The organism is Bordetella genomosp. 4 (assembly GCF_002261185.1).
Classification (GTDB): domain Bacteria; phylum Pseudomonadota; class Gammaproteobacteria; order Burkholderiales; family Burkholderiaceae_B; genus Bordetella_A.
Genome location: NZ_NEVQ01000013.1, coordinates 57,672 through 172,431, shown reverse-complemented (window position 1 = coordinate 172,431; position 114,760 = coordinate 57,672). Strand labels below are relative to the sequence as shown.

Here is a 114,760-nt window from a genome sequence, read left to right as displayed (position 1 = left end):
CCAGCTGCAACCGGGTGCTGAAGAAAATCACATCCGACTTGAACGGCGACTCAAAGAGCTTGTCCCAATTTTTCAGATACGTCAGCACCGGCAGCGTCTGTGTGGTCAGCTTGTACATGCCGGGGCCGAACACGTCCGCGATCTGGCCTTCGTTGACGAACACCGCCATCTGCGACTCGCGGACGGTCAGGCTGGCGCCGTACTGGATTTCAAAATCCTGCATGGGATGACGCCAGGCGAGCACGCCATCGGTGTCCTCATTCCATTGCAGGATGTCAATAAACTGTTTGCGGATAAATGAACCGAGACCCATACGAGGCTCCTTTCCGAAAGATAAAAACATGCCGGGCATATCGTGCGGCGCGCGATGCCCATCAGGCATGTCAGCGCGCGACGATATTTCCGATCAGGTCAAGCACCCAGCATTCACCACGCCTGCCGACAGCGAAATCAGGCCCAACAGGCCGCCCATGGCAATGTTGTTTTCCTCGATAGCCTCATTCATCCCGCGTATTCCGCGCGAAACCACGGCATAGACGATGATCTGCACCGCCATCGCGGCAAAGCCCCATACGAGAAACATCACAAAGGTGGCGTGCACCGCGATACTGACGCATACGGTCAGGCTGAATCCCAGCAACGCACCTCCAAATGACAAGAGGGCCGCGATATTTCCGGCGCGCACCAAGGCGAACTCGTTATAGCGGGTGATGGCCGTATAGATCGCGGTAAAGACGCCAAGCATGGCCAATGCCGAAACGATATACACCAAATAGAGCAGCACAGGATGCAGTTCCATCTCTTCCCTTTTCCTAATTTGTGCGCAGTATATAGCGCCGTTGGATATACTGCGCGCACCTTGCCTCGGAAACCCCATGCGCGACCGCGTCCTTATCCTGTCAGTCCTGATTGTCGCCTCTTGCGGGCTAGGCTACGAACTCATCAGCAGTGCGCTGGCCAGCTACCTGCTGGGCGACTCCATCCTGCAATTTTCCTCCGTCATCGGATGCTATTTGTTCGCGATGGGCATAGGTTCATGGCTGTCAAAATATGTAAAAGATGAAGACGTTTTGAATCGATTTATCGATGTCGAAATGTTGGTTGCCTTGCTGGGCGGCGTCTCTGCTGCAGCGTTGTTTCTGGTCTTTGCCTGGCTGTCGGCGCCTTTTCGGGCGGCGCTGTATGCCGGGGTCTTCATTATTGGATTGATGGTCGGCATGGAAATTCCGTTGGTCATGCGGATTTTCAACCAGCGCAAAGCCGAGTTTCGGGAAATCGTCAGCCGTGTGCTGACTTTCGATTATCTGGGTGCGTTGGCCGTATCGCTGATCTTTCCGCTGTTGCTGGCCCCTCGCCTGGGGTTGCTGCGCACCAGTTTCCTGTTCGGCATGCTCAATGCTGGCGTCGCGTTGTGGACCACATGGCTGTTCCGCACAGAGGTACGCCGGCCAGCCGAGCGCGCACTGCGTTGTGCGGTGATAATGGGCCTGCTGACATTGGGCTTTGCCTATTCGGGCCAGATGACTACGTGGGCCGAGAAGGGCCTGTATGGAGACGAAGTCATCCACGCCGAGACCACCCCGTATCAGCGGCTGGCGGTCACGCGTTGGCACGATGATTTGCGCTTGTACATCAACGGAAATCTGCAGTTCTCCTCGCGCGACGAACATCGTTATCACGAGTCTCTGGTGCACCCCGGTTTAGAGGCCCTGCCCTGGGCGCGCAACGTCCTGGTACTGGGCGGCGGCGACGGCTTGGCCGTGCGCGAGATCCTCAAGCACAAGCAGATCGAGCACGTCACGCTGGTCGACCTGGATGCTGCCATGACGGGCCTGTTCATGCGTTCCGAGCCGCTCGTCAAGCTGAACCGCAATGCCCTGAACGATCCCCGCGTGACTGTCATCAACGAAGACGCAGGCCGCTGGCTGGAAAGCCATGCCGAGGTCTACGATTTTATTGTGGTCGATTTTCCCGATCCGTCTAATTTCGGGCTGGGCCGTTTGTATTCGGTACCGGTCTATCATCTGATGGCTCGGCATCTGGCGGAAAACGGCTATATGGTGATCCAATCCACCTCGCCCTATTTCGCGCCGCGTTCGTTCTGGAGCATTGACGCCACCTTGAAAGAGGCGGGTCTGCACACGTGGCCCTATCATGTGTACGTACCGTCCTTCGGTGACTGGGGCTTTATTCTGGCCAGCAAGCGCAAGGACTACACCGTCCCGGAAAAACTGACCGTACCCACGCGTTACCTGGATAGCGTCGCGATGAAAGAGCTATTCCATTTCCCCGCGGACATGCCCGCGCTGGCGATGCCGCCGAATCGCTTGAACGAACAATCTCTCGTGCGTCATTTCGACGAAGATTGGCGCCAGGTTATACGTTAATGAGCTCGGATATCGTACGCGAGCGCGTCCATCAGGATAGGGTGCCCTTGATTGCCGGCATTTCCATTTGCTGTGGGTTCGCATAATGCGTCGGCGCAGCTTTCTGATAGGCGCCGCCACGGCGACTGTAGCAGGCGCTGCGGGCTATTACCGGTCTCGCATCGTGGAGGTTCCGGCGCAGGTCCACTATCCCGGTATGGAAACCGGTCACCACTTGCGTGATGGCACAGCTTTACCGTCATCCACTGCCGATCGGCGGCATGACGTGGCGATTCTGGGATCGGGCGTCGCGGGCCTGTCGTGCGCATGGAAACTCGTGCGCGAGGGACACAGACATTTCGTCGTGGTGCAAGGCCCTGAATTCGGCGGGAACGCTGCTGGCGGACAATTCGAAGATCTGGCCTATCCCACCGGTGCGCACTACCTGCCATTGCCGTCATTGGAATCCGCTCATGTCTGCGAGATGCTCGCGGATTTCGGGATCATTCAGAACGGAGCGAATACCGAACATCCCTATTACGACGAGTCGATACTGGCCCACTCACCGCAAGAACGTCTATATCGCCATGGCCGTTGGGAGAGCGACCTGCTACCCATGAGCGGCCTACCCGAGGACGACGTCGCGCAGCATCTCCGTTTTATTGCCTATACCGAAACGCTGCGCACCGCACGCGGGCAGGATGGGCGCAAGGTCTTTGCCATTCCCTTGTCGTTATCGTCGCAAGATGCCGTCTGGCGCGAACTGGACACACTCACGTTCCGTCAATGGCTGAAGCGCGAGCGCTACACCTCACCGGCCTTGCTGTGGTACTTGAACTACTGCACTCGCGACGACTACGGCGCGGGCATCGACACGGTCTCTGCGTGGGCTGGCCTGCACTATTTCGCTAGCCGCGATGGCCATGCTGCGAACGCAGCCGATGGCGCTGTCTTGACTTGGCCGGATGGCCTGGCGTCGTTGTCACGGATGATGTGCGATGCGATTACGCGCAAGCTGGGTCACACGAATTGGTTGTTGCCCGGGACGGCAGCTCGAATCACAGAAGCGCGCGGCAAAGTCGAAGTCTTGTGCGTCGATGACCATACATCAGCCTATACGGTCCATGCACAACGCGTAGTCTGTGCCATGCCGTTGTTTGTCGCACAGCGTCTATTGCCCGATATTCGCGCGTACGGATATGACCCTGCTATTCACACGAGTCCACATGCGGCTTGGCTGGTCTCGAATTTCGTGATGGACGGCTATCCCAAAGAGGCAGAAGGCGAGCCATTGTCCTGGGATAACGTGGTCTATCAAGGCAACGCACTTGGCTACGTGGTGTCAACGCACCAACTGCTGCGCGTAGCGCCGTCTCCCCGTACCGTTTTCTCTGCTTATCAAGCGTTAAGCCGCTTCACCCCTGCTCAAGCACGGGACTGGTTGACCCAAGCCAGTCCCGAAACTTTACGTGCCGAGGCCGCGGCTGACTTGCTGACCGTCTATGGTGATGAATTTTGGCGGCACACTCAACGGCTCGATATCACGGTGCGGGGCCATGCGATGGCAACGCCTGTGCCTGGTTATTTAAGCAACCGCGGTTTGACTGCGTTGCAGGAGGCCGACAGAGCTGTCTTGTTCGCCCATGCCGATTTGTCCGGCTATTCGGTTTTTGAAGAGGCGTCTTGGTGGGGGATTAGAGCGGCGGGGCGGATTCTTGGTGGGATTGGGTAGATGTTCTTGGTCGTTTTTCCAGAGTACGAGCATGCTATGGATACGCCCCCGGAAAAAATGCCCTATGCATCATCGCCGCAAGCATCAAACGCAGCCAAACAGATCTTCCAACCAGGCACCACGCCACCCCTCCCGCATACCCGGACCGATCGCTTGAGGTAGGCGCGCTGGGCGCCTGCCGAAAGCAGCACCGCAAGATCTTTCTCTCTACCAACGCGGCTACAGAAAAACGCCAAGCAAGAAAGTCGTGCCAGCGATGCAGAGAATTCTAATTGCTGCCAGTCGAGCCGAGGCAATCGGCCCGGCTGGGCGCCTCAAAGTCGAGTGGAGCGGACGCTGAAGGGAGGCCCGAAGGGGCCGGACGAAGCGAGCGAACACGGTGTCCGGCGCCCGCGCGCCGGACCGACTTTGTGAAGCCCGGCCGGGCCGATTGCCTCGGCTCGACGACCAATAGAACCACCATCCCCCGCACAAACGCCTACAGTTCCAACACAATCCGCCCCCCATTCCGAGCCCGAGAACAGCAACTCATCATCTTGCCATTCCCTTCCCGCTCAGCCCGGGTCAGCACCACATCCCGATGATCAATATCCCCCGCCAAGACCCGCACCTCACACGACCCGCACAGCCCTTCCTCGCAGTCGCTTTGCACATCGATATTAGCCGCCCGTAACGCCGTCAACAGCGTCTGATCTGCCGGTACGGTAACTACCAACCCAGAGTCCTTGAGCTCGGCCTCAAACGCCTGTTCTTTAGACGGATCCAGCGACCCCAGCGTGGAATGAAAATGCTCCACCCGCAGCGTATCCTCCGGCCAATGCACACAGGCCGATTTCAAAGCTTCTAACATACGCTCCGGACCACACGCATACACCTGGGTCCCGACAGCAGGCCGCGCCAACAACGCCGCGAAATCATTCCGCGCGCCCTCTTCCGACACATACACACGCAAACGCTCACCATGCAACTGCTGCAGTTGCGTCAACAACGCCATGCCGTCACGCGACCGGCCGCTGTAATGCAGTTCGTAATCAATGCCCAGATCACGCGCGCGACGGGCCATGGCGCTGATCGGTGTAATGCCTATGCCACCCGCGATAAAGACCGCCCGAGGCGTCGTTTCATCCAATCGGAAATGACTGCGCGGCCCACGAATACGCAAACGCGTGCCCGGTTTTGCAAACTCATGCACCCAGGCAGACCCTCCGCGGCTCTCTGTCTCTCGCAATACCGCAATCTGCAGACGCCCTGTTTCCGCAGGGTCGCTGCACAGTGAATATTGACGCGACATCCCCGTATCTCCGCACTCCACATCAATGTGCGCACCAGGCGTCCAACGCGGCAGCGCCTTTCCATCAGGCGAGACCAAGGTCAGCATCACGATGTTTTCAGCAACCGGATCGGCACGCGCCACTACCACCGGCCGCGTCACCGCATGCGTAGACGGCTCGCCAATACGCACCGCCTGACGACGCAACAAAATCTCGGGTCGCGTACGTTCTGGATTCTGACGAGGATCCCATTCGACCCAAACATGCTCCGGCCCACGGAACGACGTATTCGGCACATACGAAAATGCCTGATCGGCCAAGCGCATATGAGGCAAACGGCGCGTGAATTCCTCGAGAAAAATCTGCATCTCCATGCGGGCCAGATTCTTGCCCATGCATTGATGCGAACCATAGCCAAAGGTCAATTGATCGCTGGCATTCTCACGCCGGATATCAAACAGATCTGCATCGGCAAAATGACGCTCGTCATGATTCGCTGACGAGCTGACAATCAATAATTTCGATCCTGCCGGGATCGGCGTTCCCGCAATATTCGTGTCGCGCGTGACCAACCGTCGCCATGCCGCGACCGAGCCGTTATGACGCAGGCATTCCTCTACCGCGTTGGGAATCAGGGATGGATCTTCGCAGATATCACGCCAGGCATCCGGGTGCTGCAGCAGCAATTTGACGGCATTGGCCGATGCATTGGCCGTCGTCTCATGTGCCGCGACAATGCCAGCCATCATCATCGAATGCAGATAAGAGTCCGTGACCACATCGGGATAGTCTTTTTGCTTGCGTATTCCGTATTGCATCCAGCCCGGCTGGTCGGGATCTTGACGCATCTTGTCCAGGATTTTTCCGGCCAGTTGCCAGAAATTCCCTACTGCGTGGGCAACCGCAACTTGCTCTTCCGGTTTGGGCCGGCCCCACGTATTCACTGTGTGCGCAATGGAATACTGACGCAGCAGATCCATGTCCTCCTCGGGAACGCCGAGGAAATGCAAGGCCACCGTCAAGGGGACTTCCCAGAGCATCTGATCGACGAGATCCGCGCGGCCGTCATTGATGAATCGGTCCACATACTCGCGCGTCAAACGGCGCACCATAGGCTCATGGTGCTTGAGCGCCTCTGGCGTGAAAGGCTCCATCAACGCGCGACGCCGAGGCATGTGCGCCGGCTCATCCTCGTTGACCAATGTGCGGTTCATGGCGTAGCCATAGGATTCCAGCACGGCGTTCGCCTCGGGCCCTGTCGGTGTGATTTTCTCAAGCGCAATCGATGGACTGAACGTCATGTTGTCACGAAAGATCGCCTTGATGTCGTCGTAGCGCGTTACGACCCAATAGCCGAGTTTCGGGCTGTAAAACACCGGCTCCTGCTCGCGCGCCCAGCGGACATAGTCCGGCGGGTCCTGCTGATACGCATCGCCGAATGGATCGAACTCTGCAGCACGAGGGCTCACGTGTACAGGACAGCCGGACGGAGCGGCGTTTGTCATCTGATGCACTGGACAACCTGTGCCAGCAACCGGTTTCGGGTTGTGAGAGTGCGTCGCACCCAACACATCAACGGACCCGGATCGTTGTCCCTCGATCTGGGTTTGTCCTTGGCTGAAACGTGATGACATAACGTCGTTCCTGTAATGCGATAAGGCGAAAGGCGATTAGTCCAGTTTGATATTCAGGTCGCGAATCAGCTTGTGCCAGCGGGCGCGCTCGTCTTTCAGCAGCGCGGCATATTCCGCGGGCGTGTCGCCCACCGGCTCGATGCCGAAGTCCACGAGTTTCTGACGAATGGCGGGATCCTTGATGGTCTCCACCAGTTCATGATTCAGCTTGTCAATGATTGGCTTCGGCGTTGCAGCCGGGACAACAATGCCCACCTGAGCCGCCGCCTCGACATTCTTGTAGCCCAGCTCGGCGAACGTCGGCACATCAGGCAGTTGGGGCAAACGCGTGGAGTTCGCCACTGCCAGCGCGCGGACCTTGCCGCCCTTGATGAACCCGGCACCGGCAGCCAGATCGACCATCATGACAGGAACTTGCCCGCCCGCGACATCAGCCAGCGAGGGCGCGGCGCCTCGATACGGTACGTGCACGAGATTGACGCCAGTTTCGACCTTGAGCAATTCCATCGCCAAATGATGCGGACTGCCAGCACCGGCCGACGCGTAATCCATGCCCTTGGCACTGGCCTTTACCTCGGCGATGAAACCCTTTACATCGGTGGCCTTCAGCGCGGGGCCGGCGACCAGAATCATCGGGAATTTCCCCAGCAGCGTCACAGGCGCCAGGTCTTTCTCGGGGTCATAGGAAAGCTTTGCGTACAACGCCGGATTGAAAACCAGCGTGCCATTGTCGGCCGACAGCATGGTGTAGCCATCCGGCGCCGCACGCGCTGTTTCCGAAGCGCCAATCGCCGTGTTCCCGCCGGGCTTGTTGTCCACCACAATGGTTTGCCCCAGCCGCGGCGACAAGCCCTGACTGATCGTACGCGCCAGGAAATCCGAACCACCGCCGGCGGCATACGGCACGATCCAGCGGATCGGCTTGGACGGATAGTCGTCGGCAAGCGCGGGCGCCGCCGCCGTCATGGTGAGAAGGGAACAGGCAAGCGCGCGAGTAAAACGGCCAAAGGGCATGATTGTCTCCGTGGTGTTGTGGCTGCAAAGCGTAGCGTATTTTGCGTAAATTCTATACGCTATGCGTAATTCGTCAATACGGGATAACCTGTCGTCGGGTTATCTCCCCTTTACGCTCACTATGAACCCTCCGCCCGCTGCCCCCGCTTCTATCCGTCCACGCGAACGCCGCCAACGAGTCCAGGCTGCCGAAACCGGTACCGCCATCCTCAAGGCGTTAGGTAGCCTGGGCGGACGCGCGAGCCTGACATTGATCGCCTCGCATATCGGGGAAAGCCCCGCCAAAGTGCACCGTTATCTCGTGAGCCTCATGGAGGGCGGCCTGGTGAACCAGGACACTTCCACCCAGCAATATTTTCTGGGCTTGGAAACCTTATTACTGGGATTGGCGGCGATGCGGCAGGCAGACCCTATCCGCATGGCGGAGGCCTCCCTGATACGGTTGCGCGAAGAGCTCGAAGTCACCTGCTTTGTCGCAGTGATGGGCAACAAGGGGCCCACCATCGTCCGATTTGAAGAGCCCGGCCTGCCCGTGACCGTCAATGTGCGGGTGGGCTCGGTGCTGCCCATACTCTGGTCGGCCACCGGCCGCGCGTTGCTGGCTGCGTTGAATGACCGCGAGGTATCTGCAATAGCCCAGGCGGAATTACGCGCCGCCACGCCCGCGCAGCGCGCTCTGCTGGACGCCGATGAACCTATCGAGGTGCTGCGCCAGGCCGTGCGTTATGCCGGCTGCGCGTCGGTGCGCGATACCAATCTGCCGGGCATCAGCGCCGTCGCCGCGCCGCTCTACGACTATACGGGCCGCCCCAGAGCGGTACTGACGGCGCTAGGCGCGTCCGGCGGATTCGACCCCTCGCCCGATGGCGTAGTAGGTCAGGCGGTACGCAGAGAAGCCCAGGCCATCAGTCAATTGCTGGGCTATACGGCAGATTCCTGATCGGACTGGGAACGGGGCATGCACGAGCCGCCCGCTCGCGGCGGGCGGCCATGACGCATAGAGGCTTACTTTGAGCCACCCGTAGCGGGGTACCCCGGGCTCGGAGTGTTGCTGTTGTTGTCCGGCACGCTGCCTGGCGGCGGGGGTGGCGCGGAGTTCTGATAGCCCGGGCGGTCGTAGGTACTGCTGCCGTCGTGATCACGGTGGCTGCAGCCCCCCAGCACCAGACCGGCGGCGATGATGGGTAAGGCAAACATACTTAGTTTCATGATGACCTCCTGTTGTGTAGGAGTCGTCTTACCCGCATGTCGCGTACCTGCATCCGATCACAACAGATCTTCGATACGCACCGGCAGATCGCGCACCCGTACGCCCGTGGCATGGTAGACCGCATTCGTGATGGCAGCAGCGATCCCGGCCAAGCCTATTTCGCCTATGCCGCGAGCCCCCACCTCATTCCAGATGAGATCCGGATAATCCAGAAAACTCACATCCAATTGCGGCGCATCGGCATGCGTTGCCATGATGTAGTCCGCGAGGTTGCTGTTGATGGGCGCGCCCGAGCGCGTGTCGTAATGCGTCTGTTCGAACATGGCCATTCCTATGCCCATGACGATGGCGCCTTCGATCTGGTTGCGGCCAGTGCGGGGATTCAGTACGCGGCCGCCATCGATGACCGTCACGACGCGCGTCACGCGCAACCGCGCCGTAGCAGGGTGCCACGCGACCTCTACGAAATGCGCGCCGTACGAATTGATCGAGTACTGTTTCTTCAATGATTTGCCGCTGCCGCCATGGCCCTCGCCCGTCACGCTGGCCACGCCAGCCCTCGTCAATACCTGGGCCAGCGGTACACCGGTGTCGGATTCGTCATCGGCCACGCAGATACGGCCGTCCCGCATCGCGAGGTTCTGTTCCGGCTGGCCGGCATAAGGGCCGTCCTTGCCTACCGCCAGGCGACAGGCTGCCCGCACCGCTTTACGCGTGGCCTCGAGTGCTGCTGGCACGATCGACGCCGTCGCCGCGGACCCTCCTGATACGGGTCCCGGCGGAAACCGCGTATCGCCCAGACCGATCTGGATACGGTCCAGAGCCATGCCGGTTTCTGCGCTCACCAGTTGCGCCAGGATCGTGTACGTGCCCGTGCCGATATCTTGCGTTGCGCAGACCAACCGGGCCGAGCCGTCGGCATGCAAACTGACGCGGGCATCGGTCGGCATGCGCAGACCCGGCCATGAGCACGCGGCCACGCCCCAGCCCACTACCTCGTCGCCGCGGCGCATGGCGCCCACCGCAGGTTGGCGATCTTGCCAGCCGAAACGCTCTGCGCCCTGCTCCAGGCATTCGCGCAGGTGCCTCGACGAAAACGGCATACCAGAGCCTTCGTCATGCTGCGGCTCGTTGCGCAGCCTTAACGCTACCGGGTCAATCTGCAACGCCACGGCCAATTCATCCATGGCCGATTCCAGCGCATACATCCCCGGCACAGCCCCCGGCCCTCGCATCGAAGTTGGCGCGCCCACATGGCGTCGCGCCAGCCCGCCGCACACTTTCAGATTGGGCGTGCTGTACATGCGCGGTGTTGCCTGGCCACACTGTTCCCGGTAATCGTCCAGCATGGACGCCTGACTCAAATAGTGATGCTGCAGCGACACCAGTCTGCCGTCTCGCGTTGCGCCCAGCCGCATGTGCTGGTGAGTGTACGGACGATGCCCTGCGCTATGGAACGTCATGGCGCGGCTGATCACAACCTTGACGGGTCGGCCCATTAAACGTGCAGCCGCGGCTGCCAGCAGCGAATGCGGCCACGGCCACAGCTTGCCGCCAAACCCTGATCCCAGGTAATGCGAGATCACCCGCACGTTTTCTTTGCCAGTACCGAGCATCTGCGCCATCACCTCCCGGTGGTTGACGACGCCCTGCGTAGACTCGTACAAGGTATAGGCCTGCCCATCGAATGCAGCAACGCAGGCATGCAGCTCCATCGAATTGTGGGTCTCGACCGGTGTGGTGTATACCGCGTCGATCTGCACGTCCGCACTCGCATAGGCGGCCGTTGCATCGCCTCGCTCGCTTTCAACGCTGAGAGAGTCTTCTCGGTCTGCACTGTCTGCGCAAGACGCCTCATCCCCCGCCGCAGCACTATCTCGATGACCTGGCGGAGAGACGTTCGGTGTGCTGGCCTCATAAGTAACATGAACCACATTGGCAGCCGCCTGCGCCTGTTCCGGTGTATCGGCCACCACTAGCGCCACGTATTGGCCATAGTAGCGAACGATCTGATCATCCAGTGGTGGGCGGGCCTCGTCGATATTGCCGCTGGCGGCGCGATAGAGCGGCGGCCGGTTGCCATGGTGAATGACGACGTGCACCCCCGGCATCGCCTCGGCCGCTTCCGCATCCAATCTGGTAATGCGGCCATGCGCGATGGTGGCACACACCGGCACGGCGTGCAGCATATCGGGCAGCATGAAATCGGCGGCGTAGCGCGCTGCGCCGCTGACCTTGAGCGGACCATCGATGCGGACGCTGGGCCGGCCGATGACATCAGGGTGAGCAAGCATAGATTGAGCCATCACGCGCATCCTTATTTTGGTGGCAGAGCCGTGGACAAAGTGTGGATCAGGCAACGGCGCGCGAGCTCGATCTTGAATCCGTTCTCACTTTGCGCAACCGCGCCCTGCAAGGCCGACTGTGCGGCTTGCTCATACAGTGCGGCACTGGGCACCTGGCCCCTGAGTTCCGCCTCCGCTGATGGGCAGCGCCATGGCCGCGTTCCTACACCACCCAACGCAATACTCGCGCTCAGGATATGTGCATCGCGCACCTGCAGCACCACGGCAGCCGACACCAGCGCGAACTCGTACGACGCGCGATCGCGCAGTTTTACATAGCACGAACGCGCGCCCGCAGCGCTGGCGGGCAGACTCACGTGAGTGATCAGCTCATCTGGCTGCAGCACGGTCTCGCGTTGCGGCGTGTCGCCAGGCAGCAGGTAGAAATCGCGTAGTGCAATATCACGTCTGCCATCCGGGCTCTGCACATGCACCGTGGCATCTAGCGCCATCAATGCAACGTTCATGTCCGACGGGTTGCTGGCAATGCAATGCTCGCTGGTACCCAATATCGCCAAATTGCGATTATGTCCGTCGATGGCATCGCAGCCGCTACCCGGATTGCGCTTGTTGCAGCGGGCTGCTCGATCACGAAAATAGACGCAGCGCGTACGCTGCAGCAGATTTCCGCTGGTGGTGGTCATATTGCGCAGTTGCGCCGACGCCCCCGAGAGCAGTGCCTGCGATAGAACCGGATACTGGGCCGCGATACGCTCATCGCGTGCCAGGTCGGCATTGCGCACCAGGGCGCCAATGCGGGTGCGCCCGTCAGGCAATACCTCGATGTCGTTCAGGCCCAAACCATTGATGTCGATGATGTGCGCCGGAGTCTCCACATCGAGTTTCATCAAATCCACCAGGGTCGTGCCGCCTGCCAGGAACCGCGGCGGCGGGCCTGTCCCTTGCGTCGCGAACAAGCGCAGCGCGGTATCGATATCGGTGGCGCGCGTGTATTGAAATTGGTGCATGCGTCTACCCTTTCCCGCGTACGTCCTGAATCGCGGCCACGATGTTGGCATACGCCCCGCAGCGGCAAATGTTGCCGCTCATCAGCTCGCGTACCTCGCCGTCGCTGTCCCCGCATGGTTCGTGCATCAACGCGGCTGCCGACATGATCTGCCCTGCAGTGCAGTAGCCGCACTGATAACCGTCATGTTCGACAAACGCGGCCTGCAAGGGATGCAGCGACTCGGCACTGCCCAGGCCCTCAATGGTGGTGACGTCCTTGCCGTGCAGGGTCACCGCCAGCACCAGACAGGCGTTGACCCGCCTGCCGTCGACATGCACCGTACAGGCGCCGCATTGTCCATGGTCACAACCTTTTTTGGTGCCGGTCAGATGGAGAGACTCGCGCAAGGTGTCCAGCAAGGTGGCGCGAGGGTCCAACATCAACCCGTGATTCACGCCGTTGACGCGTAATGCAGTCGATATGCCGTGATGCGACACATGATGCCGGACCGGGGTTTCCGCAGGAGGAAGGTCGACCTCCGGCTCGTCTGTTTCAGGGTTCGATGGCGGCTGCGTCGGAGGTTCGCGTGGCGGCTCCGTAGGCGGCTCATGCGGCGGGGCGATCGGCGGTTCACCGGGCGGCGTATCAGGGGGGCCATCAGGCGGGATCTCGGGTGGATTGTCCGGCGGGATCTCTGGCGGGATCGTGGGCCGGCCGGGATTCGGGTGCGGGGGCTGCGGAACATGCATGCTCAGATTCACTGAATTCTCCTGAAAAGCAAAGACCTCCGATCGGCATGCGCAAGCCGCATGCCCCGGCCCATCGGCCTGCCCCTTCTCACCGTTCGGACGCTTCGATGCAACGCGGTCTTTCTTCAGGCCCGAAACTTGCTCTCTGGATATACCTACATACTGAAAGAGAAGAATATGCAGCCCGACTGGACGACCATGTTTTCCCTCTCGATGTCGCCGTGGGAGATCATCATCCGCGGCAGCCTGATGTATTGGTTCATCTTTCTACTACTCAGAATGGCTGGCCGACGAGACGTAGGCTCAGTGGGAATCGCAGACATGCTGGTATTGGTCCTGATCGCCGACGCCGCGCAAAACGGCATGGCAGGCCAATACGAATCCATCACGGATGGCATGATCCTGGTCGCCACCATCATCGGTTGGACCGTGGCCATCGACCGCCTCGCCTACTACGTCAAACCCATCGGCCGGCTCCTCACCGCGGATCGGGTCTGTCTCGTCCAAGACGGCCAGATCTGCAGGCGCAATCTGCGCAAAGAATACATCACCAAAGACGAACTACTGAGCGAACTGCGCCAGCATGGTATCGACGACGTCAACGAGGTGCACCGCGCCTATATCGAAGCCGACGGCAACATCAGCGTAATCAAGCGAACCTGAACAAACCCCAAGTCCCCTCTCCGACTCTCGGTAAACGCCATGACCCGTCTTTTTATGCAAAGCAACACGCCAGAGCGTATCGGCCACGTCACGCTCACCCATCCGGACCGCATCGTGTTGCGCCCACCGAAGACCACCAAATCCGACCTGGCCCATTACTACGAAGCCATCGCCCCCCACATGCTCGAGCACCTGAAAGGCCGCCGTATCGCCATGCTGCGCTGTCCGGACGGCGCTGACGAAGATTGTTTTTTTCAAAAACACCTGACGGGCGACCTGCCTTCCGGCCTCACGCGCGATGCGGGGCACCTGCAGATACAGTCCACGGAGGGCCTGCTGGCTCTGGTGCAGCTAGGCGTCATCGAGTTTCACACCTGGGGCGCCCATGCGCCCCAACACGACAACCCCGACCGCGTCACGCTCGATCTGGATCCAGGTCCGGACATATCCTGGCGCGGCCTGATCGAAGCCACGCAACTGGCCCACGGGCTCATGACCGAAGTCGGCCTGGCGCCCTTTTTAAAGACCACCGGCGGCAAAGGACTACACCTCGTCGCCCCCATCCGTGCCACCCGTTCATGGGAAACGGTCAGGATCCTCGCCCACCACCTCGCCCAGCGTCTGGCGAATGCCATGCCTGACCGCTTCACTGCCAACATGGCCAAAGACCAGCGGCGTGGCCGGATATTTGTCGACTACCTGCGAAATGGCAACGGGTCGACCGCCATCTGCGCTTACTCTGTGCGCGCTCGGCCCGAGGCGCCGGTCTCGATGCCGCTGCCTTGGACTGCATTGGACTTTCACAACGACTTGCGAGCTGCGGCATTCAACGTGCGCAATGCGCTAGACCATGTGCAGACCCATGCAGATCCTTGGCCCGACTATGCCGCTCGCCGCACTGTGCTGACGCAACGTATGCTGGATCGCCTCGGCCTCTGATCAGCGGGCCGCAGGCTCGGGTTCTGGCGGAACCAGCGGATCGAAATCCTGCCATTTCCCGTTTTCCCAACGGCCGTTGGCGCGCTCGACATCCTGGCCGCCCGACTCGCGCAATAGACGCGCGACTTCGGTTTCCTTGTCAGAGGACACAGTCACTGCCAGCAGAACCCCTGCAGCACGCACTGGCGGATGTTCCTCGACGACAGACACCCCGCCATTTGGCCGTATCCGGCGCCTGCGTACACGGCCGACTGCCACCATCGCGCCGATCAAGGCGCCCACATAGGCACCGACCCCGCCGGCCGCAATGACAATGAGGCTGGAATACTCAAAATTGCGTACCGCCAGCATCGTCAGCGCCGCGCCGAGCACGCCCAATATGGAAGCCCCAAGCAACACCCCGATCACGCCGCCTGTCGCATCAGGATCCTCGCGGCGGTCCCCGCCGACAGGAAAGCGATCATGCGAGCCCGCCGTGTTCACGTAGAACGTATGGACTTGGTCTCCCGCGTACCCGTGGCGCTGCAGATGTTCCGCGGCCACGCCTGCCTGGTCAAACGTTTGATATCGCGCTGCGACGATCAATGACATGAGGCATTCTCCTTGCGCGGCGGCTGGTGCTCATTGCCCTGCCGTGTGCCCGGATAGCGGCCCCCTTCTTCGTATTGCGGCCCGTGACGATTCGGGCCTTTATCAGGCTCAGGCTCGGGACGCTCGCCACGAGGCCGGCCGTAGTCGGGCTCTTCCGCGCCCCAGCGGCCGGACTCTCGCGTGTGCTTTTGCCGGCCGCGGTCCGCTTCGGCTTCGTTGTCAGACGGCTCGCTGCGTCGATGCTGATTTGACATGACCTTGCTCCCATTTTGACAACGGGTGAGCAAGCATCATGCCTGCAGCATGCCACTAGTGGCCAGATTTTCCATAGTCCTCTGGCGCAGGGTTGCCGCCAGGTACTACGTGTCCCGCCTGAGCATATTCCTCGAGCTTGTTGTACAAGGTCTTGGGACTGATACCGAGTACAGCCGCCGTTTGTTTCCTGACCCCCTGGCAGCGTTCCAGCGTAGCCAGGATCAACTGGCGATCGGCCTCGGCCAATGTTGCACCGACAGGCACCCGCATCAATGTCGGTCGCTTGCCCGCGTCAGTCGGACTGGCCTGCCGTATCAAGGTATCGCCCGTCACTTCGTCACCATCGGCCAGGATAAAAGCCCGGCGTACGAAATTCCTCAGCTCGCGCACATTGCCAGGCCATGTGTGATTCTGTATGGCTTGGCGGGCCTGCTCGCTAAAGGTCTTGTTCGTACCGTGCTCGGCATTCAGCCCCGAGAGAAACTGATCCGCGAGCATCAGAATATCGTCGCCGCGCTCTCGCAATGCGGGCAGATCCACGGGAAACACGCTCAGCCGGAAATATAGATCCTCGCGGAATTTTCCATCCTGCACAGCCTGTTCGGGATTACGATTGGTCGCGGCGATCACCCGCACATCGCAAGAGATCTGCTGGTGCGATCCCACCCGCACGAAACATCCCGACTCGAGCACACGCAGCAACTTGACTTGCATCTCCAGAGGCATTTCCGTGACCTCGTCCAAAAACAAGGTGCCACCATCGGCCTGCTCGAAATAGCCCTTGTGCATGCGGTCAGCGCCGGTGAAGCTGCCTCGCTCATGGCCGAATAATTCGCTTTCGATGAGATTCGGCGCAATCGCGCCGCAGTTCACCACCACAAACGGCTTTTGACTGCGTGGGCTCAACTGATGCAGCGCATGCGCGGCCAGTTCCTTGCCCGTGCCGCTCTCGCCGACCAGCAGCGTAGTCACCTCGCTGGGCGCAGCGCGGGATATCTGGTCAAAGAGCCTCGTCATCGGCTCGGAGTTTCCTAACATCTTGCCCAGACGGCCCGGCGCCTTGACGGGCTGGCTCGAATTCTCCGCATCGCCAAAGCCACCGGCCACGCGGTTCAGGATGCGCAACAGGCGGTCCATCTCGATGGGCTTGACCAGATAGTCAGTTGCTCCCAGCCGCAAGGCCTCGATGGCTGAATCCATCGTTCCATGACCGCTGATCACAACGACCTCTGCGTTGCCAATAGGAACTCGTTCAAACAGATCCATACCGCTGCCCTCAGACAGCCGTACGTCCAACAGCAATAAATCGGGAACATGCCGTTCCCATTCGATTACAGCGCGCTTGATCGTGCTGGCTTGTGAAACCGTATAACCGCTGTCCTTGCCGATTTCAGCCAACGTGTCGCGCACAGCATCATCGTCGTCAACGATTAAAAGATGAGGCATACCTATTCCAGAGACAAGGTTTCATGAGCTTGATTTTGCAGCATAACGCTTTCGACATCCGAGAAACGTAAACATCAGATACGATTCAATAAAGTTTTCAAAACTTCTCCGGTTACTACTCCCCGTGGTCGCGATAAAACATGCGGATTCTCAAGAGGTTGACGGCCGTCTCCGGGCGTAAGAACGCTGGACGCTCTGCGTAATATTTACCGGCGCGTGTAAACACGACCAGGAGATCCGCGCAGCAGGCCTCCGTGTGGGCTCTATATCAGGGCGGTCACCAGCGAGCTGGCACGGAAATTGCATGAATGTGGAGATAAGGCAGCACTGCTTGCCCCCACAAGTCACACCCTGATGAGGAGAGTCCCAGTGCCTTACGTCGCGTCAGAACTGCGTCTACGCCAGCAAACTACCTTGGCCCCCAGGATGCAGCAATCCGTGCAACTGCTTCAGTTGTCCGCGCTGGAATTCAGCGTCGCGATTCAAAATGCCCTGAATACCAATCCTTTTCTCGAGGAAGAGGATCTGCAGAGCACTGGCGCCCCGCCGTCGTACAACGACTCAGACCCGCTACCTGCCGCCAACCAGCAGACTGCGTCAGAAGAAACGTATCACGATAAGGAAGAGGCATTCACCGCCCCGTCTGCGTATTCTGGCGACTATCCGACCAAACGAAAGTCTCTATCCGATAGCGGCGATCACGACCTCTCGCATTGGGTCGCCGCCCCGCCGTCATTGCAAAGCCGCATGCGCGAAGCACTATGTGCCCATCCACTGTCCGAGCGGGATCGTCTGCTGGCCGAGTACATCATCGATGCGCTGGACGGCGATGGCTACCTGCGCACGCCGCTGGAATCCTTGGCCGGACAAGGAGATTTCGAACCTGCCCCTGATCCCTCAGAGTGGGCGGCTGCCCTGCGCCTGGTGCAGCACCTGCAGGCCCCGGGGCTGGCAGCGCGGGACCTGAGCGAATGTCTCTCGCTGCAATTGCAGGCTGAGCCATGCCATGACGATGAGTTGACCGCACTAGCCTTGACTATCGTCCGCAATCATCTCGACATCCTGGCCCGTAATGACTGGAACGCCTTGCTGCATAAAACCGGCAGTTCGCCAGATCAATTGCGGCAGGCCTGCGAACGCATCCGTGCGCTGGACCCTAAACCCGGGCGGCGCTATGACCAGGAAGCTCCCGTCTATGTCGTCCCGGATGTCATTGTGCGTAAGCAACAAGGGCAATGGCACGTATATCCCAATCGGGACGCCATGCCGCGCGCGCGACTGGATCGCGTTTACGCAGACTTGTTCCGCCGCGTACGCCATGACGAGCGTGGCCCCTTGGCCCAGGAACTGCAAGAAGCCCGCTGGCTAGTGCGCAACGTCGAGCAGCGTTACACCACCATTCAGCGTGTGGCCGAAGCCATCGTTCGGCGCCAGCAGCGTTTTTTCGAATATGGCGAAGTGGCTCTCAGGCCGCTGCTGCTGCGGGAAATCGCGGACGTGCTCGAGATTCATGAATCCACGGTGTCGCGCGCGACGGCAAATAAATATATGGTCACGCCGCGCGGCCTGTACGAGTTCCGGCATTTTTTCTCCCGCGAGTTGGCAACCGCCACGGGCGGCTCCTGCTCGGCGGCAGCGGTGCAGGCCTTGATCCGTGAATGGATTGCGAACGAGGACCCGAGCGACCCGCTGTCCGACGTCACACTGACGCAGCGCCTGGCCGAGGATGGCATCGTTGTCGCGCGTCGTACCGTGTCCAAATACCGTGCGCAACTGAAGCTGCCCGCCGCGGAATTGCGGCGCCGGTACTAGATCACCAAAATGCGGCGCACGCGCTCGAGCAGCGCCTCGAGCTTGAAGGGTTTCACAATCAGTTCCATCCCTGTATCCAGAAATCCCTGAGCGGCGGCGGCGTTCTGCGCGTAGCCCGTCATGAACAGCACCTTGATATCGGGGTGCACCTGACGCGCCACGTCGGCCAACTCCCGGCCATTCAACCCAGGGAGTCCGACATCGGTCAGCAGTAAGTCGATGTGCTTTGTCCTATCCATGAGTTGGCGGCCCTCCAGGCCGTCCGATGCGACCAATACCTCGAGGCGCAACTGCGCCAACGCTTCAGAGACCATTTGACGGACAGCGGCATCGTCTTCTACCAGGGCCACAACCGCCGGTGGCAAACTGTCATCGACGGGAACAGGTACGGCATCCGTCTTCCCTTCAGCGGGCGGCATCGCGCCCGTATAGCGGGGCAGATACAGCCGCACGCTCGTGCCTTGGCCAACGATGCTGTCCAGCGATACAAAGCCTCCCGCCTGCTGCGCGAAACCATAGATCATCGAGAGTCCCAGCCCGCTGCCTTCGCCCAACGCTTTGGTCGTAAAGAAAGGCTCAAAAGCACGATTCTTGATGTCATCGGGCATGCCACAGCCGGTATCGGCCACGCAAATTTCGACGAAATCGCCCGGCGCCAATTCGGCGTTCTGCACTAACGACGCCTGATCCAACACCCTATTGGTCGCCTGTAAGGTCAGTTCCCCGCCCTCGGGCATCGAATCGCGCGCGTTGATGACCATGTTGAGCAGCGCATTCTCAAGTTGATTGGCGTCACAGCATACCGGCCACGAGACGGGATCCGTATGCAAGATCAACCGCACGTGTTCGCCGGTATAGCGTCGAAACAAATCCTCCATCGATTGCAGCACGCGTACCGGACATAGCGGCACGGGCGCAATAGGCTGCCGGCGGGCAAACGCCAACAGCCGCTGCGTCAAGCGCGCGGCGCGCTCGGTCGACTCGCTCGCCGTATCGATAAAGCGCTCTGCCGCTTCGAGATTGCCGGCGGCCAACTTGCGACGTATCAGGTATAACGCGCCGGAGATACTTTGCAGCATATTGTTGAAGTCATGGGCGATGCCACCCGTCAACTGCCCGACAGCCTCCATCTTTTGCGATTGCCGCAACGCGTCTTCGGCCTGGCGCAGAGCCTCGGCCTGCGCACGCAGATCGGTATCATCCCGCCCCGCCATATAGAGGTCGCCCTGCGCTCGGGAAATTGTCCACGTGATCCAGCTGTAGCTGCCGGAACTGTGCTTCATCCGATTTTCCAGATGCCGTGCCTCGTGGCCGCCGTTTGCTGTCGGCATGAGGACCTGCGCGGTCGCTGCGTAATCGTCTGGGTGGACCAAATCAGCCAGAGGCATGGCCAAAAACTGCTCGGGCGTCCAGCCCAAAATATCCCGCACGGCGGGATTGACGCTGACATAGCGTCCCTGCGCGTTGACGACCGCCAGCAACTCAGGAGACAAACGCCAGATACGATCCCGTTCGGCGATGGCCAATTCCACCCGTTTTTCCAGCTCTCTGTCGTACTGCGACCGTTCAATAGCCAGTGCTGCCGTGCGCGTCACCAAGGCAATCGCATCGATATCCTGCGGCGACGGCAGACGGGTCGTGGCGTAATAATTGGAGAAGACGCCTAATAACTGCCCGTCTGTCCCTTTGATGGGCGTGGACCAACAGGCGCGTATTCCTTGCTCCATCGCAAACTCGCGCCAGTCGGACCAGTTGGGGTCGATCATCACATCGTTGGCATAGACCGCCGTCCCGAAATAGGCGGCCGCGCCCCATGACGCCATATGCGGCCCTATCGGCACCCCATTGACTGCCTGCCGATAACTCTCGGAAAAACTGGGAGCGGCCCCGTGTACCAGGTGTTTGCCCGACTCATCCACGAACGCGATGGCGGTGCGCAGCGCCACGCCGGATTGTGCCTCGACAGCGTGCAGTACATACAACAGCACATCCGCCAGGGGGACCCCGGCGGCGATACGCTGCAACATCACACGTTCGTCCTCCAGGCGGGCAAGCGTGTCTGTCCAGGGATTGCGCACTCGATTCTTGTTACTTAGCATCTCGCGTCACGCTACTGCGTTTCCCGCCACAAAGCAAGTTTCAATGTGACTTCGGTTTGGCCGGCACCTTGACTCCGGCTTTGCGTGCTTTGGACAAACCGATAGCAACAGCCTGTTTGTTCGATTTGGCTGGCCCTTTATGCTTGCGCTTGGCTTCGATCTCCGCTTCGACGAAATGACCTGCCTGTGTTGAGGGAGATTTTCCGGCCTTGCGGTCGGCCTCGGCCTCTTTTTTCGCAGTTCGATCGGGCATGACAACCTCCTGTTTACGGATCGGATAGCGAGCGGTGTGAACCATATTGCCCGCACAGTTATTTTCGACTACATGCAGCAAGTCGCGTGCCTGGCTTCCCGCGCGTCGTGCTTACACAGGATTGGCGCCTTCGCTCTTGCTACGCACGTCTCATGTCCGGGCAACCCAATTCACCGGAGATCTCTGCGGCCACTCCGATCACCAGCGGTACCAGTTCGCGCATACGCGCCATCGACAGATAAGGCACGGTACTGGATACGCTCAACGCTGCCACGATAGTGCGGCTGGCATCGCGGATCGGAGCCGCCACACAGCGGATCGACGGTTCGTTGTCTTCGAGGTCAAAGGCATACCCCTGCGCAGCATACTCTTGCATACGGGTCAAAAACGCCCGTACATCCTGCCGCCCTCCTGCAGCATGCGGTGATACAGGTCCACCGATTTCGAACAACTCCTCCCATTGCGCAGGCGTGTCATCCAGCAGCAGCGCCTTTCCCACGCCGGTGGCGGCCAAAGGCATGCGATGGCCTACCCGCGAACGCATCTCCAGCCCCTTTTTTCCGGGAATTTTCTCCAGATACAACACCTCATCGCCATCACGCACCGCGAGATGAATCGTGTCACCCGTGCGATCCGCCAGCGTATCGAGATAGGGGCGCGCCAGCACGGCAATAGGAAAAGCCTCGCGCGCGAGAAAACCCAGCTCGATCAACCTCGGGCCCAATGCATATCCCACGCCGGGCAGCACGCGTAAGTAGCGCTCCTGCACAAGGCAACTGGCCAGGCGATGAGTAGTGCTGCGCGCTACGCCGATCTTTGCGCAGATCGCTTTGAGGTCCCTGTCGCCTGCTGCGACGGCATGGATGACCGCGAGGCCGCGTATCAGCGTCTGAGTGCCGGAGGTCACATTCGGTTGGGCGCTGGGCGTACGCATGATGAGAAGGCTCCGCGATATGAAGGATGAGTCATTGTAATCCCTATATATGGGATTAAATACCGTATATTGAGACGATTTCAGCACTGATCTAGAATTCGCCAAAACGCGCTGGCCCTCAGCGCGACTGATTCGTAAAAATCCGCTATTGAGCCGGGCCGGTGATCGGGCCACCTCGGCGGAACGATAAAGAGACATCTTTCCGATATGACATTGCCCACGGCTAATGCCGCCTTGATCGCCCTGGACTGGGGCACCACGTCGTTACGGGCCTATTTGCTCGACGGCACCGGCCGCACATTGCAAACACGTGCGCTGCCCTGGGGCATCATGCGCCTGCCTGAACGTCGGGCTGATACCCCAATCCCGCCTGCTGCCGACGACGGTTTCGAGATTGCGTTTGACGAGGCTTGTGGTGATTGGCTGCGTGATCAGCCGCACTTGCCGGTGATCGCCAGTGGCATGGTAGGCAGCGCGCAGGGCTGGCGGGAAGCGGCCTATCTGGACGTGCCGGTGGATCTGTCCGGGATCGCCCGGTTGATGACGACGATCGAACGTCCTGGCCGAACCAGCGTTCATATCGTGCCTGGACTCATCCAGCACGGAGACCTGCCCAACGTCATGCGCGGCGAGGAAACGCAGATTGCCGGCATTCTGGCGCTGCGCCGATCCGAGACGGCCGATCTGCTGATTGGTTTGCCCGGGACGCATTCCAAATGGGTTCGCGTACGGCATGGCGAGGTGATCCATTTCGACACGTACATGACAGGCGAAGTCTATGCCGCCCTGCGCGATCACACTATTCTCGGCCGCACCATGGTCCCAAACGCGCCTGCCGATCCATACGGCTTCGCTCGCGGCCTGGCTGTGGCGGGCAGTCCGGATGGGCGGGCGGGACTTCTGTCCAACCTGTTCAGCACACGCACATTGGGCCTGACTGGCCAACTCGATGGCAGCGCACAAGCAGACTATTTATCCGGCCTGCTGATCGGCCACGAAGTCGCCAGCGTACTGGCATTGCAGCGTGCCGCGGGCCCGCTGCCCCGAATCGTGTTGTGCGGCCAGGAGGATCTCTGCCAGCGCTATGTCCAGGCCTTGCGTCTGCATGGCGCCGATGATCTCGAACTCGCCCCCCATGCAACCGAACGAGGCCTGTGGCACTTGGCCCAAGCCGCCGGCCTGGTGCCGGCCCAGTCTGTTTGATTTCTGCCGACAAGGAAAACGTCCATGTCCATTCCTGTATTTGAAGCCGCCCTGTCGCAATGCCCGCTCATCGCCATCCTGCGAGGTATCGAACCCGACGAAGCGTTGGCGGCCGGCCAAGCGCTATATGAGGCCGGTTTTCGGTTGATCGAAGTGCCGTTGAATTCGCCCTCTCCGTTGGACAGCATCCGCCTATTGCGAGACGGCTTGCCCACCGACTGCGTAGTCGGTGCAGGCACGGTAATGTCAGCGCAGGCGTGCACCGATGTCGCCGCAGCAGGCGGCCAGATCGTGGTGATGCCGCACAGCGATCCCGAGGTCATCCGGGCGGCCAGGTCTGCCGGTATGGCTTGCTGCCCAGGCGTAGCCACGCCCACAGAGGCGTTTGCGGCACTGGCCGCCGGCGCCAATGTGCTGAAGATGTTCCCAGCTGAACAGCTCGGCGTGCCGGTGCTCAAAGCATGGCGAGCCGTGATGCCAGGCACGATCCGTTTAGTGCCGGTCGGCGGCATTACGCCGCAAAACATGGCGCCGTTCGTTGCTGCCGGCGCCAGCGGATTCGGTCTGGGGTCCGCGCTGTACAAGCCCGGTAAATCGGCAGCCGATATCGGGCGCGATGCCCGAGCCTTTATACAGGCCTACGCCCAGGCCCGTGGCGCTTAAGCTCCTGGAGTCCCTATGAAAATTACGAAACTGACGACGTACATCGTGCCGCCCCGGTGGTGCTTTTTAAAGATCGAGACCGACGAGGGCATCACGGGCTGGGGCGAGCCCGTCGTCGAGGGGCGTGCGCATTCCGTCGCTGCCGCCGTCGAGGAACTGGCTGACTACCTGATAGGCAAAGACCCGCGCAACATCGAAGACCACTGGACGGTCCTGTACCGTGGCGGCTTCTATCGCGGTGGCGCCGTACACATGAGCGCCTTGGCGGGCATCGACCAGGCGCTGTGGGATATCAAGGGTAAGGCGCTGGATGTCCCGGTTGCCCAATTATTGGGCGGCAACGTGCGCGACAGCATCCGGGTGTACTCGTGGATCGGTGGCGACCGGCCCGCCGATACGGCAGCCGCTGCCAAAGCCGCGGTCGGACGCGGATTTACCGCCGTCAAAATGAACGGCACCGAAGAAATGCAGTACATCGACTCGTACGACAAGGTCGAGAAATGCCTGGCCAACGTGGCCGCCGTGCGCGAGGCCGTGGGCCCGAATGTCGGCATCGGCGTGGATTTCCACGGACGCGTGCACAAGCCCATGGCCAAAGTGCTGATCAAGGAACTCGAACCGTACAAGCTGATGTTTATCGAAGAACCCGTACTGAGCGAACACTACGAGGCGCTGAAAGAATTGGCGCCGTTGTCGAGCACGCCGATTGCGCTCGGTGAACGGTTGTACTCGCGCTGGGACTTCAAACACATCCTGGCACAGGGATACGTGGACATCGTGCAGCCCGATGCCTCGCATGCAGGCGGCATCACCGAATGCCGCAAGATCGCCTCGATGGCCGAGGCCTATGACGTCGGCTTGGCGCTGCACTGCCCTCTCGGCCCGATTGCTTTGGCAGCGTGTTTGCAGCTCGATGCTGTTTGCTACAACGCCTTTATCCAAGAGCAGAGTCTGGGCATTCACTACAACTCCAGCAACGACCTCCTGGATTACGTCACCAATCGCGATGCATTTGCCTACGAAGATGGTTACGTACGGATTCCGTCCGGCCCGGGCCTGGGCATCGAGGTCAACGAAGAGTACGTACGCGAGCGCGCCGCCATAGGGCATCGCTGGCGCAATCCCGTGTGGCGTCACGCGGACGGCAGCTTTGCCGAATGGTAAGGCGGCAACGCGAATCAATGTAAATACCTCGGAGAAGAAATGAGACACCGCTTCATGAAAGCGGCCGGCATCGTGCTGGCTGCCACGCTGTCAATAGGCGCCGTCCAGGCCGCCGAATACCCCAGCCGTTCCATCGAACTCGTCGTACCGACCGCGGCCGGGGGCGGCACCGACGCCGTTGCCCGTGCCTTTGCCGAAGCCGTGCGCGGCCATCTAGGGCAGCCCATGGGTGTCGTCAACAAACCGGGCGGCGGCACCGCGATCGGCACTGCCGATGTCGCCAAAGCGCGCCCCAACGGCTACAAGCTCGGCATGGTCGTGGTCGAGATGGCCATCTTGCCGAGCCTGGGTCTGGCTCCTTTCAAAACGGACGAGTTCACTCCCATCGCGCGCATCAACGCCGATCCGGCAGCGGTGACGGTGCGAGCCGATGCGCCATGGAAAACACTGGAAGAGTTCAACGCCTATGTCAAAGAGCATCCTGGCAAGGTGCGCGTGGGCAACGCCGGCACGGGCTCGATCTGGCATCTGGCCGCAGTCGCCTACGAACAGAAGATCGGCGGCAAATTCAGCCATATCCCCTACGACGGTGCAGCGCCCGCTGTCACGGCGCTGTTGGGCGGGCATATCGAGGCCGTGACGGTGAGCCCGGCCGAGGTGTTCACCCACGTGTCGTCCGGCAGCTTGCGCACGCTCGCCGTCATGGACGATAAGCGTGCCCGCGGATTTGACAGCGTGCCCACACTCAAGGAATCGGGCATTGATCTGTCCATCGGCACCTGGCGTGCATTGGTCGGGCCCAAAGGACTCCCCGAGGACATCGTTGCCAAACTGCGTGACGCGTCCCGCAAAGCCGTCGAGGAACCGGCTTATATCGAAGTGCTCGACCGGTTGAATCTCGGCCGCGTTTACGACGACGGCGAGGCATTCAAGGCCAGCCTGGCCAAAGAAGAAGCCACCTATGCCGGCCTCATCAATCAGTTGGGCCTGCGCCGCTGACCTTTCACCACGCTTGGCGTCCCGTATGTGAACGACCGGCAACAAGAGACAACGCAGATATGGTGCTGAACGAAAAAAAAGCCAGTGGACTGATTGGATTGATGGCCATTGTGAGCGGCATAGCCGCCATCATCACGGCGCGGGACTTTCCGCCTAGCCTGACGGATACGGATGTGGGGCCAAGCATCTTTCCAACCGCATATGGCGCGATACTGGCCATTCTAGGCCTAGTCCTGTTTGCCAGCGGCTTGCGCCGCGCTTCCAAACGTGGCGCAGCGGACGAAGGCGGTACGCCGCCCTTGGACATCGCCAAGCTTGTGTTTGGCGTCGTCGGTGTCGCGGCGTATCTGTGGATCATCGACTATGCCGGGTTCGCGATCTCAACAATCATCTATTTATGGCTGATGATCGGACTCATGCGCGGCACGGCTGGATTCCGGCAGATATCGACGCCCGTGCTCGCGATACTGATCGGGCTAGCCGTCTACGCAGCGTTTGTCATGCTGCTGCAAGTGCCGCTGCCGACAGGCCTGTGGCTCGACAGCGCGGCATGACAGGAGGACGACATCATGGATAGTTTGTTAGCTTTATTAGACGGCGCACGCCACCTGCTCGGCCAATGGGACGCCATGCTGATGGCTGTGGCGGGTGTGGCGTTGGGTCTTGTCGTAGGCGCCCTGCCCGGACTGTCGGTTGCCATGGGCGTGGCCATCATGCTGCCGTTCACCTACGGCATGGAACCATTACACGGATTGCTGTTGCTGTCGGGCATTTTCTTTGGCGGCGTGTACGGCGGCTCGATCACCGCCATCCTGCTGCGCATTCCCGGCACGCCGGCGGCGGCCGCTACCGCACTCGATGGCTATGCCATGACGCGTCAGGGCCGGGCGGGCCAGGCGCTCGGCGTGGCAACGGTATCGTCGTTCACGGGCGGTGTCATCAGTGTTCTCGTGCTGATCTTTCTGGCCCCTCTGCTGGCCCAGTTCGCCTTGCGTTTCAGCGCCGCCGAGTCATTTGCGCTGGCTGTCTTCGGGCTCAGCATCATCGCCAGCATCTCGGGCGGCTCCGTATTGAAGGGCCTGCTCTCGGGCTTTGCCGGATTGCTATTGGCGACGGTCGGCATGGACCCGCTGCTCGGACTGCCACGTTTTACGGGCGGCATGTCGGAACTGTATTCCGTGCCATTCATTCCCATCATGATCGGGCTCTTTGCGGCGGCAGAGGCGTTCAAGATGCTTTCGGAAAGCAGTCATGCGGCTGAACTGAAAACGGCCATCGGCCGGATTTTGCCCACGCGCGAGACGCTGCGCAACATCTGGGGCACTGTGTTGCGTTCGAGCGGCATCGGCACCGCCATCGGCATCATCCCCGGAGCGGGCGCCGATATCGCCGCCTTTGTTGCCTACGGCGAAGCCAAGCGTTTCAGCAAAGCGCCCGAGACTTTCGGCGAAGGCGCGATGCAAGGCGTCGCGGCGGCCGAAGCCGGCGCCAACGGGTGCACGGGCGGCGCCATGCTGCCCATGCTGACGCTGGGCATTCCCGGCGATGCCGTGACCGCTATCATGCTGGGCGCCCTGACACTGCAAGGCATACAGCCTGGTCCGCGCCTGTTCCAGGAAAACGGTGACTTGGTGTTCAGCCTGTTCGCCGGCCTGCTGTTGTGCTACGTGATACTGCTCGTGATGGCGCTGTGCTCGCTACGCTACGTCGCGCGGATGGTCCAGGTTCCGAAATCGATATTGATGCCGCTCATCATGGTGCTCTCTGTCGCGGGTGCATATGCCATTGGCAATAGCATGTTCGACGTCGGGATCATGCTGGTGGCAGGTGCCATCGGTTTTCTGATGATCAAGGCTGGACTTCCGGCGTCGCCCATGGTGCTGGGCCTGGTCCTCGGTCCCATGGCGGAAAGCAATTTCCGCCGGGCGTTGACGCTGTCCGAAGGCAGCTATGATTTTCTCTATACCCGGCCTATCACGGCCACTCTGCTAGCAGTGGCGTTGATCACCATGTTTGCCCCCGCATTGTCGGCCTATCGCAAGCGGCGCCGTGCCAACCGCGGCGTTGCCACTCACCCAGGAGCCCAGACATGAAACCCCACGTCCTCAAGGTTGCTCATGTCCCGCATTTCCTCGATGAACACCTGAACCAGCATTTTCAGGTGCATACAGCCACGCAAGACGCAGAACCCGGCTCGCTATCGGCCATTGCGCCGGACATCCGCGCACTGGTGGCCAATGGCGAATCGACGATCCGCGCGACCCTGCTCGACCAGTTGCCTGCATTGGAATTGATTGCTGTATTCGGCGTGGGGTACGACGGCGTAGACGTTGCTGCCGCACAGGCCCGTGGAATAGCCGTCACGAACACGCCCGACGTGCTCACCGACGACGTCGCGGACATGGGCATGGCCCTGTTGCTGACGCTCGCGCGGCGCATCGTCGAAGCCGACGCTTTTGTACGGGCTGAGCAATGGCCCAAAGGTCCATTCCCCTGGTCACGCAGCGTATCGCGGCAAAAGCTTGGTATTGTCGGGCTGGGCCGTATCGGCTCGGCATTCGCTCAGCGGGCTGCGGCATTCGGCATGGATATCGCCTATACCGGCCGCACGGTCAAATCAGGCGTGCCCTATCGCTACCAGCCGTCATTGGCCGCCCTGGCCGAGGAAGTCGATTTCCTGGCCGTCTGCGCGCACGGCGGTGAAAGTACGCGGGGCCTGATCGATGCCAAAGTCCTCGACGCGCTCGGCCCGCAGGGATTATTAATCAACATCGGACGCGGCTCGGTCGTAGACGAAGCCGCACTGATTCAGGCGCTGCAACACGGCACTATTGCCGGAGCAGGCCTGGACGTCTTCGCCCACGAGCCCAACGTACCGGCGGCATTGCGCGCTTTGCCTAACGTCGTACTGACACCGCATGCAGCCAGCGCCACGACACAAACCCGGCAGGCGATGAGCGATCTCGTCTATGAAAACCTGGCTGCGCATTTTGCTGGCCGGCGTCTGGTCACACCCGTTTCGAACTAGGCGCTCGCGATCAATGCCCGGTGATCACATCAGACATTGATCGCGCCGCCAAAAAGACGGATACGCATCAATAAAGAAGACCTAAGAGCGCTTGAAAACGCGCTTGATGCCTGTCAGCACACCTACCAGGACCGCACCGGCGGCCACACCAAACAGGGCATTCAATATCGTGGAGACGACTGCTCTCACCCACCCAGCGGCGGATGCCAGTTCGCTCAGATGCTCGATGGCATGATGCACAGGCGCAATGCCGTGCGTCAGAATCGCACCGCCCACCATGAACATGGCAGCGGTACCGACCACGGATAGCGTTTTCATCAAATACGGCGCAGCCCGCACAATCACGTTGCCCAGGCCACGCGCCGCCGCGGATGGTTTGCTGCGCAGGTGCAGGCCCAGATCATCCAGGCGGACGATACCCGCGACCAATCCATACACGCCGACCGTCATCGCCAGCGCAATCGTCGTGACCACGAGCGCCTGACGCACAAAGTCCGCCCCAGCCACAGCACCCAAGGTGATCGCAATGATTTCGGCTGACAGAATAAAATCGGTGCGAACCGCGCCTTTGATTTTTTCGCGCTCGAACGCCACCATATCGACACGCTCGTCCTGCAGAGCGTGGGCGCGGGCCTCGTGATTGCCTGCGGGTGTGCTGTCATGCGGTAAAAACCGGTGGATCAGCTTTTCGGCGCCTTCGAAACAGAGAAATGCCCCGCCCACCATCAGCAGAGGGGTCACAGCCCAAGGCGCAAAAGCGCTGATGAGCAATGCCGCCGGCACCAGAATGCATTTATTGCGCAGCGATCCCTTGAACACGGCCCAGACGACGGGCAACTCGCGATTGACCGACACGCCGGTGACCTGCTGCGCGTTGAGCGCCAGATCATCGCCCAGTACACCCGCCGTTTTCTTGGCGGCGACTTTGGTCATGACAGAGACATCGTCCAGGATCGTGGCGATATCGTCGAACAAGGCAAAAAAGCTGCTTCCGGCCATCCAGGCCTCCAGAACTGACGCAGAAGCGTCGAGTTTACAAGCAATCGTGTTACGCCTGGCCGGGATGATGGCGAGCGGGATTCCAGCCTAGCCGGTTGTACAGGTGATAACGGGCAATACCCAGGTATTCGTGCAACGCGACATCTGCCAACGTAAAGTTATAAGACAGGGGTAACGCGGACGTGACGGCATGCAGGTAGTCCGCGCGAGCCGGGGTTGCCGAGACGCCGAAATGCGCAAAATACAGTTCGCTGCGCCGCATGTGTATCGCCGACGACACCAGCACGGCACGATCGATCTGCTCGCGCTGCAGCAACGCGCTGGAGAACTGCGCATTCTGCCAGGTGTTCATGCTTTCGGATTCAAGCAGCACGTTGGCCGGATCTATGCCGAGGTGTACAAAGACATCGCGATAGGCGGCGGCCTCGGACACCCCGGTCCGGGCTGCATCGCCGCCGCTGACGACGATCTTGCAATAGGCAGCAGATTTTTTGCAGTCGTTATAGCGTTCTGCAGCGACAACGATACGTGGGTAAGAGAATACGCCCGGCTCGACGCTGCCCGCCACACGCTCGGTGCCGGCGCCCAGCAACACAATGGCGTTACGCTCGCCCCAAGCCACGGGCGGCGAGGTTTCATAATCCGACTGCAGTTTACCCAGTAGCCAGGCCGACATCGGGCCGCAGCCCACTGCCAGAAAACCCATCGCTGCAACAGCGTAGAACGCCAGGCTGGCGCGGCGCCATGACAACGCCGCGCAGCCTACCGCCAACACCATGATCACGACAAAAATCGCGAGTGTCATGTACGGCGATCCATCAGGCAATCGCCAGGCGGATTTCAGGCAGGCCCTGAAATTGGCCAACAATCGTACCGGGGGTTTTGGGTGCATACATTCCGGTATAGGTACCGCATGTGATCAAGGTCCCCGCAGGCACCCCTACCCCACGGCGTGCGGCGTGATTCACCAGCCAGGGTAATAATCGGCGCGGGTCGCCAGCCGGGTTGCCGGTTGTCTCTGGCGCGACATTGCGGCCATCGTGCGTCCAGGTCAACGACGGTTTCTCGAAAGGATAGCTGGCGTCGTAGGGCACGGCCTCGCCCACGACCAAGCCGCCGTGGCTTTGCAAGTCTGCCAGCATCGCCAGTTTGTCGACCGGCCAGCCGGCGTAGCGGCTGGAGACGATCTCGATCGTCGTCACGGTGTGGCTGATGGCCGCCAACACCTCGGCATCGCTGTAGACCTGCTCACCGGGTGCGAAGTCACGGTTAAAGCGGAATGCCAACTCCAGCTCCAGCACCAGGACGCCATAGGCACTGCGCTGAATCGTCGCCGGCGCCAGCTGCACGCCTGCGCCTGGCAGCGGCGCTGCCTGCATGGGACCATCCACCGATTTCGATCCGACCTTCCAGGCCGCAACCGGGGATTCCAGCGACGCAATGATCCGGTCCTGTACCGCGTAGGATTGCGATTCCTCGGTCGGGATCACGGACGTATCCAGCGTCACCTGGGTGCGGTTGCCAGGCCATGCCTGAATCAGTTGTGTGGCCAGTGCTTGAACGGCGGACGTGCTATCAGACATCAACATTCCTTATTAAAAAAGCGCTTGAAACCAGCCTCACGCAGCCCATGCTACGTGAAGGACGGCAGACCGGGAGAACGCGTGCATTTGTCCTGATAAAAACCGGACAAGCCTTAACGAAGAGTACACTTGATTGTCTAGGGTTTTCTCCGAGTCCACAACGTGCCATGCGATGCCTGCAAACGTCCTCGCCCCGGGCACCGGATCCAGCCGTCAAATAGCTAACACCTCAAGGCAGACTATGGAATTCGTCATCCCCAGCAGCACCAATCTCACCTTGTTTATCAGTGCAGCGATAGTACTCCTGCTTATCCCCGGCCCGGCCGTGCTGTACATCATTGCGCAATCGATCGAGCAAGGGAAAAAGGCCGGCCTGGTCTCGGACCTAGGGATCCACACCGCCACGCTGGTGCACGTCATCGCTGCGGCGCTCGGCCTGTCCGCGTTGCTGGCCTCGTCGGCGTTGGCTTTCGATATCGTCAAATACGCTGGCGCCGCTTACCTGATCTGGCTGGGACTGAAGAAAATCTGTACGCGCCCTACCGCGGGCAGTACCGATGTCCCGGTCGCCAAACGGCACTATCGCAAGCTCTATCGCGATGGTTTCATTATCAATTTGCTCAACCCGAAAACTGCGCTGTTTTTTCTGGCATTCTTGCCGCAATTCGTCGACGTCGGCCGCGGACACGTGGCCTCGCAGATTCTCTTTCTGGGCGCGGTGTTCATCGTCGTCGGCTTTATCAGCGACGCCTGCTATGCCATCGCCGCCGGTGCGGCAGGCCAATGGCTGCGCACCAGCCGCACCTATCTGAAACTGGATCGCTACCTGGGCGGCGCGATGCTGATCGGACTCGGCATCGCAGCCGCCTTTGCCGGCAATCACAAGACAGTAACGAAGTAGTCCTGCCTGCCGCTCACAGGGTCATCCCGCCATCGATCGTCAAACTCGCGCCCGTCATATAACCCGATTCGGCGCGAGCCAGATACGACACTACCCCTGCGATTTCTTCAGGCGAGCCTACCCGCTTGACAGGAATCGCTGGCAAGATGTGTTCGACATGGTCGCGTGTCATATCAGTCAGTGTCGGCCCAGGCTGCACATTATTGACGGTAATCCCGCGTGCAGCCACATCCAGCGCTACCCCTTTGACCATCGCAGCCACCGCCGCTTTCGTCATCGTGTAGACGCTGGAACCGGCATACCTGTTGTTCACTGCCGTATTGCTGCCTATTGTTACAACGCGGCCGCCTGGTCCCATACGGGCGACCGCGGCCTGGATCGCGAGAAACACACCTCGCACGTTCACGCTCAACATCAAGTCCAGATCTTCGACAGAGAACGTATCGACAGGCCCCAATCGCAAGATCCCTGCATTCACCACGGCAATATCCAATTTGCCGAATCGGTCTACGGCTTGTGCAACGGCCCGGCCCAAATCGTCTGCGCTGGCGCTATCCGCTTGAATTGCCACACCAGCTCGGCCCAACGCCACAATATCCCTGACCGTTGCCGCTGCGTGATCGGGCGCCGAAACATAGGTCAAGGCGACATCTGCGCCATCCTCTGCAAGCCGCTTGGCAATGGCCGCGCCAATTCCTCTCGAACCGCCGAACACCAGCGCTGATTTGCCCGCCAGGCTCGGGGCATGGTTAGTTTGAAACTGCGTCATGATTTTTCTCCATGTCCTCGGATGGTCTGCGTTACGGCTTCTGAACCGCCTTTACGGCATCGCCGATCACCTGTGCAACGGCATCGGGATGCGAGACCATCGACACATGACTGGACTGCAGCTTAGTCACATGCGCGCCGATGCGTTTGGCCATATCCAATTGCTGGCCCGGATCGATCATGTGGTCGTGTGTGCTCACGACAAACCAACTCGGCCGCGTCTGCCACGCTGCCTGTGTCACTGGTTCATCGAACGCTGCCCCACGGATCAGGCCCTGAGTCGCCGCAATCAGTTGTGCTTCGGCTGGGGGTACATCCTGTGCAAAATCTGACTTCACAACGGCAGCCGGCAGATAGAGATAGCCGTCCTTGGTTGCTGCGAGCTTGCCGATGCCGGGCGGAACGGGGTAGTTCTTGCCCAATGCCGCCGTGCTCTGCCCTGGCTCTGGCGCGAACGCCGCCACATACACCAGGCCCTTTACTTTTGGATCTAGGCCAGCCTGGGTGATGACGGTCCCTGCCCAGGAATGCCCGACCAGCACGACATCGCCGTCGACGCGATCTATGGCACGCTGGGTCGCTGCCACATCATCGGCCAAGGAGCTCAGCGGGTTCTGCACCGCAATGACCGGAATACCCGCCTTGTTCAGGCGGCTGATCACCTGATTCCAACTCGAACCATCCGCAAATGCGCCATGCACAAGAATGGCCGTCGGTGTACCCGCCGCCTGTGCTGCACTGCTGCCCATCACAGCAGCCATCGCCAACAACGACCCAGCCAGCCCTTTACTCAATGCATCCATGTTCCTTACTCCGCGATTCGTCAATGAAAGTTGTCTTTGCGTAGCCCGTCGGGCACAGTGCTACTAGACAACCTTGACGTATCTCGCGCGTGTCAGGATCGGTGCGCCGCACGTCGTCGTGTGTCGGCACGGAGGATAGATACAGTGCGATACCCTAAGCGCCGTATGGATCAGAAATGCGTCATACGCTGGCCGGACACCGACGTGCCCTGATGCACGCCCATCATGGCGCGTGACAAGCGGCTGGCGGCAGCCAGCACGGTTTCTTTGTGACCGTTCATGGCTTCTTCGGTCAGGCGGGACAGCGGTCCGGAAATGCAGATCGCGCCCAGCAAGGTCCAATTGGACGTATAAACCGGCGCAGAGATGCTGGACACCTCGGCGTCGCGCTCGCCTAACGACATCATGTAGCCGGCACGCCGTATCGACTCGTACGGCTCGCCCGCCTCGCCCGAAAAAGCCAGAATCACGCGGCCGGGACTACCCAGATTCAAGGGCAGCGCTGCCCCCACCCGCACGTGGTGGCGGATAGACCGTGGCCCCTCGACCCGCACGACACAGATACGCTGATTGCCCTCGCGCACATAAAACGTGGCGCTCTCGCCGGTGGCGCTGGATAACTCGCGCAGCACAGGCTCGACGACATCGTGCACATTGAACGTGGCCTGATAGCAGGCGCCCAGCCACCCCGCGGCGCGCGCCAATCGCCAGGTGCCGTCCACGCGTTGTGCCAGATAGTCGTCCATCGCCAGCGTCCGGGCCAACCGCAACACCGTCGAACGGTGATAGCCCGTGCGGCGGCTGAGCTCAGCCAAAGACAAATGGGAATCGTCGACGCCAAAGGCGCCCAGGATGCGCATGGCGCGCCGGACTGCGACGACGCCTTCGCCAGCATCGGAATTGTCTTCCGTATCGGGTTTAGAGTATTTCATTTGATAGAACATGTTGCATCAGACAAGACATCATTGTAATGGGCGGAACACGACAGCACAATGCACTCACCAAAAACCACATCCAAATCGGAGACAGAATGAACGTCCTACCTCGTGTACTCGCCGGCATCGCGCTAGCCTGCGCCCTGACCCCGGCCATTGCCCAGGATTTCCCGACCAAACCCATCCGTCTGATTGTGCCGTTCCCTCCAGGCGGTGGCACCGACACCCTGGCGCGCGAAGTCGCCAATAAGGTCGCTACAGATACGGGCTGGACCATTGTCACGGAAAACCGCCCCGGCTCCGGCGGCAATATCGGCGTAGACGCCGTGGCCAAGTCTGCCCCGGATGGCTACACCCTGGTCCTGGGCCAGACCAGCAATCTGGCGATCAACCCGACGCTATACGCCAAACTGCCCTACGACCCTGAAAAGGATCTCGCGCCGATCGGACTGATCGCCAGCGCGCCGCTGGTGTTGGCCATTCCCGCGCAGTCGCCGTACAAAACGCTGGCCGACGTCGTGAAAGACGCCAAAGCCAAGCCGTCAGCGCTCAACTACGGCTCGTCCGGCAATGGCACCGTCAGCCACCTGGCCACGGTCAAACTGCAACAAGCCACCGGCACGACATTCACCCACATTCCCTATAAAGGGGCCGCACAAGGAATCAACGATCTGATCGGTGGACAAATCGAGATGTACATGTCGTCTGTGCCGACCCTGATCGGCCACATCCGCAACGGCAAAATGCGTGGCCTGGTCGTGACGTCTTTGCAGCGTACGCCGGATCTGCCCGATGTACCGAGCGTTGCCGAATCGGGTTTCAAGGATTTCGAAGCCATCACCTGGTTCGGTATCGCAGGCCCGGCCGGCATTCCGCAGAACATCGTCAACAAACTCAATACCGCGTTCAATGCGGCGCTGAAGACCGAAGATCTGCAAAAGAAGTACCGGGAACAAGGTGCAGACGTACTGACCAGCACCCCGGCGGAATTCGGCAAATTGATCCATGACGATCGGCTGCGTTGGGCCGACATCGTCAAGGCTTCCGGCGCGCGGGTGGAATAAGGACCGAAGCGGATCAAGACAGACGCTCATGACACCGTCGAATTTCCAACGACCAGATATTTCCTGAACGATGGCTGCCCTCGCCTATACATCGGGAACGGCTCACCCCGTGTCCCCAGTCCCTCTGCACGCCTGCGATTGTCATATCCATGTCTATGACGCACGGTTTCCGGCTGTGCCTGGGGCGACATTGTTGCCACCCGATGCATCGGTTGAGCAGTATCGGGCATTACAGGCTCGCTTAGGAACATCGCGGGCGGTCCTGGTCACTCCGTCTACATACGGCACAGACAACCACAGCATGTTGGCCGGGCTCGCTGCGATGGGGGATCAGGCGCGCGGCGTCGCAGTGATCGACGGCAATGAAAGCGATAGCGCTTTGCAGGCATTGCATCATGCGGGCGTTCGAGGGATTCGCTTGAATCTGTCGCGAGGTGTCGTGGGCCATATCGACCAGATTGCGCCGATTGCCTCGCGCATTGCCCAATGGAATTGGCATCTGCAGCTATTGATGCCGTCCGACCAGTTGGCCCTACAGGCAGAAATCCTGACGCGATTGCCGGTCCAGATCGTCTTCGATCACATGGCCAGGCTGCAACCTGGCCAGGCCTTTAATCATCCGGCGCATGCCTTGGTGCTGCGCTTGCTGCGCGAAGGCCGCGCATGGGTAAAGCTGTCCGGTGGCTATATCGTCAGCGGCAGCGGACGCACCGATGACCCTGCCATCGACCCGTTGGCGCGCAGCTATATCCACGCCGCGCCCGATCGAGTGCTGTGGGGCAGCGATTGGCCGCATGCCACTGCCTCTGCAGGACTGCACCCGATGCCGGATGACGCACAGCAGATAGACCGCCTGGCCCATTGGGCGCAGGACAACGAGGTCTTCAGACAAATCCTCGTGCGCAATCCAGAACAGCTATATGGCTTCACGAGCCACACATCGCTCCCATCATTTGCCAATCTACAGGAGACATCGTGAACATGGACCTCAACCCTATTCAGTTCAGCCGCCGCCGATTCCTCGCCGGTGCCGCGCTGCTTGCCGCAGGCGCTGCGCAGACCAGCCGCGCCGCGGCATGGCCTGATGGTAAAGCGATCACCTGGGTAGTGCCGTACCCCGCAGGCGGCAGCACCGATGTATTGGGACGCGCCATTGCGCAACAGTTGAACACGCTGCTCAAGACCACAGTCATTGTCGACAATCGTCCGGGTGCCACCGGCACGATCGGCGCCGCGCGCGTGGCCCGCGCCGAGCCCGATGGCTTGACCGTATTGGGCACGTCGATCGGTCCGCAAGCGGTTGCCCCTCATATGATGGGTAAGCTGACTTACGATCCCGTCGAGGATTTTGCTGCCGTCATCACCGTGGGCACCATTCCACACGTACTGGTGGTTGGCAAGCACCAACCTTACACCTCAGTACAAGCACTGGTCGAGGCGGCTCGCGCCAAGCCTGACAGTATTGCCTATGCCTCAGGCGGTACAGGGACCGTACTACACGTCCAAGGCGAATTGCTGAAGCAGAAAACGGCGACCCGCTTTATTCATGTGCCCTACAAAGGCGACACGCCAGCATTGCAAGACACCTTGGGCGAACAAGTTCAATTCATGTTCGCCCCCATCGCGGCCGCGCTGCCTCATATACAAAGCGGCAACCTCCGTGCGCTCGCAGTCACGTCTGCACAGCGGCTGAAAACGCTGCCCGATATCCCGACCATGGATGAATCCGGTTTCGATGATTTTGTCGTCGAGCAATGGCAGGCCGTGTTTGCGCCGGCCGGAACCCCGGCGCCGATCATCCAGCAGCTGAACACGGCGATCGCCAGCGCATTGCAGACGCCGGCGTTAACGGAACTGGCCGACAAACTCGGCATCACGCTGGTGGGCGGCAGCCCCGAGGCGCTCGACAAGATGCGTCGCGCCGATTACGTCAAGTGGGGTCAAGTGATCCGCGATGCCGGCATCACCGCCTGACGCCCACGTCTTTTCATCTCTCCATTCCTTCTGATTGAACCTACAGGACACCATCATGAGCACTCCCGACATCATCAAAGATTTCCCCCGCGTTTCCGCTGACATCGTCCGCCGCGCCGCTGAGCTGCAACCCGCCATTCTGGCCGACGTCGCTGGCCGCCGTGGCGCTCTGCATGGCCGTATCCGCCCACTGCATTCGAGCATGAAATTTGCGGGCACCGCGTTCACGGTGGAAGTCCGCCCCGGCGACAACCTGATGATCCACGCCGCCATGTCGTTAGCCAAACCCGGCGACGTACTGGTCATCGACGGCAAAGGCGACCTGAGCTCGGCCTTGATGGGCACCATCATGATGACTGCTTGCAAACAACTAGGCCTGGCCGGCGTTGTGATCGACGGTGCGGCGCGCGATAGCCTGGAAATCATTGAAATGGACTACCCGGTCTTTGCTGCAGGCACCAATCCCAACGGCCCCACCAAGAACGTCGGTGGCCGCATTGGCCATCCCGTCAGCATCGGCGGCGTGACGGTGCATCCTGGCGATTTCATTATCGGCGACAACGATGGCGTAGTCGTCGTCGAACGCGACAAAATTGAAAGCCTGTTGCCTGCCGCTGAAAAGAAAGTGAAAGACGAGGCCGCCCGCATTGCCGCCATTCAAACCGGCGACACCGCCGCTAAATGGCTGACCTCGGCGCTGCGCAACGCCGGCGTGCTGAAGGAAGGAGAAACGCTGTGAATGCTGCCACGCTCGAATCCCCACAGGAGGTCCTCGCATCGGCCGCACAATCCCAGCCTGCAATCCTGATCACAGGCGCAGATCTCGCGGATGAAGCATTGGCTCTGTTGAATGGCTACCGCGTCATCTACGCTGGCAAGACCCCCAGCGAACAGGACATCGTGGATCTGTGCCGTGATCACAACCCTGTCGCCATCATTGTGCGATATGGAAAAGTCGGCGCGCCCGCGATGGATGCGGCTCCTGCGCTACGCGTGATCTCCAAACATGGCAGCGGGACCGATACGATCGACAAGGCCGCTGCTCAGGCACGCAACATCGAGGTCGTGGCCGCCATTGGCGCCAATGCGGCGGCCGTCGCCGAACAAGCATTGACGCTGCTGTTGGCCTGCGCCAAATCCGTCGTCGAACTCAACGCCCGCATGCATGCGGGCCATTGGGACAAGGCGACGCATAAAAGCCTGGAGCTTGGCGGTAAAACATTGGGCCTGATCGGTTTGGGCGCCATCGGTTTGCGTACTGCCAAGATGGCCGCCGCACTGGACATGCGCATCATCGGTTTTGATCCTTATGCCAAGGCGCTGCCCGACTACATTCAATCGGTCGATCTGGACACCCTGTGGCGCGAATCCGATGTGATCTCGCTGCACTGCCCGCTCACGGCCGACAATCGCGGACTGATCAATGCGCAGACACTCGCCCAATGCAAACGCGGAGTGATCATTGTCAATACGGCGCGCGGCGGCCTCATCGATGAAACCGCGTTGTTGGATGCTGTGCGCAGCGGCCAGGTACAAATGGCGGCGTTGGATAGCTTTGCCGTGGAGCCCATGGTGGCCGGCCATCCCTTTCAGGGCGAGAAAAATATTATCCTCAGCCCCCATATCGGCGGCGTCACTAGTGCGGCATATGTCAATATGGGCGTGGCGGCGGCGCAAAATCTGCTGGCCGTATTAGCGCGGACCAATGTATCGAAGCAATAGACGCAGACATGGCGACGCCTGAAAACATACAAAAGGCGCCGCCAGCCAGCTATCGCGGTGAACGTCGTTGAATACCACCTCTTCACCGCGAGGCATCTGCAACCCACAGGAGACAACTCATGAAACAATCGACGCTCGCATGCGGCATAGCGCTCGCGCTGGCCTTTGGCACCGCCTATGGCGCCTATCCGGACCATCCCGTTCGCCTCATCGTCGGATTTTCGGCTGGCGGCCCCACTGACGTGGTGGCCCGTGCCTTTGCCGATCAAGCGAGCCGTAGTCTCGGTCAGACCTTCATCGTCGAGAACAAACCGGGCGCCAACACTACATTGGCTGCCAAGGCTGTCGCCAGCGCCAAGCCCGATGGCTATACGCTGCTGCTGGGCGCGACGAATCACACGATGATCCCCGCGCTGTACAGTGAAAAAGTGGGCTTCGACGCGTTGAAATCCTTTGCGCCGGTCTGCACGCTGGCCATCAGCCCCACGGTATTGGTAGTGGGACCGTCCATGCCTGTCAAAACTTTGGGCGAATTCCTGCAGCAACTCAAGGCCGAGCCCGGCATGCGCACCTATGCCACCCCGGGTACGGGCAGCTCCGGACATTTCGCCAGCGCGCAGTTCCTGAAACTGACCGGCACATCGATGAACCACATCCCGTACAAGGGTGCGGCGCAGGCCGTGACCGACTTGCTGGGCGGACAGGTCGATAGCTCATTTGCCACGCTGGGATCGGTATTGCCGCAATTGCAGGCCGGAAAGCTTCGCGCCATCGCGGTGGCGTCGCCAGCCCGTTCCGCATTCCTGCCGGATGTGCCTACGTTCGCGGAGGCAGGCGTCAACGACTACAGCGCCGATGCGTGGTATGGATTGCTCGCCCCGGCCGGTACGCCTGCCGATGCCTTGGCTGTGCTCGAAAAAATCGCCACTGAATTTTCCAAATCCTCTGATTCCGCAAGCAAATTGCAATCGCTGGGCATGCAAGCGCAAAATACTTGCGGAGAAAAGTTCGGCACGCAACTGAGGCAAGAGGTCAATAACTACACCAACACGGCGCGCGAACTGGGATTGAAATCCGAGTAATACATCCGCGTTCCCCGCCCTGAATAACGAGATATCCCGGAGCCCACGATGTTTCTGCTTTCCCCGCCAGACGTAATCAGTTTCGATGTATTCAGCACCATGCCGCCAGCGCTGCGCAAGCCTGAGCGCAGCGCTTGGGCTGACGCCAATCGCGGAGGCGCCGTGTCGGATTCATTCTTAGAAGGTCCGGTGTTCGACGACGCGGGCAATCTATACATTACCGACATTCCATGGGGCCGCGTTTTTCGCATTGACCCGACAGGCCAATGGACCTTGATCGCCGAGTACGACGGTGAGCCCAATGGCATGAAATGGCTGAACGCCACGACGCTGCTGATCACGGACTACAAAAACGGCCTGATGCAGCTGGATATCAATACCGGCCATGTCAGCCCCTATTTGGAGCGGCGCAACAGCGAGCGGTTTCGTGGTGTCAACGACTTGATTTTCGACAGCCTGGGCAATCTGTATTTCACCGACCAAGGCCAAAGCGGTTTGCACGATCCCAGTGGCCGGCTCTATCGTTTGAGGCAGAATGGCCAGCTGGATTTGCTGCTGGCCAACGTGCCCAGCCCCAATGGAGTAGCGCTTTCGCCCGATGAAAAAGTCCTCTACCTGGCGGTGACCCGCGGCAATTGCGTCTGGCGGGTACCGCTCTTGCCCGATGGCAGCGTGTCCAAAGTCAGTCAGTTCTTTACGTCATACGGCCCCAGCGGTCCAGACGGATTGGCAGTCGACCAGTCGGGCAACCTGGTCGTGGCGAACCCTGGGCTGGGTTATGTCTGGCTGTTGAACGCTCGGGCCGAGCCCATCAAAGTCTGGCGCAGCGAAAAAGGCATGTCGACCACGAATATCGCGTATGGCGGACCTGATCGCCATACCTTGTATTGCACAGAATCCACTACCGGGACGATCCTGCGTGCGCGAGCCCCCGAGGCTGGATTGAAACTGGCGCGACCGCAATAGAAAATTCGCGGCCGGCCTCGCGGGCATTACAGCATCTGGCCCAAAAACGCCCTCGCCCGCTCTTGCTTGGGCGCGTGGAAAAACTCCTCGGCGGGGGCTTCTTCGACAATGCGGCCGTTGTCCATGAAGATCACGCGATGCGCGGCCTCGCGCGCAAAGCCCATTTCATGCGTCACGACCAGCATGGTCATGTGTTCGTCGGCCAGTTGCTTCATCGTACGCAGGACTTCGCCCGTGAGTTCGGGGTCCAGTGCAGAAGTCGGCTCGTCAAACAGCATGATATCCGGCTCCATTGCCAACGCCCGCGCAATAGCCACCCGCTGTTTCTGCCCGCCAGACAGGCGCCCCGGATAGTTATCGCGTTTGTGCAAGAGACCGACTTTGCGCAGCAGCTCTTCGGCCTTGGCAATGGCCTGGTCCCGAGGCACACGCTGTACGGTGATCGGGGCTTCGATGATATTTTCCAGTACCGTCTTATGGGGAAACAGGTTGAACGACTGGAACACCATTCCCATTTTGCGGCAAATCCGGCGCACCTCGGCGTCGCGCACATAGTGGCTCGCGCCGTCGGCAGAGGCGGAGGCTAACGTCTCTCCCTCGATCGCGATGCTGCCCTGATCGATGGTCTCCAGATGAATCAGGCAACGCAAGAAAGTACTCTTGCCCGACCCTGACGGCCCGATGACAGCGACCACCTCGCCCTTGCGCAGTGTCAGCGACACTTGATCCAGCACACGCACGCCGTTAAATGATTTGCCCACTTGGTGGGCGGCGATCATGATGGGGCGCGGATCGGCGCTGGCATTGGAAGTCATATCGGTGGTCAGAGCTTCCCCCGCTGCTGGATTACTGATCGTACTTGGCATAGCGTTTTTCCATGTACTGGAACAACCAGGTCAACAACAGCGTCATGATCAAATAAAACGCAGCCGCCACCAGAAACGGCGTGGTCGTGAAATCGCGCTGCACGATACCGCGCGCCGTGCGCAAAATGTCATTGAGCGCCAGCACATAAATCAGCGACGTATCCTTGACCAGGGTGATGGTTTCGTTGCTCATGGGCGGCAACACGCGCTGCACCATCTGCGGCAGCACGATGCGGCGCAGCGTCTGCAGATACGTCATGCCCAGGACTTTGCTGCCCTCGTATTGGCCACGATCCACGGACTGAATGCCGGCACGGAAGATCTCGGCAAAATACGCCGCGTAATTCAACGCAAAAGCGACGATCGCAGCCGGAAAATCAGGCAGCCGCACGCCGATCACCGGCACGAACGGCAATGCAAAATAGATGAACAGCATCTGCAGCATCAGCGGCGTACCCCGCATCAACCAGATATAGGCGTTCACCAGTTGGCTCAAAACGCGCCAGTGCGAGATGCGCGCCAGCGCCAGCAGCAGCCCCAAGGGCACTGCCAGCGCGAACGTCACGAAAAACAAGGTCAGGGTCGTTTTCGCGCCCTGAGCCATCGGCCCCAGCAGGGAAATGATGTAATCCATGCGGTGCTCTCGTCAGCCGACCACTTGCGGCGGGCTTATTTGATGATGTCGGCGCCAAACCATTGCTGAGCAATGCGGGCGGCCGAGCCATCTTTTTTCATGGCGGTCAGGATTTCGTCTAACTTGGCGAGCAGCTCGGTGTCTTCCTTGCGCAGGCCGACGCCGTAGTCTTCGGTACCGAAGTTTTCCCCGAGGACGCGATACTGCCCTTCGCGTTTGCTGGCCAGATAGCGGCCCACGACCTCGTCCACCACCACGGCATCCAGACGGCCTGCCGACAGGTCCATCAGCGCGGTGACGTTATCGCCGAACAGCTTCACTTCTTTCAGGCTGGCGGCTACAGGCGCGTCTTTCTTGATGGCATCCACGGCGCTGCTGCCGTCTTGTGCGCCGACGACGCGGCCAGACAGATCAGCCTTGGTCTGGATGGGCGAGGCTTGCGCCACCAGGATGATCTGATGGTTGGCCATATAGGGGGCAGTGAAGGCGATGTTCTTTTTGCGCTCTTCGGTGATGGTCAGGCCGTTCCACAATGCGTCGACCCGTTTGCCGTTGAGCTCGGCCTCTTTGGCGCTCCAGTCGATGGGCTTGAACTCGACCTCGACGCCCATACGCTTGGCGGCCTCGCGAGCCATATCGATGTCAAAACCGACCAATTCATTCTTGTCGTCCCGGAATCCCATGGGCGGGAAATTATCGTCCAGGCCGACAACGACCTTTTTCGCAGCAGCCGGAGCGGCCGCTTGCGGAGCCGGTTCATCTTTTTGGCCGCAGGCCGCGAGCAACGACGTAGCGCAGACCAGGAGAGCAGCGGTCAGTTTTTTCATGGTGGAGTCAGGCGCCCAAAAGGCGCTAAGCAATAAAATTGGACAGGGCCCAGCAAAGGCCGAATCGATGATTATAGCCAGTCTGACTCACCCCTGAAGCCACCCCACCGCGCCCGAGCCGGCCAGGTCCGTGCGACGGGCACGTTCAGAACCGTCGGCCCAGGCGGCGGACGGCGACGCTCCCCTATCAGGTGCGTCCGGGACGCGGGATGTGGCTCATCAGCGTCTGCGTAAATCCGCCGTCGACCGTGATCTCGGCGCCGTTGACATACGCAGATCGTTCGCTCAACAGAAAGACTGCAATATTTGCAATATCCTCCGGCGTACCGATACGGCGCAGCGGCACGGCTTTCTCACGCTGCTCGCGCAGTTGGGCATCTGCGTAAAAAGCTTCGGTCAGGGGCGTTTTGATGAGCCCGGGGTTAATGGCGTTGCTGCGCACCCCCAGCGGCCCCAGCTCGAAAGCGAGTTGCCGGGACAGCATCAATATAGCGGCCTTGGCAGTACTGTAGCCGCAGCTGTAGGCCTGCGGATTGTGGCCGGCGATGGAGGCGACATGAACGATCGTGCCCTCCCCCTTGGCCAGCATCGGTTTTGCAAAGGCTTGCGCGCATCGCAGATAACCCGTCAGATTCACATCGAGTTGGCGGCTCCAGTCGGCAATCGCGACGTCTTTCAAGTGCCCTGGCATGGTCATCGCAGCGTTATTGACCAGACCATAGCAATCGCCCAAGCGCTGGCCGACCTCTGCAGCGGCCGAGGCGACCTGTTGATCGTCTGCAACGTCGCAGGCGATCGATATGCATTCTCCCTGCGTATCGGCGCGCAATGCGTCCAGCTCCGTTGCTGGCAACGCTTGCCTGTCGAGCATCGCCACGCGAGCACCCTGTTCCAGCAGCGCACGTACCGTCGCGCGGCCAATCCCGCCATTTGCGCCGGTGACCGCGACGACGCGGTCGCGGATGCCAAGCCAGGTTTGGTTCATATCAGCCCTATCGTTTCTTCCGGCTGCAACAAGCTCTGACTTATATCAGCCATATCATTCCTTTCATTACGAGACATTCCGGTCCAGCTGTGCGGTTCGGTTCGGCCAGCTGTGACGAACACTAATCGATCACGATGTTGTTTTCGCGAATCACGGCGCCCCAATGCTGCCGGTCGGCCTCTAACTGAGCATCCAGCGCCTCTGGCCCTGCGGCTCGGTCGGTTTGGCCATTAAGCTTCAGCACCTCATGAAATGCGTCCGTCTGAACCGTTTTAATCGCTGCGGCGGCAATCTTGTCGATGATTTCACGCGGCGTTCCCTTGGGCGCGTGCAATGCCGTCCAATAGGTGGATTTCAGTTGCGGATAGCCCAACTCACCCACGGTGGTAATGGCAGGCAAAGTCGGATCGCGTTGCTCGCTCGTCAGCGTCAGTATCTTCAGTTTCTTGGAGTTCTGGATCATGGGAATGGGCGTGGCATAGTTCATGTCGCCACGGGCATCCATCAGATCGATCAGCGCGGAGTTATTGTCCTTATACGCGACAGGCGTCATCGGAAAACCTAGTGTCTTCGACACCAAGAGGCCGAATAGATCCGTGACGCTGCCCGGACCCAGCGTCCCGTACAGTAGCGGCCTGCCCTGTTCCTTGGCATAACGGATCAGTTCGTCGATCGAATTCACGCCGATCGATGTGGGCACCGTAATCGTCAGGGGGCCATCGAACAACAGCGCCACGGAATCGAAACTGTCTACCCGATATGGCAGCGACGGGCGCAGCATGGCATTCAATGAAATGGGACCGGTGCCGCCCAACAGCAGTGTCTGCCCGTCTGGCTTGGCCCGAGCCACGTACGATGCACCGATGATGCCGTTCGCACCAGGCTTGTTTTCGACTATCACATGGCGGCCAAGCTCTTTGCTGATTCCTTCGGCCAGGATACGGGCGAAATTATCGTTGGTGCCACCCGCCGTATAAGGAACCACAATGGTGATTGGCTTGTCGCTGTCCGCTCGAGCGGAAACAGGAAACGCGAACGCCAGCGCTGTGCTGGCCGCGAGCGCGATGAGTCCCCTGCGCTTGCCATTGGGCATGTGTGCTCCTCCTAGGTATTCTCTACTCAAGAACGAGCCGCATGCCGGTTGCAGACTGAGGCTGAGGCTGACGCCAAAGTCCAGGTGCCAGTGCAACACTGGCCCTCACCGCAGGCTATGACATCGGACGCGTCATGAGTAATTCAAATTTTGAGACGCCAATGATACGGTCGATCGTCATCAAAAATTACTCCAGAAATTTGCAGAACTGTTCTACGTTCTTTGCAGAGATGCTGCGCGATTGATATCCCGTTCCAATGCGGACAGGCGCTCTATGATTTGGTGAAAATCCAGGCTCTCGCCATAGAACATCTGCGCATCCAGCATAGTCTGGTAGTCTCGTTGTAGCGCCCTCATCAACACCTCATCGGGAATTAGCCGCAGACCACCAGCCTGACACAGACCATAGTGGCTGAATCCGCTGCGATAGAAGGTCTCCTTGATATTCAGCACGTCGGCCAGCAATTGGGTATCAGCCAACGCCTTCTGCCCCACCTCATGGTCGGCCAAACGCGCCAAGTCGTACCAATGTCGCGACAAACGCTCCGCATCGATGCGCAGGTCCGGACGATGGCACTCAACATGGATGAGGGTAGCCTTTTCCCAAAATGTACGCATTGGCGATAACACCACCACTTGCGCGCTGGGAAACACCAACTGCGGCACGTGGGCGGCCACGTCGGGCACTATTTTCATCGCGTCTTGCGGCAGCGCCGTATTGCGGCCACCGAATTCGATCAGCACGCTTGGTCGCAGATAGGCGTCAGTATTCTCTACCGCGCTGGGGTAGTACAACCAGAGCCTCTCTGCATCGTCACTGACTTCGATGTTGAACTGGACCATTGGAAGCGACTGCGTCAGTGCCTCTTTCAATGCCGGGACCAACTCCTCGGTGACATGCTTAATCAGAGCCTTCTTAAGCATATCGGACAGCTTTCGGCGCTGCGTATTGGAAAGCATCGCAAGTTCGGGCACATCGACGACCAAGCTCCTATAGTCGATGGTGACATCAATGTCCTCTGAAAAGCGCTCGATAGCTTGATAGACCTTGGACAGAGACGTGCCGCCCTTGAACGCCATGGGTTTGCGATTCGGCAGCGCGAACAATATCCCCAGTACTTGGCACAGCCAGATGTCCTTCTCGAGAATCTCAGCGCGTCGACCTAACACGGGTGCCAAGCCATGCAGCAGTTCAGCCTGCTCGGCCGACGATAAATCGAAGTAGTGCACAACAGACTCAGGCACGAGCAGGCTCACTGCGCTCGTAGCTAATGAGGGCCTGCACCATCCAGGCAGGCATCAAGGCCTTGGCCTCGCTCAACGCCTCGAACTCGTCAGCGGGCAATTTCTTTGCGATCTGTCTGAAGGTGTTTGGTGTGACTTGATCTCGTCCCAGATACCAGAGGGCCGACAGCGCCTGGCCTGCTGGCTGGCCAGCCAATGCGAGCTTGCGTGGAGCCACATGTTGCAACCGGACAATCAGCTTGCCCAGCCGGATCCGATGTGAGGAGCCCGTGGTGTGAAAAACAGCCTGTGCTGGCATCTGCGTAGACAGCCCCAGGCGCCGTGCAGCTTCCGCTCCATGAATCTCGATCGTCGCGCCTTCGGCCTGAGCAACCGTTCGCGCTACCTGCTCTGGCGCGGGCATGGATTTGATACCGAACCGTCCGGCCTTGAGCACGACGTACAAACCATGGCCTATGCGTTCGATACTGCCGGCCTTCGTCAGCCGCATCAACGTCTGATCAATGGCAGCGCGCGACCCTAGGCCCGCAAACAAGGCGGGAGTGAAGGGCTCTCCCGACGGATGCGAGGCGACGCGTTCACGGATAGATCGAGAAGTACTCATGATTAGCTTGTCAGGGTATTTGTTAGATATTTTAGTGAAAAATCTAACAAAATACGAATTGGCAGCCGTAACGAATGCCCGATGGCAGCCCGCCGTCACGGACGATGCTGAGATCGCAGTGGTCGGCCGCGCCGTCAGAATGGGCGTTATCGTCCGCTCTGGCGCTGAACGGAATCGGGCCCGGTGGGCACGTTGAGTTTGCATGCCCGAGATACTATTCGCTCCGAATTAGATTGCTGGATAAATACACAGCACTCAATTCAAATCAGACCGATCCTGCCACCATCCATAAGCCATGCCTTTTCCCCTCGGTATGAATGGCCGAAGCTTGTCGAAGCGCGATCGAATAAAGCCATACGAGCGTTAGCAAACAAACTCAACCATCCACTGCCGCCAATATCCTGCCGAACAGGCCATCCGCGTACGCCGAATTCAGCCAGCGCACAATCACGACCATGCGGCGCTCGGGTTCCACCCAGGTGAATGAGCTGCCGGCCCCGACACCAAAGAAACTCGATGCCGGCACGCTGGGAAACATCTTTTGCCCCTCGTTCAACCAGATCAGATAGCCGTAATACGGCGCCAGCTCGCTGGGCGTGCGCATGGCGCGCAGCCATTCGTGCGAGATCACCTGCTTTCCATTCCAGGCGCGGCCGTCATTCAAGAGCATCTGACCGATCAAGGCTTGATCCTCGCTGCTGATGGACATCCCGCCGCCCCAATGCGATCCGCCGGGCACCGACGGCATCAGCACACCGTCGATGTTCACCCAGGCATTGTCATAGCAGACCCAGTTCCAGCTTTCGCTGGCTCCGATCGGCCGCATCACCGCCTCGCGGAAGACCTCCGGCAGCGGCTTGCGGAATAAATGCAGCAATGCATATGACAATTGATTGATACGGACGTCGTTGTATTCCCAATACGTGCCCGGCGTTTGCAACGGACGCGGATCGCCTTTCTTGCCATTGGGCGGCGCACCGAATGTCACTGCGCGATAGCGGTCTGCCTGATCCGAAACGCCAAAACGCTCGCCTTCCCATTCGCTGGTCTGCTGCAGTAAATGACGCCAGGTAATCAGCGCGTTATTGCCCTCGTCAAAGCCGATTCCGGGCACGCGGGCGCGCACGGGCTCGTCGACATCCGGCAACAGGCCTCGGTCGTGCGCCACGCCTGCCACCAGCGCCAGATACATCTTTGCCACGCTGAACGTCAGGTCTGCACGGTGCGGTTCGCCCCAGGATGCTACGGTCTTGCCATCGACCACGACCAGCCCCGTCACAGGGCCGCGATCATGCACCGGCCCGAGCAAGCGGTTCCAAGGCGGAGGATCCTGCTGATGCACACCGAAGACGCCGTCGACCGAGCGGTCCCAAGTGGTTTCGTGGTCTTGCGCAAACTGAATCGCCTGCTGCATCAATGCGTCTTGCATGAAGCCCCCAAAATTGTCGTTGACGAACGGCCAGTGACCACGCTGCCGATCGTTTTTGAACGAAGCGCATGGCGGGTCCGACCCCGCCAAAATGGTATACCACTGGCAAATTCCCTGTTTCAAATCATACGCAAGGCCCTCGCGCGCCGCAACGGCCACCCGGACACACCCTATCATCGATTACCCGTACGCCCTTGTTTTATCGGAATACTGCAGGGTAATCCCCCATAATGGGGCGTGGATTACGTGCTTTATAGTGAATAAAAGATCAAATCCATTTGGTATACAAGTGAGCAGCGATCCCCCTACGCTTTCTGATAGCGCAGTGTCCGACGCCCCGCCCGCCATACGCCCGCCACGGGCCTCGGGCAATGGCGGCACGCTGCCCGCCAGCGTAGCGGAACGCTTGCGCGAACGCATCATCGAGGGGGAATTTCCCCCAGGATCCCGTTTGAACGAACGCACCTTGGGCGAAATGCTCGGCGTCTCCCGCACACCGTTACGAGAGGCGCTGCGCCTTCTGGCCTTTGACGGGTTGGTACGCATCGAGCCCAATCGGGGCGCACAAGTCGTCGAGCTGTCCGAAACCGATGTGCGCGAGACGTTTGAGGTCATCGGCGGGATCGAGACCCTCGCCTGTCACTATGCTTGCGAACGCGCAACCGATCAGGAAATCGCCGAAATCCGCGCACTGACTTTCGAAATGAGGGCCAGCCATGCCCGCCGCGATCTGCCCACGTATTACCGGTGCAATCGCGAAATCCATGCGCGCATTCATCAGGCTGCGCACAACACGCTGTTGACGCGTCTGTATGAGACCCAAAACATCCGCATTCAGAACCTGCGGTTCGTGTCTAACGAAAACCACGAAAACTGGGACCGCTCCATGCGCCAGCATATCGATCTCGCCGAGGCGCTGGCTGCCCGCGATACCGCTCGGCTGACCGAGATCATGCGCATGCATTTGCAGTGCAAATACGAGGCCGCGCTGAAGTATCTGGCACAACGTACGCCCAGCCAGGGGCCACCGAATCACCCGCAGTATTCCGCTTAACCGATTACGCTCGACAGGAGCCCATCATGGAACATCGCGTTAGATTGGCTGCACCGCTGCATTTGGATCGCCCTGAACACCGCCATCACGTCGTGCCCCGTTTCAAGGCGTTGGCCGCCGCGCTGCTCTTTGCCGGCACCGCGCTGAGCATGTCGCCTGCGCTGGCCAACAAGCAGAACGATACGCTGCGCATGGCCTATGACCAGGCCCCGGAAAGCGTTGATCCCTATTACAACAACGTCCGTATCGGCGTCATCATCGCCGCCAATGTCTGGGATACCCTGCTCTATCGCGATCCGCTGACCAACGAATACAAGGGGCAACTGGCGAAAAGCTGGAAACAGGTCGACGACAAGACCCTGGAATTCGAGCTGCGCGAGGGGATCAAGTTTCACAATGGCGAGGAATTCGACGCCGATTCCGTCGTCTACACGCTCAATTTTGTCGCGGACCCGAAAAACAAAGCGACGACGCAACAGAACGTGCGCTGGATCGACAAAGTAGAAAAGATCGATAAATACAAAGTGCGCCTCACGACCAAGGAACCCTTCCCCGGCGCCAAAGAATATCTCTCAACCACCGTCGCCATCCACCCCGCGAAATACTATGCCGAAGTCGGCCCGCAAGGGATGAACGCCAAGCCCGTCGGCACCGGCCCGTACAAGGTGGTCGAATACATACCCGGCAAATCGATCACGCTAGAGGCCAACAAGGACTATTTCAAAGACTCGCCCAAGGCCCAGCCCAAGATCGGCAAGGTCGTGATCCGCTTTATCCCGGATCGCCAGACACAGATGGCAGAGGTGATTTCCGGTGGTGAAGATTTCATCATGCACGTGCCCAAGGACCAGGCCGAGCAACTGAGATCCATGCCTCAACTGCAAGTCAAAAGCGGCAACACCATGCGTATCGCGTTCATGCAGATGAACATCCGCGACGATACGCCCGCCCCGCAGCTCAAGGATGAACGCGTACGCAAAGCCATTCTGCACGCCATTGATCGCGAGTCCATTATCAAGAACATCGTGGGCGAAGGCTCGGAGCTGCTCAACACCATCTGCACACCCTCACAAGTCGGCTGCACCGACGAAGGCGCACCGATTTACAAATACGATCCGGCACTAGCCAAGAAACTGCTGGCCGAGGCCGGCTATCCCAATGGATTCGACATTGATATCGTCGCCTATCGCGAACGCAATCAGACCGAAGCCATCATCAATTATCTGCAAGCTGTCGGTATCCGCGCCAAACTGAATTTCCTGCAATACGCCGCGATGCGTGACATGATCCGCGCGGGCAAAGCGTCGCTGACGCATCAGACCTGGGGCTCGAACCTGGTCAATGACGTGTCGGCCTCGACGCCGGTGTATTTTGCGTTCGGCAATGACGACGTGACGCGTGATCCCAAGGTCCGCGAATTACTGGACAAGGGCGATGTGACGATAGACAGCACTGCCCGTAATGCCGCCTATAAAGAGGCCCTCACCATGATTGCGGAACACGCCTACGCCGTGCCGCTCTGGTCGTTGCCGGTGTATTACGTCGCCAGCCAGGACGTGGAGTTCAAGGCCTATCCTGACGAGCTGGTCCGTTTCTGGGACATGAGTTGGAAATAACCCTGAAACCCTGACAACCGCCACGGTGACGTGGCGGCGCACGGAGTCTTTCAATGCTTGCATTCATCATCCGGCGGCTGGGACTGGCGGTGATGGTCGCTCTGACCGTCTCCGTCCTGGCGTTCATGCTGTTGCATCTGTCGGGAGACCCCGCCGTCGCGCTGGCGGGCGAAGGCGCGCGCCAGGCGGACATCGACATGGTGCGCAAAGCCTATGGGCTGGACCGTCCCGTCGTTGTTCAGTACGCCGATTGGTTGTGGCACATCCTGCAGGGCCAGTTCGGCACCTCGGTGTATTTCAAGACGGCTGCCGGACCGTTGATCCTGTCGAAGCTGCAGACCACCCTGATGCTGGGGCTGAGCGCGTTGGCTGTAGCCTTGCTGATCTCCATTCCGCTGGGCGTGATTGCGGCGCTCTACAAGGGCGGCATTGCCGACCGCATCTGTCTGGCCGTAGCGGTGCTGGGCCAGGCCTTGCCGAATTTCTTTTTTGCGCTGCTGCTCATCATGCTGTTTTCGATATCGCTGCGCATACTGCCAGTATCCGGCAGCGGAACGTGGCAGCATTTCGTGATGCCTGCGATCGCGCTAGGCTACTACGTCGCACCGGCGTTCATGCGGTTGATACGTGCAGGCATGATCGAAGTCCTGGCTGCCGATTACATCCGCACGGCCAGGGCCAAAGGCCTGCCCACCGGCACGGTCATCTTTAAACACGCCTTGCGCAACGCCATCGTGCCCGTCGTGGCTCTGGCCGCCGTGCAACTTGGCTACCTGTTAGGCGGCTCGGTCGTGATCGAAACGGTTTTCGCGCTGGACGGCCTAGGCTATCTGGCCTATCAAAGCATCACGTTCAAAGACTATCCCGTCATGCAACTGATCGTGCTGCTGCTATCCGTACTGTATGTGCTGCTGACATTGGCAGCGGATATTGCCAACGCGTGGCTGGACCCACGCATCCGGGTGTCGTAGACCATGACTGTACCGACCTCACCGATTACGGCTAATGCGCCAGTACCGAATGTGACTGCACCGGCGGGCAGTCTGACCTGGCGGCGTTTACGGCAGAACAAGGCGCTGCTGGCAGGCGGCGGCATCTTGCTGTTGATCGTCTTGATCGCGATCTTCGCGCCCTGGATAGCGCCGCATGATCCTTATTTTCAGGACCTGGCCCATCGCACGGCGCCGCCTGTCTGGTATGAGAAAGGCACGTGGCTGCATCCCCTGGGCACCGATCAATTGGGCCGTGACTATATGTCGCGCCTCTTTTATGGGGCCAGGATTTCCTTATTGATCGGAATCAGCGTTGCACTTATCTCTGGGCTGATCGGCACCGCGTTAGGCATGGCCGCGGGGTATTTTGGCGGCCGCGTAGATATGTTTGTCTCCTTTCTCGTGACGACACGCCTGTCCATGCCGGTCATTCTGGTGGCCTTGGCCACCGTCGCCATCGTGGGCGGCTCGCTCTGGGTCGTGATTCTGGTGCTGGGCTTTTTGAAATGGGATCGTTTTGCTGTCGTCATGCGCAGCGCCACGCAACAGGTGCGCTCGCTCGAATACGTCGCCGCCGCCCAATCTGCCGGCGCCTCGACCTGGCGCATTGTTCGTGGCGAGGTGTTGCCGAACGTGGTGCCGCATCTGATCGTGATCGCCACGCTGGAGGCCGCCAGCGCCATTCTGCTGGAGGCGGCCCTGTCGTTCCTGGGACTGGGCGTGCAACCGCCGCTGCCCTCATGGGGCCTGATGATTTCCGAGGCCAAGGCCTATATGTTCTTTTCGTTCTGGCTGATCGCCATCCCCGGCAGCGCGCTGGCGCTGCTGATTTTCGCCATCAACCTGGCAGGCGACGGCCTGCACCAGTGGCTGACGCCCGAGGACAAGGCCTGACGCAATGACCGACTCCGATATCGTATTAGACGTACAGAACCTGCGCGTGGATATCGATACGCCACGCGGCCAGCTGCATGCGGTGCGCGACATTTCATTCCAGGTGCGGCGTGGCGAGACATTGTGCCTGGTGGGTGAATCGGGCTGCGGGAAATCCATGACCTCGCTGGCTATCATGGGCCTGTTGCCCAGGGCCGCAAAACGCAGCACTTCGCGCCTGGCGGTCCTGGGCGAAGACCTGTCTCGCGCCAGCCGCCGGCGCGTCAACGCCCTGCGCGGCAACAAGATGGCCATGATTTTCCAAGAGCCCATGACCGCCTTGAACCCCGCCTATACCATCGGCGACCAACTCACTGAACACTATCGCCACCATCGGCATGCCAGCGCCAGTCAGGCTCGAGAGCGTGCTGTGGAGTTGTTGGAAAAAGTCGGCATCGCCTCTGCCGCGCAACGGCTTGGACAATATCCGCACCAGTTGTCTGGGGGCCTGCGTCAACGCGTCATGATCGCCATGGCATTGATGTGCGGCCCGGAACTCTTGATCGCCGACGAGCCCAGCACGGCGCTGGACGTGACCATTCAGGCGCAGATCCTGCGGTTGCTGGCCGACTTGCAGGCGGAATTGGGCATTGCCATGGTGCTCATCACGCACGATCTCGGCGTGGTGGCCCGCATTGCGCGCCAGGTCGCCGTGATGTATGCGGGCCAGATCGTCGAACAAGGTCCTGTATCCGAGCTATTTCAAGCGCCGCGCCATCCGTATACCGAGGGGCTATTGGCCTGTATTCCGGTGCCGGGCCGCACCCCTCCCGGCACGCCGTTGGGCACCATTCCCGGCGTCGTGCCGGCCTTGGTCGGCGATCTGCACGGTTGTGCATTTCATGATCGATGCCGCTATGCGCAGGCCGTTTGCCAACAGGCCGTTCCCGTTCACGAAGCACCCGGCCGGCAGTGGCGCTGCATTCGCACGGAGGCGCACGCATGAGCCCACTCATCCAGGCGCAAGACGTCAGCCGCAGCTTCACGGTAAAGAGCGGCATGTTTCAACCTCGCCGCACGCTGCATGCGGTCAATGGTGTGGATTTACAGGTAGAGCGCGGCGGCGTGCTGGGCATTGTCGGAGAATCCGGCTGCGGCAAATCCACCCTGGCGCGGCTGCTGCTGGGGCTCATCCCGACGACCAGCGGCAGCGTCAGTATCGAAGGCCAAGACATACGCAGCATGTCGCGGCGTGATCTTGCGCGGCGGGTTCAACCCGTATTCCAAGACCCCTATTCGTCGCTGAACCCGCGCCGCAGCATCGCGTCCATCGTATCGCTGCCACTGGAGGTGCACGGCATCGCCAACCCTCGCCAGCACAAAGCCATCGAGATGCTCGAACGCGTGGGCCTGCCTCCCCGGCTGGCCAACAACACGCCCGGGCAGCTGTCCGGCGGCCAACGCCAGCGCGTTGCGATTGCGCGCGCCCTGGTGATGAATCCTGAAATCGTCATCTGCGACGAGCCGACCTCAGCATTGGACGTATCGGTGCAGGCGCAGATCATGAATCTGTTGATGACGCTGCGGCAGGAATTCAACCTGACCTATGTGTTCATCAGCCATAACCTGGCTGTCGTCGAACACATTGCGACACACGTTGCGGTGATGTATCTGGGCCGCGTGGTTGAATCCGCGCCTGCCACCGAGCTTTTTCATGAGCCGCGCCATCCGTATACACAAGCCCTGCTCGCCTCGGTGCTCACGCCCGAACCGGGACTGGGCATACCGGACATGGGACTGGGACTATCCTTTCCCGACCCGATCAATCCGCCCGCCGGCTGTCCGTTTCATCCGCGCTGCAAACATGCGATGCCGCAGTGCGAACAACAACGGCCTGCGCTGCACACACAAGGTCAGGCGCAAGTCGCTTGTCATCTGTATCCGTCGTATTCGCAAGAAAAGGCCATTGCCTGAAGACTGCGTACTCAAGCGATGAACAGACAAAACTCAAATGACGACACTCGGAATCAAACATCATGCCGCCCACAGCTGAGGTTCTTCTCCGAAGCCATGTGCGGAGTTTCCATCTCATTCAAGGAAAATCATCGTGAGCCGTGAACAAGCCATTGCCAACGCTGAACAGTGTTTTGATTCAGGCGCCTTCCGTGCCGTTCTGAGCCGTCGTGTGAGCATCCCCACAGAGAGCCAGAACCCTGATCGCGCCGAGGCGTTGGCAAGCTATCTCTCCACCGAGATGCAACCCGCCTTTGAGGCAATGGGCTTTCGCTGCGAGACCTTGACTCATGCCAAGGCACGCGCCCCGTTTTTATATGCGGAGCGTATCGAAGACCCTGCCCTGCCCACCGTACTGGGCTACGGCCACGGCGACGTGATTCGCGGGCTCGAACCTGAATGGCACGAAGGCCTGTCGCCCTGGACGCTGACCGAGCGAGACGGCCGCTGGTATGGACGAGGCATCGCTGACAACAAGGGCCAGCACAGCATCAACATGGAGGCGCTGCGTCTCGTATTGGAAACGCGAGGCAAGCTGGGCTTTAACGTCAAATACCTGATCGAGATGGGCGAAGAAACCGGGTCGCCGGGGCTGCGCGAGCTATGCGAACAGCACAAGGATCGTTTCAGCGCCGATCTGCTCATCGCCTCGGATGGCCCACGCCTGAGTCCTCAGCGCCCCACCGTATTCCTCGGCGCGCGCGGCAGCCTGAATATCGATCTCAGCATCGAGGCGCGCGCAGGCGGCCATCACTCGGGCAACTGGGGTGGATTGATATCGAACCCGGGAATCCAGCTCGCACACGCCATTGCCAGTATTTCATCTCCCACGGGACAGATTCGTATCCCGGAATGGGTGCCTGCGGAGTTGCCGGCATCCGTACGGCGCGCGCTGGCGGATTGCGAGGTCGACGGCGGATCGGATGGCCCTGTCATCGAGCCGGAATGGGGAGAACCCGGCCTCTCGCCCGCCGAACGCGTATTCGGCTGGTGCTCGTTCGAAGTCCTGGCCTACAAGACCGGCAATCCGGAAACCCCCGTCAACGCGATCCCGCCACGCGCCTGGGCGCGATGCCAATTGCGTTTTGTCGTCGGCGTCGATCCCGACAATTTGTTGCCTGCGTTACGCCGCCATCTGGATCGCCAAGGCTTTCCCATGGTGAAAATACAAACCACGCGCGAAACCATGTTCAAGGCAACACGGATCGACCCCGAAGATCCCTGGGTCAAATGGGCCGTGTCGTCGCTCGAAAAAACCAGCGGCAAGAAAACCGCCATTCTGCCGAATTTGGGCGGGTCCCTGCCCAATGATATTTTCACCGACGTGCTTGGGTTAAAGACGGTATGGGTCCCACATTCGTATCCGGGATGCTCGCAACATGCTCCGAACGAGCATTTGCCTCCGGAGCTGTTGCGCGAAGCATTGACCTTGATGACGGGACTGTATTGGGATCTGGGCTCGGGCGGCACACCAAAATGACATTTGCCGGATAGCCGCCAGCTATTTTGGAGCAATCAGCCGGTTAACGCGAGCGCGCGAACGTCTTGCTCTGCGCGTTAACCGGCCCTGACTGTCCGACGACACTCAAGTCATGCCGGCTTCTTGTTCTGAGAGACTTCAGGTCCCTGGCTGGCATCGGCCGCCTGCGTTGCGGCAGAATCCGCTGCAGCCTCGTCGTCCGCTTCGGCCGTACGCTCCAGCTCATTGCCCAACACGTCCTCCGACGCCTCGCCCTGCTCCTTGGATAATTGACGGCGCGTGTGCCCTGCCGCACGCGCATTATGTGTATTCGCGGCACGCTCGGTCTGCATGAATACGTTGGCCGGCGGGGCGTAGCCATTCTTGTCCTGACCAAAGTACAGCACGGTGTGCGGATACGGCAGCTCGATACCGGCAGCGTTGAAGTGCTTCTTGACCAATCGGTTGTAGCCGCGCTGCACTGCCCACTGCATACCCGGCGTGGTCTTGATCAACACGCGAATGGTCGCGCCCTTTTCGTTCAATGCGGTCACACCCGGAATGCTGACGTCTTCCAGGACCTCGGGGGCCAGCAACTCATCCTGCATCAGTTCATCAAACGCCTGGCGCAGATGCTGAATCGCATCATCCACGCTTTCCCGATGCGAAATCGTGTATTCGCCCAAGTGATACGAGAAATCGCGCATATGGTTGGACACCACATCCACCGATGAGAACGGGATCAAATGATAGCCGCCGTCCAGCGTACGTATACCCACCGAGCGGATCGTGATCTTTTCCACTGTCCCGAAAATCCCTGCGACCTGAACCACGTCATTCTGGTTCATGCCGTTTTCCAGCTGGATGAAAATCCCTGTGATGATGTCTTGTACGAGCTTTTGCGAGCCGAAGCCGATTGCCAGACCGACCACCCCGGCGCCTGCAATCAGCGGACCGATATCCACGCCGATCTGTGAGAGCACCACCATGACCGTCATCGTGACGATCACGATCAGGGTGGCATTGCGAAACAGCGCCAACAAGGTGCGCTCGCGCGCGGTAGGCAGGCTGCGGCCCTCTTGTGTGCTGAGCCGATGCTCGATGATGCTGGCGATCAAGGTCCATACCACGGCCGCCACCAACAGCACGATAGCCACATGGACGACAACGCCGATGGCCTTTGCCCCCGCGGCCGAGGAAATCCACCTCGACAAGTCAAACACCCGCCAGGCATCCAGCACAAACAACGCCACCACGATGCGTACCAGCACGCCAACGCCGCGCAGTCCTGCGGGCACATAGGCATTCACGCGCGCTTCCAGCATGGGCAGCTTGCGCCGCACATCCTCGGGCAGACGGATGCGCTGAGCCAACATGGTGGCCAGCAACATGATGACGAGCGACCCCACGGCCAGCGCCACGACCGATTGCACCGTCGCTTGGACCATGAATGGCAAGGCCTCTTGGGTGTCAACCTGACTGACTATCAGCAATACCGTGAAATATCCGATCGCCAGGAAATGCCAACTGCGCGCCAACAGACGCAGCGCCGTGCCAAATGAGTGGATCGAGGCGCGTTCGGCGCGCTGTTTTAAATGTTCGCGCAACAAGTTGCGGTTACGCCAAATGATACGCACCGCGTAGATATAGGCCGTTATCATGATGGCCAGGCCAAGCAATTCGCCTAAGGCAGGCGACAGCAGAGACTGCGCCACGGGCTCGACCAGCAACAAGCCGTAGCCCACGACGGCAGCGATATGCCCCAACCGGACATTCCAGTACTGAGCCGTCTCATCGGCCATCGTAAAAAGACGCAGCGCCGGATAGCGCGTGGCAAACACCGCGCGAATCAGGGCTCGCGTAATTCCCACGGCCACAAAGGCATTCACAAACAAGGATTGCGCCGTCGTCACCGCACCGTAGGGTCTCTCTGCATACATTGCCGTGGCATAGCCTGCCATTCCGGCCAACAACACGATAGCCATGTCGATAAGCAAGGCCCCGACAATGGCTCCCGCCCGCCGCACAAACATGGCCCTGGCTGCGGACCGTACCGGCCCGACGGCCGACAACGACGGGGTCGCCGCCCATTTGTCTATCCGGGTGTAGGCAAAGGCTGCAATGGCCCGCAATACGCCAAAAACGATCAAGGTGGCTGCCGCGACAATGGCAAGGCTCACCAGAGTCGTAATCAGCCGCTCTCGCCGCTCCGGGACCATGCCCCGGTTTTGCACCACCGCCGTCAATTCGTCTACGGCGGTCTGTGCATTCGTGCCCATCGTCGCCAGGAAATCCTGTGCGCCAGTCGCAATGCGCGTCGGCAGCGACGGCGGCGCGGCAGTCGGATCCGTGCCAGACGCAGGCTGGGACGGCGCCGCCGCCTGTGCCCGGAGTTGCTCGATCAGCTTATCGCGCGTGGTGGGATCATCGAGCAGGTCCGCCAATTTGGCAGGCGTCAACGCGTCAGCCGGCGCCGCTTCGGCGGCGGGCTTCTCAGCAGCGGACGACAAGCCAGGAATCGCAACGGCTGCCTGCACCCCTTGGCTGAGGAACAGCGCAAACAACACCGCCATGACGCGGCATAGTTGCACCACCCATGGTATCGCCCAGCGCGCGCGCGACAGCGCCGGATTGACATTCATACCGAGGGAATGGGCGGTGCGGGTCTGCAAAGCCACGTGGCGGCCTCCTTGACGAGACGGTGTGCAGCCACTAAAGCGCAGGCCGCGACAACGCAACGCCCCATTTCTGGGGCGCCGCCGTCATGATATAGGTCATCGAGGCGACCCGACAACCGCCGCGGCCTCAGCCGCGCTGGCCTGGGGCTTCACATCCGGCCGAGCATCGTCTACAAATCCGTCCCGATTCGGCATCTGGATACTGCGCAACCCACCCGCATCCAATACCTTATCCTCTGGCCATAGACCGTTCAAATGCAGCACATAGGCCGACACCGCATAAACCTCATCATTACTGAGGGATTGCGGCGCATAGAGTGGCATAGCGCGGCGAATATAGTCGTACAGCGTCGTAGCATAGGGCCAGTAACTACCCACCGTACGTATCGGTTTGGCGCTGGCCAGCGTCCCCGCTCCGCCCACCAGACGATCACCTTGTCCACCCTCGCCCTGCGCACCATGGCAGGCGGCGCATTGCGCAGCATACAAGGTCCGTCCGGCGGCGACAGTCCCCTGACCCGCAGGCAGGTTCAAGCCATCAGGCGCGACATCGATATTCCAGGGCGCCAGGCGGGCCTCGGTCAATGGCGTACCAATGCCATAGTGCCCCAAGCTCGCGGGCTGCGAAGGCTGCTGGGCCGATGCTGAACTGACCAGCATCAGCGACACAGTGACGCTATGACCTATACCACTCAAGAGCGTATGTATGGAACACCATCGCGACCAGCCCCGTGACTCAGCCTGTTTTAATACGCGCATTCGTGACCTCGCCATTCGCAGCGACACGCCAGGGCGTAATCGCATTGTTGTGATAGGTATTGTTCACCCCGCGCACAGCGACCAGCGCTTCGAGGGTGGGCTGCACATAGCCGGTCTCGTCAGTCGCGCGGCTCTGGATCACTGTGGCTTCGCCGTTCCACTCCCAGGGATAACGAAATCGCGTGATCGCGCGGGTCAATACCGGCGCCTGCAGTTGCGCTTCGTGCCATGTCTTGCCATCATCTACAGACACCTCGACACGCACGATTTTCCCGTGCCCGCTCCACGCGATTCCACGGATTTCGTTAAAGCCGGGCTTAGACACGAGTTGGCCGCCAGAGGGGGCTGTGATGATGGACTTGGCCTCCATGTAAAACGTAAAACGCCGTGCAGTGCCGTCGGGCAGCGGATCCGTGTATTTGGAGGTCTCCTCGCGCGATTGCGCGGGCTTGTCCGTCACATGTAAACGCCGCAGCCATTTGATGCTCATATTGCCTTCGAACCCCGGTAACAGCAGGCGCAAGGGATAACCTTGTTCGGGACGCAGGCGCTCACCGTTCTGGCTGTACACCAGCAAGGCATCCTCCAGGCATTTCTCTATCGGAATACTGCGCGTCATCGCTGCAGCGTCGGCGCCTTCGGCCACGATCCATTTTGCTTGCGCTTGCACACCAGCCTCGGCCAATACAGTGCGCAGGGGGACGCCCGTCCACTCGGCACAGCTCACCAGGCCGTTAGCCTCCGCCGCCGTCTTGCCGTAGACGTTGTAGCCCGGATTGCCCGAGCATTCCAAAAAATAGATATGCGATTCGGAAGGGAAACGCCGCAGATCGTCCATCGTGAACAACAAGGGCCGATCTACCAAGCCGTGCAATGCCAGACGATGCTGAGCGGGATCGATCTCGGGTACGCCACCGTGATGACGCTCGTAGAACAGGCCGTTTGGCGTAATGATGCCGTCCAGCTCCTGGATGGGTGTACGCGTGGACGAGGAAATGTATTGCTTGTCGTTAGGGCGCAGATGACGAATCACCTTTTTTTCGTAGGCGGACGGCTGACCATAAGGCTGCCCGCCTGTAGGAGCCCCTGGCGCACGGCTCCATTCGGGGATTTCCAATGGTGTATCGGCATCGGCAGGAACTGCCGTAGTATGCGCCGTCACTGCTGACGAACCATACACGCCTGTCGTAGCCGTTGCCGCGAACAGGCCGCCTGCCGCAACACCCCGCCGTAGAAAATCGCGGCGCGATGACTGAACCGCCGTTATGGCCGCTGAATCGTCTACCTCGTCAATGTCGCTATCTGATACTGCGATACGGGTCTGCATGAACTCCCTCGTGAATCACACTCGAACACAATACGACACGCAAACAGCCGTTCGCGCTGTTTGCGCCCTCACGGCTTTAGAGTTTCGCCACGGACACTTCCGTAGCCTTTACAAACGCCAGCACCTCGGTGCCGACCTGCAGATCCAGTTCTTTGACCGAACGAGTCGTAATCACCGACGTGACGATACCGGAGGGGGTATCGACATCAACCTCGGACAGCACCGGGCCGAGGATGATTTCCTTGATACGGCCGCGAAACTGGTTACGGGCGTTGATGGATTGAATGCTCATGAGACTGCTCCTGTAAAAAAATCTGGCTCTAGACTGCCAGCCGCAAATGGTCAATGGAAATAACCTGAGCCAGCGGACGGGTATCCACCGGGGTGGGGTCTTTTTTGTTCAATACTGCGTCGAGCACACGTGCCTCCAGCGCAGCAAATGCAGTACTCGTGCGTAGCCGGGGCCGCGGCAACGCGACACGCTGGTCGAGGATCACATTGCCCTCGTCAATCACAATGACCCGGTCAGCCAAGGCAATCGCTTCATTTACATCGTGCGTCACCAGTACAGCCGTAAAACCATCGCGCAGCCAGAGATCCTCGATCAACTGCTGCATTTCCAGACGCGTCAACGCATCCAATGCACCGAGCGGTTCGTCCAATAACAAGAGTCCTGGCCGATGCAGCAATGCCCGCGCAAGCGCCACACGTTGCTTTTGACCGCCCGATAATGCGGCCGGCCATTCGCCGCCCCGTTCGCCCAAGCCGACTTGTCGCAGCACAGACGCCGCCTCGCCACGTTGACGAATGGCCGTACCGATGGCGACGTTGTCCAGAATCGATTTCCACGGCAACAGCCGAGGGTCTTGGAACATCATTCGCACGCGGTCATCGGCGCCGTCTTGCACCTCGCCGTCAAAGCGAATCGCAGTGCTGCCGCCTCGCTGCCCCGCGGCGGGCGTAGCGGTTTCCAGACCGGCCAGCAACCGCAGCAACGTGCTTTTGCCGCAACCGCTGCGCCCCACGATGGCGGCGAACTCGCCCGGCGCGAACTCGATATTCAGCCCCTTCAGGACGTGACGTTCGCCGTAATATTTGTTCAGCCCGCGCAGCGTGACATGCACGGGCGGCTGGGCCGCCGCCGGCTCAGTGTCATAAGTCTCGCGCACGAACGGCTGCACCGCGAGCTCATTCAATTCCCAGTTATACGGACTAAAGTGCATGATCGGCTCCGAAAATATTCGTGATCTCAGGTCGGCCGATAAGCCGGGTTCCAGCGCAACAATCGCGTTTCCAGGCCCCTCGCACACCAATCCGCCACCTTGCCCAACAACGCATACAACAAGATACCCAGCAGCACGACGTCGGTCTGCAGGAACTCGCGCGCATTCATCGTCATATAACCGATCCCTGACTGCGCAGAAATCGTTTCCGTCACGATCAGGATGACCCACACCAGCCCCAAGGCGAAGCGCAGCCCTACCAAGATGGACGGCAAGGCCCCCGGCAGTATCACGTCGCGATACAGTGCCCATCCCGACAGCCCATATGAACGTCCCATCTCGATCAGCGCCGGATCTACAGAACGGATGCCATGAAACGTATTCAGGTACACGGGAAAGAACACACCCAGTGACAACAGGGAGAGCTTCGCCGCCTCATCGATACCGAACCACAGAATCACCAATGGGATCAGCGCCAGCACCGGTATATTGCGGATCATCTGCAGCGTTGTATCCAACAAGGTCTCGGCGACACGTGAGGCGCCGTTCAACAGTCCCAGGGCCAACCCCAACCCGCCCCCGAGCAACAACCCCCACAGCGCGCGCAGCGCACTGACGCGCAGGTGTTCCCACAACTCGCCCGAGACGGCCAATTCCCATCCTGCTTTGGCTACCGACCATGGCGCGGGCAATATCCGTGAGGATAGCCAGCCTAATTGCGCAGACCCCTGCCACACAATCAGAATCAACAACGGCACCAGCCATGGCAGCGCACGGCGACGCCACGCTGACGCGGACAAGAACGACGCCGAACTCATGCAGGCACCGTCTGTTTGTTGCTGCGCCCCGGCACAATCTCCGTCGCCATCACTTCGCCAAACGGCCCGCTCAGCAGGCCTCGTGCGGGCTGCGTCACCGCCTTACCGGGCAATAACGGAAACACCAGCTCCGCGAATCGGTACGATTCTTCGAGATGCGGATAGCCGGACAGGATAAAGGTCTCGATGCCCAACTCGGCATACTCGCGCATGCGGGCGGCTACCGTTTGCGGACTGCCTACCAATGCGGTTCCCGCACCGCCGCGCACCAGCCCCACGCCTGCCCAAAGATTGGGCGAGATTTCCAGATGCGAGCGGCCGCCTTTTTCATCGTGCAACTGCCCGCCGTGCAGTGCCGCCATGCGGCGCTGGCCTTCGGAATCCATGCGTTGGAACGCAGCCTGGGCAGCAGCCACTGTGTCCTGATCCAAATGCTGGATCAGCGCCTCTGCAGCGGCCCACGCTTCTTCATCCGTTTCACGCACAATCACATGCAGACGAATACCGAATCTCAGCGTGCGGCCATGGCGGGCAGCGCGACGGCGCATGTCTTCGATCTTGGCAGCCACCGCCTGGGGCGGCTCTCCCCAGGTCAGATAGACATCGAGCTGCTCGGCCGCCAACTCGTGCGCGGCCTCTGACGAGCCGCCGAAATACAGCGGCGGATACGGCTGTTGCACAGGCGGGTAAATGACTTTGCCGCCCTTTGAGACCAAATGATCGCCAGCGTAGTCATACGCCTGCCCGTGATGACTGGCCCCAAGAATGCCGCGCCAGATTTTCAGAAAATCCGACGTCACGGCATAGCGCTCGTCATGGCTGACGAACACCCCATCGCCCTCCAGCTCCGACGGATCGCCGCCCGTGACCACATTGACCAACAGACGGCCGCCCGACATGCGATCGAAGGTCGCAGCCATGCGCGCGGCAAACTGCGGCGAACTGACACCAGGCCGTATCGCCACCAGGAATTTCAGCCGGCGTGTCGCATCGATCAAGCTCGACGCCACCACCCATGCATCCTCGCAAGACCTGCCTGTCGGCAACAAGACCCCGTCGTAGCCCAGCGTATCAGCCGCTACCGCGATCTGACGGAAATAGTCATGACTCGCCGCACGTGCGCCTTGCGTAGTGCCCAAGTAACGAGAGTCGCCATGGGTGGGGATAAACCAGAAAACGTTCATCAGCAAATGGCCTTATAGATCTATGCGTTAACGTAGCTCGGCTGGCGCCGCCTGCTGCACGTCCAGCTTGCGGGGAATCAGCTTCAGCGCGTAGAACGCGTCGGCGATTTCCTGTTGATGCTGCAATACCTCGCGCGTCACAGGCGTCACGCCGTAGGCCAGACGTTGCGCCGCCAGCTCTACCACCGGCCGTTCCAGGCCCAATACCGGCTGCAAGAGATCCACGGATTCTTTCAGGTGATCCTTGGCCCACAAATCGCCTTTGCGGATTTCCTCCAGCACGGTCTTGACCACGTCGGGATGCTTATCCAGGTAATCGCGAGACGCGAGAAAGAATTGATAGTTGTTGACCACGCCAGTCCCATCGGCCAATACACGCGCGCCCAACTGTTTTTCCGCGGCGGCCTGGAATGGATCCCAGATGACCCAGGCATCGATCACACCGCGCTCGAACGCGGCCCGAGCATCGGCGGGTGTGAGATACGTGACGTTGACGTCCTTGTATGGCACCCCGGCTTTTTCCAACTGCTTGACGAGCAGATAATGCACATTGGAACCCTTGTTCAAGGCGACTTTCTTGCCCTTGAGATCAGCCACCGATTGGATCGGCGAATCCTTCGGCACGAGAATGGCCTCACTCGTCGGAGCCGGCGGCTCGTTGCCGACGTAGACCAACGGCGCCTGCGCTGCCTGTGCAAAAATCGGAGGCGCCTCGCCCACCGTGCCGAAATCAATGGAGCCGACATTCAGGCCCTCGAGCAATTGCGGCCCTGCGGGAAACTCCACCCATTTCACGGCAATGCCTTGTTCACCCAGCTTTTTATCGAGCGAGCCCAGCGCCTTCAGAATGGTCAAGGTGCCGTATTTCTGAAAGCCGATGCGCAAGGTCTTGGCATCCTGCGCGGACGCTGCCGCGCAGGTCAGCATGGCGGCGCTCAACGCCATCACACCCGCGACGGCAAGGCGGGAAAAACGGAACCAACTCAGGAAAGGCAAATGCATCCTGTGCATGGGAATGCTCCTATGTATCAGTCGTTGTGCAGATCGTTATTGCGTGAGGTGTTCGGGCGCTGCATCATCAGCCTTTGCACACTCTCAAACACTGAATCTGGCGTTCAACGCCAGATAGCCGAGGTCATAACCCTGTGATAACGGCGCCGTCGACACGTGCTTGGCCAAACGATCGACTGCGGTATCCAGCCGTTCGCGCACATCGTCATCGATCGCAACGTGTCCCTGTTGCACCGTGACCTGCCGGTCTGTCGCATAAACGCCAGCCAAAATATGCCGTGCACCCAGGGCCGATAGCACGGGCTTGAGGCTGTATTCCAGCGCCAACAGGTGCGCGGTGCTCCCCCCGGTGGCTATCGGCAACACGATTTTGTCTGCCAGCGCCTTTTCATCCAGCAGATCCAGGATTGCTTTCAGTCCGCCGGCAAACGAGGCCTTATAGACTGGCGTGGAAATCAATAATGCTTGCGCGGCATTGACGCGTTTGCGCAATGCACTGGCGGCGGATCCGCTGTAGTTGCCTTCGATCAAATCAACGGCAGGCAGATCGCGCAACCCCAGTTCATCGCTGGCCAAACCACGCGCCGCTAATCGCTCTGCGGCATAACGTAATAAGGCCGATGAACGCGAGTTCTGTGAGGGACTGCCGGCCAACGTCAGAATCGTCATGATGAGGACTACCGCTCCGTCTGTATATAACCAGGAATGCGGTCATTCTGGCCTCGTCATGTCGATCTGGAAAATACTTAGTCGATATGTCGTTATGCGTGGTCCGTGCCGACTGCCCGATCCGATCCGCGCCGGGCACAGGACGCACAGGTATACTAAAAAGTCATTTCTCCCGGCCTTTTTGCTCTCACGAATTCCCGCCGTGTCATTGCGTATTCCTCCCCTGAACCCGCTACGGGTTTTCGAAGTCGTTGCCCGGTTGCAGAACCTCACCCTGGCAGCGCAAGAGCTGCACGTCTCGCAATCCGCGGTGAGCCGGCAACTGGCGACACTGGAGAGTTATCTCGGTGTAGAACTGTTCCGCCGCGAGCATCGGGGCGTGACGCTCACGCGGGCCGGAGCAGCCTATGCCAAGCGCGTCGCACCGGCCTTCGCGGAAATCGCTGCTGCCACCGATGGCCTGCTGCAAAACATGTCGCATAAAGTGCTACGGGTCAGGACGTACACGACATTTACGGCAAAGTGGCTGATCCCGCGGTTAGAGGATTTTCACGCCCGCCACCCCAACATCGAAGTCATCGTGAGCAACGGTGTCTCCGAGGTGGATTTCGATCGTGACGCAGCGGATGTGGCGATTCAGTTCGGCCTCGGCGGCTGGCCCAGGGTCAAGGAAGACGTTCTCTTTACTGATGAAATAGAGCCGGTCTGCTCGCCCGAGTATTTGGACAAGAACATGTCCCGACATGGAAAGCTGGAGGACTTGTTGAAAGGGCGTCTTCTGGTCTCGAAATACCGCAAGACCGACTGGACCGACTGGCTGGAAGCCAACGGACTATCTGCAGCGGCTGCGAACTCGGAACGGATGGGATTCAGTACGTCTATTTTGACGTGGCAGGCTGCGCTGGATGGTTTGGGCATCGCGATCGGCCAAAGTGCCTTGTTGCAGACGGAGTTCAATAAAGGGTTGCTCGTGCGCCCGTTCCGCCGGCCGTTGCAGCGCTCGATGTCGTATTATCTGCTGCGCCCGCAGGAACAACGATTTTCGCGCCGCGTGGCCGTGTTTCGCGATTGGCTGCTCGAGACCGCGGCACGCGAGCGCGAAGCGCTGGCCAACGGCCCCAAAGAGCCCCCAAGCCTAGGCTGAGCGTGCGCCCACCGCCGCTGGCGGCGCGAACCACCGTATCAACAGGGCGTTGACTGCATCGGCCTGTTCAAACTGCACCCAATGGCCCGAGTCGGCGATGACGTGCCACTCTCGCGATGGATGCCCTTGCGCCAGCATACGGCCGGCGTCGGCGGGGACTGCCGTGACATCATCCTCGCCCCAAGCCATGAGTATCGGTTTGTCAAAGTCCTTCAGCACATCCAGCAACGACGACCTGCGCGAAATGGATTTGCTGCGAAAGCGGGTCTTTTCGCAAGAGCGCGCGTGAATCTGCAGCGCCAGGGCGTTCACGGTATGCCGGAACGACAGCATGAACGCTCGCAGGTTCTGTGCAAATGCCTGCTCCCGTTCCTGTCCCGTGACGGCCCGCCAGTCGGACAAGGGTTCTCTGTCTCGACGAGGCCCACCGTGGCCAGCGCTACCCAACAACGCCAGGCGCTGCAATGTCGGCAGACGAGGCGCCAACGCGCCCGCGATGGCGCCGCCAAATGAAAACCCCGTCAGATACAGAGGCGCCGTTCCGACCAATCGGGCTATGCCTTGCGTCAAGGTCTCCAACAGGCGTTCGACCCTGTCCGGGTCGTACGGCGGCATATCAAAATCCTCGGAATCGCCGAAGCCCGGCATGTCCGGGATCAGGACGCGGAAATGCTCGGCCAAGACGTCGATGTTCTTGGCCCAATGCATCCACGAGCCGTGTCCGCCATGAATCAGGACCAGGGCAGGCCCCCTGCCCCATTCTCGCCACACCATTCGACAACCCTGCACATCGAACGCATGATGAATGGCGCTGGTGTCCAGACGATCCAGCGCAGCATCGGCCGCCGCAATATCTGCTGAAGAAAATTCCTGCATCACCAACCTTGTTGACCTTGGCTCATCGTTTTTCCAGGCAACGTCCCCTTTCGGGATCGAAAAAAAGCGCGCGGTAAAGCTGCGCGCCGCGCAACGTCCTCGGTCACGAACGCATGATCAAAGCATCCACGGCCATCACGCCTTCGCCTTCGGGCATCACCATCAGCGGATTGACCTCGGCCTCGCGCACGGGCAAATCAGGCGTCACCGCGAGCTTGGACAGATTGGAAATCGCGACGGCCAACGCGTCCAAATCGCCCTTTTCCTTGCCGCGCAGGCCAGAGACCGTTTTCAACATCTTGACCTCTTCTATCATTTCCTTGGCCGCTTGCACCGAGACGGGTGCCAGGCGAATGCTGCGATCACGCATCACTTCTGCCCAGATACCCCCGGCGGCCAGCATGATGATGGGACCGGCATCCACATCCACGCGATAGCCCACGAGGACTTCTGTCAGTCCCTTGCGCATCGGCTGCACCAGCACGTCCCGACAATCGACGCCGGGGGCTTTATCGCGCAGGTTCTGCTGCAGGGTGGCAAAGGCGCGCGCCAGCTCCTCGGCATTCTTGATGCCCAGCACGACGCCGCCCACTTCGGTTTTATGCGGGATGTGCGCAGAGCAGACCTTGGCTACGACGGGATAATCAAATGGCAAATTGTCGGGCGGACTGTCCAAAGGATAAGTCGCTGCCAGCGCATGCGGCACATTCAGCGTATCCAGCAGCTCGTAGGCATCGGCCTCGCTGATTGCGCAGGCGGGCTGCTCGTGATCGAGCTTGACCGTCGCAGACGGTCCCGGCGAACGGCGTGCAAGCACCGAAGCAATGGCATCGGCGCAGGCCTCTGGCGAGCGAAAGCACGGAATCTGAGCGGTCGTGAGCTGCGCCAATGCGTTGGGCGCATCGGGCACCAGCATGGCCAGCAAAGGCTTTTCGTGGCCCGCGCTGTCGATGATAGGCTTGACTGCCAAGTCCGGCTGAAAACGCGCCGATGACCCCACGACGGCGACGACCACGTCAAACTCTGGCGCCTCCAGCATGATGTCCAGGGCTTTTTTCATGACCTCGTATTTGGTCCCTGCCAAGGTGAGATCCACGACCCGCCCTGCACTGCCGGGCATGCCGGCCGCCTGCAACTGCGCTACCGTCGCTGCGGACGCAGGCTCTACGATCACGTTGCGCACACCGAGTTGATCCACCACCATGGCGGCGCCGCCCCCTGTCGTCGTCACGACTCCGACGCGCTTGGCCTGCTTGCCTACCAAAGGCAGTTTCCGGGCCAAGGGAAACACCTCGAACAGCGTCTCCAGCATTTCCACGCGAACCACGCCCAGGTCCTTCAGGAAAGCATCTGCGATATCGTCTTCGCCGGCCAGTGCGCCGGTATGCGTTGCCGCCATTTCCGCCGCAGCGCTCGATCGCCCGAGCTTGTACGCGACCACGGGTTTGCCGCGTTTTGCCGCCTCGCGGGCAAATGCCTGAATGGCATCGCCATGACGCAAGCTTTCCAGAAAGAGCACATACCCCTGGATGGCAGGGTCGTCCAGCGTCGCCATGCAGATTTCACCGACGCTGAGATCGACCTCGCTGCCTACCGATACCAAGCCCGCAAAGCCCACGCCACGTGCCTTTCCGCGAGACACCAGCGCGCCGATCATGCTGCCGCTGTGCGACGCCACAAAGACGTTGCCACGCGGCACATCGGGTTCGGCAAACGCCGCGTTCGCTGTCAGGACCAAGCCGTTACCAGGGTTGACGACACCCAGGCTGCTTGGCCCCAGAATGCGCAAGCCGCTCTTTCGACTGATCTCGCGCAGCGCAGCCTCACGCTCGACGCCGTCGGGCCCCGATTCGGAAAATCCAGCCGCCAGGATGGTGACGAGCTTGACCCCCAGGTCGGCGCATTCCTGCACGGCGGGTACTACCGTATCGGTAGGAGACAAGATAAAGACATGCTCGGGCACCTCCGGCAGCGCAGCCAGGCTAGGCCATGCTTTTTCCCCTTGCACCTCGGCACGCTTTGGATTGATCGGATAGATGGTGCCTTGAAAGCCGGACCGGCGCAGAAACTGCAGAGGACGCCCGCCTGTCTTTTTGACGTCGTCGGAAGCACCGACGAGCGCAATGCTCTTGGGATACAGCAATGCCTGACAGACGGAGGATGCAGGGGTATTGATCGATGACATAACCTTTACTTGTCCAGCTTTACGTTTTTGAATTGTTCGTTCCAGTATGCGTCCTCGGCGATCAGTTCGGCCCTGAACTCTTCAGGGCTATTGCCAATCAGCATCGCACCTTGCGGCCCCAAGACGTCAGAGAACTCTTTGGTCTTTACCGCTTTTTCGAGGACGGCGGCAAGCTTGTCCACGATGGGTTTGGGTGTCCCGGCAGGCGCCAATAGCGCATTCCACGAGTCGGATTTCATCTCAGGAATACCGAGTTCGGCAAAGGTTGGCACATTGGGCAACTCCGGCAAACGCTTCGGCCCGGCGACTGCCAGCGGATGCACAGTGCCCGCCACCAGGGCCGGCATCGCACCCGTTGCAGTCATGAACGCAACGTCGATGTTCCCGGCAATCAAGTCGTTCATGGCGCCAGAGCCGCCACCGTATGGAATATGGGCCATGTCGATCCCGGTCAATGCCTGCAATTTCAGCATTGCCATATGTTGCGTGCCCCCATTGCCTGTCGAACCGTAATTGAGTTTGCCGGGCTCTTTTTTGGCCAACGCTTTGAACTCCTTGTAGTCCTTGACTGGCAGCTTGTTGGTCGCAGCCAGTACACCCGGTGCGGAGGATATCTTCGAAATGGGTTCGAAACTCTTGACGGGATCGAATTTCTGCATCGGGTAGGTGAACTTGTTCATGACCAGGGGCGAGGCCGCGAACAATAATGTATAACCATCCGGCTTGGCAGAGGCCACCGACTCCGAAGCAATATTGCTCGTGGCGCCAGGTTTATTCTCAACCACAAAAGCGCCTTTGAGTTCCTCCTGCAAGGCCTTTGCCACCAAGCGAGCCACCACGTCGGTCGGACCGCCAGGTTGGAATCCGACCACGATTTTGACCGCTCGATTGGGATAGGCATCGTCTTCGGCCCATACGGTGCCTGCCCAACTCATCATGCCAACGGCAGCGACGGTGGCACAAATCAAACTACGCATACTGTCTCCTTCCACTCTCTTGATACTTAGGCTTTGGGCTTGGGCGGACGCTGGGAAAACGATTTCCCGAATACACCTTCCGCGATGCGGTTTTTGAGCATCTCGATAGAGCCCCCTGCGATCATCCAACCGCGAATGCGGCGCACGCAGTACTCGACCAAGGCCTCTTGGCTAAAGCCCATGCCGCCCATGACCTGCAATGCCTCATTGGCCGCGAACCAGCCCGCTTCGTTGCAGGCCAATTTGGCCATGGCGGTGCTCTGTGCAGACGGCAAACCGTGCTCGCCTTCCAAGGCGGCGCGATACAAGAGCAATTGCGCTTGCTCCAAACGCATCCACATGTCCGCGAATTTCCATTGCAAGCCTTGGAATTCGCACAGCTCGCGGCCAAATTGTTTGCGTGTGAGCGCGTGTTCGCGAGCGATATTGAACGCGTGACGGCCTAGCGCCAGAGAGCGCGAAGCGTTACCCAAGCGTTCCACGTTGAAACCCGAAATCTGCTTCTTGAAACCGCCAGGCCCCAGCAGCACGTTCTTGGCGGGAATACGCGCGTCCTCGAAGTACAGCTGCGACCACTGTTCACCGTTCATGAACGAGGCCGGTTTACCCACCGTAAATCCCGGCGTGCCGCGCTCGACCAGCACCGAGCCGATGCCATCGAGACCCGGGCCAAAGCGTACATAGACCAAAAACAATTCAGCTTCCGGACTGTGGGTGGAGAAAATCTTGCTGCCGTTGATGAGGTAATCGTCGCCATCCTGACGCGCGGACGTCTTCAGCTCTGTCACGGCCGAGCCGGCATCGGGCTCGGTCATTCCAAGCGAAATCAGTTTGCGTGCGCCCAGCAGATCGGGAAGGAACCGTTCTTTCTGCTCGGGGGTGGCGTATTCGACAAAGGTACGGATGGGGCCGAAATTGCCTGCCTGTACGATGTCGGCGCTCTTGGGGCAGACCAGCGCGACCTCCTGGATCGCCAATACCGCGTGCATGAGCGAGCCGCCCTGGCCACCGTCCTCCTCCGGGAACGCGATACCCAGCAGCCCCTGTTCTGCCAACATCTGGGCAGTTTCCCACGGGTATTCCGGCGAATGCGCGCGCTCCAGTGCGCCTGCGGCCAGGCGATCCTGGGCAAAACGCCTTACCGAGTCGGCAAAGGCCCGGTGTTCCTCGTTTAATTCAAAATCCATCTTTTTACTCCTGCGGTGGATGTGTCGATGGATAAATCATCGCCTGCCTGGCCCGTCGAGAAAACTTCGCATTGCGCCTAGCGCCATGACAAAAAGTCATCGCAAAGATGGCGTTGATATGATCAAAGGGCATGACAACGCGCAAAATAAACAGTGGTGAAATCGCGCCGCAAGATCGACCATAGCGTCTACTGCCGCACACTCAGGAAAGCGATGACTGCACTAGAAACCTTTGCCGCCTTTGGCGCCAGCCTGCGCAACCAGAACCTGACCGAGGATGTCCTGCACCACGCCAAACGCGCTGTCGTGGATTGGTACGCCTCCCTGCTCCCGGGTGCGGTACTGCCGCCCGCGACCCTGTTGGAACAAGCCTATGCAGAAGACATCGGACGGGGACCATCCCGTCTAGCGCTAGGCCAGCCCGCCACCTCTCGCGCCGCGGCGCTCATCAACGGCACCGCCGCGCATACGGCCGAAGTCGACGACATTTTCAAAGACGCGATCTATCACCCTGGCGCGCCGACCATAGCTGCCGCCCTAGCTGCAGCGCAGGAAACGGGCGCTAGCGGCCGCGATTTTCTCCGCGCCGTGGTGGTGGGTTACGAGATTTCTACGCGCATCGGCGCCGCGCTGGGACGGACTCACTACAAATTCTGGCACAACACCGGGACGGTCGGCACCTTTGGCGCCGCCGCAGCGGCCAGCAGCCTGTATGGCCTGGAATCCCGGCCGTTCACCCACGCGCTGGCCACTGCCGCCACCTTTGCCAGCGGGCTGCAACAGGCCTTTCGAATGGACTCCATGTCCAAGCCGCTGCATTCGGGCCGTGCGGCCGAAGGCGGCCTGGCCGCCGCCCAGATGGCGCGAGCCGGGGTTACCGGTTCGCTGGACGTGCTGGATGGCGCCGCAGGCCTGGGGTACGCCATGAGCAACGGCCCGGACTGGCAGCCTTTCCTTGCAACCCTGGGCGAGACCTTCAATATCACGCGCATGACCTTTAAAAATCATGCGTGTTGCGGCCATACGTTCTCGCCCATCGATGCCGCGTTAGTCTTGAAAGACCGGCTTCAGGCCGCGCCGGACGACATCGCGCAGATCGACGTGCACACCTATGCCCCTGCGCTGGACGTGGCCGGAAACCCCGAGCCCCAAACTGCAGCCGAGGCGCGTTTCAGTATCCCCTTTGTTGTCGCCTCTGCCGTGGTGTATGGCAGCGTACGGCTGGCGGCCTTTGATGAGGCACGTCTGAAAGACCCCGCCCTGCGTCAGCTGATGTCGCGTATCCGCCTGCATGTGGAGCCCACCCTCGATGGTCTGTTTCCAGGTCAGCGTGCTGCGCGGGTCGATATGCGCCTGACCAACGGTACGCAGGACTCCTATCTGCAGCCTCATCGTAAAGGCGATCCGGAACTGCCCCTGAGCGATGCCGATCTGAGCGGCAAGTTCGATGAATTGGTGGCTCCCGTCCTAGGACAAGAACGTGCCGGCGAGCTGTTGCGCAAGCTGTGGTCGCTGGAACACGCTGCTCGGCTCGACCTCGACGCAACGCGCTAAATGACTGAGGGAGGCTCAGCTTTGCAGCTGGCCTCCCTCAGTGGCTAACACACTAGATGATGCGATCAGCCTTCTTGGCTGCTGACCTGCGGGGCCGCGCTATTGGCCTTTTTACGAGCCGCGAACAAGCGGCCCAGGCCCACCACCAGCAAGGCACCGATGACTTCCGCCGCGATCTTGACCGTGCCGGAGATCTCGCCGAAGCGCTCGACCACAACCACATCGGTCACCAGCATGCCACCCGCGATCCAGCCCAGCAAGGCCGCGCCGAACGTGACGACCAGCGGATAACGGTCGATCAGTTTCAGCACCAGCGTGCTGCCCCAGATGATGATGGGTACGCTCACCACCAGACCAAAGATCACCAGACCGATCTGATGCGACGGGTCAGCCATTTGGGCCGCGCCCGCAATCGCGATCACGTTGTCCAGGCTCATCACAAAGTCAGCCACGATGATGGTCTTGACTGCGGCCCACACGGACGCACTGCCCTGGATGTTGCCATGGGCGTCTTCCTCGGGGATCAACAGTTTGATACCCACCCACAACAGCAGCAGCGCGCCAATAATCTTCAGGTAAGGAATCGTCAACAGGGTCAACGCAAAAGCGATCAGCACTACCCGCAGGCCAATAGCCCCGGCGGTGCCCCACAAAATGCCCTGCATGCGCTGTTTCGGCGGCAGGTTGCGGCAGGCCAGTGCAATAACCACGGCATTGTCGCCACCCAATAGGATGTCGATAAGAATGATCTGAAACACTGCGGCCCAGCTAAGGGTCTGCAAAAACTCGAGCATGCAATCTCCGTGTTGGTATTAATCGTCAAAGCGTTGTTTTAGCATTTCTTACAGCAACCTGAACATAACCTGACGGCATTTCTTACAAAAAACTTAAATTTTCGTAACTTGTATGATCGATATTCGTCATTTACCCTGTGCGGAACAGACAGTTGTTCTGTCACCGTTTTTTGCAGTCTAGCTGTCCTCGGCAAGAATATCGGGGCTTTTCGTTAAGTGAATTCGTTGATGAATACCGGGAAAGACACTGTAGGCATGATCGGCGTAGGCCTCATGGGCCACGGCATTGCCAGCAATATCATCAAACATGGCTACCCCTTGGTACTGCTGGATCACCCTGGCAATCAGCCGGTCGACCAGCTGCTGGCCGCCGGCGCGGCCAAAGTCGCCAGCCCTGCGCAGGTCGCCCGGCAGTCCAACGTAGTCATCCTCTGCGTCACTGGCACGCCGCAGATCGAAGATGTCTTGTTCAGTCCCGATGGCCTGCTCCAAGGCCTGCGGCCCGGCACCATCGTAATTGATTGCTCCACAGCCATCCCATCGTCGACCGAGCGCATCGCCCTAGCCATCACCGAGGCTGGCGGCCTGTTCCTGGATGCGCCCATGACCCGCACGCCCAAAGAGGCGGCCGAAGGCCGGCTGAATCTGCTGGTGGGCGGTGATCCCGCCTTGTTCGACCGGTGCCTGCCGCTACTGCGCTGCTATGCCGAGAACATCACCCACGTCGGTGCGATCGGTGCCGGCCACCGCATGAAACTGATCCATAACTATGTCTCGCTGGGCTGCGCCGCCGTCATCGCAGAGGCTGCCGCCTGCGCCCAACGCGCCGGCATCGATGCCCCCGTCCTGATCGACGTCCTGGCCAAAGGCGGCGGCGCCGGTGTCGCACTCGAGCGCCTGCGCCCCTTTATCGAATCCGGCGACGATTCGGGCATGCGTTTTTCCTTGTCCAATGCGCATAAGGACCTGGGTTACTACACCACCATGGCCGAGGAAACGGGTGCCGCCCATGGCGCGGCCGACGCCATCGAGCAGCTCTTCAAACAAGGCGCGAACGACACTGCGCCGCAAACTACCCTGCCGCATCTGGTGGCACTGCTGGCCACAGGCAAACCGTAGTACCGCCGCCATCGCAAAGGGGAGCCCCACTCGACGCCAGGGGCATCCCTCAAAAACAAGCCTGCCTGCGGCACAATGGCGCTTTTCCGATGACGGTATTGGATAGGCGTCGCGCGATGAATCGTTTCTTGACATTTTCCTTGGTTGGCTTGCTCAGCGCCGTGATGCTGGCAGGCGGCGCTCAGGCAGCGCAGGACAAGCCTCTGCGCATCGGCGTGATTCCCAGCGTAGCCAATCAAGCCACCGAGATCGCCATCGCCGAAGCCGCCAAACAAGGCATCGAGGTCAAGCTGGTCGAGTTCAGCGATTGGGTCATGCCGAATACCGGCGTTGCCGAGGGTGCGCTGGACGCCAATTTCTTTCAGCACGCGCCGTTTCTGCAACTGTTCAATCAGAGCCGCGGCACAAAACTGACGCCGATCGCCTATGGATATTCGACCACGATCGGCCTGTTTTCAAAGAAGCTCAAGCGCGGCGACCCTATTCCCCAAGGCGCAAAGATCGCCATCCCGAATGACCCGGTCAACACGGGCCGGGCGCTGCTGCTATTGCAGTCGATGGGCTTGATCAGCTTGCGTCCCGGTACGGATCACCAGGCCTCGTTGCAGGATATCGTCGCGAACCCGAAGCAATTGAACTTCATTCAAGTCGAGGGCTCGCAATCCGCGCGCACGTTTGATGACGTGACCGCCTCGGTCACCTACACCACGTTTGCCAAGCACGCCGGCATCGACGAAAAAGACGGCTTGGCGTTCGACAACACGGATGCGGACAACGTGCGCCGCTATGCCATTCGCTGGGTGACCACGCCTGAGCATGCACAAGATCCGCGGCTGCTGCAGTTCATCAAGATCTATCAGCAATCGCCCGAGGTAAAAGCCAAGCTGCGCCAGCTATACGGTGATTTGATCGATTTTCCGTGGTAGGGCGTTGCGCGAGCGATTGGCAGCCCTTAATTGGGCAATGCCAGCAATTCGCCCATGCGCACCGGACCACGTACCGAGGGTGTGTCCGTCCAGCGCACGCGATTGGGCCCAAACAGGACAATCACGGTGGACCCCAGCAGGAAACGCCCCATCTCCGCCCCTTTGGCCAAGTGGATCGGCGTACGGGCGGACTCGTCGTAGCGCACTGAACGCACCTTGCGCTTGTGCGGGGTCACCAGCCCGGCCCAGACCGTTTCGATCGACGCGACGATCATCGCGCCTACCAGCACCATGGCCATCGGGCCATATTCCGTGTCGAATAAACAGACCACCCGCTCATTACGCGCAAACAACTCAGGCACGTGGCTGGCAGTCAGGGGATTGACCGAAAACAGTCGCCCCGGCACATGCACCATCTCGCGCAAGGTGCCGTCACACGGCATATGCACGCGGTGATAATCGCGCGGCGACAGATACACCGTCGCGAAATCACCGCCCATGAATTCCGCCGCGCGGGCCGAATCGCCGCCCAGCAATGCAGTCAGGCTGTAGGAATGTCCCTTGGCCTGAAAAATACGGCCATGTTCAATACGTCCCAGCTGACTGATCGCACCGTCGGCCGGACACAGAATGCTGTGCGGCTCGGCGTCCAACGGACGGGCATCGGGCTTTAACGCGCGCGTAAAGAACTGATTGAACGTGTCGTACGCCAGCGGATCCTCGACCAGCGCCTCGGTCATATCCACCCCATAGCGACGCACGAAACGCGAGATCATCCAGTTTTTGACCGCAGGCGTGCGGCAATCGGAGGCCAACCCCATCAGGCGCGACACCAAATGGTGCGGCGCAGCGTATTGGCTAGCGAGGAAGATCTGGTCTTTGAAGTGCATGGAATCCGGTGAAAACAACGTGGCGCGGCCGCAGAGGCGGCTTCGGGCTACGGATGTTACTTGTTATAGACGTGTAGCGCCAGCGAGGAGATCGATTCGATTGGTTTCGCCCGTGTTGACTTCAGCAGATAATAGGGGTCAACGCAATCGTGGCAACCGCTGGCGCGCTATGCGGATGTTGTCGGGGACCGCCGTCATTCTGCATAGGCGGCAGATCGCAACATCATGTTCTTCGTTGCCCCAAACTACGAGGCCTGCTCTGTGCTGATATCCAATCCGCCCCCTGCCGTCCGTGCACTGACAATGATCGGCGTGCCCACCGATATCGGCGCAGGCTCGCGCGGAGCCTCCATGGGGCCAGAGGCATTGCGTGTAGCGGGGCTCGGCCCTGCCTTACAGGCATTGGGATACGACGTGGAAGATGCCGGCAATTTGATTGGCCCAGCGAATCCCATGCTGCCGCCGGACAATGGCTATCGGCATCTGACAGAGGTGATTGCTTGGAATCAAACCCTGCACGACGCGGTCTACGCCGAACTGCAGCGCAGCCGGCTGCCTATCACGCTGGGCGGCGATCATTGCCTCGGCATGGGTTCCATCAGCGCGGTCGCCCGGCACTGCCATCACGCTGGCAAACCACTGCGCGTGCTGTGGCTGGACGCACATACCGACTTCAACACCCAGGCGCTGACGCCCTCTGGCAATCTGCACGGCATGCCTGTGGCGTGCCTGTGCGGCCAAGGGCCGGAGCCATTGACCACTCTCTCCGGCCAAAATCCGGCGCTGCATCCCGAATGGATCCGCCAAATCGGCATACGCAGCGTGGACGAGGGAGAGAAAAACCTGATCGCCGACGCCGGCATCGAAGTCTATGACATGCGCACCATCGACGAGATCGGTATGCGGTCCGTCATGGAGGCCGCATTAGCGGATCTCACACCTCATACCCACTTGCACGTCAGCTTCGACGTAGATTTTCTCGACCCCGAAATCGCACCTGCCGTTGCCACCAGCATTCCCGGCGGCCCCACCTATCGCGAAGCACAACTGTGCATGGAGATGATTGCCGACACCGGATGCCTGGGATCGCTGGACATTGTCGAACTCAACCCGGCGCTGGACATCCGCAATAAAACTGCGATGCTGGCAACCGAACTGGTGCAAAGCCTGTTCGGCAAATCCACGCTGATCCGGCGCACCGCCCAATCGCGTGTGTAATGTCCGGCCGCCGCCCCGCAATAATGCCCGCTTGCCGCCACGCAAAAAATGGTTGGCACACCTGCCGGCGTAATCCGGCCATTCGCGTGGATAATGCAGGCCTATTGCACCTTCGCTTGATCAAAAGGATATGCCCGTGACCGAACGCCAACTCATCATCCTCGCCGCCCTGAACATGATCGCCGCCGTCGGCGCCGGCGCATTTGGCGCCCATGGCCTCAAACAAATGATCAGCGCCGACCTGCTTGCCGTCTGGCAAACCGGTGTCCTGTATCACCTGATCCATGCGGTGGGCTTGTTCGTCGTTGCGTTGCTAGCCGCCCATTTCGGCTCCAGCCTGTTCTCGACCGCCGGGATTCTCATGTTTGCCGGCATCGTCCTATTCAGCGGCAGCCTGTATCTGTTGGCGCTCACCGGTGCGCGCTGGCTGGGCCCGATCACGCCGATAGGCGGTGTGGCCTTTCTGGCCGCATGGGCCTTGGTAGCGTGGGCAGCCTGGCGTTCGGCTTAAGAGCCTGCGCCCGACGGAGCCACCCGCAATAGCTTGCCATCGCCCGCATCCGTCAACACATAGACATAGCCGTCGGGTCCCTGCCGCACATCACGGATGCGGGCGCTCAGATCGTCCAGCAGGCGTTCTTCTCCAACGATTTTTCCGTCTTTGAACTGCAGGCGAATCAACGCCTGCGCGCCCAATGCACCAATGAATAGCGAATCCTTCCACGCAGGAAAACGATCCGCCGTATAAAAGGCCATGCCGCTGATCGCGGGCGACTTCTTCCACCAATACACCGGCCCCTGTCCGCCGTCGAGCGTTTTACCCTTGGCTTCCGGGATCGCGAATCCCGAATAATTAATCCCGTACGTCGCCAACGGCCAGCCGTAGTTTTGACCGGGTTTGATGATATTGATCTCATCACCGCCGCGCGGGCCGTGCTCGTGTTCCCACAACTCGCCCGTCCACGGATTCAGCGCCATCCCCTGCGGATTACGCATCCCATACGTCCAGATCTCGGGACGCACATTCGCGCGGCCCACAAACGGATTGTCCTTGGGAATCGAGCCGTCGGCGGCAATCCGCACGATCTTGCCTTGCAGCTTGTCCAGATCCTGCGCAGTAGGACGCTGGTTGTTCTCGCCCAAAGCAATAAACAACAAACCGTCGCCATCAAACACCAAACGGCCGCCGAAATGCTGCCCCGTAGAAAGCTTCGGCTGTTGGCGGAAAATAACCTGGAAATCCTCCAGGCCGCGCGCGTCCTTGGCCAGACGGCCACGCCCGACAGCCGTGCCTGCCTTGCCATCCTCGCCCGCTTCGGCATAAGACAAATACACTAAACGGTCATTGCCAAAGTCGGGCGACAAGACCACATCCAGCAAACCACCCTGCCCCGACGCATACACCTTGGGAATTCCCTGCAAGGGCACGGACAGCACCCCTTGCGCATTCACAACGCGCAACCGGCCTGCGCGCTCGGTCACCAGCATGCCGCCGTCCGGCAAGAACGCCAACCCCCACGGATGCTCCAGGCCCTCGACCACAGTCGTTACCTGCACCTTGCCCTCGGTAAAAGCAGGCGCCTCGATAGACACTTGAGTTTGTGCTTGTGCCTGCGACACAGCAGGGACAGTCGCCCAGAACGTCGCAGTCAACGCGGCAGCAGCCAAGGCAGCGGACCTTGCGGGCAGCAACGGCACAGTACGCAGGGGAGTTTTCGGGAAGAAACGGCAGTACGAATCCGGCATAGGGTCTCTCGATGAATCAGGTGGAGGGAGGATGTCAGACTGGCGTACCATACCAAGCACGAATGGCAACTTGAATATGCCATGTCGTTCTAATGGAGAACAGCACACCATGAAACTGTACTACATGCCCGGCGCCTGCTCGCTAGCTGCCCACATTGTCCTCGAATGGGTCGGCAAGCCGTACGAGACACAGGCCATCGCGCGCGACGCGCTGAAACAACCCGAATTCCTGAGCATCAACCCCATGGGTGCCGTGCCCGTCCTGACCGACGGCGATTACACGCTGACCCAGAATGCCTCCATCCTGGAATACCTGGCCGAACAAGCCCCGCAGTTGAACCTGCTGGGCGACGGCACCGCCCAATCCCGCGCAGAAGTCCGCCGCTGGCTCGGATTCATCAACTCCGACCTGCACCGCACCTTCTCGCTGGTCTTCGGCCCGCAGCGTTTCGTCGCCAGCGAAGCCGCGCAAAAAGAGCTCAGCACCTCCGCCGCTGCCATTCTGCGCAACCTGTTCACCATCCTGAACACCCAACTCGCGGACAAGCCCTACCTGGCAGGCAAGGCCCCCACCATCGCCGACCCCTACCTCTACGTCGTCCTGCGCTGGGCAAAGGCCAAAAACATCGACCTATCCGGCCTGAACAACCTGACGGAATTCTCGAGCCGCATGGACGCCGACAAAGGCGTGCAAGCCGCGCTAAAAGCCGAAGGTCTGTAAACGGCGACGCGATCCATCATTGCGGCAATATACGGGCGAATAGCTTGCGCGCCGGAATGACAAAAGCTTCGGTGGCGGCCAGTCCCCTGGCCTTCAACGCCCGATAAAACGCCTTGAAGACCTCGCTGCGGCTGGCCACGATAAACGGCTCAAGAGCCCCTGTTTCCATCACCAAGAACGCCAAAATCCCCCTCAAGCTAGAATCAGGCCATTCCCGTGCCACATCGCATCAGCGTCACGACACCACATGCCTGCCATTCTCACCCGCCGCCTCTGGCGTGCTCTGCTGCTAGCCACCTGCACCCTGCTCGCCGCCTGCGGAGATCGAGCCGTCAACTGGACCCTCTACGACGTCAAAGGCCACCTGCCAGACCTGCAATTTCAATTGCCCGGCGCAGGCGGAAAAACTGTCTCCAGCGAAGACCTGAAAGGCAAGACCGTCATGCTGTTTTTCGGCTACGCCAGTTGCCCCGACATCTGTCCCACCACCATGGCGCAACTTACCGCCGTCCTCGAACAACTTGGCGACGACGCCCAAAACGTACGTATTCTGTTCGTCAGCGTTGACCCCCACCGCGACACACCCGACAAACTGCAGGCCTACGTCGATGCCTTCAACAAGCAGGCCATCGGCGTCACCGGCACCGAAAAACAGATCGCCGATCTCGCCCGTCGTTATCGCGTCGCCTATCAAATCGAAAAACCGCGGCCGGGAGATTCCGCCGAAATCTACGACGTCAGGCATAGCCGCGGCGTCTATATATTCGACAACACCGGCAAAGCCCGCCTGCTCGCTTCAGACACCGAGAGCACCGCTGACATCGTCAAGGACATGCGACAGTTAGTCGAACTGACTCGCTGAGGCGCTCAGCCCTCCATAGACCGCAAATCCAGCGGCCGGTTGTCGATGATGGCCTCCATACTGAAAAACCCGGTCACCGTCGCCAGCTCAAACCCCGTAATCAGCCGCTGATAAAAACGGTCGTACCCCGCCATGCCCCGGCAGACCACCTTGATCAAATAATCCCAGTCGCCCCCGATGCGATAAAACTCGGTCACCTCGGGCAACTGATCCACGTGCTGACGAAACGCATCGGCCCAATCCTTGGAATGGCGGCTGGTCCTTATCATCACGAATACCGTCAGGTCGAAGCCCAATTCGACCACATTCACCTGCGCGCGCGTGCCGCGAATGATGCCGCAGCTATGTAAGCGCTGCAGCCGTCTCCAACACGCGTTTTGCGACAACCCCACACGATCCGCCAGCTCGCGCTGCGACAACGCGCCGTCCCTTTGCAGGCAAGAGACGATAGCCATATCAAATTTATCTATTTTTTCCATGAATCAGATCATACGACCCAAAATTGGCGATTTTTCGGAAAATTTAGGTGATGTTTCAATTTTCTTTCCATCGTATGATATTTGGACACCTTCGGCATGACCACAAAGACGGCATAGATGGATACCCACACAGTCGCAACACCCGCCACACTGGGCCTGTTGCAGCGATTTCAAGCAGATCTCAACACCGGCGACGTCATTGCCCGCCTGGCTGACGGGCTTATCGGCCAGGACGCAATCGTCCAAGGCCCTTACGGCCCCAAACCGCTGATTTACGCCGACTATGTCGCTTCAGGCCGGGCGCTCATGCAAGTCGAGCGCTTCGTACTCGAAAAAGTCCTGCCCTATTACGCCAACTCGCATACCGAGGCCTCGTATTGCGGCGGATTCATCACCCGCCTGCGTCGCGAAGCTCGCGCCGCCATCGCGCGCTGCTGCGGCGCCACTGCCGAACATGCGGTGATTTTCGCCGGCTCGGGCGCAACAGCGGGTATCAACCGATTGGTCCATTTGTTCGGCGTCGATGCAGCCATCAAGGCCGGAAAAAAAGTCCGCGTCATCATCGGCCCCTACGAACATCATTCGAACATTTTGCCCTGGCGTGAATCCGGCGCCGAACTCATCGTGCTCGCCGAAAGCCCGCAAGGCGGTCCCGATCTGAATGAGCTGGACGCCGCCCTGAAAACCCACGACGATGCCTTGGTCATCTGCGCACTGTCGGCCGCCTCGAACGTGACGGGCATTGTCGCCGACGTCGCCGCCATTACGCGCCGAGTAAAAAAAGCTGGTGCAAAAATGCTATGGGACTATGCCGGCGGCGCACCTTATCTGCCCGTACAGTTGTCGCCCGCCGCCGATGCCCCCATCGACGCGATCGTCTTTTCTCCTCATAAGTTCGTTGGCGGTCCTGGCGCCTCGGGCGTCCTGATCGTGCGGCGCGACGCGGTCCTGAACACCACCCCCACATGGCCAGGCGGCGGTACCGTCAAATTCGTATCGCCGCTGAACCACGACTACAGCGACAGCCTCGAATCCCGCGAAGAAGCCGGTACGCCCAACGTCATCGGCGACATCCGTGCCGCACTCGCAGTCCTGGTCAAAGAGGCCATCGGCGCCTCGTTCCTGCAACAACGTCAGGCCACCTTGGTGCAGCGCGCACTGGCAACATGGCAAGGCGTGCCGCAGATCGAACTGCTCGGTTCTCTGACCGCCGAACGCTTGCCGATTTTCTCGTTCCGGGTACGTAATGGCCAAGGCGGCTTTGTCCACCAGCAATTGATCACCCGCATGCTGAGTGACCGATTCGGTATTCAGGCCCGCGGCGGATGCGCCTGCGCCGGGCCCTACGTGCATGAACTGCTCGACATCGGCGCCGACGAATCCGCCCGCATGCGCCTAGCCATTCTCGATGGCCGCGAACTCGAAAAACCGGGCTTCACCAGGTTGAATCTCAGCGTCCTGCTACCGGATGCCAAGGTCGATTTCATTCTGGCATCGGTATTGGCGCTGGCAACGGACGCAACACAATTCGAACACCAGTACGGGTTCGACCCGAGCCGAGCGATTTTCACGCCCCTGAACACCGTGGCGAATGCCACACAGATGTGACAACCGCACGGTGTTGTTGTACAAACACCCTGAATACGAGTTGTTACACCGCAGTCGCCTACGGTGAGTATCATCAGAGCGTTTACCCATCGCCTAACAGGAGTGTGCGAATGAGCATTATCATCATGATCATCGTTGGCTTTGTCGTGGGTCTGATTGCCCGCGCCATCATGCCTGGAGATCAGTCCATGGGGATCATCTTTACGACGATTCTCGGGATTGTGGGTTCTGTCGTCGCCGGCTTTCTAGGCCAGTCGATGGGTTGGTATGCTCCGGGCGAGCCCGCGGGCTGGATCGGTTCCGTAGTTGGCGCCATCATCGTCCTGTTCGTGGTCGGCCTGATCGCTAAAAAACGCGGCTGAAAAGCGCGGGAAAGGTCAGCGGCGACGCGCACATGCCGCGTCGCCCTCCGACGATCGACAGATTGTTTTTTGCGCGTTGTTGCTTGATGCGCATAAAGCAAAAAGAAACGGGCGGCTCTTGAGCAAGAGCCGCCCGTTTCGTTTTTACCGCTGATACTTATTTAACCGCTGGCGTAGCGCTACCTTGTGCAGCAGCCGCCGTGCCAACATCCTGCGCAGCAACCGTTTTCTCGGTCCAACCGCCGCCCAGCACCTGATACAGCGTGATCAGATTAGACAGCCTGGACAAACGCGTTTCCACCAACACCTGCTGTGCGGCGAACAGCGAGCGCTGCGAATCCAGGACGCTCAAATAATCATCCACGCCTTGGTCAAAACGCTGCCGCGACAAATCATAGGCACGCTGATACGCCGCTACCAGCTGCTGCTGTGCCACGATCTGCGTTTGGTAGGTGCCCTGGCCCGCCAAGGCGTCAGCCACCTCGCGGAACGCCGTCTGGATGGTTTGCTCGTAGGTCGCGATCTGGATGTTCTTGCGCACCTTTGCGACATCCAACCCTGCCCATAACGAGCCGCCAGCAAAAATCGGCATCGTGATCGACGGCGCGAAACTCCATGCCCCCGACCCCGCGTCGAACAGACCGCCCAGGCTGGAACTGGCCGTGCCTGCGCTACCCGTCAAACTGATAGTCGGGAAAAACGCAGCGCGCGCAGCGCCGATATAGGCGTTAGCGGCCTTCAGTTGATGCTCCGCGGCCCGGATATCAGGACGTCGCGCCAACAAATCCGAAGGCAATCCAGCCGGCAAGGTCTCCGGCACGATGCCGTCGGGCAAGGTCCTGGCCTGATTCAACTGCGCCACCACATCATCCGGCAAAGGCTGCCCCACCAACAACACCAATGCGTTGCGAGCTTGCGCCACCAGTCGCGTATACGTCGACAGATCACGCTGTGCCGTACGCAGTGACACCTCGGCCTGGCTCAGATCCAGCTCCGTTGCCACACCAGCGTCATAACTCTGTTTTGTCAACTGGTATGAATCCTGCTGCGACGTCAGCGTCGACTGCGTCAGGCTCAGCAGTTCCTGATCCGCGCGCAACGTCAGATACGCGATCGCCGTTTCGGAAATCAACGACAACTGCGTGGCGATACGCGTCTCGTCCTGCGCCAGATAGGTTTCCAATGCCTGGTCGCTCAGACTGCGGATGCGGCCAAACAGATCCAGTTCCCATGACGCCGTGCCGCCGACCTGATAGGAACGGGTGATATTGCTGCTGCCCGTGCTGCTCAGATCCGCAGGCAAGCGCTGTACCGAACCGTCGCCGCCGACACCCACACCAGGCAGCAAGTCGGCTCGCTGAATGCGGTATTGCGCGCGGGCCTCTTCGACGTTCAACGCCGCAACGCGCAAATCACGATTGGCCGTCAGCGCCATCGAGATCAGCTTTTGCAACAGCGGATCCGAATAGAAATCACGCCAGCCGATATCGGCCACGGGACCTCGCGCAGTGCCTTGGGATTGGCCTGTTTGCGTATAGGCTTCGCCCGTGGGATAAGCGGCGCTCACCGGCGCCTCGGGACGCTCGTAAGTCGGCGCCAGCGAGCAACCAGCCAAGGCAGTCGCCAGCGTCGCCGTCAAAAAAGATAAACGCATTCTAAAGTTCATCATTGCGGTTGCTCCCCAGGCTGGGTCGATGCCGAGTGCGGCAACGCGCGGTTATCGTCTTGCGGCTCGTCATCATCCTCGTCACGCCGCTCGCTCAAGCGCTTGATCTTGAACACACGCAACATCACGACAAAGAAAGCCGGCACAAAGAGAATGGCCAGGAAGGTGCCTGCCAACATGCCGCCAATCACACCCGTACCAATGGCGTGTTGGCTACCCGAGCCTGCGCCATTCGAAATGGCCAGTGGCACGACGCCCAGGATGAACGCCAGCGACGTCATCAAGATAGGACGCAGACGTTGGCGCGCCGCATGCACGGCGGCCTCGACCAGGCTTGCCCCTTCTTCATAGTGCGCCTTGGCGAACTCCACAATCAGAATGGCGTTCTTGGCGCTCAAGCCCACTGTCGTCAATAGCCCCACCTGGAAATACACGTCGTTGGACAAGCCACGCAACAAGGTCGCAACCAGCACACCAATCACGCCCAACGGTACGGCCAGCATCACCGATGTCGGAATCGCCCAACTCTCGTACAACGCGGCCAGGCACAGGAACACCACCAGCAGCGAGATCGCATACAGCGCAGGCGCTTGCGACCCCGACAGGCGTTCCTCAAACGACAGGCCCGTCCATTGATAGCCCACACCGGTCGGCATGGTCGACGCGATGCGTTCCATTTCCGCCATCGCCTCGCCCGAGCTATAGCCCGGCGCCGGATTCCCCTGAATGTTGAACGACGCCACACCGTTGAAACGATCCAGGCGCGGCGGGCCGAACACCCACTCCGCCGACGAGAAGGACGAGAAAGGCACCATCTCGCCGCTCGAATTGCGTACGTACCATTTCTTCAGGTCCTCGGGCAGCATGCGCGAGTCGGCCTGACCCTGTACGTAGACCCGTTTCACACGCCCACGATCCAGGAAGTCGTTCACATAGGAGCTTCCCCACGCCGTCGACAGCGTGCTGTTGATGTCCGACACGGCAACGCCCAAGGCACGGGCTTTTTCGCGGTCAATGTTCAGTTGATACTGCGGCTGATCGACCATCCCGTTCAGACGCGTACCCACCAGAATGGGACTTTTTGCGGCTTCGGCCAGGAACTTGTCCCGCGCCTCGGCCAGCTTTTCATGCCCCAGCCCGGCCTGATCCATCAACTGGAAGTCAAAGCCTGAAGCGTTACCCAGCTCCATCACCGCAGGCGGGGCAAACGCAGCTACACGAGCGTCATGCAAGTGCGTGGCAAAAAACGCGTTGGCTCGCTGCGCCAATGCGCCCACCTTTTGCTCGGCGTTGGGGCGATCCGCCCAGTCACGCAGTTTGACGAACATGATGGCCGAGTTCTGGCCGCGGCCGCCAAAGCTGAAGCCGTGCACCGCAAACACCGAGGTGACGACGTCTTTTTCGTCTTCCAGGAGGTAGCGCGTCGCCTCACGTACCGTCTCGCTCGTACGCTCGGCGGTGGAGCCCGTCGGGGCCTGGACCTGAACGAACAGAATGCCCTGGTCTTCTTCAGGCAGGAACGAGGTCGGAATACGCGTGAACAGCCAGCCCATGATCAACACAAGCAGCAGATAGATCAGCATCAAGCGCTTGGTGCGGCCCAGACCGCGAGCGACCGAATTGGCGTAGCCGGTGGTCGAGCGATCGAACATCCGGTTGAACCAGCCGAAAAAGCCCGTCTTGGCGCCGTGATGTCCTTTGGGGATGCGCTTGAGCATCGTCGCGCACAACGCGGGGGTAAACACGATGGCCACCAACACCGACAAGGTCATCGCCGCCACAATGGTGATCGAGAACTGCCGATAAATCACGCCCGTCGATCCGCCAAAAAAGGCCATCGGCACAAACACCGCCGACAACACCAGGGCAATACCTACCAGCGCGCCCGTGATCTGGCTCATCGATTTACGTGTAGCCTGCTTGGGCGACAAGCCCTCCTCGGCCATCAAACGCTCGACGTTTTCCACCACCACGATGGCATCGTCCACCAGCAAGCCGATGGCCAACACCATGCCGAACATGGTCAGCGTGTTGATGGAATAGCCGAACATCGCCAACACGGCAAACGTGCCTAACAGCACCACGGGCACTGCCAAGGTCGGAATCAAGGTCGCCCGGAAGTTCTGCAGGAACAGATACATCACCAGGAACACGAGAATGATGGCTTCGATCAGCGTGTGAATCACACTCTCGATCGACAGCGACACGAACGGCGATGTGTCATACGGATACACCACCTCCATGCCGGGCGGGAAATACGGCTTGAGCGTATTGATCGTGTGGCGCACGGCCTCGACCGTGTCGAGCGCGTTCGCCCCTGGGGCCAGCTTGATACCCAGACCCGTAGCGGGCGTCCCGTTGTAGTAGCTGTCGATGGAATAGCTCTGCGCACCCAGCGATACCGTTGCAACGTCACGCAGGCGCACCTGCGACCCGTTGCTATTGACCTTCAGCAAAATCTCGCCGAACTCTTCGGCCGTCTGCAGACGCGTCGGGCCGATGATGGTGGCGTTCAACTGCTGGCCGCGCACCGAGGGCAAACCACCGAGCGAGCCGGACGACACCTGCACGTTCTGTTCTTCGATGGCGTTGACCACATCGCTGGTCGTCAAGCTGAAGTTCAGCAATTTGGCGGGGTCCAGCCAGATCCGCATCGCGTATTGCGAGCCGAACAACTGGAAATCCCCCACACCCTGTGTACGGCTGATCGGATCCTGCACGTTGGCCGCGACATAGTTGGCCAAGTCTTCCTTGGCCATGCTGCCATCGGTCGAGATGAAGCCGGCAAAAATCAGGAAGTTCTTGGTCGCCTTGGTGACGCGTATCCCTTGCTGCTGCACCTCTTGAGGCAACAGCGGTTGCGCCACGGCCAGCTTGTTCTGCACCTGCACCTGTGCCGTATCCGGGTCGGTGCCCTGCGTGAACGTCAGGGTGATGGTCATGCTGCCGTCAGAGTTACTTTCCGACGTGATGTAGCTCAGGTTATCGATGCCGTTCATCTGCTGTTCGATGACCTGCACCACACTGTCCTGCACCGTCTGGGCCGACGCCCCCGGGTAAGTCACCTGGATGCTGATGGCCGGCGGAGCAATATTCGGATATTGCGCTATCGGTAGGTTCAGGATCGACAGAATCCCGGCCAGCATCAAGCAGATGGCAATGACCCAGGCGAAGACCGGCCGATCAATAAAAAACTTGGCCATGCGGGCTCCTTACTTGGCCGCGGCGGCGGGGGCTGCAGACGGCGACGCGGCGGCAGTCGCCGGTTTCGCCTCGAATTCTTTGGCAGTCACTTCGACACCCGGCTGTACGCTTTGCAAGCCCTCGACGATGACTTTGTCACCGGCCTTCAGGCCATCGGTGACCAGCCATTGGTCGCCCACCGTACGATCGGTTTTCAACACACGCAGCTCGACCTTGTTCTCGGCATTCACCACCAAAGACGTCGGTTGGCCACGCTGATTACGCGTCACGCCGCGCTGCGGCACCAACAGCGCCTGCGTCGCCGTACCCTCGAGGATGCGGGCGCGCACGAACATGCCGGGCAGCAGTTTGTGATCGGGATTGGGGAACACCGCACGCAAGGTCACCGAGTCGGTGCTCTCGTCGACCGTGATCTCGGAAAACTCCAGCGTGCCTTCCACGCCATAGTTTTGGCCGTTGGACAGCACCAGCGACACGCGAGCGGAATCCTTGCTCATGTCTCGTTGGAGCAGTCCGCTCTCGATCGCATTGCGCAAGCGCAGCAATTCGACGCTGGATTGCGTCACATCCACATAGATGGGATCGATCTGCTGCACCGAGGCCAATGCCGCCGTCTGATTGGCCGTCACCAACGCGCCCTCCGTGACAGACGAGCGGCCGATGATGCCCTCGATGGGCGACAGGACCTTGGTGTACACCAGATTGATTCGCGCCGTCTCCAGTGCGGCCTTGGCCGACTGCACGTCGGCGGCAGCTTGATCACGCGCCGCCACAGCATCATCATAGGTCTGGCGGCTCACCGCTCGCGTTTCCGTCAGCGGCTTGTAGCGCTGCACCAGCAGATTGGCCGTCTTCAACTGAGCCTGAGCGCGCGCCAATGCGGCCTGCTGACTATCAAGGCTGGCTTGGTACAACGCAGGATCGATCTGATAGAGCTGCTGGTCGGCCTTGACCTCGCCGCCCTCGGTGAACAAACGCTTCTTGATGATGCCGTTGACCTGCGGGCGGACTTCCGCCACTCTGTAGGCCGAGGTGCGGCCAGGCAATTCGGTCGTCAACACCACCGGACGCGTCGCCAAGGTCACGACGCTGACTTGTGGCTTGCCTCCCGCGGGTGCTTCTGCAGTCTTGCTGCAGGCCGCCAACGCCAGCGCGGTCGCTGCGAGGGTCAAAACAGCGGCGCCACGCCGCATTCCGTTGTAGTTCATACCATCCTTTCCGAGCTATAACGTGCCCGCACCATCCCTTTCGGCGTGGTGCTCGCAGCCCTGATTTACTGATTCACAAGTGCCACTGCGCAGTACCCCTATGTTGCACTGCGCAACGCGGTATTTTGCTTTATCCCAATTCAGAAACAAAGTAGGAAAAAGCGAAAACATCATCCCATATATGGAATAATCTGTGCTCCAACGTGATTAAGGGCTACGCCCATGAAACGCCTGCAAGGCATGGAACTCTTTGTCGAAGTCGCCAAAACCTGCAATTTCGGCCGCGCTGCCAACAATCTGGGAATTCCAAAATCAACCCTGTCCCGTCAGGTAGCCGAGCTGGAACGCTCGTTGGGGCTGCAGTTGCTCAGTCGCACCACACGCAAAGTGCAACTGACCGAGGCGGGCGAGCTGTATTTTGCGCGGTGCCAACGCATTGTTTCGGAAGCTCAGATCGCTCACGAAGAGCTGCAAAAACTGGTCGAAACGCCCTCGGGGCCATTGCGGGTCAATATGCCGGCCGATTTTGGCACAGATTTTCTTGCAGAAGCCTTTCTGGAATTTTCTCAACGCTATCCTGAAGTCACCTTTTATCTAGATCTGGCCAGTCCCGAGCATGCCGGGCGGGTATTCCAGACATGCGACATTTCCATCGAGATCGGCGCCCTGCCCGATTCCACCCAGATTGCGCGCCTGTTAGGACGGCTATCGGCCTATCTGTACGCGTCGCCGGAATACCTGAAGCGCCACGGCACTCCAAAACACCCGAGTGACTTGACCAGCCACGAATGCATCGAGTTCCGCGCCGACAATAGCCGTGTGACACGATGGCCGCTGTCGCGCGGGGACGAACGCATCGAGATCACGCCCAGCAACCGCTTTTCCGTCAACAGCATGGCCATGGTGCGCAGCCTGGCGTCGCTAGGCGCCGGCATTGCCATTCTGGGCCCGACACAAAGCGTCTTTCAGGACGTCGAAGAACAACGCTTGCAACGCGTCCTGCCTGACTGGCAGGCGGGACCGTTTCCGGTCCATGCTGTCACCGACACACGACTGCTGCCCGCCAAAACTCGAATTTTCATCGAGTTCCTGATGGAAAGACTACGCGACGGCAAACTCGTAGCGCAGGATAGCGCGGACTTATTAATTTAAATTAAGGCGAGTAATCGGCTGAAACAGCTGTCACATATTTGGCTTTTAAAAGCGCTCGTCGTCCCGCAAATATCGCCACTGCCCTTGCGGCAGATTGCCCAGTCTGACTCGGCCGATACGCACGCGTTTCAGTCCCACGACCCGCAAGCCCACCAGTTCGCACATGCGGCGGATCTGGCGTTTTTTGCCCTCGCGCAGGATAAAACAGAGTTGGTCGTCGTTTTGCCAGCGGACCTGGGCGGGACGCAGCGGCTTGCCATCGAGCGATAGGCCGTGATTCAGCAGCGCCAGCCCACGCTCGTCCAGACGCCCCTGCACGCGTACGAGATATTCCTTGTCTACGTCGGAGTCCTCGCCGATGAGCTGACGAGCGATGCGGCCGTCCTGGGTCAGCACGAGCAGGCCTTGGGAATCGATATCCAGCCGGCCTGCGACAGCGAGGCCCTGCAGATGGGCCCGTGAAAATCGCAGCGGCGAGCGGTCATTGGCGTCGCGCGAACGGGCATCGATCAAGGCAACGGCGGGGGTATAGCCTTTTTCGGCCTGGCCCGATACATAGCCGACGGGTTTGTTGATCAGGATGGTGACGCGAGAGGTCTGCTGCGCCTGGGCGGCGCGTTCCAGGGTGATGACCTGGCCGGGATAGGCTTTGGCGCCGAGCTCGGATACGACGACGCCGTCGACTTTGACCCAACCGCGCTCAATATAACTATCGGCCTCGCGCCGCGAGCATAGGCCGCGCTCGGACATCAGCTTTGAGATTCGTACTTTTTCCATATGCCTTGGTGGTCTGCTACGCGACTGGTGATGTGGGCGTGTAGCGAAGGGGGTATTTTAGGCCGAAGGAGCTCAGGACAGGTTCAGGGTCTGGTTCTGGTCAGCGTGGTGGCGTTCTTAAACCGTTTCTGCCACGCGCCCAGTGCCACGCCGGCCCTATCACTACGGCTCGGCCGCAACACCAGGCGGCCTCGGCCCCGCTGCGCGGGGCTGCCCTCCGATCTACGGGCCGGCGCGGCACTGGGCACGCGGCAGAAACTCTCGGTGTAGGCATGCCTTGAGATACATCGAATTTGGTGCTTTTGTCTGGAACAGTGAGGGCCGGGGTTTAATCTGTTGCGGACAGACTTGGCATAATAGCGGCTATGACAGCCTTTCTTCCTCTCGCCGCTGGTTGGCAGCCTACGGTTGCGCCTTCGTTGACCCCTGCTCATAAATACTGGTTGATGCGTCCCGGCGCCTTGACGGCCGGGTTGCGGCAGTTGGGCAAAATGGATTTGCGTGTATTGAACGAATATGCCGACGGGGTCCCACTGGATGAGGCTCGTGGTATGGGTCTTGAGGTAGCGTGTCCTGTTTGGGTACGGGAAATTCTGATGTCCGTGGACGGTGTGGACAGCGTGGTGGCGCGCAGTCTGACGCCATTGGCTGCCTCTCATGGCGTGTGGCAAGGGATACGCCGGCTGCGCACGCGGCCGTTGGCGGACATGCTTTATCACGATCGCACGATTCAACGTTCGCCCTTTGTATGCCGCAGACTGGCTTCGCCCGTACCGTTTTATGCGACAGCGCGACGCGTACAGGCCGAGGGAGACAACGGTGCGCTGTGGGCGCGGCGTTCGGTATTTTGGCGATATGGGCAGCCGCTGTTGGTCGCCGAATGCTTTTTGCCGGGTTTTTGGCGAATCGCGGAACAAGGTTCGGCCAAGTAGCGATTCAGCAGGCTGGTTGGTGGCCCAAGCAGTCGCTCAGATCGGCGCTGCTCTGCAGATCAGCATCTCGTACGAATCCCGGAGCCGTGCCATCCCACGGAAAACGATCTAACGCCAGATTTCGGGCTCGACGGTCACCTGCCCTTTGTCTGCAGACACAAAGACGGCGCTGTCTTGTATGTTGACGTGCACATCCATCGTACGTTCGGCCAATTCGCCGAGTTCGCGGGTCTGCGCGGCCGGTAAATGTACGACGCGCAGGTTGCGGGCGCGTTCGAGTTTGTTGCGTACGCCGTCCCACCACACGGTGCTGGCATGACCACCGTAGCAATAGACGATGACTTGTCCGGCACGGCCGCAGGCTTTCAGAATGCGGCGTTCGTCAGGCTGGCCGACTTCGATCCACAAATCGATGGCGCCAGTCAGGTCCTTCAACCATACATCGGGTTCATCTGTTTCGCTCAAACCCTTGGTGAAGGCCAGGCCTTCTTGAGCGTGCAATCCGAATGCCAATAAGCGCACCATCATGCGCTCGTCCGTCTCTGACGGATGCCGTGCGATCGTCAAGGCATGACTACCGTAATAATGCCGATCAGTGTCGGCTACGTGTAGGTCAGCTTTATAGATCGTTGCGCGTAGGGCCATGGTGACATCCAACGGGAGACGCCCGTTTTGAAAAAGGGCTAATCATACCCGTTGGATCTAACGCTAGCGGGGAACTGGGGCGGTCAGGCGTCAGAAATGGCCGAAAAAACATCGTTGGCCCGCTTGCTTTCCCAGTTCCCGGCCATCAATAATCGCCTAGACGCAGCGCATCAGTAGCGATACTTTGCGACCAGGTTGCCCCCCGTCTCACGATAACCGCCATTGCCCTGATTGTGGAACAGCTCGATATTGAGCGATACCTGACGATTGAGATCGCCTTGTACGCCCAATTTCAGTTGGCCGGCATTCCGTCCGCCATTCATATCGGAGCCGGCGTCATCCAGTCGCACACCATAGCCTTTGGTCGAATGCAGCCAATTGACTTCGATATGCGGGGTGACGACAGACGTCAATCCGGTGGAGATATGCGCGGCGGCGCGCACCCCGACGGCCGTTTGCACACGCGAGCCGTTGAGAAAATCCACACGAGTGCCGTCGGCTTCGCGGAAATCGTGGGCACGCACATTTTGATAAACAGCCTGTGCATGGGGTTGCACCACATATTTCACGTTATTGCGCTCGGCGAGATTGAAGTTGTATCCCAACTCCAACGACGCGGTGACGCCCTTTGAGACGTAGTTCTCTCTCGGCAGATCCCCGCCTTTAACGTTGTTTTTGAACCGGTTCCACAGCAACCAGCTATCTACGAACAGCCCCTGCTGCGCGCCGACATCTTGTAGATAAGTACCATACAGACCCACACTGTAGCCATCGACTCTGCCCACGCTCGTATAGTCGAAGCTATCCGAATGCGTGCGGCCCGTATAGTGACCATAGCCCCCCCATCACACCCATCGTGAATCGATCGCGGCCGCTGGTAGAGGGCATGAACATGTCCACGCCCATCATGACAGCGTTCTTGTCGCCCTTGGTGTACAGCTGATCCGAATCGTCTCGCTGACGGATGCTCGAGCCACTGTATCGGATCCATGCATTGCCTGCGTCCGGACTGGATTCGTCTTTGTAATAGCTGTTGAGACGATCACTCAGATTCATCTGAAACATCGTGTTGGCTGCCCAGGCGTTGCTGTTGTATGAGCCGGCAGCCGGTCGGATGGCAGTTTGATGGACGGGCGGGGATGCCTCCAACGTCACCACAGGCGCCTCAGGCTGCTTCAATATCTCGGCGGCGTCGGCTTGCGGCGTTTTGGATTGCTCGTCATCGGTTGGCCCCTCTGTGACTTGCTTTGCGCCCGTCTGTTCCTCTGCCGGCCCTTTCTCTGCCGATCGTTCTTCTGTCAGCAGTGCTTCCGATTGTTGTGCTTTTACTTTCTGCTCTTCGATTCCTGAATCGCGATCCTTCATCGCACTTTGATCTCCCGCCGTTCGCTCAGATACTCGCGGGCCTTCATGCTTGGGAGCGGGGTTATCCCCCCCTGCGCTCAGATCGGACGCATCAGGATCCGTCCCGTCGTACGCCTTTTGGGGGCCACCTTGATCGAGGTTTTCGCCGCCCGCGACTGTTGCCGCCTCGCCATCCTTTGCGGCATCCTGCGCCAACAGCGTTGGCATCGTGGACGCCGAAGGCGGTTGACTCGTACCGCTGGGCCCACCGGGCAACTTGGCTTCTTTATCGCTCTCGTCCTCAACGTTCTCCTGGGCCGCCCATATGCCCATCCACTCAAGAGGTACACTGACGGCCTTTCCTGCGGCCCACCACAGGCCGGCATATCCGGTCTCAGTCCGCGCAATTCCATGCGCATCCGCGGGGAACGTAGACATTGCAGTAGTCGGCGTGACCCGCTGCTCCCATGCGTCCACAGCCAAGTTCTTTTGGTGGAGCAGACTAAAATCCTGCTCGGCAGCCTTGACAGCGTTCCGAGCGTTATCTAGGACGAGCGTAGCGTCGGCCACACGGCGACCGCCGCCACCACCATACACCACCGCCTCAACCCTCTGAGCTGCCTCGTATCTGCTCTCAGCACTTGCGAGTCCAACCTTCTCAGCGGCGAGTTTATTCTGAGCACGCGCATAGTCCTGAGGGTCGGGACGCTGCGGCCCCCCCTGAAGACCTTGTTTGACCGCACCGGCAGCAGCGTAAAGATCGACAGCCAGAGAGCCGAAAGCAACGGCGCTCTGCCCCACGGCGAAGCCTTCATGAAAAGCCGCTGGCGCCTCTCCATATGACAGCGCAGTGTTGATCAAAGGATCCACGACATAATGTAAAACGGGGACGCTAGCCACTCCCGTCACGTAGGGATGATTGCTTCCTAGAGCCCGAACGGCCATGTGCTTCGCAATGGAAACGCCCCCGCCCGCAATGGCACCCGCGAAATAAGGGATGGCATTCTCCTTTGTGGGCGCATTATCCCAAACATGCCGTACCCCAGCATGTCCCCACCCTACCATCGTACGCGCCCCGTTTGTAAGCGCAGACAATCTGCCCCCTTCCTGTCCAGACGTCTCTGCACCAACGGGAGCAGCGGCCGATGCAAACGCAACACCTAGTATGGCGGCTGATAATGTTGTACCTCCAAAGCGCCGCGTCGAATGACGCGCAGCGAAGTAATCATGCTCATTGCGGGGGACGATCGTCCCGAAGACCTTAGGCATACACACGACTCCGTAATCAGTAAATAGCGAAATCGCGGATAATGCTGCGCCGTAAGCCAAAAACGAGGCGCCACGTCCAACTAAGCAGATTTTCGGACAAAAAGAACTGAAACAGCCGGCAACCAGCACCCTAAGCATGCCGCTCTCGTGAGTCGCTGTCGGTGCCTGGAAGCCTTACCGGGCCGTAGAGCCGCGATTTAGCCCGCGAAGCGGGCCGAGGCCCCTGGTTGTCCTGGTCGCGGCGATAGGCCCGGTAAGGCTTCCAGGCACCGACAGCGACGTCTTCACAGAGAAGATCTACGCCAACAACTCACCCCCTATCCCGCATACACCCCCACAGCATGACGAGCGACAAAATGCCCCTCGCCCACTGCCACCAGCGGCGCCACGACAGGATCATCCCCCACCCGACGCACCGGACTGGGAATCTCATCAACGAGCAATGAACGCTCGCGATGGCGGCGTTGCGGATCTGCGATAGGCACAGCGTCCATCAGCTTGCGCGTATACGGATGCTGCGGATTTTCAAAGATCGCTCGACGCGGGCCGATCTCGACGATCTGCCCCAGATACATCACCGCCACACGATGGCTGATGCGCTCAACCACCGCCATATCATGCGAGATGAACAGCAGCGATATCCCCAGCTCGCGTTGCAGATCGAGCAAGAGATTGACGATCTGAGCCTGAATCGACACATCCAGCGCCGACACCGACTCGTCCGCCACGATCACCTTCGGATTCAACGCCAACGCACGGGCAATGCAGATGCGTTGACGCTGGCCGCCGGAAAATTCGTGCGGATAGCGGTCAATCATCTCGGGCATCAACCCGCATTTGTCCATCAGCCAGCGCACGCGCTCTTGCGCCGCCTTGCCTTTGGCCACATCATGAATCAGCAAAGGCTCCATGATCGAATAGCCCACGGTCATGCGCGGGTCCAGCGAGGCAAAGGGATCCTGAAAAATGAACTGAATGTGGCGCCGCAAAGTCTGCATGGCCGCGCCGCGCAGGCTGCCGATATCCTGACCATCGAACTCGATACTGCCGCCTTGGCTCTTCACCAGTTGCAGCAGCGAGCGGCCTGTCGTGGTCTTGCCGCAGCCTGACTCGCCTACCAAGGCCAAAGTCTCGCCCGGATAGAGATCGAAACTGACGCGTTCCACGGCGTGCACCCTTTTCTGCACACGACCGAAAATACCACCGGTGATGTCGAAACGAGTGACCAAGTCCTTTACGCGCAAGACGGGGCCGTTGTCGCGGCGTACCGTGCTCTGCGGGACCTCGGCCAAAGACGACGTCGCAGGGGCATCCGCGGCGCTCCTGAGGTTCGCCGCACGATTAGCATCGCTCACGGGAACCGTGCCCGCCACCGACGTGTCCTCGTCTGCGGCCATCGCGCCCGCGATAGCTTGTGCATTCGCTTTCGCGCCGGCAGTACGCCCGGCATCCGTCACCTGCAATAGCGGAAATGGCGCCGGCTCGTCCGTGCCCTTCATCGCGCCCAAACGCGGCACGGCAGACAGCAAGGCGCGCGTATAGGCATGGCGCGGCGCGGCGAAGATCTCGTCCGAGCCGCCCTCCTCGACCTTGTCGCCACGGTACATGACCAGCACACGATCGGCGACCTCAGCCACCACGCCCATGTCGTGCGTGATGAAAATCACCCCCATGTCCATTTCCTCCTGCAATTGACGGATCAATTGCAGGATCTGTGCTTGAATGGTCACATCCAGCGCCGTGGTCGGTTCGTCTGCGATCAACAACTGCGGTTTGCACGACAGCGCCATTGCGATCATGACACGTTGACGCATCCCGCCGGATAGCTGATGCGGATAGCGATCGAGAATGGCGCGTGCCTCGGGAATACGGACGCGCTCGAGCATGCGTAATGTCTCGGCGCGAGCGCCGGCACTGTCCAGCCCCTGGTGCAGTTGCAACGCCTCGGCGATCTGCGAACCTGCCGTAAAGCTGGGATTCAGCGAGGTCATCGGCTCTTGGAAAATCATCGCTACGTCGGCACCGCGCACTCGCTCCAGCACTGTATCGCTAGCGCGGGTCAAGTCCAACACACTGCCATCGCGGCGACGCAAGCGCATCTCGCCATTCACGATGCGGCCACCGCCGTACTCTACCAAACGCATCAACGCCAACGACGTCACGGATTTTCCGGAGCCCGACTCGCCAACAATAGCGAGCGTTTCGCCACGGTCGACATGAAACGACACATCGCGCACGGCTTTGACAACGCGATCCGGCGTTTTGAACTGCACGGTCAAACCATCGACCTGCACGACGCGCTGGGCATCCATATGTTGCGCAGCGCTCTTGGAATCCCTGTTTGTCGTCATCGTCATTTCTCCTGCCGCGGGTCGAGCGCGTCACGCAGGCCATCGCCCAGCAGGTTGAACCCCAATACCACCAGAAAAATCGCAGAGCCCGGGAAAATCGACATCCAGGGTGCTTGCACCATAAAGTTTTTGCCCGTGTTCAGCATCGATCCCCATGACGGATTTGGCGGCTGCAGGCCCAGCCCCAAGAACGACAAGCTCGCCTCCGCAATGATGGCCGTGGCAATGGTGATGGTCGCCTGCACGATCAACGGCGGCATGATGTTGGGCAGGATGTGGCGCGCAATGATGCGCGTATCCGATGCCCCCAGCGCGCGCGAGCTCTGCACGTAGTCTTCGCTCTTGACGGCCAATACCTGGCCGCGCGCCAATCGTATGAATTTCGGCGCAGCCGACACCCCGATGGCGATCATGGCGTTGGTCAGACTCGGCTCTAGAAACGCCGCCAGCGCAATGGCCAGAATCAAAAACGGAATCGCCAGCAAAGCCTCGGTGCAGCGCGACACGATGCTGTCGACCCAGCCGCCGAAATAGCCCGACACCAGGCCGAGCGGCACACCGATGAGCACGGCGATGGCCACAGACACGACGCCGGCCATCAAAGACGCCTGCGCGCCGTACAGCATGCGGCTATAGATGTCCCGGCCCAGTTCGTCAGACCCCAGCCAAAACGCCGCGGAAGGCGCCTTGCGGATCGTCATGAAACTCGTCTGAAAAGGATCGTGCGTCGCGAGCAAGGGAGCAAAGATCGCCAGCAATACCATCGCCAGGACGATAGCAGCCCCGAGCAAGGCTACACGATTGCGTTTGAATTTACCCCAGGCGCGATTGCGGCGGCGGGGCGGCGTAACGGCGGCAGCCGTAGCAGTATTTGCGCTCATGCGTGCCTCAAACGTGGGTTAACCAGGATATACAGAATGTCGGCCAACAGGTTCATGACGATGAATCCCACGGCCACGCACAGGACCACGCCCTGCACCACTGCGTAGTCACGCGTGAACACCGCGTCGACGATCAGCTTGCCGAAACCGGGAATGGTAAAGACCTGCTCCGTCAGCACAGCACCAGCCATCAACTCGCCAAACAGCAGCGTGACCAGCGTCACGATCGGCATCAAGGCATTACGCAAGGCATGGCGCAGCACCACGCGACGCGCCGATACGCCTTTGGCGCGGGCGGTGCGCACGTAGTCTGCGTTCAGCGCCTCCAGCATGGCCGAACGCGTATGGCGCATCAAATAGGCGGCAATCGCCGTCGATAACACCAATGCCGGCATCAGCATGGTCTTCATGGACAACCAGAAATCCTCGAACGGTGAAACATACCCCGACGCGGGCAGCAGACGCCATTTCACAGACACCAGCATGATCAGCAGAATGCCGAGCCAGAAGTTCGGAATCGACATGCCTGACAGCGCCGCGACATTGGCGCCCATCTCGGTGACCGTGCCCTTGCGTACGGCTGCGATGATGCCCATGGGCACGCCGATCAAAATGGCAAAAAACATCGCCATCGTCGCCAGCTGCAGCGTGACGGGCAGTTTCTGGGCGATTAATTGCGTCACGGGCACGTCCGTACGCAACGAGGTCCCCAGATCGCCCTGCAGCACATTGCTCACCCATGCCCAATACTGCACGGGCCATGAAGCATCCAATTGATATTTTTGGCGCAGAAACTCCAGGACGGCAGGATCGCGCTCCTCGCCCGCCATGGTCAGCACGGCATCGCCGGGCAGCAGTTTCTGCAGCAGGAATACGATCACCGACACCAGTATCAGTGTCGGTATCGCCACCAGTACGCGACGCAGAATTATTTTGAACATAAAGAAACCTGAAAAACTCGGGATTTCGAACGGTCAACGCCAAATGCACGGGCCGTGCGTGACGGCACGGCCCGTGCATCCGGCGATGCAAGACTCCCCGCGCTTATTGCGCGAACGTCACGCCCTTCAGGCGGATCATGCCGTCTGGATAGGGCTTGAAGCCTTGAACCTTTTTAGCCAGCACAAACGGCCAAGGCTGGTAGTAAATGTAGACCGCCTGCGTTTCGTTTTGCAGAATGCTCTGTGCCTGATCGTAGATCGCTTTGCGCTTGGCCTCGTCAGGCACGGTGCGCGCCTCGTTCAGCAGTTTGTCGATCTCGGGATTGCAATAGCGGCCGTCGTTCAACGCGCCTTTGCATGTCACGAACTGATGGATGTTGCCATCGGGATCGACGCGGCCGGACCAGCCACGCATCAACAACTCGAAGTTGCCGCTTTGCGCTTCGCTCAACAAGGCCGCGTACTCCGTCGGGCGCAGACTCAATTGAAACCCCGCCTCGGCGGCCATGGCCTGCACCATCTCGGCGATCGCCGAAGTCGTGGTGTTGTTGCCGAAGGCCAGCTCGGCCTTGACCTGCTCCTTGCCTGCTTCTTTCAGCAGGGCCTTAGCCTTGGCCACGTCGCGAGCGGGGATCGGGAATTTGTCGCTGTGATAGGGGCTGGCCGGCGGAAACGGCTGATTGGCGGGATCAAAAATACCGCCCCCCACGACTTCGTTGATCACATTGCGATCCAGCGACAACTCGAATGCGCGGCGCACGCGTGCGTCTTTGAACGGATTGGTTTCGGCGCGCTTGCCATTGGCCACGTTGAAGTAGAACTGCTGGTAACCCAGGCCGGAGACGTTGGCAAATTGCAGCGAGGCATCGCTCTTGACCTGTTGGGCGTCCGAGGGATTCATGCGCTCCAGGATATCCAGGCCGCCCGCACGCAGGTTGGACAGACGCACGGTGGAATCTGGAATCGGCAAGAACGTCACGCGCTTGAAGGCGTAGTCCTTGGCGTTGTAATACTGGTCGAACTTGTCCAGCACGATGCGGTCGTTCTGCACACGCTGCACGAATTTGTACGGTCCCGAGCAGACCGGGTTGCGCCCTACAGCGGCAGTATCGTCGGTAAAGGTCTTGGGCGACAGCATCATGCCCGCCCGGTCCGACAACGACGCCAGCAAGGTCGCGTCGGGCTTTTTCAATTTCAGCACCAACGTCTGTGCGTCAGGGGCGTCAGCCGACTCCACGGAAGCCAGCTCGCTCTTGCGCATGCTGTCCTGCAAGCCCAGGGCGCGCTCGATGTTTGCCTTGGCTGCCGCCGCGTCGAACTTGGTCCCATCGTGAAACACCGCGTCCGAGCGCAGCTTGAATGTCAGCTGAGTATTGTCGTCGTTCCATGACCACGACTCGGCCAATTGCGGCACGAACTGCAGTTTTTCATTGACGTCCACCAGTTTGTCGCACAGGGACGTGAAAACAATACGGCCCACATAGGTGCGAGCGCGATGCGGATCGAGCACGTCGGGATCTTCTTGCAAGCCGATGCGCATTTCCTGCGCGACGGCAGCGCCTGAGGCCACGGCTAATAGGGTTGCACACAGTCCAAGCTTGAAGGTCTTACGCTTCATGGTTCTTTCCCTTGTATACGTGTTGTAGACACCAAACCGGAGCCTGTCGTGGGGCTCCGGTGTTGGATGCATTGCTGCTATTTTGGCTTAGAAGCCGACGGCTTGGCCGTCACGTCGGGTATCGCTGGCCGCGACATAGCCCAGTTCGTTGTCGCTCTCGTGCATGCGCCAGATGAACTGGCCCGCGCCAAAGTCCATATAGGGATCATCCACCGACTTCAGCGCATGGCCCAATGCCTGCAGCCCCTCGACGGTCGCACGGTTCATACTGGACTCGATATCCAGCGTGAAATCGCGGTTGACCTTCCAACGGGGCGCGTCGCACGCGGCCTGCGGCTGCTGATGGTAGTCCAGCATGCGCACCACGGTTTGTAGATGGCCTTGCGGCTGCATGTCGCCGCCCATCACGCCAAAGCTCATCACGGGCTTGCCGCCGCGCGTCAGGAATCCAGGAATGATCGTGTGGAAAGGCCGCTTGCCGCCTTCGACCACGTTGGGCGATTTCGGATCCATTGAGAAACCTACGCCGCGGTTCTGCAGGCTGATGCCGGTGCCCGGCACGACCACACCCGAACCGAAGCCCATGTAATTCGATTGGATGAACGAGATCATCATGCCGCTTTCGTCGGCAGCCGTCAGATAAATCGTGCCGCCAGCATGTGGACGGCCGGCTTCGAACTGCGTGGCGCGGTCCAGGCGGATCAGCTTGGCGCGGCTTTGCAGATAGGCATCAGACAGCATCTGCTCGGGCGTGACGTCCATGCTGCGCGGGTCGGACACATAGCGGTACAGATCCGAGAACGCCAGCTTCATGGCCTCGATCTGCACGTGTTGCGACTCAACCGAATCGACCTTCATATTGGCCAGGTCGAAGTGCTCGCAAATACCCAGCGCCATCAATGCGGCAATGCCCTGCCCGTTCGGCGGGATTTCGTGCAGTTCGTAGCCGCGATACGACTTGGAAATCGGTTTGACCCAGTCCGGCTTGTAGTTGCGCAGATCGTCCAGCGTCATTGCACCGCCGCATTCTTTCGCAAACGCGACGATTTTCTCGGCGATTTCGCCCTCGTAGTAATCCCGGCTGCCGCTGGCGGCGATTCGGCGCAGCGTGTAGGCGGCATCGGGAAGGCGGAAATGCTCGCCCGGATTCGGCGCGCGGCCGTTCGGCAGGAACGCCTGCGCATAGCCTGGTTGATTCCGCAGCTCGTCGGCAGCGGCTGCCCATTTATGGGCCACGACAGGCGGTACCGCATAGCCGCGCTCAGCGATTTCAATCGCGGGCTCGAACAGATCGGCAAACGGCAGCTTGCCGAATTTCTCGTGCAACGCCGCCCAGCCAGCCACCGCACCCGGCACCGTGACAGAATCCCAACCGCGCTTGGGCTGAATCGCCAGGCCGTTGGCGTCCGTACCGTATTTCGCCTTGAAATACTCGGTGTTCCAAGCCGCAGGGGCTACACCCGACGAGTTCAAGCCATGCAATTCCTTGCCATCCCACAGAATCGCAAAGCAATCGCTGCCCAAACCGTTCGACACCGGCTCAGTCAGCGTAATCGTGGCGGCCGCCGCAATCGCCGCGTCGATGGCATTGCCGCCCTTTAGCAGCATGCGTAATCCCGCCTGAGCGGCCAACGGATGCGACGTCGATACCACGTTCCGGGCGAAGTGCGGAATGCGGTAGGAGGGATACGGGTTATTCCAATCAAAGGTTTTCATGGCGCGGAGACTCGAAAAAGAAACCTGGAAGTTAGATACATCAACCGGACTGCATGGCCGACACGAGCGCCGGCACAATGCGCCAGCGCGAATGCGCCAGCCGAAACAATCGAAGTTACTCTTGTGATTTAATTAAATCAATTTGAATAATTATTTTCTCGTAAAAAATTTTTTTATGAGTAGCATACGCTTCCTGCGCAGTTTCCTGGCCGTCGCCCACCACGGCTCGTTTTCCGAAGCCGCCGAGCAGGTCGCCCTGACGCAAGCGGCCATCAGCTTTCAGATGCGCGCCATCGAGGCCGAACTGGGACGGGAATTGTTCGACCGTACGGGGCGGCTGGCCATCTTGAACGCGGCCGGCCGCGAGCTGTTGCCGGATATCAAACAGCTGGTCGACATGTACGATCGCCTGAAGCTGCCTCGTTCGGCCCCTGGCAAGCTGGCGGGTGCAGTTTCCATCGGCGCGATCGTGTCCTGCATGGGAACGCTGTCCAAGGTGGTGTCTCAGCTCAAACGCCAGCACCCCGCCCTGGATGTCCGCGTCCTGTCCGGTAAAGCCAGCGAGCTCGCCAGCAAGGTCGAGGCAGGCGAACTCGATGCGGCCTTTGTCGTCGAGAGCAACCGCAAGGTCGCCAGCCTGCACTGGACCCCGCTTTACGAAGAACCGCTGGTCATCGTCGCGCCGGCGTCGGTCCAGGAACAAACGGCGCATGCCGTGTTGGCGGCCAATCCTTTCTTGCGCTTTGATCGCACCCAGCGTACTGGCCGGCAAATTGACCGCCTGTTACGGCGTCTGGGCGTCGCCTCTGACGAGTTTCTGGAATTGAACGCGATCGAGACGCTGGTCGAACTGGTGCGCCAGGAGGTGGGAGTGACCCTGCTGCCGCTATTGAATGGATCGAACTGGCAAAACAGTCCGGACCTGCGCATCGTGCCGCTGCCCGATGAACTGGGACACCCTACCCGCAGCATCGGCATGGTGGAACGCCGCGATCACGTCCGCCAGCACATCACCCATGAAATCTGCACGCAAAGCCTGGAGATATTCCAGATGAAAGCGCATGCCCAGGCAAGTTGATGCTGGCTGCTGGCGTGACACACATACTGCTGTCATAAATCTACGTTAGGGTCCACGCTTTCGTCCTAGCGATACCATTTGCTTTATGCGCCTGCGTCCGACTTTTACGCTGCCCTCTGCCCCACGCACTGTACGCGTTCTCGCAATAGCCGCGGCGGCCGCGGGTGTGGGACTATGGAGCGCAATTCTGTTGGCGCCTGCGCCCGACGATTTGCCCCCCGCGCTCAATACCAGCAGCGCCCCGGTATCGGACACACGCTCTGTTGCGATGCTGTTTGGCACCGATGGGGTCCTGGACACGCAGATCACGGTGTTGGGTTTGATTGCGGCGGGAACCCAAGGGTCCGCCGTATTGAGCGTGGATGGCGCGCCGGCCCGCGCCTATCGCATCGGTACGGAGCTCGCACCGGGATTGTCCCTCGTCGAGGTCTCGACCAACGGCGTCGAATTGGACCGCAATGGAGCGCGTTTGCGCGTGGCGGCGCCCAAACTATCCGCCGTCCCGGCGGGGATTGTGGCCGTGCCCTAGGTCGGCTCACGTCTCCCGCACGATCGGCACCCGGCTATTGCTGCGGTCCCGATCGTCGCTGCGCTGCCGCTTATTTTCCTTTGACGTATTTGCGGACCTCACGGGCAGCACCGGTGGCCCATTCGTTGATCAGCGGCTGCAGATCGGCCACCTGAACCCCTCCCTTGCCCTGGCTGGCGCTCGTGATCCGTTCGCCTGTGCCTCCACGCACGGCGGCATACAACATCTCGCCCGACATACTGTCTGTGACGTGAGTCTCGATTGCAATCGTCGCATCACGCGGCAGCCCGCCATCCAGGGCGGCTTTGGCACCAGTCAATACCAGGCCGATAGGAATGTATTGGTAAGCCTTCAGCGATTGCTGCTCTGTCCCGACGGTGGTGATGGCGATACGCACATGTGCTACCCCTGGCCCTGCACGGTCTACCAAACGGGCCTGCTGGCCGATCTTGCTACGCAGCGTTTGGTCGATCATATTGCGGATCTGGGTCAAGGTTTCCATCGACACATCTGCCGTGGCCTGCGGCTCTGGGTAATACTTAACGGTGTCAAGCCATACCGCCTTGTAGCGTGCCGGCGTAAACGCAGGGTTCACATAGACCTGCCGAGTGCCACCATCAGGGGTGGTTTCCTGGTGCAGACGGCTGTAATCCGGCAAAAAGCCCGACTCTTTAGGCGCGGACCGCGTCGCACAACCCGACACCAAGAAAGCGGCCAATATCCCCAAACAAATTGCACGCACTGGATTATTGATTTTCATTGATTTTCCTTTGCGGAAAGTAGACCCAGAGAAGTAGCGCTGTAAACTTTTGTCCTGTTTCCTACCATAACGTAACAAAAGCTACACAGCACTATAGCGCGCTCCAAACGCTTTGTGTCAACGTCCGTCTGCGAAACACGTATCTGTCTGCGCGGGCGGCATTCCCGGGGCGCGCAAACCTGCCCACTGCTTTCGCCCCGGAAGTATTACTGTCATATTTCTGACGCATCATTGCCGCCTTCATATGTTTTTTCATTGAGTGAGCGGAGAAAGTTCGTGCATCAGTTTCAGCGCCAGCGCGGCCGGCAGCAAGGTTTCACCCTGATCGAGATCATGGTGGTCGTTGTGATCATGGGCATTCTGGCTGCGCTCGTCGTCCCTCGCGTGCTGGATCGCCCCGACCAGGCGCGCCGCGTCGCGGCCAAGCAGGACATCAACGGCCTGATGCAGGCCTTGAAACTCTATCGTCTGGACAACGGCCGCTATCCCTCTACCGCTCAGGGATTGCAGGCGCTGGTGCAACGCCCGGAGGGCGCGCGCAATTGGCGGCCGTATCTGGACCGCATGCCAAACGACCCCTGGGGCCATCCCTATCAATACCTGAACCCCGGCGTTAAAGGCGAAATCGATGTGTTCTCGTTTGGCCCCGACAACAAGCCAGGCGGAGAGCAAGACGATGCGGACATCGGCTCGTGGGAACTCTGAGGGCGGCTTTACCCTGATCGAAATGCTGGTCGTGGTGGTGATCATCGCCATCGCGGCCTCGATGGTCAGCTTGTCGGTGGCATCCTCGTCCGATCGGACGCTGCGTGCTGACGCGGAACGTCTGGTTGATGCTTTTTCTGTCGCGCAAAGCGAAGCCCGCAGCGATGGCCGCACGATTCGCTGGTATGCGGACGAGCAAGGCTGGTCGTTCGAACGCCAGGGTCGATCGGAGCGTTTGTCGGCGCAGGACGATGGCCCCCTCAAGCCTGATCGCTTCGATGATGACCAAAGCCTGCGTCCTCAGACATGGGGCTCGCCGCCCGTGGCGTTACAGCTTTCACCCAATCGGCCCGTCGTTTTCGGTACCGAGTGGATTGCCGATCCCATCATACTGGAGCTCTCCATCAAAGGAGACACCGTGCGTATCGAACGCGACGCGGCAGGCGGATATGCCATTAATTAAACGGTTTCTTGAAGGCCTCGTGCGGCCGCATATTCGCCACCCGGAGAGCCGGTCGCTACGGCCACGGGTATGCGGCGGCCAGCGCTCCGGTGGCCGGCATTCCGGTGGCCGGCGACCCGGTGACCGGCAAACCGGTGGCCAGCTTTCCGGCGCATCCAGACCTGCCGAGCAAGGTTTCACCCTGATCGAAGTCCTCGTGGCGTTGGCCATCATCGCCGTCGCCATGGGCGCGGCGCTGCGGGCTACGCAGGTCATGCTCGATAACAGCCGCGCCATCCGCGGCAAGACGCTGGCGCTGCTGGCTGCTGAAAACACCTTGGCGCAATTGCGGCTGGAGCGCGCGTTTCCGCGCGCCGGTACACAGACGCGCCCCTGCCCCCAAGGCAATATCGCACTGCGCTGCGAAATCGAAATCCGTAATTCAATGAACCGCAATTTCCGCCAAGTCACAGTCCGGGTGAATGACGCCGACCGCGATGGCGTGACACTGACGCAATTGAGCGGCCTCTTGTCGCAGGTCAGATAATGCGCACCCGTTTTAGCAGACCGGTGAGATCGAATAGACGCTCGGGCGCGCGTCAGATCGCCCCCATGCGTCCTCGTACCGCGCAGCAAGGCTTCACGCTCATCGAAGTTCTGATCGCGATCGCCCTGATGGCGCTGGTCAACCTGCTATCCTGGAAAGGCCTGGAACAAGTGTCGAACGCTCGGGATTGGCTGGGCGAGGAATCCGCAGACCAGGCTATCGTCCTGCGTACGCTGGGGCAAATCGAACGCGATTTAAATCGCGCCTATGCAGGTACGCCTGCGGGCACAATATCAAGCACGTCCGGCAGCGCCGACGGCACAGGCACGGGCACGACCGCTTCGAGCAGCAGTACCACGCTGCTGCCCCCGGGCATTGATATCACGCAATCCTCCGGTGCCGTGCTGCTGAATCTGATCCGCGCCACACCGGAAAATGGCTTGTGGCAACGCGTCATGTGGCGGCTGCGTCCCGATGGCTTATGGCGCTATAGCGGTGCACCCGGCTCGAGTTATCCATTGCCTGAACCCGACCAGGGCGTTCTGATCATGCCCGATGTCAGCCGGCTGGACGTGCGCGCATGGTTGACCGGACAAGGCTGGATCAACCCATTGCGGCCGGCCACGGCCCGTGCAGCGGGCCTGGAAATCGCCATCGAGCGTCAGCGCGGCAATCAGAAAGAACGCTATACCCGAATTGTGGTGCTGTCATGAGGACGGCGCGCATCGGCCCAAGCTGTGCGTCAGCAGTATTGGAAACATCCCGGGCAAAGTGCCGCCACGCCCGCGAACAGCGAGGCATGGCTGTCGTCAGCGCCCTGATAGTCGTAGCCATCGTGGCGGCGCTGACCAGCGGCCTGTTTCTGCGCCAGACATCGGCCATACGCCAGATCGAGAACGAACAGGCGCGCATTCAGGCGCGATGGCTGCTATTGGGCGGCATTGATTGGTCGCGTCTGATCTTGCGCGATAACGCCCGGGTTGAATCCACCGTCAGGCGGGATCAACTATGGGCAACCCCGGTCCAGGACACACGCATCGATGGTGAACAGACGGGCGAGGACGCTGTCTTTGCCGGCAACATCCAAGACGAACAAGGCAAATACAACCTGTACAACCTGGCCAAGCAAGGCATCGTGGACGAAGCGCAGGTCGAGGTCCTGTCCCGCCTGCTCGACATGCTGGGCCTGCCCAACACCCTGGCACGCCAGATGGCCACGCACATGGCGCTGACGCAAAGCCGAAAAGTCTCGGCGGACCAAGCATCGGCCGACGAAACCAACAGCGGCGCGCGCGCGCCGCAATCACGCTGCATTGACGATATGGCCGCGCTATTGCGTGTCGACGACAGAGCGCTGCAGACCCTGCGCCGCACCCTCACCGTATTGCCAGAGGCCACTGAGGTCAACGTGAACACTGCCGAGCCGGAGGTCATTGCGGCAATCGTGACCGGTTTAACGCTCGCGCAGGCCCGCAGCATCACCGGCGAACGCGACCGCGGCGCCTGGTTCAACAACAGTGCGGACTTCACTAATCGTTTGAGCAGCTATGGCGATGCCCTGGAAATTCCTCCCGTGACTACCGGCAGCAATTGGTTCGTTGCCAATGGCACCGTGGCCTATCTGCGCTCCCGCGTCAGCATGCAGGCGCTGCTGAATATGTCGGCAGACAGCACACCGAAAACTGTATGGATAAGAGAAACACCGTAACCACGCCGTCACGCGCGCCGGTAAAGAACACGCTACGTATCGCCCTGCCCCCCTTGGCGGAATGGACGGACAGTACGCCTTTGGCTTATGCCTGGCTCGATCGGCAAGGCCGGGTTGCGCGTGGCGGAGGTTTGCCTGCGACGGAACTTGCTGCGGCATTCGCCCAGGCACGTACCCAAGTGGTCTTGCATCCGGATGACGTGATCGTCGCTACGATCAACGTCCCGGCTGTCCCCGCGAATCGCTATGCCGCCGCCGTGCGTGGCATCCTGGAAGGCCTGGTATTGGGGGATATGGACGGACTGGCGATAGGCCACGGCAAACGCGCAGCAGACGGCACGGCCATCGTCGCCTGGACGCCACGCGAAGCCCTGCGCAGCGCGTGGCAGCGCTTGTCCGCTGCCGGCTTGTCCGTGCAGGCGTTTTATCCTTTGCAAGTCTGGTCAGACCAACCGTGCATCGATCAGGCAGCGCCTCTACACACCATCGAGGATCCCCGTTGGCAAGCGCCTAACCCTGGATGGTCTCTGGCCGTCCCGCAGTTGGCGCCGCGCCAACCTTCACGCTGGCGCGGCGCCGCGGCATGGATGGCAGGCGCCGCGCTGATCTGGATTGTCGGCTTGAACATTTATGCCCTTCAACTCGAACACGAGACAGAACAACTACGACAACACATGGAACGCGAGGTACGCGACGCATTCCCCGACATTCCTGTCGTGCTCGATCCCTTGCGTCAAGCACAACAGGGCCGCGATGCGCTGCGTACCGGACAGGGAGACGCCTCGGGCAAAGATCTATTGTCGCTGGCCCGTATTGCCGCCAATGTGTTGCCGTTTGCCACCGATGCGGTAGATCTGCTGGTCTACCAGAATGACGCGCTGACCCTGAGGCTGAACGACGGCTCGCAAGACGGCCCGAGCGAACCGGGATCGTCGCCCGCGAACGAACTGGGCAATGCGCCACCGCCCGAGGTTACAGCAGCCTCGCGTGAATCCGCACGCCCGGCTTCAGTGTCGAATACCCGGTCTAGCGACGCTAAAACCACTGCGGCCGACCGCGTGGCCGATACCGCTGCCATTTTGCAACGTGCCTCTGCCTTGGGCGCGCGCGTCGAGCGCGACGATAAAGGCGCCTGGCGTATTACTCGAGCCGAACCATGAGTTTTTCCGATTCCCTGCGTAACTCCCTGGCCCCCTGGGTCCGCCGAGGCTCGATCTGGTATGGCAGAGCCGAATCCTGGTATCGACATCGCCCGCGTCGCGAGCAACGATTGCTGGCAATCGCTGGCAGCGTGATGGGCACAGCTCTCGTTTTTCTGGTCCTGATCGAGCCGGCGTGGTCGACCATGACACGCGCCCAACAACAGTTGCCGGAATTGCGCACACAAGCCGCCACAGTATCCGACCTGACCGCGCAAGTCCGTGCCCTGAGGCGTCAAGGGAACCATGGCGCCAGCAACGGCGCCCCTTCGATCGAGGAGCTCGGCAACAGCCTCAAACGCGAAGGGTTGAACGAGGAGAGCTGGTCCTTGTCTGAAGGGCCTGCGACCTCTGTATTGAGCACCAGCAATGGCCAAACCTCGCAAACCTACAGCAGCCAGGATCTGGCCACTCGCCAGGCCATCACCCTGACACTGAACGAAGCGTCCTCATCCGCCCTGTTCCGCTGGCTGGATACTTCCGCCCGCGATTGGCGCCTGTCCGTGGTCAAAGCAGAACTCACGCGCGCTCTGCACGCCACGGGCCGCCGCTTGCCTGGCCGCCTGAGCGGCACATTGATATTGCTGCCGGCTTCACCATCGTGAGGCCTTTAGCCGCGATCACGCCACCGATGCGTCGGGCGACATGCTTGACGTCATCACTGTTGACGCCCACAGACGTGTGCATACCGCGCATGTGATGTGAACCCGCTTCCGTTCCCATACCACGGACACCCCTCGACCAAGCCTTTCCTGATGCGCCTGTCATTACCTTCATTCATCTCGGTGCCGTTGACCGTTCTGGCGCTCTGCAGCGCCATCGTTGCCGCGCTACTCGTCCTGCCCGCACGCTGGCTGATGCTGGCTTTGCCTGATAACGCCATGGCTGCCATTGCTGACGCCAGCGGCACCGTCTGGCGCGGCAGTGCGCAAATCGCGCTCGGGCCCGATGGTGCGCGATATCTGCTACCGCAGCCCATCAACTGGCAATGGAATAACGGTGCGCTTGAGGTTTCCCATCCCTGGCTGCGAGGTCCCGTCCGCGTCCAGCCCAGTTGGTCGGGCATGAAAGTATCGGCCCAAAATCTACGCGCGCCCGCCAGCGTCCTGACCGCGTTCGGCGCGCCGCTGAACACGATTGCCCCCGCAGGCCAGATCAGCCTCGAATGGCAAAGCTTTATCGTGGGTCACCTGCCTCAAAGCGGCAACCTCGCTACCGGCCGCTGGACCCAAGCCAGCTCCGCACTATCTCACGTACGTCCCCTGGGCGACTATCGCTTGCAGGTCAACGCCAAAGACGGCAATGCTCAGTTCACATTAAGCACAGATTCCGGCGCACTGCTCATCAATGGCCAAGGTCAATGGCAACAAGGCCGTCTCCGTCTGCAAGGCACCGCAGAGCCCGCCGACAATGCCACCGACGCACAACGCGCCGCACTGACCGGCCTGCTCAGCGCATTGGGGCCCGTCACCAAGGGCCAAAGCCGCTTTGGCACGCCGCGTTGATCGCCAGCAGCGTCGGTGACTCGAGCGGTTTATTTCGTGTAATAAACATCATGTTGCCGCAACGGCGATAAGTAGCACTTTTCTGTCGAAAAAAAACGTGTGTTAGGAGCTGTAAAACTCCACATGTGCCGCAGCGCACAATGCTAGCCTGAAGCCGTTCGGATACGGTCAAGGCGGGCTCAATCACGCCGGCAGGATAGCATCCCTGCCCACACCAAGTCGTTGCTCGAATACGGGCATTCATTCGTGACGAAATGGCAAGCAGCTTGCCAATAGACGTCTTTATCGACGCAAGCATCGTCTCTACGATTCAGACTCAAGATGCGTCGCCCCCAGCGGCGTTTTGGCAATTCCCATGAATATTCTGTACACGAATTTCCATGCCGCGGCGACCATCGGCGGTCATTCGATCTATATCCTGTCGTTGCTGCGGGCACTGGCCTCACACCACAATCTCATG

110 protein-coding genes (2 of these 110 only partly in view) are annotated in these 114,760 nt (G+C 60.1%); 51 read left to right on the top strand and 59 right to left on the bottom strand.

Annotated elements, in window-relative coordinates:
* Both CAL20_RS11060 and CAL20_RS11055 read right to left on the bottom strand, forming a co-directional pair.
* Positions 1-313, bottom strand: partial view of an SPFH domain-containing protein gene (locus tag CAL20_RS11060; RefSeq protein WP_094821053.1) — the 5' portion only. 722 nt of this gene lie to the left of the window's left edge; only the first 313 of its 1,035 coding nucleotides appear in the window; it begins with the start codon at positions 311-313; its stop codon lies beyond the left edge, outside the window.
* A 93-nt stretch (positions 314-406) separates the two neighbouring features.
* Positions 407-793, bottom strand: coding sequence for a DUF350 domain-containing protein (locus CAL20_RS11055; protein WP_094838366.1), 387 nt, complete (start codon positions 791-793; stop codon positions 407-409).
* Between the two features lie 82 nt (positions 794-875).
* Between CAL20_RS11055 and CAL20_RS11050 the strand changes: the two genes are divergently transcribed.
* A complete protein-coding gene (locus CAL20_RS11050; RefSeq protein WP_094837870.1) occupies positions 876-2,387 on the top strand; it encodes a polyamine aminopropyltransferase in 1,512 nt (503 codons plus the stop codon).
* A gap of 85 nt (positions 2,388-2,472) precedes the next feature.
* Positions 2,473-4,098, top strand: a complete 1,626-nt coding sequence (locus CAL20_RS11045) for an FAD-dependent oxidoreductase (RefSeq protein WP_094837869.1) — start codon at positions 2,473-2,475, stop codon at positions 4,096-4,098.
* A gap of 478 nt (positions 4,099-4,576) precedes the next feature.
* Here CAL20_RS11045 and CAL20_RS11040 read toward each other — a convergent pair whose 3' ends face one another.
* Entirely contained in the window at positions 4,577-6,874 is a 2,298-nt protein-coding gene (locus tag CAL20_RS11040) for a cytochrome P450/oxidoreductase (protein WP_094837868.1), read from the bottom strand.
* 165 nt (positions 6,875-7,039) lie between these two features.
* The gene (locus CAL20_RS11035) at positions 7,040-8,017 is read right to left on the bottom strand and encodes a Bug family tripartite tricarboxylate transporter substrate binding protein (protein WP_094821049.1); all 978 of its coding nucleotides are present in this window, start codon (positions 8,015-8,017) and stop codon (positions 7,040-7,042) included.
* A 121-nt stretch (positions 8,018-8,138) separates the two neighbouring features.
* Between CAL20_RS11035 and CAL20_RS11030 the strand changes: the two genes are divergently transcribed.
* A complete protein-coding gene (locus tag CAL20_RS11030) occupies positions 8,139-8,957 on the top strand; it encodes an IclR family transcriptional regulator (protein ID WP_094821048.1) in 819 nt (272 codons plus the stop codon).
* A gap of 65 nt (positions 8,958-9,022) precedes the next feature.
* Here the strand turns inward: CAL20_RS11030 and CAL20_RS11025 are convergent, their stop codons facing one another.
* The 4 genes from CAL20_RS11025 to CAL20_RS11010 are packed head-to-tail and all read right to left on the bottom strand — an operon-like array spanning position 9,023 to position 13,018.
* Positions 9,023-9,226, bottom strand: a complete 204-nt coding sequence (locus CAL20_RS11025; protein WP_141217671.1) for a hypothetical protein — start codon at positions 9,224-9,226, stop codon at positions 9,023-9,025.
* A gap of 57 nt (positions 9,227-9,283) precedes the next feature.
* Positions 9,284-11,542 carry a xanthine dehydrogenase family protein molybdopterin-binding subunit gene (locus CAL20_RS11020; RefSeq protein WP_094837867.1) on the bottom strand — a complete coding sequence of 753 codons (2,259 nt, stop codon included), beginning with the start codon at positions 11,540-11,542 and terminating at the stop codon, positions 9,284-9,286.
* A gap of 2 nt (positions 11,543-11,544) precedes the next feature.
* Positions 11,545-12,540: an FAD binding domain-containing protein gene (locus CAL20_RS11015; RefSeq protein WP_094837866.1), complete on the bottom strand. Its 996-nt coding sequence runs from the start codon at positions 12,538-12,540 to the stop codon at positions 11,545-11,547.
* A gap of 4 nt (positions 12,541-12,544) precedes the next feature.
* Complete coding sequence (locus tag CAL20_RS11010) at positions 12,545-13,018, bottom strand: (2Fe-2S)-binding protein (protein WP_373558300.1); 474 nt, start codon at positions 13,016-13,018, stop codon at positions 12,545-12,547.
* Positions 13,019-13,447: 429 nt separating this feature from the next.
* Here CAL20_RS11010 and CAL20_RS11005 point away from each other — a divergent pair, with 429 nt between their 5' ends.
* Positions 13,448-13,933, top strand: coding sequence for a DUF421 domain-containing protein (locus CAL20_RS11005; protein WP_094821044.1), 486 nt, complete (start codon positions 13,448-13,450; stop codon positions 13,931-13,933).
* A gap of 39 nt (positions 13,934-13,972) precedes the next feature.
* A complete protein-coding gene (gene ligD, locus CAL20_RS11000) occupies positions 13,973-14,872 on the top strand; it encodes a non-homologous end-joining DNA ligase (protein ID WP_094837865.1) in 900 nt (299 codons plus the stop codon).
* On the opposite strand, the gene CAL20_RS10995 is transcribed toward ligD, so the two are convergent.
* From CAL20_RS10995 to CAL20_RS10985, 3 genes are read right to left on the bottom strand one after another with little or no spacing between them, the layout of a single operon-like run.
* Positions 14,873-15,463, bottom strand: a complete 591-nt coding sequence (locus CAL20_RS10995; protein WP_094821042.1) for a hypothetical protein — start codon at positions 15,461-15,463, stop codon at positions 14,873-14,875. It abuts the gene before it with no gap.
* A complete protein-coding gene (locus tag CAL20_RS10990) occupies positions 15,454-15,717 on the bottom strand; it encodes a hypothetical protein (protein ID WP_094821041.1) in 264 nt (87 codons plus the stop codon). The genes CAL20_RS10995 and CAL20_RS10990 overlap by 10 nt, the downstream gene beginning before the upstream one ends.
* 55 nt (positions 15,718-15,772) lie before the next feature.
* Positions 15,773-17,164 carry a sigma-54-dependent transcriptional regulator gene (locus CAL20_RS10985; protein ID WP_094837864.1) on the bottom strand — a complete coding sequence of 464 codons (1,392 nt, stop codon included), beginning with the start codon at positions 17,162-17,164 and terminating at the stop codon, positions 15,773-15,775.
* A 369-nt stretch (positions 17,165-17,533) separates the two neighbouring features.
* On the opposite strand from CAL20_RS10985, the gene CAL20_RS10980 reads away from it, so the two are divergent.
* Positions 17,534-18,976 carry an RNA polymerase factor sigma-54 gene (locus CAL20_RS10980; protein WP_441299867.1) on the top strand — a complete coding sequence of 481 codons (1,443 nt, stop codon included), beginning with the start codon at positions 17,534-17,536 and terminating at the stop codon, positions 18,974-18,976.
* On the opposite strand, the gene CAL20_RS10975 is transcribed toward CAL20_RS10980, so the two are convergent.
* From CAL20_RS10975 to CAL20_RS10965, 3 genes are read right to left on the bottom strand one after another with little or no spacing between them, the layout of a single operon-like run.
* Positions 18,973-21,075: a GAF domain-containing hybrid sensor histidine kinase/response regulator gene (locus tag CAL20_RS10975; protein ID WP_094837862.1), complete on the bottom strand. Its 2,103-nt coding sequence runs from the start codon at positions 21,073-21,075 to the stop codon at positions 18,973-18,975. The two genes, CAL20_RS10980 and CAL20_RS10975, sit on opposite strands and share 4 nt — an antisense overlap.
* Before the next feature lie 40 nt (positions 21,076-21,115).
* Positions 21,116-21,409, bottom strand: a complete 294-nt coding sequence (locus CAL20_RS10970) for a DUF6496 domain-containing protein (RefSeq protein WP_094837861.1) — start codon at positions 21,407-21,409, stop codon at positions 21,116-21,118.
* 58 nt (positions 21,410-21,467) lie between these two features.
* Entirely contained in the window at positions 21,468-22,262 is a 795-nt protein-coding gene (locus tag CAL20_RS10965) for an IclR family transcriptional regulator (RefSeq protein ID WP_094837860.1), read from the bottom strand.
* 207 nt (positions 22,263-22,469) lie between these two features.
* Here CAL20_RS10965 and CAL20_RS10960 point away from each other — a divergent pair, with 207 nt between their 5' ends.
* The 7 genes from CAL20_RS10960 to CAL20_RS10930 are packed head-to-tail and all read left to right on the top strand — an operon-like array spanning position 22,470 to position 29,319.
* Positions 22,470-23,465, top strand: a complete 996-nt coding sequence (locus tag CAL20_RS10960) for a 2-dehydro-3-deoxygalactonokinase (RefSeq protein WP_094821035.1) — start codon at positions 22,470-22,472, stop codon at positions 23,463-23,465.
* 24 nt (positions 23,466-23,489) lie between these two features.
* Entirely contained in the window at positions 23,490-24,128 is a 639-nt protein-coding gene (locus tag CAL20_RS10955) for a 2-dehydro-3-deoxy-6-phosphogalactonate aldolase (protein WP_094821034.1), read from the top strand.
* Between the two features lie 15 nt (positions 24,129-24,143).
* Entirely contained in the window at positions 24,144-25,292 is a 1,149-nt protein-coding gene (gene dgoD / locus CAL20_RS10950; RefSeq protein WP_094837859.1) for a galactonate dehydratase, read from the top strand.
* 39 nt (positions 25,293-25,331) lie between these two features.
* Positions 25,332-26,291, top strand: coding sequence for a Bug family tripartite tricarboxylate transporter substrate binding protein (locus CAL20_RS10945; protein WP_094837858.1), 960 nt, complete (start codon positions 25,332-25,334; stop codon positions 26,289-26,291).
* A 59-nt stretch (positions 26,292-26,350) separates the two neighbouring features.
* Positions 26,351-26,845 (top strand): tripartite tricarboxylate transporter TctB family protein, encoded by a 495-nt coding sequence (locus CAL20_RS10940; protein ID WP_094837857.1) that lies wholly within the window; start codon positions 26,351-26,353, stop codon positions 26,843-26,845.
* Between the two features lie 15 nt (positions 26,846-26,860).
* Positions 26,861-28,384, top strand: coding sequence for a tripartite tricarboxylate transporter permease (locus CAL20_RS10935; RefSeq protein WP_094837856.1), 1,524 nt, complete (start codon positions 26,861-26,863; stop codon positions 28,382-28,384).
* The gene (locus CAL20_RS10930; RefSeq protein WP_094821029.1) at positions 28,381-29,319 is read left to right on the top strand and encodes a 2-hydroxyacid dehydrogenase; all 939 of its coding nucleotides are present in this window, start codon (positions 28,381-28,383) and stop codon (positions 29,317-29,319) included. The genes CAL20_RS10935 and CAL20_RS10930 overlap by 4 nt, the downstream gene beginning before the upstream one ends.
* An 81-nt stretch (positions 29,320-29,400) precedes the next feature.
* Here the strand turns inward: CAL20_RS10930 and CAL20_RS10925 are convergent, their stop codons facing one another.
* From CAL20_RS10925 to CAL20_RS10915, 3 genes are read right to left on the bottom strand one after another with little or no spacing between them, the layout of a single operon-like run.
* Positions 29,401-30,318, bottom strand: coding sequence for a DUF808 domain-containing protein (locus CAL20_RS10925; protein ID WP_094821028.1), 918 nt, complete (start codon positions 30,316-30,318; stop codon positions 29,401-29,403).
* A 49-nt stretch (positions 30,319-30,367) separates the two neighbouring features.
* Entirely contained in the window at positions 30,368-31,123 is a 756-nt protein-coding gene (locus tag CAL20_RS10920) for a YdcF family protein (RefSeq protein WP_094821027.1), read from the bottom strand.
* A 13-nt stretch (positions 31,124-31,136) separates the two neighbouring features.
* On the bottom strand, positions 31,137-31,901 hold the full coding sequence (locus tag CAL20_RS10915) for a 2-keto-4-pentenoate hydratase (protein WP_094821026.1): 765 nt from the start codon (positions 31,899-31,901) through the stop codon (positions 31,137-31,139).
* Positions 31,902-32,142: 241 nt separating this feature from the next.
* Between CAL20_RS10915 and CAL20_RS10910 the strand changes: the two genes are divergently transcribed.
* Positions 32,143-32,802, top strand: coding sequence for a LysE family translocator (locus CAL20_RS10910; RefSeq protein WP_094821025.1), 660 nt, complete (start codon positions 32,143-32,145; stop codon positions 32,800-32,802).
* Between the two features lie 13 nt (positions 32,803-32,815).
* On the opposite strand, the gene CAL20_RS10905 is transcribed toward CAL20_RS10910, so the two are convergent.
* The 3 genes from CAL20_RS10905 to CAL20_RS10895 all read right to left on the bottom strand — a co-directional run bounded on the left by CAL20_RS10905 (position 32,816) and on the right by CAL20_RS10895 (position 35,305).
* A complete protein-coding gene (locus tag CAL20_RS10905; protein ID WP_094837855.1) occupies positions 32,816-33,571 on the bottom strand; it encodes a 3-oxoacyl-ACP reductase family protein in 756 nt (251 codons plus the stop codon).
* A 31-nt stretch (positions 33,572-33,602) separates the two neighbouring features.
* A complete protein-coding gene (locus CAL20_RS10900) occupies positions 33,603-34,373 on the bottom strand; it encodes an alpha/beta fold hydrolase (RefSeq protein WP_094821024.1) in 771 nt (256 codons plus the stop codon).
* Between the two features lie 170 nt (positions 34,374-34,543).
* A complete protein-coding gene (locus CAL20_RS10895; protein WP_094821400.1) occupies positions 34,544-35,305 on the bottom strand; it encodes an IclR family transcriptional regulator in 762 nt (253 codons plus the stop codon).
* Positions 35,306-35,403: 98 nt separating this feature from the next.
* On the opposite strand from CAL20_RS10895, the gene CAL20_RS10890 reads away from it, so the two are divergent.
* The 7 genes from CAL20_RS10890 (at position 35,404) to CAL20_RS10860 (ending at position 42,116) form a co-directional block, all read left to right on the top strand.
* Entirely contained in the window at positions 35,404-36,372 is a 969-nt protein-coding gene (locus tag CAL20_RS10890) for a Bug family tripartite tricarboxylate transporter substrate binding protein (protein ID WP_094821023.1), read from the top strand.
* 70 nt (positions 36,373-36,442) lie between these two features.
* Positions 36,443-37,351, top strand: coding sequence for an amidohydrolase family protein (locus CAL20_RS10885; protein ID WP_094837854.1), 909 nt, complete (start codon positions 36,443-36,445; stop codon positions 37,349-37,351).
* Between the two features lie 2 nt (positions 37,352-37,353).
* Positions 37,354-38,346: a Bug family tripartite tricarboxylate transporter substrate binding protein gene (locus CAL20_RS10880; protein ID WP_094837853.1), complete on the top strand. Its 993-nt coding sequence runs from the start codon at positions 37,354-37,356 to the stop codon at positions 38,344-38,346.
* A gap of 55 nt (positions 38,347-38,401) precedes the next feature.
* Complete coding sequence (locus CAL20_RS10875) at positions 38,402-39,085, top strand: RraA family protein (protein WP_094821020.1); 684 nt, start codon at positions 38,402-38,404, stop codon at positions 39,083-39,085.
* Positions 39,086-39,147: 62 nt separating this feature from the next.
* Complete coding sequence (locus CAL20_RS10870) at positions 39,148-40,068, top strand: hydroxyacid dehydrogenase (RefSeq protein WP_254924048.1); 921 nt, start codon at positions 39,148-39,150, stop codon at positions 40,066-40,068.
* A 119-nt stretch (positions 40,069-40,187) separates the two neighbouring features.
* Positions 40,188-41,150, top strand: a complete 963-nt coding sequence (locus CAL20_RS10865) for a Bug family tripartite tricarboxylate transporter substrate binding protein (RefSeq protein ID WP_094821018.1) — start codon at positions 40,188-40,190, stop codon at positions 41,148-41,150.
* A gap of 48 nt (positions 41,151-41,198) precedes the next feature.
* Positions 41,199-42,116, top strand: coding sequence for an SMP-30/gluconolactonase/LRE family protein (locus tag CAL20_RS10860; RefSeq protein WP_094821017.1), 918 nt, complete (start codon positions 41,199-41,201; stop codon positions 42,114-42,116).
* Positions 42,117-42,142: 26 nt separating this feature from the next.
* On the opposite strand, the gene CAL20_RS10855 is transcribed toward CAL20_RS10860, so the two are convergent.
* The 8 genes from CAL20_RS10855 to CAL20_RS10820 all read right to left on the bottom strand — a co-directional run bounded on the left by CAL20_RS10855 (position 42,143) and on the right by CAL20_RS10820 (position 49,799).
* The gene (locus CAL20_RS10855; protein WP_094838365.1) at positions 42,143-42,895 is read right to left on the bottom strand and encodes an amino acid ABC transporter ATP-binding protein; all 753 of its coding nucleotides are present in this window, start codon (positions 42,893-42,895) and stop codon (positions 42,143-42,145) included.
* A 67-nt stretch (positions 42,896-42,962) separates the two neighbouring features.
* Positions 42,963-43,616 carry an amino acid ABC transporter permease gene (locus tag CAL20_RS10850; protein WP_094821016.1) on the bottom strand — a complete coding sequence of 218 codons (654 nt, stop codon included), beginning with the start codon at positions 43,614-43,616 and terminating at the stop codon, positions 42,963-42,965.
* A gap of 35 nt (positions 43,617-43,651) precedes the next feature.
* Complete coding sequence (locus CAL20_RS10845) at positions 43,652-44,443, bottom strand: amino acid ABC transporter substrate-binding protein (RefSeq protein ID WP_094837852.1); 792 nt, start codon at positions 44,441-44,443, stop codon at positions 43,652-43,654.
* Positions 44,444-44,630: 187 nt separating this feature from the next.
* Entirely contained in the window at positions 44,631-45,428 is a 798-nt protein-coding gene (locus CAL20_RS10840) for an SDR family NAD(P)-dependent oxidoreductase (RefSeq protein ID WP_094821014.1), read from the bottom strand.
* A 121-nt stretch (positions 45,429-45,549) separates the two neighbouring features.
* Entirely contained in the window at positions 45,550-46,521 is a 972-nt protein-coding gene (locus tag CAL20_RS10835; protein ID WP_094821013.1) for a Bug family tripartite tricarboxylate transporter substrate binding protein, read from the bottom strand.
* A gap of 213 nt (positions 46,522-46,734) precedes the next feature.
* Positions 46,735-47,766, bottom strand: a complete 1,032-nt coding sequence (locus tag CAL20_RS10830; RefSeq protein WP_094821398.1) for a nucleotidyl transferase AbiEii/AbiGii toxin family protein — start codon at positions 47,764-47,766, stop codon at positions 46,735-46,737.
* Positions 47,759-48,370: a DUF6088 family protein gene (locus CAL20_RS10825; protein ID WP_094837851.1), complete on the bottom strand. Its 612-nt coding sequence runs from the start codon at positions 48,368-48,370 to the stop codon at positions 47,759-47,761. Before CAL20_RS10825 ends, CAL20_RS10830 begins: the two co-directional genes overlap by 8 nt.
* 376 nt (positions 48,371-48,746) lie before the next feature.
* The gene (locus CAL20_RS10820; protein WP_094821397.1) at positions 48,747-49,799 is read right to left on the bottom strand and encodes a serine hydrolase domain-containing protein; all 1,053 of its coding nucleotides are present in this window, start codon (positions 49,797-49,799) and stop codon (positions 48,747-48,749) included.
* A 325-nt stretch (positions 49,800-50,124) separates the two neighbouring features.
* Here CAL20_RS10820 and CAL20_RS10815 point away from each other — a divergent pair, with 325 nt between their 5' ends.
* The 7 genes from CAL20_RS10815 to CAL20_RS10785 all read left to right on the top strand — a co-directional run bounded on the left by CAL20_RS10815 (position 50,125) and on the right by CAL20_RS10785 (position 57,827).
* Complete coding sequence (locus CAL20_RS10815) at positions 50,125-50,853, top strand: GntR family transcriptional regulator (protein ID WP_254924006.1); 729 nt, start codon at positions 50,125-50,127, stop codon at positions 50,851-50,853.
* A gap of 26 nt (positions 50,854-50,879) precedes the next feature.
* The gene (locus CAL20_RS10810) at positions 50,880-52,469 is read left to right on the top strand and encodes an ABC transporter substrate-binding protein (protein WP_254924005.1); all 1,590 of its coding nucleotides are present in this window, start codon (positions 50,880-50,882) and stop codon (positions 52,467-52,469) included.
* 53 nt (positions 52,470-52,522) lie between these two features.
* Positions 52,523-53,440, top strand: coding sequence for an ABC transporter permease (locus tag CAL20_RS10805; protein WP_094821009.1), 918 nt, complete (start codon positions 52,523-52,525; stop codon positions 53,438-53,440).
* 3 nt (positions 53,441-53,443) lie between these two features.
* Positions 53,444-54,355 carry an ABC transporter permease gene (locus tag CAL20_RS10800; protein WP_094821008.1) on the top strand — a complete coding sequence of 304 codons (912 nt, stop codon included), beginning with the start codon at positions 53,444-53,446 and terminating at the stop codon, positions 54,353-54,355.
* A gap of 4 nt (positions 54,356-54,359) precedes the next feature.
* The gene (locus tag CAL20_RS10795) at positions 54,360-55,340 is read left to right on the top strand and encodes an ABC transporter ATP-binding protein (RefSeq protein ID WP_094837850.1); all 981 of its coding nucleotides are present in this window, start codon (positions 54,360-54,362) and stop codon (positions 55,338-55,340) included.
* On the top strand, positions 55,337-56,308 hold the full coding sequence (locus CAL20_RS10790; protein ID WP_094821006.1) for an ABC transporter ATP-binding protein: 972 nt from the start codon (positions 55,337-55,339) through the stop codon (positions 56,306-56,308). Before CAL20_RS10795 ends, CAL20_RS10790 begins: the two co-directional genes overlap by 4 nt.
* Positions 56,309-56,441: 133 nt before the next feature.
* Positions 56,442-57,827: a M20 family metallopeptidase gene (locus CAL20_RS10785; protein ID WP_094821005.1), complete on the top strand. Its 1,386-nt coding sequence runs from the start codon at positions 56,442-56,444 to the stop codon at positions 57,825-57,827.
* Between the two features lie 110 nt (positions 57,828-57,937).
* On the opposite strand, the gene CAL20_RS10780 is transcribed toward CAL20_RS10785, so the two are convergent.
* From CAL20_RS10780 to ssuE, 9 genes are all read right to left on the bottom strand, one after another.
* Positions 57,938-60,484, bottom strand: coding sequence for a mechanosensitive ion channel domain-containing protein (locus CAL20_RS10780; RefSeq protein WP_306431374.1), 2,547 nt, complete (start codon positions 60,482-60,484; stop codon positions 57,938-57,940).
* A gap of 96 nt (positions 60,485-60,580) precedes the next feature.
* Positions 60,581-61,144, bottom strand: coding sequence for a c-type cytochrome (locus tag CAL20_RS10775; protein WP_176456508.1), 564 nt, complete (start codon positions 61,142-61,144; stop codon positions 60,581-60,583).
* Between the two features lie 76 nt (positions 61,145-61,220).
* On the bottom strand, positions 61,221-62,570 hold the full coding sequence (gene soxC, locus CAL20_RS10770; RefSeq protein ID WP_094821003.1) for a sulfite dehydrogenase: 1,350 nt from the start codon (positions 62,568-62,570) through the stop codon (positions 61,221-61,223).
* 76 nt (positions 62,571-62,646) lie between these two features.
* The gene (locus CAL20_RS10765; RefSeq protein ID WP_094821002.1) at positions 62,647-62,862 is read right to left on the bottom strand and encodes a TOBE domain-containing protein; all 216 of its coding nucleotides are present in this window, start codon (positions 62,860-62,862) and stop codon (positions 62,647-62,649) included.
* A gap of 28 nt (positions 62,863-62,890) precedes the next feature.
* Positions 62,891-63,793 (bottom strand): ATP-binding cassette domain-containing protein, encoded by a 903-nt coding sequence (locus CAL20_RS10760; protein WP_094821001.1) that lies wholly within the window; start codon positions 63,791-63,793, stop codon positions 62,891-62,893.
* 26 nt (positions 63,794-63,819) lie between these two features.
* Positions 63,820-64,611 carry an aliphatic sulfonate ABC transporter permease SsuC gene (gene ssuC / locus CAL20_RS10755; RefSeq protein WP_094821000.1) on the bottom strand — a complete coding sequence of 264 codons (792 nt, stop codon included), beginning with the start codon at positions 64,609-64,611 and terminating at the stop codon, positions 63,820-63,822.
* The gene (gene ssuD / locus CAL20_RS10750) at positions 64,608-65,795 is read right to left on the bottom strand and encodes an FMNH2-dependent alkanesulfonate monooxygenase (protein ID WP_094837849.1); all 1,188 of its coding nucleotides are present in this window, start codon (positions 65,793-65,795) and stop codon (positions 64,608-64,610) included. The genes ssuC and ssuD overlap by 4 nt, the downstream gene beginning before the upstream one ends.
* Before the next feature lie 27 nt (positions 65,796-65,822).
* The gene (locus CAL20_RS10745) at positions 65,823-66,806 is read right to left on the bottom strand and encodes a sulfonate ABC transporter substrate-binding protein (protein ID WP_373558292.1); all 984 of its coding nucleotides are present in this window, start codon (positions 66,804-66,806) and stop codon (positions 65,823-65,825) included.
* 84 nt (positions 66,807-66,890) lie between these two features.
* Positions 66,891-67,475: an NADPH-dependent FMN reductase gene (ssuE, locus tag CAL20_RS10740; RefSeq protein WP_094820998.1), complete on the bottom strand. Its 585-nt coding sequence runs from the start codon at positions 67,473-67,475 to the stop codon at positions 66,891-66,893.
* A 202-nt stretch (positions 67,476-67,677) separates the two neighbouring features.
* Between ssuE and gcvA the strand changes: the two genes are divergently transcribed.
* Positions 67,678-68,619: a transcriptional regulator GcvA gene (gene gcvA, locus CAL20_RS10735; protein WP_094820997.1), complete on the top strand. Its 942-nt coding sequence runs from the start codon at positions 67,678-67,680 to the stop codon at positions 68,617-68,619.
* Here the strand turns inward: gcvA and CAL20_RS10730 are convergent.
* The 4 genes from CAL20_RS10730 to CAL20_RS10715 form a co-directional block, all read right to left on the bottom strand.
* Positions 68,611-69,495 (bottom strand): alpha/beta fold hydrolase, encoded by an 885-nt coding sequence (locus CAL20_RS10730; protein ID WP_094820996.1) that lies wholly within the window; start codon positions 69,493-69,495, stop codon positions 68,611-68,613. The two genes, gcvA and CAL20_RS10730, sit on opposite strands and share 9 nt — an antisense overlap.
* A gap of 103 nt (positions 69,496-69,598) precedes the next feature.
* A complete protein-coding gene (locus CAL20_RS10725) occupies positions 69,599-71,680 on the bottom strand; it encodes an acetate--CoA ligase family protein (RefSeq protein WP_094837848.1) in 2,082 nt (693 codons plus the stop codon).
* Between the two features lie 5 nt (positions 71,681-71,685).
* Entirely contained in the window at positions 71,686-72,657 is a 972-nt protein-coding gene (locus CAL20_RS10720) for a Bug family tripartite tricarboxylate transporter substrate binding protein (RefSeq protein ID WP_094837847.1), read from the bottom strand.
* A gap of 26 nt (positions 72,658-72,683) precedes the next feature.
* Positions 72,684-73,844: an acyl-CoA dehydrogenase family protein gene (locus tag CAL20_RS10715; protein ID WP_094820993.1), complete on the bottom strand. Its 1,161-nt coding sequence runs from the start codon at positions 73,842-73,844 to the stop codon at positions 72,684-72,686.
* A 213-nt stretch (positions 73,845-74,057) separates the two neighbouring features.
* Between CAL20_RS10715 and CAL20_RS10710 the strand changes: the two genes are divergently transcribed.
* On the top strand, positions 74,058-75,398 hold the full coding sequence (locus CAL20_RS10710; RefSeq protein ID WP_094837846.1) for an MmgE/PrpD family protein: 1,341 nt from the start codon (positions 74,058-74,060) through the stop codon (positions 75,396-75,398).
* Positions 75,399-75,463: 65 nt separating this feature from the next.
* On the opposite strand, the gene CAL20_RS10705 is transcribed toward CAL20_RS10710, so the two are convergent.
* Entirely contained in the window at positions 75,464-76,192 is a 729-nt protein-coding gene (locus tag CAL20_RS10705; protein ID WP_094837845.1) for a TerC family protein, read from the bottom strand.
* A gap of 228 nt (positions 76,193-76,420) precedes the next feature.
* Between CAL20_RS10705 and CAL20_RS10700 the strand changes: the two genes are divergently transcribed.
* Both CAL20_RS10700 and CAL20_RS10695 read left to right on the top strand, forming a co-directional pair.
* Positions 76,421-77,311 (top strand): NAD(P)-dependent oxidoreductase, encoded by an 891-nt coding sequence (locus CAL20_RS10700; protein WP_094837844.1) that lies wholly within the window; start codon positions 76,421-76,423, stop codon positions 77,309-77,311.
* Between the two features lie 116 nt (positions 77,312-77,427).
* Positions 77,428-78,237, top strand: coding sequence for a MetQ/NlpA family ABC transporter substrate-binding protein (locus tag CAL20_RS10695; protein WP_094837843.1), 810 nt, complete (start codon positions 77,428-77,430; stop codon positions 78,235-78,237).
* A 26-nt stretch (positions 78,238-78,263) separates the two neighbouring features.
* Here the strand turns inward: CAL20_RS10695 and asd are convergent, their stop codons facing one another.
* On the bottom strand, positions 78,264-79,127 hold the full coding sequence (asd, locus tag CAL20_RS10690; protein WP_094820989.1) for an archaetidylserine decarboxylase: 864 nt from the start codon (positions 79,125-79,127) through the stop codon (positions 78,264-78,266).
* Between the two features lie 303 nt (positions 79,128-79,430).
* Here asd and rocF point away from each other — a divergent pair, with 303 nt between their 5' ends.
* A complete protein-coding gene (rocF, locus tag CAL20_RS10685) occupies positions 79,431-80,345 on the top strand; it encodes an arginase (RefSeq protein ID WP_256981547.1) in 915 nt (304 codons plus the stop codon).
* Positions 80,346-80,481: 136 nt separating this feature from the next.
* A complete protein-coding gene (locus tag CAL20_RS10680; RefSeq protein ID WP_094821391.1) occupies positions 80,482-80,856 on the top strand; it encodes a DUF423 domain-containing protein in 375 nt (124 codons plus the stop codon).
* On the opposite strand, the gene CAL20_RS10675 is transcribed toward CAL20_RS10680, so the two are convergent.
* Positions 80,853-82,091, bottom strand: a complete 1,239-nt coding sequence (locus tag CAL20_RS10675; RefSeq protein ID WP_094837841.1) for a PQQ-dependent sugar dehydrogenase — start codon at positions 82,089-82,091, stop codon at positions 80,853-80,855. The genes CAL20_RS10680 and CAL20_RS10675 overlap by 4 nt on opposite strands.
* 109 nt (positions 82,092-82,200) lie before the next feature.
* Here CAL20_RS10675 and CAL20_RS10670 point away from each other — a divergent pair, with 109 nt between their 5' ends.
* On the top strand, positions 82,201-82,812 hold the full coding sequence (locus CAL20_RS10670; RefSeq protein WP_094820987.1) for a glutathione S-transferase family protein: 612 nt from the start codon (positions 82,201-82,203) through the stop codon (positions 82,810-82,812).
* A gap of 16 nt (positions 82,813-82,828) precedes the next feature.
* Here the strand turns inward: CAL20_RS10670 and CAL20_RS25605 are convergent, their stop codons facing one another.
* Positions 82,829-82,981 carry a hypothetical protein gene (locus CAL20_RS25605; protein WP_179266654.1) on the bottom strand — a complete coding sequence of 51 codons (153 nt, stop codon included), beginning with the start codon at positions 82,979-82,981 and terminating at the stop codon, positions 82,829-82,831.
* Between the two features lie 78 nt (positions 82,982-83,059).
* Here CAL20_RS25605 and CAL20_RS10665 point away from each other — a divergent pair, with 78 nt between their 5' ends.
* Complete coding sequence (locus CAL20_RS10665) at positions 83,060-83,674, top strand: SCO family protein (RefSeq protein ID WP_094820985.1); 615 nt, start codon at positions 83,060-83,062, stop codon at positions 83,672-83,674.
* 5 nt (positions 83,675-83,679) lie between these two features.
* Here CAL20_RS10665 and CAL20_RS10660 read toward each other — a convergent pair whose 3' ends face one another.
* Positions 83,680-84,153, bottom strand: a complete 474-nt coding sequence (locus CAL20_RS10660; protein ID WP_094820984.1) for an Lrp/AsnC family transcriptional regulator — start codon at positions 84,151-84,153, stop codon at positions 83,680-83,682.
* 117 nt (positions 84,154-84,270) lie between these two features.
* Between CAL20_RS10660 and CAL20_RS10655 the strand changes: the two genes are divergently transcribed.
* Positions 84,271-85,761: an aminotransferase class V-fold PLP-dependent enzyme gene (locus CAL20_RS10655; protein WP_094837840.1), complete on the top strand. Its 1,491-nt coding sequence runs from the start codon at positions 84,271-84,273 to the stop codon at positions 85,759-85,761.
* 110 nt (positions 85,762-85,871) lie between these two features.
* On the top strand, positions 85,872-86,123 hold the full coding sequence (locus CAL20_RS10650) for a GlsB/YeaQ/YmgE family stress response membrane protein (protein ID WP_094820982.1): 252 nt from the start codon (positions 85,872-85,874) through the stop codon (positions 86,121-86,123).
* A gap of 157 nt (positions 86,124-86,280) precedes the next feature.
* On the opposite strand, the gene adeC is transcribed toward CAL20_RS10650, so the two are convergent.
* The 3 genes from adeC to CAL20_RS10635 are packed head-to-tail and all read right to left on the bottom strand — an operon-like array spanning position 86,281 to position 92,186.
* Entirely contained in the window at positions 86,281-87,789 is a 1,509-nt protein-coding gene (gene adeC, locus CAL20_RS10645) for an AdeC/AdeK/OprM family multidrug efflux complex outer membrane factor (RefSeq protein WP_094837839.1), read from the bottom strand.
* Positions 87,789-90,992 carry an efflux RND transporter permease subunit gene (locus CAL20_RS10640; protein WP_094837838.1) on the bottom strand — a complete coding sequence of 1,068 codons (3,204 nt, stop codon included), beginning with the start codon at positions 90,990-90,992 and terminating at the stop codon, positions 87,789-87,791. The genes adeC and CAL20_RS10640 overlap by 1 nt, the downstream gene beginning before the upstream one ends.
* Before the next feature lie 9 nt (positions 90,993-91,001).
* The gene (locus tag CAL20_RS10635; protein WP_094821389.1) at positions 91,002-92,186 is read right to left on the bottom strand and encodes an efflux RND transporter periplasmic adaptor subunit; all 1,185 of its coding nucleotides are present in this window, start codon (positions 92,184-92,186) and stop codon (positions 91,002-91,004) included.
* 237 nt (positions 92,187-92,423) lie between these two features.
* Between CAL20_RS10635 and CAL20_RS10630 the strand changes: the two genes are divergently transcribed.
* Positions 92,424-93,353, top strand: coding sequence for a LysR family transcriptional regulator (locus CAL20_RS10630; RefSeq protein WP_254924004.1), 930 nt, complete (start codon positions 92,424-92,426; stop codon positions 93,351-93,353).
* A 45-nt stretch (positions 93,354-93,398) separates the two neighbouring features.
* On the opposite strand, the gene CAL20_RS10625 is transcribed toward CAL20_RS10630, so the two are convergent.
* On the bottom strand, positions 93,399-94,130 hold the full coding sequence (locus CAL20_RS10625) for a pseudouridine synthase (RefSeq protein ID WP_094820980.1): 732 nt from the start codon (positions 94,128-94,130) through the stop codon (positions 93,399-93,401).
* Positions 94,131-94,495: 365 nt separating this feature from the next.
* Here CAL20_RS10625 and CAL20_RS10620 point away from each other — a divergent pair, with 365 nt between their 5' ends.
* Positions 94,496-95,062, top strand: coding sequence for a chorismate--pyruvate lyase family protein (locus tag CAL20_RS10620; RefSeq protein WP_094820979.1), 567 nt, complete (start codon positions 94,496-94,498; stop codon positions 95,060-95,062).
* A 108-nt stretch (positions 95,063-95,170) separates the two neighbouring features.
* On the opposite strand, the gene CAL20_RS10615 is transcribed toward CAL20_RS10620, so the two are convergent.
* The 8 genes from CAL20_RS10615 to ggt all read right to left on the bottom strand — a co-directional run bounded on the left by CAL20_RS10615 (position 95,171) and on the right by ggt (position 105,827).
* On the bottom strand, positions 95,171-95,707 hold the full coding sequence (locus CAL20_RS10615) for a YaeQ family protein (RefSeq protein ID WP_094820978.1): 537 nt from the start codon (positions 95,705-95,707) through the stop codon (positions 95,171-95,173).
* A 170-nt stretch (positions 95,708-95,877) separates the two neighbouring features.
* Positions 95,878-96,492 (bottom strand): autotransporter outer membrane beta-barrel domain-containing protein, encoded by a 615-nt coding sequence (locus CAL20_RS10610; RefSeq protein ID WP_094837837.1) that lies wholly within the window; start codon positions 96,490-96,492, stop codon positions 95,878-95,880.
* Between the two features lie 16 nt (positions 96,493-96,508).
* Positions 96,509-97,489 carry an autotransporter outer membrane beta-barrel domain-containing protein gene (locus tag CAL20_RS25600; protein ID WP_179266653.1) on the bottom strand — a complete coding sequence of 327 codons (981 nt, stop codon included), beginning with the start codon at positions 97,487-97,489 and terminating at the stop codon, positions 96,509-96,511.
* A 1,148-nt stretch (positions 97,490-98,637) separates the two neighbouring features.
* Positions 98,638-100,632, bottom strand: coding sequence for a dipeptide ABC transporter ATP-binding protein (locus tag CAL20_RS25775; protein ID WP_254924041.1), 1,995 nt, complete (start codon positions 100,630-100,632; stop codon positions 98,638-98,640).
* A 41-nt stretch (positions 100,633-100,673) separates the two neighbouring features.
* Positions 100,674-101,552, bottom strand: a complete 879-nt coding sequence (locus CAL20_RS10590; RefSeq protein WP_094820975.1) for an ABC transporter permease — start codon at positions 101,550-101,552, stop codon at positions 100,674-100,676.
* Positions 101,549-102,493: an ABC transporter permease gene (locus tag CAL20_RS10585; RefSeq protein ID WP_094820973.1), complete on the bottom strand. Its 945-nt coding sequence runs from the start codon at positions 102,491-102,493 to the stop codon at positions 101,549-101,551. The genes CAL20_RS10590 and CAL20_RS10585 overlap by 4 nt, the downstream gene beginning before the upstream one ends.
* A 103-nt stretch (positions 102,494-102,596) precedes the next feature.
* On the bottom strand, positions 102,597-104,111 hold the full coding sequence (locus CAL20_RS10580) for an ABC transporter substrate-binding protein (RefSeq protein WP_094820972.1): 1,515 nt from the start codon (positions 104,109-104,111) through the stop codon (positions 102,597-102,599).
* A gap of 87 nt (positions 104,112-104,198) precedes the next feature.
* Complete coding sequence (ggt, locus tag CAL20_RS10575) at positions 104,199-105,827, bottom strand: gamma-glutamyltransferase (RefSeq protein WP_094820970.1); 1,629 nt, start codon at positions 105,825-105,827, stop codon at positions 104,199-104,201.
* A gap of 175 nt (positions 105,828-106,002) precedes the next feature.
* On the opposite strand from ggt, the gene CAL20_RS10570 reads away from it, so the two are divergent.
* Together CAL20_RS10570 and CAL20_RS10565 are read left to right on the top strand one after the other, a co-directional pair.
* Positions 106,003-106,905, top strand: coding sequence for a LysR substrate-binding domain-containing protein (locus CAL20_RS10570; RefSeq protein ID WP_094820969.1), 903 nt, complete (start codon positions 106,003-106,005; stop codon positions 106,903-106,905).
* 85 nt (positions 106,906-106,990) lie between these two features.
* Complete coding sequence (locus tag CAL20_RS10565) at positions 106,991-107,434, top strand: type II secretion system protein N (protein ID WP_094837835.1); 444 nt, start codon at positions 106,991-106,993, stop codon at positions 107,432-107,434.
* 70 nt (positions 107,435-107,504) lie between these two features.
* On the opposite strand, the gene CAL20_RS10560 is transcribed toward CAL20_RS10565, so the two are convergent.
* Positions 107,505-108,194: a DUF3313 domain-containing protein gene (locus CAL20_RS10560; protein WP_094820966.1), complete on the bottom strand. Its 690-nt coding sequence runs from the start codon at positions 108,192-108,194 to the stop codon at positions 107,505-107,507.
* Between the two features lie 276 nt (positions 108,195-108,470).
* On the opposite strand from CAL20_RS10560, the gene gspG reads away from it, so the two are divergent.
* From gspG to CAL20_RS10515, 9 genes are all read left to right on the top strand, one after another.
* Positions 108,471-108,899, top strand: a complete 429-nt coding sequence (gspG, locus tag CAL20_RS10555) for a type II secretion system major pseudopilin GspG (RefSeq protein ID WP_176456483.1) — start codon at positions 108,471-108,473, stop codon at positions 108,897-108,899.
* Positions 108,871-109,362 (top strand): type II secretion system minor pseudopilin GspH, encoded by a 492-nt coding sequence (gspH, locus tag CAL20_RS10550; protein WP_094837834.1) that lies wholly within the window; start codon positions 108,871-108,873, stop codon positions 109,360-109,362. The genes gspG and gspH overlap by 29 nt, the downstream gene beginning before the upstream one ends.
* Positions 109,349-109,888, top strand: a complete 540-nt coding sequence (gspI, locus tag CAL20_RS25815) for a type II secretion system minor pseudopilin GspI (RefSeq protein WP_094837833.1) — start codon at positions 109,349-109,351, stop codon at positions 109,886-109,888. The genes gspH and gspI overlap by 14 nt, the downstream gene beginning before the upstream one ends.
* Positions 109,889-109,953: 65 nt before the next feature.
* Positions 109,954-110,601: a PulJ/GspJ family protein gene (locus tag CAL20_RS10540; protein WP_179266652.1), complete on the top strand. Its 648-nt coding sequence runs from the start codon at positions 109,954-109,956 to the stop codon at positions 110,599-110,601.
* 86 nt (positions 110,602-110,687) lie between these two features.
* Positions 110,688-111,596: a type II secretion system minor pseudopilin GspK gene (gspK, locus tag CAL20_RS10535; RefSeq protein WP_256981420.1), complete on the top strand. Its 909-nt coding sequence runs from the start codon at positions 110,688-110,690 to the stop codon at positions 111,594-111,596.
* On the top strand, positions 111,575-112,756 hold the full coding sequence (gene gspL / locus CAL20_RS10530) for a type II secretion system protein GspL (RefSeq protein ID WP_094837830.1): 1,182 nt from the start codon (positions 111,575-111,577) through the stop codon (positions 112,754-112,756). The genes gspK and gspL overlap by 22 nt, the downstream gene beginning before the upstream one ends.
* Positions 112,753-113,400 (top strand): type II secretion system protein GspM, encoded by a 648-nt coding sequence (gene gspM, locus CAL20_RS10525; RefSeq protein ID WP_094820949.1) that lies wholly within the window; start codon positions 112,753-112,755, stop codon positions 113,398-113,400. Before gspL ends, gspM begins: the two co-directional genes overlap by 4 nt.
* Positions 113,401-113,550: 150 nt before the next feature.
* The gene (gspN, locus tag CAL20_RS10520; RefSeq protein WP_179266651.1) at positions 113,551-114,300 is read left to right on the top strand and encodes a type II secretion system protein N; all 750 of its coding nucleotides are present in this window, start codon (positions 113,551-113,553) and stop codon (positions 114,298-114,300) included.
* Between the two features lie 355 nt (positions 114,301-114,655).
* On the top strand, positions 114,656-114,760 hold the 5' end (the start) of the coding sequence (locus tag CAL20_RS10515; protein ID WP_094837829.1) for a glycosyltransferase. It continues 1,050 nt past the right edge of the window; the window shows 105 of its 1,155 coding nt (coding positions 1-105); its start codon is at positions 114,656-114,658; the stop codon falls past the right edge of the window.

Coding starts and splice junctions, on each gene's coding strand:
- CAL20_RS11050 (WP_094837870.1), top strand. CDS start 876: ATGCGCGACCGCGTCCTTATCCTGTCAGTCCTGATTGTCGCCTCTTGC.
- CAL20_RS11045 (WP_094837869.1), top strand. CDS start 2,473: ATGCGTCGGCGCAGCTTTCTGATAGGCGCCGCCACGGCGACTGTAGCA.
- CAL20_RS11040 (WP_094837868.1), bottom strand. CDS start 6,874: ATGACAAACGCCGCTCCGTCCGGCTGTCCTGTACACGTGAGCCCTCGT.
- CAL20_RS11035 (WP_094821049.1), bottom strand. CDS start 8,017: ATGCCCTTTGGCCGTTTTACTCGCGCGCTTGCCTGTTCCCTTCTCACC.
- CAL20_RS11030 (WP_094821048.1), top strand. CDS start 8,139: ATGAACCCTCCGCCCGCTGCCCCCGCTTCTATCCGTCCACGCGAACGC.
- CAL20_RS11025 (WP_141217671.1), bottom strand. CDS start 9,226: ATGAAACTAAGTATGTTTGCCTTACCCATCATCGCCGCCGGTCTGGTG.
- CAL20_RS11020 (WP_094837867.1), bottom strand. CDS start 11,542: ATGCGCGTGATGGCTCAATCTATGCTTGCTCACCCTGATGTCATCGGC.
- CAL20_RS11015 (WP_094837866.1), bottom strand. CDS start 12,540: ATGCACCAATTTCAATACACGCGCGCCACCGATATCGATACCGCGCTG.
- CAL20_RS11005 (WP_094821044.1), top strand. CDS start 13,448: ATGCAGCCCGACTGGACGACCATGTTTTCCCTCTCGATGTCGCCGTGG.
- ligD (WP_094837865.1), top strand. CDS start 13,973: ATGACCCGTCTTTTTATGCAAAGCAACACGCCAGAGCGTATCGGCCAC.
- CAL20_RS10995 (WP_094821042.1), bottom strand. CDS start 15,463: ATGTCATTGATCGTCGCAGCGCGATATCAAACGTTTGACCAGGCAGGC.
- CAL20_RS10990 (WP_094821041.1), bottom strand. CDS start 15,717: ATGTCAAATCAGCATCGACGCAGCGAGCCGTCTGACAACGAAGCCGAA.
- CAL20_RS10985 (WP_094837864.1), bottom strand. CDS start 17,164: ATGCCTCATCTTTTAATCGTTGACGACGATGATGCTGTGCGCGACACG.
- CAL20_RS10975 (WP_094837862.1), bottom strand. CDS start 21,075: ATGCTAAGTAACAAGAATCGAGTGCGCAATCCCTGGACAGACACGCTT.
- CAL20_RS10965 (WP_094837860.1), bottom strand. CDS start 22,262: ATGCGTACGCCCAGCGCCCAACCGAATGTGACCTCCGGCACTCAGACG.
- CAL20_RS10960 (WP_094821035.1), top strand. CDS start 22,470: ATGACATTGCCCACGGCTAATGCCGCCTTGATCGCCCTGGACTGGGGC.
- CAL20_RS10955 (WP_094821034.1), top strand. CDS start 23,490: ATGTCCATTCCTGTATTTGAAGCCGCCCTGTCGCAATGCCCGCTCATC.
- dgoD (WP_094837859.1), top strand. CDS start 24,144: ATGAAAATTACGAAACTGACGACGTACATCGTGCCGCCCCGGTGGTGC.
- CAL20_RS10945 (WP_094837858.1), top strand. CDS start 25,332: ATGAGACACCGCTTCATGAAAGCGGCCGGCATCGTGCTGGCTGCCACG.
- CAL20_RS10940 (WP_094837857.1), top strand. CDS start 26,351: ATGGTGCTGAACGAAAAAAAAGCCAGTGGACTGATTGGATTGATGGCC.
- CAL20_RS10935 (WP_094837856.1), top strand. CDS start 26,861: ATGGATAGTTTGTTAGCTTTATTAGACGGCGCACGCCACCTGCTCGGC.
- CAL20_RS10930 (WP_094821029.1), top strand. CDS start 28,381: ATGAAACCCCACGTCCTCAAGGTTGCTCATGTCCCGCATTTCCTCGAT.
- CAL20_RS10925 (WP_094821028.1), bottom strand. CDS start 30,318: ATGGCCGGAAGCAGCTTTTTTGCCTTGTTCGACGATATCGCCACGATC.
- CAL20_RS10920 (WP_094821027.1), bottom strand. CDS start 31,123: ATGACACTCGCGATTTTTGTCGTGATCATGGTGTTGGCGGTAGGCTGC.
- CAL20_RS10915 (WP_094821026.1), bottom strand. CDS start 31,901: ATGTCTGATAGCACGTCCGCCGTTCAAGCACTGGCCACACAACTGATT.
- CAL20_RS10910 (WP_094821025.1), top strand. CDS start 32,143: ATGGAATTCGTCATCCCCAGCAGCACCAATCTCACCTTGTTTATCAGT.
- CAL20_RS10905 (WP_094837855.1), bottom strand. CDS start 33,571: ATGACGCAGTTTCAAACTAACCATGCCCCGAGCCTGGCGGGCAAATCA.
- CAL20_RS10900 (WP_094821024.1), bottom strand. CDS start 34,373: ATGGATGCATTGAGTAAAGGGCTGGCTGGGTCGTTGTTGGCGATGGCT.
- CAL20_RS10895 (WP_094821400.1), bottom strand. CDS start 35,305: ATGAAATACTCTAAACCCGATACGGAAGACAATTCCGATGCTGGCGAA.
- CAL20_RS10890 (WP_094821023.1), top strand. CDS start 35,404: ATGAACGTCCTACCTCGTGTACTCGCCGGCATCGCGCTAGCCTGCGCC.
- CAL20_RS10885 (WP_094837854.1), top strand. CDS start 36,443: ATGGCTGCCCTCGCCTATACATCGGGAACGGCTCACCCCGTGTCCCCA.
- CAL20_RS10880 (WP_094837853.1), top strand. CDS start 37,354: ATGGACCTCAACCCTATTCAGTTCAGCCGCCGCCGATTCCTCGCCGGT.
- CAL20_RS10875 (WP_094821020.1), top strand. CDS start 38,402: ATGAGCACTCCCGACATCATCAAAGATTTCCCCCGCGTTTCCGCTGAC.
- CAL20_RS10865 (WP_094821018.1), top strand. CDS start 40,188: ATGAAACAATCGACGCTCGCATGCGGCATAGCGCTCGCGCTGGCCTTT.
- CAL20_RS10860 (WP_094821017.1), top strand. CDS start 41,199: ATGTTTCTGCTTTCCCCGCCAGACGTAATCAGTTTCGATGTATTCAGC.
- CAL20_RS10855 (WP_094838365.1), bottom strand. CDS start 42,895: ATGATCGCCGCCCACCAAGTGGGCAAATCATTTAACGGCGTGCGTGTG.
- CAL20_RS10850 (WP_094821016.1), bottom strand. CDS start 43,616: ATGGATTACATCATTTCCCTGCTGGGGCCGATGGCTCAGGGCGCGAAA.
- CAL20_RS10845 (WP_094837852.1), bottom strand. CDS start 44,443: ATGAAAAAACTGACCGCTGCTCTCCTGGTCTGCGCTACGTCGTTGCTC.
- CAL20_RS10840 (WP_094821014.1), bottom strand. CDS start 45,428: ATGAACCAAACCTGGCTTGGCATCCGCGACCGCGTCGTCGCGGTCACC.
- CAL20_RS10835 (WP_094821013.1), bottom strand. CDS start 46,521: ATGCCCAATGGCAAGCGCAGGGGACTCATCGCGCTCGCGGCCAGCACA.
- CAL20_RS10825 (WP_094837851.1), bottom strand. CDS start 48,370: ATGAGTACTTCTCGATCTATCCGTGAACGCGTCGCCTCGCATCCGTCG.
- CAL20_RS10820 (WP_094821397.1), bottom strand. CDS start 49,799: ATGCAAGACGCATTGATGCAGCAGGCGATTCAGTTTGCGCAAGACCAC.
- CAL20_RS10810 (WP_254924005.1), top strand. CDS start 50,880: ATGGAACATCGCGTTAGATTGGCTGCACCGCTGCATTTGGATCGCCCT.
- CAL20_RS10805 (WP_094821009.1), top strand. CDS start 52,523: ATGCTTGCATTCATCATCCGGCGGCTGGGACTGGCGGTGATGGTCGCT.
- CAL20_RS10800 (WP_094821008.1), top strand. CDS start 53,444: ATGACTGTACCGACCTCACCGATTACGGCTAATGCGCCAGTACCGAAT.
- CAL20_RS10795 (WP_094837850.1), top strand. CDS start 54,360: ATGACCGACTCCGATATCGTATTAGACGTACAGAACCTGCGCGTGGAT.
- CAL20_RS10790 (WP_094821006.1), top strand. CDS start 55,337: ATGAGCCCACTCATCCAGGCGCAAGACGTCAGCCGCAGCTTCACGGTA.
- CAL20_RS10775 (WP_176456508.1), bottom strand. CDS start 61,144: ATGCTGGTCAGTTCAGCATCGGCCCAGCAGCCTTCGCAGCCCGCGAGC.
- soxC (WP_094821003.1), bottom strand. CDS start 62,570: ATGCAGACCCGTATCGCAGTATCAGATAGCGACATTGACGAGGTAGAC.
- CAL20_RS10765 (WP_094821002.1), bottom strand. CDS start 62,862: ATGAGCATTCAATCCATCAACGCCCGTAACCAGTTTCGCGGCCGTATC.
- CAL20_RS10760 (WP_094821001.1), bottom strand. CDS start 63,793: ATGCACTTTAGTCCGTATAACTGGGAATTGAATGAGCTCGCGGTGCAG.
- ssuC (WP_094821000.1), bottom strand. CDS start 64,611: ATGAGTTCGGCGTCGTTCTTGTCCGCGTCAGCGTGGCGTCGCCGTGCG.
- ssuD (WP_094837849.1), bottom strand. CDS start 65,795: ATGAACGTTTTCTGGTTTATCCCCACCCATGGCGACTCTCGTTACTTG.
- CAL20_RS10745 (WP_373558292.1), bottom strand. CDS start 66,806: ATGCACAGGATGCATTTGCCTTTCCTGAGTTGGTTCCGTTTTTCCCGC.
- ssuE (WP_094820998.1), bottom strand. CDS start 67,475: ATGACGATTCTGACGTTGGCCGGCAGTCCCTCACAGAACTCGCGTTCA.
- CAL20_RS10730 (WP_094820996.1), bottom strand. CDS start 69,495: ATGCAGGAATTTTCTTCAGCAGATATTGCGGCGGCCGATGCTGCGCTG.
- CAL20_RS10725 (WP_094837848.1), bottom strand. CDS start 71,680: ATGTCATCGATCAATACCCCTGCATCCTCCGTCTGTCAGGCATTGCTG.
- CAL20_RS10720 (WP_094837847.1), bottom strand. CDS start 72,657: ATGCGTAGTTTGATTTGTGCCACCGTCGCTGCCGTTGGCATGATGAGT.
- CAL20_RS10715 (WP_094820993.1), bottom strand. CDS start 73,844: ATGGATTTTGAATTAAACGAGGAACACCGGGCCTTTGCCGACTCGGTA.
- CAL20_RS10710 (WP_094837846.1), top strand. CDS start 74,058: ATGACTGCACTAGAAACCTTTGCCGCCTTTGGCGCCAGCCTGCGCAAC.
- CAL20_RS10705 (WP_094837845.1), bottom strand. CDS start 76,192: ATGCTCGAGTTTTTGCAGACCCTTAGCTGGGCCGCAGTGTTTCAGATC.
- CAL20_RS10700 (WP_094837844.1), top strand. CDS start 76,421: ATGAATACCGGGAAAGACACTGTAGGCATGATCGGCGTAGGCCTCATG.
- CAL20_RS10695 (WP_094837843.1), top strand. CDS start 77,428: ATGAATCGTTTCTTGACATTTTCCTTGGTTGGCTTGCTCAGCGCCGTG.
- asd (WP_094820989.1), bottom strand. CDS start 79,127: ATGCACTTCAAAGACCAGATCTTCCTCGCTAGCCAATACGCTGCGCCG.
- rocF (WP_256981547.1), top strand. CDS start 79,431: ATGATCGGCGTGCCCACCGATATCGGCGCAGGCTCGCGCGGAGCCTCC.
- CAL20_RS10675 (WP_094837841.1), bottom strand. CDS start 82,091: ATGCCGGATTCGTACTGCCGTTTCTTCCCGAAAACTCCCCTGCGTACT.
- CAL20_RS10670 (WP_094820987.1), top strand. CDS start 82,201: ATGAAACTGTACTACATGCCCGGCGCCTGCTCGCTAGCTGCCCACATT.
- CAL20_RS25605 (WP_179266654.1), bottom strand. CDS start 82,981: ATGGAAACAGGGGCTCTTGAGCCGTTTATCGTGGCCAGCCGCAGCGAG.
- CAL20_RS10665 (WP_094820985.1), top strand. CDS start 83,060: ATGCCTGCCATTCTCACCCGCCGCCTCTGGCGTGCTCTGCTGCTAGCC.
- CAL20_RS10660 (WP_094820984.1), bottom strand. CDS start 84,153: ATGGAAAAAATAGATAAATTTGATATGGCTATCGTCTCTTGCCTGCAA.
- CAL20_RS10655 (WP_094837840.1), top strand. CDS start 84,271: ATGGATACCCACACAGTCGCAACACCCGCCACACTGGGCCTGTTGCAG.
- CAL20_RS10650 (WP_094820982.1), top strand. CDS start 85,872: ATGAGCATTATCATCATGATCATCGTTGGCTTTGTCGTGGGTCTGATT.
- adeC (WP_094837839.1), bottom strand. CDS start 87,789: ATGAACTTTAGAATGCGTTTATCTTTTTTGACGGCGACGCTGGCGACT.
- CAL20_RS10640 (WP_094837838.1), bottom strand. CDS start 90,992: ATGGCCAAGTTTTTTATTGATCGGCCGGTCTTCGCCTGGGTCATTGCC.
- CAL20_RS10635 (WP_094821389.1), bottom strand. CDS start 92,186: ATGCGGCGTGGCGCCGCTGTTTTGACCCTCGCAGCGACCGCGCTGGCG.
- CAL20_RS10630 (WP_254924004.1), top strand. CDS start 92,424: ATGAAACGCCTGCAAGGCATGGAACTCTTTGTCGAAGTCGCCAAAACC.
- CAL20_RS10625 (WP_094820980.1), bottom strand. CDS start 94,130: ATGGAAAAAGTACGAATCTCAAAGCTGATGTCCGAGCGCGGCCTATGC.
- CAL20_RS10620 (WP_094820979.1), top strand. CDS start 94,496: ATGACAGCCTTTCTTCCTCTCGCCGCTGGTTGGCAGCCTACGGTTGCG.
- CAL20_RS10615 (WP_094820978.1), bottom strand. CDS start 95,707: ATGGCCCTACGCGCAACGATCTATAAAGCTGACCTACACGTAGCCGAC.
- CAL20_RS25600 (WP_179266653.1), bottom strand. CDS start 97,489: ATGTCTACGTTCCCCGCGGATGCGCATGGAATTGCGCGGACTGAGACC.
- CAL20_RS25775 (WP_254924041.1), bottom strand. CDS start 100,632: ATGGATGCCCAGCGCGTCGTGCAGGTCGATGGTTTGACCGTGCAGTTC.
- CAL20_RS10590 (WP_094820975.1), bottom strand. CDS start 101,552: ATGAGCGCAAATACTGCTACGGCTGCCGCCGTTACGCCGCCCCGCCGC.
- CAL20_RS10585 (WP_094820973.1), bottom strand. CDS start 102,493: ATGTTCAAAATAATTCTGCGTCGCGTACTGGTGGCGATACCGACACTG.
- CAL20_RS10580 (WP_094820972.1), bottom strand. CDS start 104,111: ATGAAGCGTAAGACCTTCAAGCTTGGACTGTGTGCAACCCTATTAGCC.
- ggt (WP_094820970.1), bottom strand. CDS start 105,827: ATGAAAACCTTTGATTGGAATAACCCGTATCCCTCCTACCGCATTCCG.
- CAL20_RS10570 (WP_094820969.1), top strand. CDS start 106,003: ATGAGTAGCATACGCTTCCTGCGCAGTTTCCTGGCCGTCGCCCACCAC.
- CAL20_RS10565 (WP_094837835.1), top strand. CDS start 106,991: ATGCGCCTGCGTCCGACTTTTACGCTGCCCTCTGCCCCACGCACTGTA.
- CAL20_RS10560 (WP_094820966.1), bottom strand. CDS start 108,194: ATGAAAATCAATAATCCAGTGCGTGCAATTTGTTTGGGGATATTGGCC.
- gspH (WP_094837834.1), top strand. CDS start 108,871: ATGCGGACATCGGCTCGTGGGAACTCTGAGGGCGGCTTTACCCTGATC.
- gspI (WP_094837833.1), top strand. CDS start 109,349: ATGCCATTAATTAAACGGTTTCTTGAAGGCCTCGTGCGGCCGCATATT.
- CAL20_RS10540 (WP_179266652.1), top strand. CDS start 109,954: ATGCGTCCTCGTACCGCGCAGCAAGGCTTCACGCTCATCGAAGTTCTG.
- gspK (WP_256981420.1), top strand. CDS start 110,688: ATGGCTGTCGTCAGCGCCCTGATAGTCGTAGCCATCGTGGCGGCGCTG.
- gspL (WP_094837830.1), top strand. CDS start 111,575: ATGGATAAGAGAAACACCGTAACCACGCCGTCACGCGCGCCGGTAAAG.
- gspM (WP_094820949.1), top strand. CDS start 112,753: ATGAGTTTTTCCGATTCCCTGCGTAACTCCCTGGCCCCCTGGGTCCGC.
- gspN (WP_179266651.1), top strand. CDS start 113,551: ATGCGCCTGTCATTACCTTCATTCATCTCGGTGCCGTTGACCGTTCTG.